This is a genomic window from Filomicrobium sp. (genome assembly GCF_025698805.1).
Lineage (GTDB): Bacteria > Pseudomonadota > Alphaproteobacteria > Rhizobiales > Hyphomicrobiaceae > Filomicrobium > Filomicrobium insigne.
The window spans coordinates 286943-402047 of sequence record NZ_JAILWT010000001.1 but is presented as its reverse complement, the minus strand read 5'-3'; the positions used below and the strand labels follow the sequence as shown (position 1 = coordinate 402047).

Below are 115105 nucleotides of genomic sequence, written 5' to 3'. Positions count from 1 at the left end.
GAAGATCGAGGGCAGGTGGCGCGCGGTGAAGGCCGGCAACATGTACCAGAAGCGCGGAACGTCGCGGCCGTTGGTTGGCCGGCGGACATTGGTGCGCACCGCCGAAAGGTCGGGAATGAACCGCGCCGGCTCTTTGGGATCCGGCGCATACCGGGCTACCAGCCGCACGAACGATGCCAGTTCGGGCGGCATGACGCGCGGCACGGACATGCCCCGCCTGCGGTAAGCCTCCGTCGCTTCGGTGACGGCTGGCTGGTCTTCCGGCAAGACCCAGTCCGACAGATCGAGCGCGCGTGTTGCCGGAAGGTGGCCGCTCGCAAATGCCTGCATATCGGCCTGGCGATGGAGAACCGGCCGCAGCGCGTCCGCCGGAACACGGAAACGCATGTTCTGAAAGCTGTCCGACGCTTCGACGGTGACGGTTTCGCCCTCATCGTCACCGGCAAGCGTTACATAGAAGAACCGGTTGCAGCCAGAGCGCAGGCCCTGGCTGACCCGGATACCCGCCTGTTCGAGCGTCTGGAGGTGCGCCGGCACCGCGCCGGGCGGCAGCATGTCCCGCAATCCTTCCGGTATCGCCGCCCGCCTTGCGTCCCCGGCGGAAAATAGCGGCAGGGCATCGCGCCTGTTTTCGGCCTTTTGGAACCAGCCCTTGCGTGCAAGGCGTTGCTCCAGTGTGCGCCATTCCTCATCCAGCACAAAGGGGCGGCGCTCAATGCCCGGCACGTCCCCGTTCGCCGCGCCCGCCCATGCCGCAAAATCCCGCTCCGGTTCCGAACCGGGAAAGGCGCCGCCCACAAGCGACTCTCTGCCCGCAGCCGCCGGTGCAACTTGCAGCCAGGTTGCCGGCAAAAGCGACCGGCCTGACACGGGCGCTTGCGCCTCGTCCCAAGAAAGCCGCCGCGCGATCACAAGATGCGTGCGCACCAGCGCATCGGAAAACCAGCCGGGCTGTGTATCCGCGACAATGTACTCAAGGCGAAACGAGCGCAGCAGCAGGTAGCGCACAACATCGGCATAGTCGCGCGAACGCCAGGTGGCGGGAACGACAAGGGCCAGGCGACCGCCCGGCCGTGTCAACAGGGCGGACAGGAGCCAGGCCGGTATGGAAAGATCGGCAAGGCCCGAATAGCCGTCAACCAGTGTCTGCCAGAGCGTGCGCTCGCCGCCGATCATGCGCGCATCAACAATCGCGGACAGGCCCCGGCGCACGTCACCGACACCGGCACCGTTCCCGTTTTGCGATTGGTATCTCACATAGGGGGGATTGGTGATGACGAGATCGTAGCCGGGGGTATCTAGCGCCGCGATGGCGGCGGGGTCAAAAGCACTTCCCGTGAGAACATGGCTGCTCTCCGCAGCTTCGTCCGCCTGCAAAGCCGCCATCCTGCGACCGCAGAAGGCGGCTGTTTCGGAATCAAGCTCTATTCCGTGCAGTCGGCTGATCCGAGCTCCCCGCGCCTGCGCCGTCAATGCTGCCGCATCAAGGAGGTCGCCGTGCCCGGCCATCGGATCGATCACCGTGCGCGCGACGGGGTCGAGCGCTAGGTGCGCGAGAAGCGCCCCCAACGGCAACCCAGTAAAGAACTGCCCCAGCCGTTTGCGCTGAGCCGGCGGCAGGCTTTCCTCAAAGGACCGTGCCGAGGACCTGATCGCGCCGACTGCGTCAGTCGCCGGCACTGCATAGAACTCCGGGCAGCGGCTGTTCGGCGTACCAGCGATAGAAGACGTCCGCGTCGAGCGGGACTTGCTGATGATGGCTGAGGAAATGCGTCACGAGGCGGGAGTAAAGCCTCTGCGCCGTCGCTTCGGCCGGATCATGCGCGGCGGTCGCCGCGCGGTGAAGGGCCGTTGCGACCGTCCATACACATTCGTCCGCACCGGTCTTGCTTTCGATCCGGGCCTCGGCCTTACGACGGGGCCCCAACAGGAGCACGGGATCGCCGCGCACGGCTCCTTCCGTTGTGACCTGTTTGAAGCTGCCCTGCTTCTTGTCGAGAACCCCCGCATACTCCACGTCAAAGCCCGCATCCTGGTAGGCGCGCTGCAAGGCGTTCCAGACTTCGGCGGATGCGGAATGAAACACCATCGTGGCTTTGCCGGACGGCTTCAATATCCGGCGTGCCTCGCTGAACGACTGGGTCAGCAGGTCCCGGTACTCGTCAATGGCCTTGCCTTGGTCTGGGCTAACGATGGCTTCATCTGTGCGGTCGGTGAAGGTCTTGAGCCAAGCCTCGTTTATATAACTGAGTTCGGCATAGGGTATGTTGGCTCCGAAGGGCGGGTCCGTGAATACATAGTCGATACTACCGGACGGCAGCGCGACAGCGCAGCTAGATCCGTGGACGACTTCGACCTTGCCGCTGCCGCCGTGGATTGTCTCAAACGCCTGCGCAATTGTTGTCAGCTTGCGCCGCAATCCTGCAAAAAAGTTCTTTTCGACCGGAAGGCCGCTGACATAGAGCACGCCGGGTTGGGCACTGGTGACGACTAGGTCTTTCTGGCCGGACTTCGCCACGACGCGCGTCATGATCGTGCCGTGCGCCGCGTTATAGCTGAGCAGCCAGAAGCGCAGCCCTTCGCGGAGCGCGCCGCGATACGATTCCACACGCTCCCACATGCGGGCGAAGACGATGAGATTGCGCCGCGTGTAGAAGTGATGAACGTGCGTAATGCCCTGGTGGTAGCCTTTTCGGTAAAGATCGCCCCAGGGGATCAACGCCTGCGGGACGCAGGACGGGATCGGCTCCGCCTCAATCTTCTTGATAAGCGTCAGGTCGGCGGCTGTGGCCCGGCGCGACCAGCGTTTTTTTCCGGTCGAACCATAGACGCGGGCCATTGCGCGTCCGCGCAATGCGCGCTGCTCGCCCAGCACATCATCCTGTTCCTGCACCGTCACCCGTTGCACATCATCCATCGGCGCTTCATGGCGGCATTTCGGGCAGGAGAAGGTGGAAGAAATCTCCGCCGGATCGAGCGAAACGCACGCATCCCACAACGTGACAGAGCTGCGGCAACCGGGGCAGCGCAGCTTATCGCTCCAGATCAGGTGACGAAGGGAGCCTTTCGCGCCGGAGGGATCGCGCGCTTCATACATCCAGCCGTCTTCGCTCTCCCCGGCCGCCAGGACATCTTCGGCGGCCTTCCTGAACGCGGCAGGATCGGGCGGATTGGTCAGGGTCCGGCCGACAAACGAGCCGAGCGCGCCCAGCTCATAGAGAACGGCATTGCGGGCACCCCACTGCACGTCAAGACCAAGGCGGATCGCTTCGGCGCGCAATTCCTCGGTTGGCCGTTCACAAAGCAGCGCCGCGAGGCCGGTCGTCCCGCTGCCCCCGAACCCGTCAAACACGGTGTCGCCGGGTTTGGTATGGGCGGCGATATAGAGGGCAATCGCCTCCGGGGAAATCTTTGTCGGGTAGGGAAAGGCCCCGTACAGGGCACCGGTGCGCTTTGCCGCCAGTGGCTGGCGGTAGAGGGCATCCAGAGATTTGGCGGGCATCGCCGGCGCTGCCTTGCGTGGCCTGTTTGCTGTGTGAAGCATCTGTTCGTTTTCCCCCGGCATTTTCATTTGTTTCATGTCCGCTCTGGTGCCGCTGCCCGCTTGTCCAGAGCCGGCCGCCGCACAGCCCGTGCGGGCTGCTGGTGTCGCCGCAAATATTCATGGATGGCACGCCGCACGACCCAGGACACGGATACGTCGTCCTTTTCGGCGAGCGTGTTCAGCGTGTCGTAGTCTCCGGGCGTGACGCTGACGGTGACACGGGGGCCGAGCTTTTTTGATCGATCACTCATCGCAGACCTGCTAATGTTCCCCTATTGTTCACCTATTGTTCACCTTAGCGAGGTGTGATTCTAATTGCAACACAGTGCATCACTTTGACTCACAAGCATAGGCTATTCTTCCGCGTTTTCATAAGCTTCGGCCTGTCACCCCTCAAGGCCCAAGAGTCTCATACCCCTCGGCGCTCGCTCTGCCGCTTATAACCGTCATCGACGCGGTTTGACTTGTTCTGGTCCGGCGTCTCGCGCAGGACGGCTTTCGAGAACGGCACCTCCGCCTGTCCGGATCGCTGTCGGCCGATAGCGCAGGCGGTAAGGCCGGCACATACTTGTCGGCATGCTTGCGCTTGGTCCATTCGTCTTATGCGACGTAGCCGGACGACCTTCGCGTCAGCGCAAGCTGCAAAGGCGGCATAGCTATGTCATCTTCGTCGAAACCCGCCGATTGCCAAACGAAAGATAAAACTTCTTCGTCGTTTCAAGAGGTTGGAAACCGTTTTCAGGATTCAATTGGGAGGGCTATAGAGTAGATGTCGTGCCCATCGGGTTCCCGCATGGCCCGCCAGAACCTAGTTCACGGACGTTCATCAGGGTTCATTTCAGAGGCGATAACGCCTGAAAATACCGGCATTATCCGTTCACAGGAATTCACGAGCGGTCGCTGGCATTCAGAAGGTGGTATCTTTGTTGGTAGGTGCTTCGGAAGTACCAACACCAAGGGGGCAGATGCCGCTTACCGATACTGCTATTCGCGCGGCCAAGCCACGCGAATAGGCCTATAAGCTCTCGGACGGCGGCGGGCTTCATTTGTTGGTGCAAACCAACGGCTCTCGGCTGTGGCGCTTAGCCTATCGCTTCGCCGGCAAGCAAAAGACCTTTGCACTTGGCAGTTATCCGACAGTTTCCCTACAGAAAGCCCGAGAGGGCCGCGACGCGGCCAAACGACTCCTGGCTGAGGGGGGGCTTGTACCCAAGCGTTCAGAGGAGGCGTCAAAGGCTTGCTGAGAAGGTTTCCGCAGATTCTACCTTCAAGACCATTGCCCTTGAGTATCTCGGAAACCGGCGCCACGCTCGCTCGAATGTCAGCTTTGCGGCGCATCATCGTCGTTACTTGCGAAAGTTTCTCCCTCACCCAAAGCAGAGATATCATTCGTGCATCGCAGAGGGTGTCACTATCTGGGCCGGAGCAGCGCCCATCGTGACAGCCGAGCCGCTAGTGTCGTTCAGAATCCTGTCCACATGGCGTATTGGCCGATGGCGCCTCGTGTGTTGATGGCGAGTGCCCGGGCTGGGGCAAACTCGGTCAACTGTACCTGGATGATCTTAACCCCGTAGCCATCGAGTGCCTCGCAGCAGCGTTCGGTAAGTTTATCCTTGAAGGCTTGCCGATCCGCCTGGATCTCTTCCAAAGTGTGCTTGCTGATGACCTCGTAGATGGCGCCCTGTGATCGCTCCATGACGTCGGAGGCGAGGTCGGCGATCTGGGCCAGCGCGGCGATCACGTCGTCGATGTAATACGTCACCAGCGCGCCTGCGATGACCGTCTGCATATCCTTTGTCATGACGACTTTGGACTGGATCAGCTGCGTCTGGCGCACGACGGCGATCGTCTTGTACTGAGTTGCAACCGGCCAGTACCAGTGCAGCCCCGGCTTCCATCTCCGAATATGCCTGCCCCAAACGAAAGCGACTCCCTCATGTGTCGCCGGCACAATCACGAGCCAAGGAAACAACTTCATGAGGGTTTGGAAAATCTCGCCAATCCAACCGAATGCCCGCTCCACGCGTCTACTCCGTAGGTTTCCAATTCGCCCTGCCCGGCATGGAACCGGTCAGCAGCCTGTCAATAACTGCAGTCTCATTCATTCGATCAGTCGATGATCGTACGGCTTGCATCCTCACTCAGAATGGCGAGACCATAGCCCTCAATCGTGATCGTGTCCGCTGCTTGCACGCGGGTCACTCGTCCGCCTGTCGCAGCATCCAATCGTAATCCATCGTGGCAACGTTCAGCGCCCCCGCCTATTCGGGGCAACTCAATCCGCCGGGTCGTGGGATGTGTATTGACGAGGACCACGCTCGTCCGGCCATTTTCGCCTTGGGCGACAACGGCATCGATACCGCAAAGCTCCGGGTCCTGACTCGGAAAGTGGATCAGGTCGCCCCGTCTGACATGCTGGGCGATGATCTGCTTGGCAAGAGCTGGTGGAGTCGGCACGCCATCGTTGGTCAGGAGCCCGTAGGCGTCGTCACGTCCGAACCAATGCTTTGACGTCGCCGTCCAACGCATCTCGAGATCGGCGCTGCCGCGCATCAGGTTCAAAATCGCGGAAGCGTAATAGGCCGCTCCAAAAATATTGCGGTTGAGCCCACCGGTAAACTCATGCTCGTGATGCGCGATCGTGTTGAGTTCGCCGCAGAAATTGAGGATGTCACGCTCACCAATCAACCGCGCGACGGATCGGGCGCGGGCCTCATACTGGGGCGTACGCGCCATGACCAGGGATTCGAAGACAGGCCCGTTGGGTGAGGCTGGATCATCAACAAGCTTGACCTTGACGGTTTCGACTGGCGCGGCAGGACGCCAGTCGCTGTACATGTGCCAATTCACAAACGCGAGGTGGTCATCGTCGATGTCGTCGAGCAATTGTGCGATCCAGTCGAGCCAATACGCACGCTGCGTACCGTCGATAGAGGGGCCGCCGATGTTTACCCGTGCGGTCTTGGTGTGGGGTGCCAAAAGCTCAACGACCGGCTCGGAAATGGCGCGGTAGATCGTCAGATAATCGCGGTAGGAGAGATTGCCTCCGACGTCGGGGTTGTTGGGTTCATTCCAGACGCACCAATACCAGTCTTTGACCTCTTCTCCGCCCCACTGCTCAAGACAGTTCCAGACAATTTCGGTGGCGCGCTTGACGAACCGTTCGATGCGCACCGGATCGTGGTGGGGAGGTTCGAATTTTGCGAACGTGATCATCGGTTTTGCACCGCAGGCGAGAACGGCATCGACGACAGCTGCAAAAAAGTCCCATCGCTTGAAGGGATCGGGCACCGGCTTGTCAAACACGAACAGGCGGATGATCTCGGTATTCATCAACGAGAGACGGCGCTGAATTTCGGATCGATTGTCGCTGAATGCGAACCCGGGCCAACCGTCGATCTCATTGAACCCATAACGCAGACGGTTAACCTGCCAGCCCGGTGGAACCGCACGCGCATCGGCCTCCACCGCCGCGTTGCTCCGGGATGCTGTGGCCTTCCCTGCCATCGACGCGCTAATCCTCGATGTAACCAATGAGTTCACGAAGACGGGCCTCCGGACTGTGGCGCTCGCGAAATTCCTTGCGAATGTCCATGACGATTTCTGCGTAGTGCTGTGGTCGCTCCAGAACGTCGAGGATCTTCTCACTGTCCTCTTCACCCCGGATCATCAGCTCCGTTGCACGTTCGCCGAAGACCTCGACCACGTACTCGTGGTTCAACAGAAACAACGGGATCGTGCCCGAAGCCGGCGTTTCAAACGTGCGGCACGTTACGAAGCCGAGTTGCTCGAATAACGGCCGGTAAACAACGGGATTGAATACGCCCTTCTCAATGGTCGTGGCGACCTCGTTGAACGGCACAGCGGGCAGTCCCTCGAAGCGATGAGTCTTCATGTACTCGCGATCGACGTAGTGCTTGAGCTTGGCTTCGCCGTGCTCCATCCAATCAATGATGTCACCCCAGCCTTCGCCGACAAGCCCGACGCGACCGACTTTGTCCCGCACCTTCGCGATCGCCTTGAATACCTGCAACATGCCGCGCCAGCGATGCTTTGTGTGGCCGACGTAGATCATATCGAACGGCTTCTTATCCGTTCGAATTGGCGACTCCCAGGCGGGGTCATAAATGTGAAACAGGAACGAGCGTACGTTCTTGCGGCGCGGGCGGTAGGTCGGCTGGAAGATTTTGTCGGTCAAGCTGTCGCAAAACTCGATCCATTCCGCGCTTGCCTCCATCGAGCGATGGTTGTAGTCGCCCATAAACCATATCGGCTCGTTGTAGTGGCCGTCGCAATCGATGATGATGCGCCGCTCCCGCGGTACCGCGGTGAGGAGTCTGACCCAGTCGACATTGTCGCCAAATTGCAGGTCCGTCGTCCATTCGACGACAAAGACAACGGCATCAGCGTTGGAGAGGTCCTTCGAATAGTCGAGGGCAAACGCCCATTCCGGTGGACCGTAGACAATCACTTCGTGCCCGGCTACCTTTGCCGCCCTCGCATATCCTCGAAGGTCGAGCATCGACCCGGCATTTTCATAGCCCCAGTAGACGAAGACGATTTTCATGGGCGGTGGTCCAGGTTCGCGCGCGTCAGCTGCAGCAGGTGAATCATGCGGGGAGAGACTCGAGAGTTTCAAATAGCTCGCGCGCACGCGCCTCGTAGGCGTGGTGGATTTTTAGATGGGTGCGCACGTCCGCGACGATGTCCCGATATTTGTCTTCATTCTCGAGCACATCGACAATTTTTTCCGCGGCCCGCCCCGGCAATGTCAACTCGCGTGCAGCCGGTCCATAGACCTCCTCGGCATGGTCTTCGTCGAGCATCAAAAGTGGAATCGTATCGGCACAGAAGATTTCGAAGTACTTGAGCGTGAGATGCTTGAGATGACGCAACAGGGGACGTTGCGTCATGATGTTGATACGCGCGGAACTCATCGTCTTGATGACGTCGTTATAATTGACCGCCGGTGGGCTCTCGATCCTCAGTCGCTTGAAAGCATAAGGATCGGCAAGGAACGCATCGGAGGGGCCGGCATCAGGTCCCTCATCCGGGGGCTCGTCCCACCACAGCCCCAGAAAACCGATCCGCCCTACGCGATCGCGGATCTTGTGGAACGCCGGCAATAGCTCGCGCTCCACCTCACGCCAGCGCCACCAATTGTGGCCGACATGAAGAATATCCCATACTTTGCCCGGAGTGGATGCAGCGTCGACCTCAAGTGCCGGATCGTAGCCGAAGAACGGTAGCGCCTTCGCCTTTGGAAATCGCGACTCGTCCATCAGTGTGTGCACGACTGTGTCGCCGAGTGAGTCCATGTAGGCGATCCATGCCTTCCGGTCGGCCTCATTCGCATGGTTGAAGTCGTAGCCATCGAGCTGGATGAGCTCGTGATACATACCATCGGTGTCAATGATCAGCCGTCGATCGCGCGAGAAGGTATTCAGCATGATCGCCTGATGCACCGGCAGGATACGGTAAAGATCCGTCTCGAACAGGTAAACGACCCGGTCGAAGTCTTCGATGTCCATCGAGAACTTTAGCTCCGGGATGTACCAAATCGGCGTTCCGAAGATCGCAACTTCGTGCCCGAAATGCGGAGCAAGCCGCATGTAGTTTGAAACAGCGTGCGTGCTGCCGGCCTTGCCGCGATGCTTCATCACGAAAAGTATTTTCATGAGGCCGCCTTAGCCGGTACGTCAGCCGACGCGAGTTCCTCCAACTGCCTTAGGCGTCCGTCGATTGAATGATGCTGCGCGAGATACGCACGCGCTTCGAGCACCGCCTCCCAGGCCCCTTCTGGATCGTCAAGAAGACTTTCGAGATGTGCCCCCACGTCCTCGCCCGGCACCAGACGCAACGCCGCCGGTCCGTAGATTACCTCGACGAAGTGTCGATCCAACATCAGTACCGGCACGCAATCGGCCTCGAACGTTTCAAACGTTCGGTTCGTGACAAGGGCTAGCTCTTTAAACAAAGGCCGGTGGATCACCGGGGCAAACAGCCCTTGACCCAAGAGGGGCACGACGCGGTCGAAACGAATGCCCATTCGCACTTCGACCCTAAGATCGGCGATAAGATCTGGATCGGTGTCAACGCCAGCAATGCCCATATCGCGTGCCCAGCCGGGGCGTTCTGCCCAATCCCAACCCGCAAGACACATCTGTCCGACGCGTTCAGCCGATCGCCTGTATCCCTCAAGGAAAGGTTTCACCTGGCTCCAGCGTTGCCAATTGCTGCCGACATAGACGACACCGTAAGGTCTCGCGCCACGGTCTCCTGCCAGCCACGCTTCCGCTGCTTCTTTGGCACTATCGAAAGGCTTGTCGACCGCCTTGGGATCGAAACCATGGAATAGGAATGACCCCACGTCGGCGCGCCGGGGTTTGAGAGTCGGCTGGAGGATGGTGCCGCCCAACGCCGTCATCGCCTGCTTCCACTCCCAATCGGGATGACCGTCGAACTTCTCAAGGTGATTGAAATCGTGATCAATACGGACTGTCTCGTTGAAGCGCCCCCACAGGTCGAGCACAATCCGCTTCTCACGTGGAATCCGGTCCATCATCCGGGCGATCCCGGGCATTCCCGGAATGTCATGGGGCACCTGAACAAGGAACACGACGAGATCGGCGTCAGAGGTATCGAGCGTTGCCGGAAGTTGCGGCAACTCTGGGTTTGGTCGTCCGTAGACCGCAATCTGGTGGCCGAGTTTTCGGCCCCAGGCAACATAACGGTGAACCGTCGCGGTGCTGCGCGTCCAGGCGTCGTGCGCTCCGACGAGTACAATTTTCATGTTCGCTCCCCGATCGTGGTTTCCGCCTGAGCTGTTAGACCATTCGCGTCCTCGCCCGGACCTGTCCCGCCGGCCCACTGCATTGTTTCAAGCAGCCCCTCCTCGAAACTCGTTTTCGGCTGCCAGCCGAACAACTCGCGTGCGAGGCTGATATCAGCTTGGACGCGGCGCTGCTCTCCGGGGCGCGTCGGTGCATAGCGCACATCGTATTCGCCCTCGGGAATGCCGTGCGCGGCCAGGACCTTCGCGGCGAGTTCGTTGATCGAATGCGGCCGGCCGCTCCCCAGATTGATGATCCGTCCCGCCGTCGAGTCCGTATTCTCAAGCGCACCCAACCAGCCGTCGATGACGTCGTCGATGAACACGAAGTCACGGGTCTGCTCTCCGTCGCCGAAGATGGTGATCGGCTCGCCACGCTGAATCCGTCCAAGGAAGATACCCAACACCCCCTGATAGGGATTGTCCCAGGCCTGTCCGGGGCCAAACACCGAAAACATCCTCAGCGAGGTGACAGCAAGCGGGCACTCAAGGTCAGGCCGTTCGGCGGTTGCGTGCACGTAGCGCTCCGCAGCGAACTTCGTAATCCCATAATAGGAGTCGGGGCGGCAGGGCTCGCTCTCCGGCGTCGGGACCACATCGGTGTCGCCGTAAGCTGTCATTGAACTGGCGTAAATCAGCCGCGGTACCCTATGTGCGAGACAGACGCGAACCACGTTGATCGTACCCTCTGTATTGGTACGCAGATCGCCAATCGGATTGTCGAATGCGCGTATGATCGACACCTGTCCTGCAAGATGACAGACGGCATCGGCGCCTTGCGAGAAGACCGGCTCCAGCTCTTCAGGTTTGGTGACGTCTCCGAAGACGAACCGTGCCCCGGCAGGAACGCTGGCGCGGCTCGAATTGGACTCGTTGTCAATAATGATAACGTCGTGGCCATGACCGACGAGCCGACGCGTGAGGTGGGTGCCGATGAAGCCAGCCCCTCCGGTGACGATGATCTTCAAATCAGAACCTTCCGAACGCGATGATCTTCGACTCCTGCCGCCGTCGACGGGCCTGGCAAGCTCCCCCGCCTGCGGACTATCCCGCGTGTTAGGAGAGAGCCGCAAGGCAAAATTTTGATCCGACGGCAACTTTTTTTACTTGGCGATGCCGAAAATTTGTTGTCCGTTATAGAGATAAGGGGATCTAGCTGGTTCTCCTGCCGGCACGAAAACGTGCCCGATCGACCGTTCAGTCGGCTGTGACCGTTGCGACAGGAACTGGGTATGGGCACAAAGAGTGTGTTGATCACGGGGGGAGCCGGTTTCGTCGGCTGCAATGCCGCCCGTTATTTCAGTGGCCGTAACTGGAGTGTCACGGTCCTCGATAACCTGTCACGCACAGGCACCGAACAAAACCTTGAATGGCTACGCGACGGCACGTCGTTTGATTTCGAACACGCCGATGTTTGCGACCGCGCTGCAATCGACCGTGTTGTCTCCGAGAAGCGCTACGATGCCGTCATTCACCTCGCTGCTCAGGTGGCGGTCACAACGTCCGTTGTCGATCCGAGAGCCGACTTCATGGCGAATGCGCTTGGCACCTTCAATGTGCTTGACGCCATTCGCCGGTTTAACCCTGAAGCGGTCGTCATCTTCGCCTCGACCAACAAGGTCTATGGCAAGATCACATCAGCGGTAACCGAACTGAAAGGTGAACGCTACGGCTACACCGACAGACCGCACGGCATTTCCGAAAGCGAACCTCTCGACTTTCTCTCACCCTACGGTTGCTCGAAAGGAGCAGCTGATCAGTACACTCTCGATTTCGCGCGCATTTATAACATTCCCGCAACTTCATTCAGACAGTCCTGCATCTACGGAACACGGCAGTTCGGCGTCGAGGATCAGGGCTGGATTGCATGGTTCACCATCGCGGCGCGGCTGGGGCGCAACATCACCATTTACGGCGATGGCCGCCAGGTTCGCGACGTACTTCATGTCGAAGACCTATTACGCGCCTACGAGGCCGCCATACAGGCGCCGGACCGCATCGCGGGACAGGCCTTCAACGTTGGCGGCGGGCCGGATCACGTCCTCTCTTTGCTCGATCTGATCGCAATGCTGGAGCGGCGGCTCGGCAAGACGATCCCGCTAAAGTGGCAGGACTGGCGGCCAGGCGATCAGCGCGCGTATGTGAGCGATATCCGAAAGCTGGAGGCGGAGTTGGGCTGGAAACCGGAAATCGGCGTCGAGAAAGGTGTTACAGGGCTGATCGACTGGGTCGACGAGGTGCGAGATCTGTTTGTTGAGGCGGTCTGAGGGCACTCGATATTGTCCGTACATCTGCAATTCAGGAAAGCTCCGGCAATATTGACCGACGTTGGAGCTGCTGGAAGAAAGGCTAGGTGACAGTATGGGTGGTCGCAAGCGTGTGGTCGTGACGGGCGGTGCAGGTTTTCTCGGATCCCACCTGTGCGACCGGTTGCTTGCAGCGGGTCACGTCGCGATCTGCGTTGACAACTTTCATACTGGCCGGCGCGCCAATGTAGATCATTTGAACGATCACTCCAGCTTCGAGCTTGTTGAGCACGACATCGCTGCTCCACTCAACCTCGATGCCGATGAGATCTTCAACCTCGCCTGTCCCGCTTCCCCTCAGCACTATCAAGATGATCCCGTCCGAACGACGAAAACAAGCGTGTTCGGCGCATTCAACGTTCTGGAGTTAGCAAACCGCACACGCAGTCGCGTTCTCCAAGCCTCGACATCCGAAGTCTACGGCGATCCGCTTGAGCACCCACAGCACGAGACCTACCACGGGAATGTCAATCCGATCGGACCACGCGCCTGCTACGACGAGGGCAAGCGCTGTGCCGAGACACTGTTCTTTGACTTCCAGCGCCAGTACGGGACTGAAATCAAGGTTGCGCGCATCTTCAATACATACGGTCCCAGGATGCAGCCGAACGACGGCCGCGTTGTATCGAACTTCATCGTGCAGGCGTTACGCGGCGCGCCAATCACGGTCTACGGTGAAGGCGCTCAAACGCGCTCATTCTGCTATGTGGACGACTTGGTGACGGGGCTGGTTGCCCTCATGGGAAGCCCGCCCGATTTAATGGGACCCGTCAATCTCGGGAACCCGGGCGAATTCACCGTCCGCGAACTCGCCAAACTCGTGATCGACTTGACAGGGTCGTCATCCAAGATGGTTTTCCGCCCTCTGCCGGCAGACGATCCGCGCCAACGTCGGCCGGACATTTCGCTGGCATCTTCGGCCCTCGGCTGGCGACCGGAAGTCGGTTTGCGCGACGGCCTCGTACGCACGATCTCCTATTTTGAGTCCCTGCTCAAGTACGGCGCACCCCTTGAACCAGCACGCACGGCCGCCACACTGGTCAATCGTGATTGCTATGCAGGTGGCATCATCGAGGATACGGGCACCGTGGAGGAAACCGCGCCATTAGGGGAGTAGCGAGCCTATCGTCGACGCTGCCGGATCTTTTCTGTCCTTCACACAACACGATACCGCCCGCGCGACCATCAACAGGCTGTACTGCGCCTCTCCTTTACCCAGTAGCCACCGTAGTCATCGATCCCCACGATCGGATCAACGATTTCTCGCTCGGCCCGAAAAATATCGACCGCACGCCGGTTGTCTTCGAACAGGTAGTAATCATCGAGGATGACGCTCCCTCCGGGGGAAAGCTTATCGTAGAGAGCTGCCAGCGTATCGCGGGCGCTTGAGAAGGTGTCACCATCAAGCCGCAGGATCGCAAGCCTCTCGACCGGCGCGTTCGCAAGCGTCTCGGCGAACGGCCCTTCCAGAAAAACCACTTGCCGGTCGAGAAGCCCATAGCGCTCGAAGGTGGCCCTCACCTCGTAAAGCGGCACGGCGAAGACGGGTTCTTCACGTAGGAAAGCGGCGGAATCCTCAGGGTCCGTATCGAGAGGCTGACCGTCAAACGTGTCGGCTGCAATAACGCGCCGGTCGGTGACGCCGTAGGCCTTTAGCGCCGCTCTCATCATCATGGCCGCGCCGCCGCGCCATACGCCTGCCTCGAGGAAATCTCCCGCGACGCCACCGGAGATGACGCGTTCGCACTCGGCCCTCAGATGGCGCATGCGCCGCGCACCGATCATTGAGGGGGCTACCGATGGCCAATCCCATCCGTTGAGGCGGTGGTTCTCATCGTAGCCTCCGATGTGCGGCTGTATCGCGGGATCGCGATTGAGGCGCCCGACGAGGCTGTCGCACATTAGGTCGAGGTAGGCCGCGCGAAGCCTGGAAATCTCGCTGGCTAAATATTCACCATCAATGTTCTCTAGCTGATCCGACCTATCCATCTCACACGCACCTGTCCGCAGATCACCCTTCATTACTACTATGGCGCTAGATCAGGACCTATAGAAATCGATAGACGCCGTTTGCACGTGCAGTCTTGCAACTCTGCTCCCTTCTATGAACTCGGTGTTCGGCAGAGGTTCGCTTGCGTCTTATCGGTGACGTGCAACGCTCAAGATATTTAGTTTGACGTCAGCAGAGAGTCGATAAGGTGATGCATTCTTTCGGCGACCCATTGAGAAGCTTGTTCCTGGTTGCAATGTCCGCTTTCTCGGCACAGCAGAAGTTACCAGTCGGGTGGTCGCGCGGATCATGATGTCGGCTGTGGGTCATTCGCGTCGCGTGGGATTCACTCGATGTCGGCTGTTGCCGGATGGCATCCAATGGTGAGAGGCCTGAATTATCGACCGCAATTCAAACTAAAAGCCACCAAGGATTGCCCCGGCAAGGATCCAGATAGGCTAAGATAGACTATATGTGTTCGTCGACACGATTGGTCAGGACGTGCACCGATGGCGTTAGCAAAGCGACCTAAATTTAAGACCGAAGACAGTTTGAAGCACTACATAGCGGAGCTAGAAGTGCTCCCGGCTTCTCCAGAATTCCACGCGGCATTGCTCACCTCAAAGCTAGATTTGCAGCTTCTCGTCGACCTTCAAGAAGACAACTCGCTGTTGGGCGATCGTATGCGGGGTGATGAACCGGACAGCTTCATGTTTCGACGACCAAAAGCAAATCCGAGGTGATCGCTAATGTCGTCACTTAATCCGCCGCGAAAATTTAGCTTCATCGATCCACCATCGCACTTTGCACCGATCAGCGAATGGCGCGAGTTCCTCGAGAGCCTTGAGGCCGAGCCCGATAAGACACATCAACTCAAGGAAGAGATCCTCAAGGCCAAGGAACACATTGCCGAAGCGTCGGGCGACCGAACCTGACCCTAAAGCTTGTGAGAGCAGCGTAAGGCGCCTGTGGGCCAAGCTGGGAAGTCAAGGTGACAGGTTGATATGTCCGGTTCGGTTCAGGCAGCTGCCGTGCAACTTGCGAGCTGCATCAAAGGATGGAGATTGTCAGCCGGCGCTTCAGCCGCGTTCAACCAAGTTCGCGATTGCCCGCGAAAGATCATTAGCCCCCCGACAATATGGCGCCTTCATCCAGGTGCCCCCAACGTATGGCTGACGGCGTACACACCCTCGTCTTTCCAGTCGATGAATACATCGACGGCCATAAACTGCTGCTTTGACATCTTGATCTCCATCTGACAGGCGAAGCCTCTGACGAAATGCGTGCACTCGGTACCAATCTGGTTCAGACTAGTCCCTATAGGAATAGTCCGAGGAAGGAAGGTGTGTCACGTCGCACGGTCCGAAGGGGTTTCGCAGTACTCCTCATTGCGGGATTGACGCTGCTGCCCCAGCCCGCAGCCGCCCGTTGGGAGGCAAATATTGAACGCGACGACTTCGGCACCAACCATGTGGGGCTGGCCGCTACCATGTCAGGCGGACGCGGGCTGGTCCTACGCTGTGGGAATGATGCGTTCGCGTCGTGGCCGGCGGTGATCATGTGTTTCCTGTGCTCGAAGCTATTGCCAAGGCGAGGTCCCGCATAGCGGTTGCCGTCATGATCGCGGGCAAGCGTTTCGAAAACAGCAGGCCCGGCGCGCGGGGGAGTCAAGCGGCCTTTAAGCACATTTGGCAATTCTGCGGCTCGAAGCTCGGCGACTACACGAAACCCGACCTTTGAGGTTGTCAGCGGTCGCGCGCTCGCGGCCGCCAATGCCGGGCATCTTATCTGGACGGTCTCTAATAAAAGGTCTGTCCGGAACGGGCGAGACGTACACGACGGTCCAAATCATCTGGCGTTTGAGGAAGCTGGCATCCGCGAAACGGACGATTTTCCTCCCTGACAGGAACACCCTCGTCGACCAAACGCGGGCAATGATCTCAAGCGCCTTGAGCGCGGTGGTGACGAATACCCGCCGACCTTAAATCGATCGTCCAAAGGTTTGTAAATGCCTTGCCAGCCGGGTATCCGAGAGCGTATTCGGCGCGGTACCGCCAACGCGCGAGTAATACGACTGCCTCTATCCAGCAGGACAAGTGAATCCGACATGACCGACACCATCCATTGCGTGAAATGCCAATCACCGTACGCATACGAAGACCGAGGACTGTTCATTTGTCCCGAGTGCGCGCACGAGTGGTCGGGCGCGGAAGCGCATGAAGAGGAGGCGACGGAAGAAGCGGTTGTCCGTGACGCTAATGGCGCCGTGCTAACGGATGGCGATACCGTGATGGTCGTCAAGGATCTGAAGATCAGGGGCTCGTCGAATGTGGTCAAGGTTGGCACCAAAGTGAAAAACATTCGCCTTGTTGGCGGTGACCACGACATCGACTGCAAAATACCAGGGATCGGCCAGATGGGGTTGAAATCCGCGTTCGTGAAAAAGGTCGCGGACTAGCGAGCCCGTCCGGCGTCAGAACCTAACAGATAGTTTGAGCCGATTGCTGACGAAGCTGCGTTCGCCGCGTTCGATGATGTTGATGTCGACATCCTCCGCCACATCGCCTGCTTCCCGCATCCGCTCGCGCATGATACGGAACTGAGGCCCGCTCGGGATAAGTTGCCTCTATAGAATTCGCCTGTGCGTTTTCAGGCCGAGTTAATGGACAAAGGTCTGTGTCTCCTTGCCCTAGGCGGCCCTCACCTTATACTTCCCGCATGGATGATTTGACGCGGCGACAGCAATTCTATCAGTTTTCGAAAGGGCGACCGCGCGCGCATGTCTTCCAGACAGTCTCCTCGATCGATGCGCCTGAGCGCGAGCGCTACGATTACTGGCTCAAATCTGTCATCTATAATCTCGAAGTTCCCCGGCCGAACGCTGCGCAACAGCGCGATTTCGTGGCCTCGGTCACTTCGCTCGCAACGCTGTCGGGCGAAATGCACCATGTCGAGGCCGATGGCTACGAGGGGATCAGAACGCGCGGCCAGATCAGGGCGGATGGCGGCGAAGAACTCGCCCTGCTCTATGTCCTGGATGGCCGTATCGAAGGCTCACACGAGCATGGAGCAGATGCCGTAGCAGGCCCGGGCGAGTTTTATCTGTTCGATGCCGCCCGTCCAGGAAAAGTCCAGTTCTGTGGTCGACACAGCATGATACAGATCGATCTTTCCCGGCCATTGCTTGCGTCGATCTTCACCGGATCGATCCCCGATCCGGCCTTGATCGGCAAGGCGCTCAATAGCTCACGGCTCTCCGGTCTACTTGGCGCGCATTTGGCACAGTTTCCCAAAAAGGCCACCGCGCTCAATCCGATGGAACAACTCGGGCTGCTCGATGTCTCGGAAGCTTTCGCCATCACCACCATCGAAACCGCCTTCACCTCGGCCTATGGCGATCGAGGCAGCCGCAATGAGGGTTTGTTCGCAGCCGCGCAACGCTATATCCGGCTCAACCTGGGGAAGAAGACACTGGGCGCGGAGGAAATCGCCCGTGCCATCGGCTGTTCGCGGGCCAGTCTTTATCGCCTGTTTGCCACCTACCATCTGACCGTCAATGGTCAGATACGTGAACTGCGGCTTCAGAAACTCAAAGCCTTACTCGAAAGCCCCGACCAGTTGGTGCCGATCTCGGTACTGGCAGAGCGCTGCGGGTTGTTCGACACGCCGAATGTCAATCGTGCCTTCCGGCATCGATTCGGCCTCTCCCCGAGTGAGCTGCGTGAGAGCCAGAGTAGCTCCGCCGACGGTGATACCGGTCAGAAATCGAGAGAATAGACTGCTCGATTATGCATTTGAGACACGCTGATTACCGCTTATTTTTCAATGAATTTATAGTGCAAACTCCGAAACTTTGCCCGGTCCCTGTCCCGGGCTGAAGGGTGTCGGCTGTTCAACGGCCGCGCCGCGAGGAGCTTGGACATTGAAGACCAGAATACGATCGAAGTGTTCTGCGATTGCACGCGGGAGATTGCCTTGGGCATTTCTGGCCGGCGGTTCGGCGCTGGCACTAAGCGCCGCTAGCCCGGTTCAGGCGCAGATCGTCATTATCAACGGGCATGAAATTATCGATGGCGACGACCCCACCGGAACGACGAGCGGCACTCGGCCCAGTCCTTGGGACACCGGCCATCTCCTCTATGTCGGCGACCTTGGCGCCGGCGAGCTCACCATCAAGAATGGCGGCCAAGTGTCCAGCGCATTTAGCGCGGTCGGTTACCGCTCTAGCTCGAACGGCATCGTCACCGTGTCGGGAACGGGCGCCGATGGAAACGCCTCCACATGGGCAGGGGCCGGATTTTTCCGCGTCGGCAATGAGGGCGCGGGCACGCTCACCATCGAGAAGGGCGGTGTCGTAAACGTTGGAGAGTGGGCCGCGATCGCAAACGGTGGAGGAGCAGGCAGCGTAACGGTCGAAGACAACGGTTCGCAATGGAATATTGCCGGCGATCTTTTTGTGGGGCGGCGCGCTCAGGGCGCGCTGACAATTTGGGATGGTGGGGCGGTGACCGCTGGGGCAACCTATCTTGGTTCCGATGCACCCGGCGCATCGGGTATGATTGCGCTCGATAGCAATGGTGTTCTGGCTACCCGCGTTGTCGAGAAGGGACTGGGCTCCGGGGTGCTTTCGTTCGATGGCGGCATATTGCGCGCGACGTCCGATGAGGCCGATTTTCTGCGCAATTTCGGCACCGGTGACGTGACGTTTGGAGCGGGGGGAGCGATCTTCGATACAGATGGGTTCGACATTGGTATCGGCACGGATTTACAGGGAGCTGGTGGCCTTACCAAGCTGGGCGGCGGCACACTGACGCTAGCCGGGGAGAGTACCTATACTGGCGAAACCACTGTTTCCGAAGGTACCTTGATCGTTGTTGGATCAATTGCCACTTCCTCCCTTCTCACGATAGATTCCGGAGCAATGCTTGGCGGATCAGGCATTGTCGGCAGTACGATCGTGGCAGATGGCGGCACGCTAGCGCCGGGTAGTTCCATCGGTACACTGACTGTGGATGGCGATCTCACCTTTATGGCAGGCTCTCGCTTTGCCGTGGAAGTGAACCCCCAAGGCACGGAAAGCGATCTTGTCAAAGTGACCGGCAAGGCGACGCTCAACGGCGGCAGCGTTGCCCATATCGGTGCTAACGGCAATTACGATCTGGACTCGACCTACACGATCCTGTCAGCCGTAGAGCTGGTCGGCGTGTTTGAGAGCGTCACCTCAGACTTCGCCTTTCTCAATCCCGATCTGATCTATGATTATATCGCCGACACGGTCGATCTTGTGCTTGTCCGCAATAGTCAAGATTTTGCTGCGTTCGCGCTCACCCACAACCAGATCGCCACGGCCAAAGGAATTGAGAGCATCGGTTTCGGCGCCGGTCATCGCGTCTATGACGCGATTGCCCAACTGGCCAACGACACAGATCTCATTCGCGCCAGCTTCGACGCGCTGTCGGGCGAGATCTTCGCCTCAGCGCAAACGGCCCTGATGGAGGATAGCCGGTTCCTGCGTAAAGCTGCCAACGATCGAATCCGTGCGGCGTTCGCAACGGCAGGAGCGTCCTACGCCACGGTGCTGGCCTATGGCTCGGGGCATGCGCCAGTTCTCGTCGCCGCCGACTATGCCGGGCCGGTGTTCTGGTCGCACGGCTTCGGGGCCTGGGGCTCAACCGACATCGACGGCAATGCCGCGAGCCTCGACCGCTCGTTGGGCGGCCTGCTGATCGGCGCCGACGGTCTTGTTGGCGATTGGCGTATCGGCGTTCTGGCCGGCTACAGCCAGTCGAGCTTTGACGTGCAGGACCGCACTTCGTCGGGATCGAGCCCCAACTACCATGTCGGCCTTTATGGCGGCACCGAATGGAGCAATGTGGCTTTCAGGGCAGGCGGGGCCTACACTTGGCACGATATCGAGACCAATCGCACTGTCTCCATTGCGGGCCTCACCGATAGCCTTTCGGCCGATTACAATGCCGGCACCTTTCAGGCGTTCGGAGAACTCGGCTATGGCATGAACCTGGTAATCGGAATGCGCCTGGAGCCCTTCGTCAATCTCGCTCATGTGAGCCTGCGTACCGAGGACTTCACCGAAGATGGCGGCGCGGCGGGGCTGTCCGTCGAGAGCGGCACGACTGACGTGACGTTCATGACGCTCGGCTTGCGGGGAGAAAACAATTTCGCGCTCGGCACGGTCGACGCCACCGTGCGCGGCATGATCGGATGGCAGCATGCATTCGGTGATACGGCCCCCGAGAGCACGCATGCCTTCTCGGCAGGGGACGCCTTCACCATCACTGGCGTTCCGATCGCCAGAAACAGTGCCGTTGTTGAGGCAGGGCTTGACCTCAACCTGACATCCGAGGCGACCTTCGGCGTATCCTATACTGGCCAGATTGCTTCGGACGCCCAGGACCATGGCATCAAGGCAAGCCTCGCGGTGAAATTCTGAGAATGGCAAAGCCGCGCGCCTGACAATCTGCTCGGGCGTTCCGTCTCACCAAGCGCTATGCGGATTTAAGTTCGGACTTGTTCCTCCACTCTTCACCATCTGATGTGACCGCTTGGCACACGCGTGAACAAGGTTGCCAATGACAGCGCCGATTTTCTTGATTTTCTTGGACCGGAGCTGGCTGTGCTGAAACGCCTTAAGTGGACTAAGGCGCTGACGAGTTTGCCCCCCGGCAACTATTGAGCCTTCTTTGGCAGGTTCATTGCTGTGAGAGCTTTCGAGGTGGTGCGGTGGTTGAGGCTGACGAAGTCTTGGTTTGAGACGGGTGCACAAGGCGGGCAATATGTTCGGATTGGACGTTCGCTTTACGTGAAGCCCAGACCGCAATGGCGAAGCCGCCAGCGGCTACGGCAAGCGTAAAGAGGAAGGACAGCACGGACCCAACAGTGAACCAATCCATCATCTGGCAGACTCTTCAGAACAGAGTTGTGTCGTGGGATCCAGCGCCTGCGTGTCGACAGTCCTTGGGGTCAGCGTTCCAAAACCCAGAACCGGTTCGATCCAGTACGTCACATGACGCACTGGGATGCGCTGTCTGATTTCTTCGAGCAAGTCCTTCGCGCGAGGTAACGTCATCACAGCGGCGAGCAGTTGACGCCTGACGCGACCGCGTACGCGTTCCCTCATTTCAGAAGAGTCGAAATCGTGTCCGTGCCCATCTGCGGCCCACGTGGTAAACCCGGTAATGGGCGGGTCGGAGGCTTGCAGAAGTTCGACGACGCGGTCCCCAATATTCTCGGGAAAAACCAGCATTAGCTTGCAAGCGGGTTGGTCCATACGAACTCCTCTTCCGCAGCCTGGACATCGCCTTTGCCGGCGACGCCGAAGCGACGGAATAAAATGGGAAGCAGGAAAAGGGTGAGCGCTGTCGATGTGACGAGCCCGCCGATAACGACGATCGCCAAGGGCTTCTGAATCTCGGAACCTGGACCGCTGGCGAACAGCAAGGGGACAAGGCCGAATGCCGCAATGCTGGCGGTCATCAATACCGGTCGAAGTCGCCGGACCGCCCCCTCGAACACAACACGATCAAGCGGTAGACCTTCAGCGATGAGTTGGTTGAAATGACTGACCAGGACCAGCCCATTCAGAACAGCGATGCCAAGCAGCGCGATGAAGCCGACAGAGGCCGGTACCGACAGGTAGCCGCCAAATGCCCACAAGGCGAGCATGCCGCCGACGAGAGCGAAAGGAATGTTGGCAAGGATCAGCAGTGCTTGACGTAAGGAACGCAATGTCGCGAAAAGCACGCCAAAGATGAGAAGCAGCGCAAGTGGAACGACGATAGCGAGCCGCGTCGCAGCGCGCTGCTGGTTCTCGAATTGCCCGCCCCATACCAGACGGTAGCCCGATGGTAGAGTAACTTTTTGGGCGACTGCTTGCTGAGCATCTTCGACAAATCCGACGAGATCGCGCCCCGTGACATAGGCCTGCACGAGTGCAAAGCGCGAAGCATTTTCCCGGTCGATTTTGACAGGCCCGGCAGTTCTCTCTATGCGGGCAACGTCACCGACTCGGACAAGGCCGCCATCGCCTGCCGCGAGCTGGCTATTTGCAAAAAGCTGTGGCGTTTCGCGAACAGCGGGCCCGCCCCGGATCAAGATATCCGTACGCCGACCCGGCTCAGCGACGATCCCAGCCTTGGCACCTTCGAGCAGGGCGCGAAGTTCGTCCTGGATCTCGGTAACCGACAAACCAGTGCGCCCGGAGTTCAATCGGTCGACGTTGATCTGCAGATAGTCGACGGTGTCGTTAGCGACCGTTGAGACTTCTGCAGCGCCGCTGACCGTCTCGATCGCGGCCTGGATCTTGCCCGCCAGTTCCGAGAGCACTTTCAGGTCGGGACCAAAAATTTTGACGGCCAAATCTCCCCGCGCCCCAGTCAGCATTTCCGCCGTGCGCATCTCGATCGGCTGGGTGAATGCGAACTCGACGCCTGGAATATCAACCATCGCCTGGCGCATCTGATTGAGCAGCCAGTCCTTGTCTGGAACGCGCCACTCCGTCTTTGGCCTCAGAACGAGGAACGTATCGGTTTCATTCGGCCCCATCGGGTCGAGGCCAAGTTCGTCTGAGCCAACACGGGCAATCACCTGTTCAACTTCCGGAATGGCGGCCATCAATCGGCGCTGAATGATGAGATCGGTTTCGATGCTGCTCTGGAGATTGACCGATGGCAGCTTTGTGAGCTGCATGATGATCGAACCTTCATCCATGGTTGGCATGAAGGTTTTGCCAATCGCGCTATAGGCAATAACCAAGGCTGCCATGCCGCCAGCTGCGAACAAATAAAGCGGCAATGGAAATCGCAGGCCGCCTCTCAGGAGAACCCGATAACCTCTGGTCAGCAATCGCATCAGCAACGGCTCGCTATGCTGGCCCGGTTTTAAAAAGAACGAGGACAGGACGGGAATGAGGGTCAGCGACAAGACGAGAGAAGCGCTCAATGCAAAGATGATTGTTAGTGCAACCGGAGCAAATAGCTTGCCTTCCAGTCCCTGCAACGACAACAGCGGCAGAAATACCAAGCAGATGATCACGATGCCGGAAGCCACCGGCACAGCAACTTCACTCGCTGCGCGGTAGACTTGATGCAGGTGCGGAATTCGTACCTGGTCGCCTTCATGATGCAGCCTCTCGACGGTGTTCTCGACGACCACAACGGCAGCATCGACAATAAGCCCGATTGCGATCGCAAGTCCGCCAAGGCTCATTAGGTTTGCCGACATCCCCAAGCCGTACATGATGACGAAGGTGGAAAGCGCTGCGAAGGGAAGCGTGATGGCCACGACCAGTGCCGCCCGAAGATTGCCGAGGAAGGCAAGGAGCAAAACCACCACCAGAACGGTTGCTTCGAGCAGTGCTCTGCTGACAGTTCCGACAGCCCGCTGGATCAGGTCGGAACGGTCGTAAAACACCGCAACCTTGACACCCTTCGGGAGCCCCGGTTCGAGTTCTGCCAGCCGTTTGCGCACAGCTTCAACGATCGAGCTTGCGTCGGCACCACGCAGCGACAAGACGAGGCCCTCAACAGCTTCGCCCTTACCGTCCTTGGTTACAGCGCCATAGCGGGTAAGGCTGCCGATGCGAACGGACGCAACGTCGCGCAGCCGCAGGACGCGACCGTCGTAGTTTTTAATAACGATCTGCTCGAGATCTTCAGGCTTCTTGATCGCGCCTTCAGCACGGACGACAAGCGCCTTTTCGCCCTCGCTTAATCGCCCGGATCCGTCGTTACGGTTGGCTTCCGCAATTGCGGTAATGAGGTCCGAGACGCCTAGACCCGAAGCCGCGAGAGCCGCACTGTCGGGTACCACTTCGAAGGTGCGCACCATTCCACCGAGCGCGTTGACGTCAGCGACACCCGGAATGGTTCGAAGTGCGGGACGAATTGTCCAGTCAAGAAGGCTGCGCCGTTCTTCGAGCGATAAACCTCCACCTTCGATCGTGAACATGAACACGTCAGACAGCGGCGTCGAGACAGGTGCCAGCCCGCCGGTAACACTGGCCGGAAGATCGCCGCGTATGCCGGCAAGCCGCTCTGCAACCTGCTGGCGCGCCCAGTAGATGTCGGTGCCGTCTTCGAAGTCGAGGGTGATGTCGGCAACCGCGTATTTCGCCAGGGAGCGCAGAATGGTCTGACGAGGAATGCCAAGCAGGTCCATTTCAATGGGCGCGATTACCCGCGTCTCGACTTCTTCCGGCGTCATCCCCGGCGCCTTCATGATCATCTTGACCTGAACCGGGGCGATGTTCGGGAACGCATCGATTGAGATGTTTAGGAAGGCGTAGGTTCCCGCCCCCGCAAGCAGCAGGGCGGCAAGCAGCATGAAGACGCGTTGCGTCAGGGAGAATTCGATTAATCTCCGCAGCATGGTCAGTTGCCCTCAAGAATGAATTGAAGCTGCGGAAGACCGCTTGCGGCAACCATCTCACCTGCAGTCAAATCACCGGTCACAGTTGCGGAGGATTGTGAGCGGCCGTTTACAGAGACGGGTGCCAGCCTGAACCCACTGTTTTGACGTACGAAGACGGCATGGTGGTCATTGATCCAACTGACCGCCGAAGCTGGGACCTCGAGGCTACCCATCGTGGCCTCCCGCATGACACTGATCGTCACCATCTCACCCCGTAGAAGGCGGGCGTCCGTCGGCAGTCGCGCCAATAACTTTGCAGACCGCGTGAGCTTATCGAGACTACCGCCAATGGAGACGACGACGCCGATGGGGCCGTCGACCACCTGAACTTTGTCGCCAGGGCGGATCTTGGTCACGAGATCCGCTGAGACCTGAGCTTCGATCCAAATTTCGTCGCCGAGAACAAGTGTGGCAACCGGTGCGTTCGCTTCGACCGCGGCGCCGGGCAGTGCGGAAACCTCGTCGACGCGGCCATCGTTCGCCGCCACGATCGTATATTGACCTGGGGCGCCAAGCTTGATGCCACCCATCGAGACAGCTTTACGGTTTTGCTCAAGAACGGCGGCGATTTTGGCGACATGGGCTTCAGCTTCCGCCGCCATCGTCGGACTATAAATTTGTTTGTCTGCTAGCGTGCGTTTGCGCTCGGCTATGGCTCTGGCCATCTGCAGCTCAGCTTCGGATTGAGCAATTTGGCTTAACGTCTCAAGGAGCTCTCGGCTCGCCAGCGTGGCGAGTGCATCCCCTTTCTTGACGTACTGTCCTGGAAGAACGTGGTTTTGAACGACAGTTCCTGAGAACGGCGCTGTTGCTGCAATGTGCTGGTTCATGGCCGACACGACGGTGGCCGGCAGCAGCGCAAGTGCCTCGCTTGTCGCCGGCTTAGTTTCGGCAAGCTTAATTTCGAGGTTCTCGACCTGCTTCGGGCTAACGGCGATACTCTGCTCTCCAGCAGCAAACGCCGGGCCTAAAGCCAGTATTGAAGTGACCGTGGAACAAAGCAGCGCGCGCAGCATTTGCGGAGCCTCCTGAGGCGAACGAAAGCCAATCTCGGGGAAGCGCATGCCATGCGAACCTGAAAGCCACCTGAATTGCGCATTTCCTGCGACGTCGGTGTTCAGCTCATTTTCAGCTTGGCGACCTATAAGCACCGGCAAACCAAGGAACTGGCATGCGGATTTTCCTGATTGAGGACGACCAAGAGATCTCCGAGCGACTGGTCTCAGGCCTCGAAGCGCTTGGATATGTCGTCGACCACGCTGACAACGGTCCCGACGCCTATGTGATCGGCAAGGACGAAAACTTTGACGCAGTAATCCTCGATCTTGGTCTTCCCGGATTGGAGGGTCTTGAGGTCTTGCGTCGCTGGCGCGCGGATGGGGTCCAGCTGCCCGTCCTTGTGTTGACGGCCAGGGGGATGTGGTCAGAGAAGGTTGAAGGCCTGAACGCCGGGGCCGACGATTACATCACCAAGCCTTTCCATATCCCAGAAGTCGATGCGCGATTGAAGGCGCTCATCAGGCGGAATTCCGGGCTTGCTACACCTGTCTTTACGAACGGAAACGTTTCTCTCGATACCGCCAACGGACGCGTCACCCTTGATGGCAAGCCAGTGGATATGACGGCGCGAGAATTGCGAATGCTCAACTATTTCATGCACCGGCTCGGGCGCATCATACCGCAGGCCGAACTGACCGAACATCTCTACACGCTGGATGAAAGCCGGGAGTCAAACACGATCGAGGTTTATGTCAGCCGGCTGCGGCGTAAGCTCGGAGCAGACATCATCAAAACCGTTCGTGGCATGGGTTACAGAATGGACGAGCGTAAATGATGTCGCTGAAAAACAGGCTGATCGGCGCTGCTGTCTTATGGATTGTCGTAGGTATGCTTTCCGCCGGTTTCGCACTCTCGGCAATTTTCCGCGAGCATGTCACCCAGCAATTCTACGATGAGCTTTATGTTCATCTCGACGAACTGCAGCGGCTTGTTAATGTCGGTAAGGGCGGACAGGCGAAAGTCGAGCGTCAGCTGAGCGACCCGCGCTATGACGTGGACAGCTCGGGGTTTTACTGGGAAGTGCAGCGTAACGATCACGTGCTTGCTCGCTCGGAATCGCTGAAGGGTGGAATTTTAAAAACACCAGTCGACGACGCTGCTGGTGCCGGGGTCCACACCCACGAAATTGATGGCCCGACAGGCAGCTTGATTGTCGCAGAGCGTTCCAAATGGACCGCTCCCGATGGTCCACCCGTCCGGTACATCATCGGCACGGATCGGCGCCACCTAGAAACGGTGCTGGCGAGTTTCAACAACATGCTCATATTAGCGTTGGGCCTCCTAGGTCTGACAATGGCGCTGGCCGCCGCGGTGCTGATTACTTTTGCCATGCGGCCCTTTGCCGGAATGCGCGAAGCTTTGATGCGCGTTCGATCCGGTCAGGAAAAACGCCTTTCTGGGCAGTTCCCGCCTGAAGTTCAGCCCCTGGCTGATGATCTCAACACATTGCTGGCGTCAAGCTCGGACTTGATCCAGCGTGCGCGCACCCAGGCCGGGAACCTAGCGCACGGATTGAAAACGCCGCTCGCAATATTGACCGATGAAGCGCACAAAATTGCGGAGCAGGGCCTGGAACAATCCTCCAAGACGATTTTTGAGCAATGCAGCAGGATGCAGACGCAGATCAACTTCCAGATCACCCGCGCCCGCGCTGTCGCCATGCGCGCGGTCCCAGGCACAGTCGCTTCGGTTGCCAAGGCCGCGAGCGAGGTAACAAGTGCACTTTCACGCCTTTACCGGGATCGCATGCTCAATATCGACAATGATATTGCGGACCCTGCGAAGGTCGCGTGCGACCCTCAGGATCTGAACGAAATGCTCGCCAACCTCGTCGATAATGCGTGTAAGCACGCTAAGGAAAAGGTCAGAATCTCTGTGGCTCCGGGCTCACCTTCGGACCTGTTGCAGATCATCGTCGAGGATGATGGTCCAGGGCTTCCCCCGGAGGCCTATGACATTGTTTTCGACATCGGACAAAGATGGGATAGCCAGAAACCCGGCGGCGGACTGGGGCTTGCGATCGTGCGCGATCTTGCTCGGCTCTACGGCGGCGATATCAGCTTGCACCCCTCGAAGTTGGGTGGCCTTGCTGCGATCCTTGAACTCCCGCGGCTGCAGGATGCGTGCTAGGGCACAACCTATATCAGTTTAGACATCCGTGAGACCATCGTAGCAGATCGCGGGCCTACGGCTAACGCCGGTTCATTTCTACGGCCCGCGAGGCGATCGTATGTCTGTCATGCGGATTTTGAGGGATTGTCTAGCTGCCTTTCGCGGCGGCTTCCAGTGTAGCGATGTCGATCTTTTTCATCTTGAGCATCGCCTCCATCGCACGCTTGTTAGCCTCGGTATCATCGCTGCTTAGAAGCTCAATGAGCCGTCGGGGCACCACCTGCCAGGATAAGCCGAACCGGTCTTTGCACCACCCGCACATGCTTTCGCTGCCGCCATCGGCGGTAAGCGCACCCCAGTAGCGGTCAACTTCTGCTTGGTCTTCGCAGTCGATCGAGAACGATACGGCTTCCGTAAATTTGAATGCGGGGCCACCGTTGATACCGACGAAGCGTTGCCCGTTTAACGTGAAGTCGACGGTGATCACGTCAGCCTTCTTCACGGAGGGATTGTCGGCTGGTGAGTGAAGGACCTTCTCGATCCTGCTATTGGGAAAAAGGCGGGTGTAGAATTCGGCGGCCTCTTCGGCATTATTGTCGAACCAGAGGTTGGGCGTGATCGATTTCATGATGAATACGTTCCGCTTGTGAGTTTGTAGGATGGGCTCAGCCCGAGCCCGGCGATGCCAGAAGAGTTACTCGTCGAATTTGAGATCTTCCGCACGGAGGATTTCATCCAACTTGGGAAGGGCGGTTGGTCCGATGCCATGGAGTTTGGCGATGTCCGCGCGGCTCCACCTTGCAAGATCGTGGGGCTTAAAAATACCGTTGTTGATCAACGCCCGCTGCGCCGGCTTCGAGAGAGCGAGAAAAGATCGGCTTAGCCGGGAGTAATCAAAGTGAGCGCTCTTCTCCTTGTCACAGGGCTCCATGATCACCACTCCTTCGCATCCGTTGAACGCTCTCACGGTTTTGCCCTCGCCGAGCCGAAGTCAGTGCGCCAGTCAAAGCTGCTCACGTCGAATAATTGTCAGATGAGATACCGGCGCTACTGAGTGATTTCGGGTTCGACAAGGTTTGCCAGCTTTTGGAGACATTCCTGCCAGCCGAGATAACAACCCTCGACCGGGATCGTGTCTGGGAGCCCCTCCTGTACGACAGTCATTTCCGTGCCGACCGATACGGCGCTGAGCGTGACAGTGACTTTCATCTCGCCGGGCAAATTGGGATCGTCGAATTTGTCCGTGTAGACCAGCCGCTCATTTGGGATGAGTTCGAGATAATCGCCGCCGAAGGAATGGCTCTCACCAGTCGTGAAGTTCCGGAACGACATTCTGTGGCTGCCACCCACCTTGGCGTCCAATGCATGGACGGTACAGGTGAACCCAAAGGGTGGGAGCCAACTGGCGATCGCATCCGGTTCAAGAAACGCCCGATAGACCTTTTCTGGCTTGGCAGCGATGACGCGATGCAAGCGGACGGTGTTAGGCATGACAACTCTCCTGCCGTTTCGAGTTCAAGATGTACGTTTGGATGTGTCTGATCTGAACAGGAGTTCCAGATACCGGCGAAGATGGCCGATGCTGTCGGCGGCGACTGCTGCTCCGCCCTTTGCTTTGGCGAGGACGAACGACCCCTGGATCACCGCCTGCATGTGCAGAGCGAGGCTTTCAGTGGTCCAATCGCCGCGGACGCCGTATTTCTTCATCGCTTCACCGATGTCGGCTTCGAGCGTCTTGGCATGGCCGCTGATATTGCGCGCGCAAGCCTCTACGATGTCCGGACGCGTCTGATAGGCTTCCTGAGTGATCATGCCGGCGAAGCAGGTGAAATCTGGCAGATCTCCAGCGAGAAGTTCCTTGCGGAAATCGACATAGGCGAGCAGGCGGTCGAGCGGATCGGCGTGGTCGTGATATTTCGCCTGCGCGAAAAGTCCGCCGGTCATTGCGTCCCAATGGGCAACCGCGGCGAGCGCCAGGTCATCTTTGCTTTTGAAGTGATGGAAGAAGCTGCCCTTGGTGACACCGGCTTCGGCGCAGATGTCTTCGATCCTGGTCGCCGTATAGCCCTTCGAGCGCACGATCTTCAGCGTCGCATTGAGAAGCTTGGTTCTTGAATCTTGTTGGGCCATTTCCGTTACCATACCAACTGATCGGTTTGTGTATACCTACTAGTTGGTATGGAGTCAAGGAAGGGTTAGCGCTGAGTTAGAATACTGAGATGGTCTGACGGATTTATCGTAGATGTCCCGCCCGACCCAAACGCGACGGTATTTAACATGGTGGTCTTGTGGTGCGAGGTATCCAATGAGTTTGTCAGCGCGGCGAAGTGCCGGTAACCCGCCCCGCTATAAAGCGGACAATTCTAGGCGCCGCGTAATGCGGATACCTTCCAGAAATGCTTCATCGTGACTGACAACCAGAAGCGCGCCGTCGTAGGCGCGCAAGCCTGCTTCGACAGATTCGATGGAGTCGATATCGAGATGGTTTGTCGGCTCATCGAGAATGAGAAGTGACGGCGGCTGGGGGGCGCCAAGAACGCAGGCGAGACCAGCGCGGAGTATTTGTCCGCCACTGAGGTTCGCGACAGCCTGAAGTGCTGCATCCGCGCGAAATCGAAAACGAGCAAGTACGGCGCGGCAGATGTTCTCATCGGTGCCGGGATTGAGGCGCAGAAAGTTGTCCCGGATCGACATCGAAGGGTCGAGGAGACTCACGCGCTGGTCGAGCATTGCGAAATCGGTCGTGACGTTCACGGCGCCGCGCCACGGTTGCAACTGCCCCGTCACCATTGCGAGGAACGTCGATTTGCCCGAACCGTTCGGTCCAGTGATGGCGATGCGTTCCGGTCCAACGACTGCGTATGTCATATCCTGAAGGACAGGCCGGTCAGTATCGTAGCGGGCATCAGCAGATACGATCTCCAACACCGTCTTATTGGCAGGCAGATGCGTCGGAGCAATGTCAACCGAAAGAGGTTGGAGGATTTCGATCTGCTTGCGGGCAGATGCTGCAGCGTCCATGGCCTCAGCGCGCTTGTCCTCAGCCAGCCGGGCATTGCGGCCGCTCGTACTCTCGCTTCTGTCCTGCAATCGGCCCAGAATGATCCGGGGCATTCCGCCCTTGGCCGCGGTCTTTCGCCCAACACCGTCCTTGCGTGCTTTTCGCTCCGCTATCGTTTGAGTCCTGCGTGCAATGTCCGACAGACGGTTTTCAGCGTCGTCAAGTTCACGGTGCGCCGCCGCAAGCTCTCGGGCTTTACGCGCGCGGTACTGACTCCAGTTGCCCCCGTAGCGTTTTGCGCCCAGCGAGGTGAGCTCGACAATCGCGTCCATCGTTTCAAGCAGTTCACGATCATGGCTGATGACAATGGCACCCACACGCCAAGTTGAAAGAAAGGCCAAGACCGCCTCGCGGCCATCACGATCAAGGTTGTTGGTCGGTTCATCCAAGAGCAGAAAGTCCGGTTCGGCGAAAAGAAGTGCGGCAAGGCCCACGCGGGTGCGTTGTCCGCCAGAGAGAGTTGATAACGGCGTATCGAGAGAAGCAACGAGGTCGACGCGGTCGAGAGCGGACGCAACGCGCGCCTCTAACGTCCAATCAGCATCTTCGAGCTCTTCGATGGTCGCCCCACCGGCCTCAGCACGTCGAAGAAGCGCAAGCGCATCCCGAATGCCGAAGAGGTCAGCAACTGTTTCGGTTGCGCACACCTGTACCGTCTGACGCAAAATGCCAAACGTGCCATTGATCACGAGGTTGCCTGACTGAGGCGAGAGCAGACCGGCGATGATCCGGAATAGGGTCGTCTTTCCGATGCCGTTCCGGCCAACAAGCCCGGTACGCTCGGGACCGAAGCTCAATGTGAGGTCGGAAAAAAGCGGAGAGTTATCCGGCGTGGACCAGGAAAGATTGGAAAGAGTGATTGATGCAGGCATGGTTATGAATTTCCCCGACGACAGAGCGAATTGGCATTGCTGTCGGGTTGAAATCCATTGCTGCACACTTCCTGTTTGACGTTGGTTAGGAGCCCCGTGAAAGTAAGCGAGCCGCTGCAGCTATTCAAGAGCGGGGGGATCATCGATAGGAGAACTGCACGACTACTCCTGATCCTTTGAGTTTGCGGCAGATGCACACCTCGCCTCGCTCGCGCCATACGATTCCTCCTTGAGGATACGGCCAAGCCTTGGCAAGACATCCCTGGATTAGATGGAGATTCGAATGTCCGACGGTTGGCGAGAGTCAGCACCGGCGTGGATTACGAGTATGGGCGATCGCGGCGACTTCAGCCGTGAGTTTGTACTTGATGGACCAATGATTGAAAGGGTTCGGGAAAAGAACTTCCAAAGTGCGTTGGATGTCGGATGTGGAGAGGGACGCTTTTCTAGAATGTTGCGGGCCCACGGAATAAAAGTCGTGGGTATCGACCCCACAGAAGCCTTGGTGGAGGCGGCTTGGCAACGTGATCCGCAGGGCGATTATCGCATCGGCCGTGCCGAGGCACTCGCATTTCCGAACAATACATTCGATCTCGTTATTAGCTATCTGACGTTGATTGACATTCCCGACGTGGCTAAAGCGATAACCGAGATGGGGCGCGTGCTTAGGCCGGGCGGAACGCTTTTGATAGCCAACCTCACCAGTTTCAGCACCGCGGGTAAGAATGGTGGGTGGTCGCGAGATTCCAACGGCGAGCTCCAATTCTGCATCGATCATTATTTGGAAGAACGCGCTGAATGGGTTGAGTTGCGTGACATCCGCATCCGGAATTGGCATCGGCCTATGAGCAGCTATATGCGGCTTCTGCTCGCCGAGGGCTTGATCCTACGCGCATTCGAAGAGCCAGCCCCCGTGGGGGGCGATCCGGAAATAGCCGATCGCTGTCGACGTGTTCCCTGGTTCGTTGTTATGGAATGGGAGAAACCCAAAGCCTAACGCCGCGCCGGTGCAAGTGATATGTCTCGCACCTTTCGCCAGCTGTCAGCGTGGCTCCCCGTTGCTAGCAGCTCTGTGGCCGCGTCGACCTTGGTAGGATTGACTTCGCAGGATGTCATCTCGATAGTCTGGCCTACTGTTTTGCGGAAGAGATCGGGTTTATCCCGGCGCCGAAGGAGCAACCGCCCCGGAAACTCTCAGGCACCAAGGACCGCAAGGCTTCTAAAACTCTGGAAAGCGATCGGGTACAATCCGGTCCACCGACGAGGAAAAGCACCCTAGGGTTACGGTGCTAAATCTTTCAGGTCTTATGACAGAGGGGGCTCGCATCAGCGCACTGCCGTGCGCGTCAACGAGCCTATGGAGCCTCTGCCTTGAGCGCTACAACCCCAACTACATCAAGCGCCCCCCTGAAGAGAACGCCGCTGTACGAGCTTCATTTGGAGCACGGTGCACGCATGGTGCCGTTCGCTGGCTACGAGATGCCTGTCCAGTTCGCGTTGGGTGTCCTCAAGGAACACCTTCACACGCGCGCGGCAGCAGGATTGTTCGATGTCTCGCACATGGGACAAATCGTTTTGCGACCGAAGTCCGGTGACGTTGCCGATGCGGCACGGGCACTGGAGAGGCTGGTGCCTGTCGATATCTTGGGGCTGGCGCCAGGTCGGCAGCGTTACGCGTTCTTCACCAACGCGAACGGCGGCATCATTGATGATATGATGGTCGCCAATCGTGGTGATCATCTGTTGTTGGTGGTGAATGCGGCCAGCAAGGAAGCCGATGAGGCGCTTTTAAGGGCGGAGCTCTCCGACGATTGCGACATCGAGCGCCTTGATCGCGCGCTGATGGCGCTGCAAGGGCCAAGGGCTGAAGCCATACTGACACGGCTTGCACCCGATTGCGCCGGGATGCGCTTCATGGACGTACGTGAGGTCCAGATCAACGGCGCGGCCTGCATTGTTACGCGCTCGGGTTACACCGGAGAAGATGGCTTCGAAATTTCGACACCGATCGAGGCAGCACGGCCGATTGCGGAAGCGTTGCTTGGGGAACCTGACGTAGAACCGATCGGATTAGGCGCGCGCGACTCGTTGCGGCTTGAGGCGGGCATGTGCCTTTGCGGCTCCGATATCGATACGGAGACTACGCCGGTTGAGGCCGATCTTGTCTGGGCGATCCAAAAATCCCGCCGAATTGGCGGTGTGCGCGCGGGAGGGTATCCCGGCGCCGATACGATCTTGGAGCAACTTGAAAAGGGTACAGAGCGCCGTCGTGTTGGACTACGTCCGGAAGGCCGCGCACCCGTGCGTACCGGTGCTCCGCTGTTCGAGAGTCTAGAGGCGTCTGAGTCAATTGGCCTTGTCACATCCGGCGGATTTGGCCCGAGCGTTGATGCCCCCATTGCCATGGGATATCTGCCAGGCTCGTTCGGCACGCCCGGCACAAAAGTGTTCGCGGAAGTCCGGGGGAAGCGGCTCCCGGTAAACGTAACCGAACTTCCATTCATAGTACCTCGTTACAAACGTAGCTGATCCGTTTCTGTGCCAGGAGGATGCCCTAATGAAATTCACAGAAGACCACGAGTGGCTGAAGCTCGAAGGTGATGTCGCGACCGTCGGAATTACGGAGCACGCTACAACCCAGCTGGGAGATTTGGTCTTTGTTCAGCTGCCGGAAATCGGAACAAAGCTTGCCAAGGGCGACGACGTTGCCGTCGTCGAATCCGTCAAGGCTGCGTCAGATGTCTACGCGCCTCTCGACGGTGAAATCGTCGAGGTCAACGAAGCCGTCGCAAACGATCCGTCGATCGTGAGCTCAGATCCGCAAAACGCAGGTTGGCTTTTCAAGTTGAAACTCGCCGACATGAACGCACTAGAAAGCCTCATGGACGAGGCAGCCTATAAGGCACTCGTCGGCTAACGGGATATTCCATGACCGCTTCCAAAAGTTACGAGCCCTACGATTTTGCCAATCGCCGGCACATCGGCCCCTCCCCCGAAGAGATGGAGGAGATGCTGAAAGTTGTCGGGGTGAAAAGCCTTGATCAGCTGATCGAAGAGACCGTTCCGAAAGGCATTCGTCAAGCCGAACCCCTCGATTTCGGTAAGCCTCTCTCTGAGCGAGGTGCGTTGGATCGTATGCGCGAAACGGCCGACAAAAATCAGGTGCTGACCTCGCTCATAGGCCAGGGATACCACGGCACGATCATGCCGCCCGCGATACAGCGCAACATCCTGGAAAATCCCGCTTGGTACACCGCCTACACGCCCTATCAGCCGGAGATAAGCCAGGGGCGCCTCGAGGCGCTGCTGAACTTCCAAACGATGGTCTCCGATCTCACGGGGCTAGACGTTGCCAACGCGTCTCTTCTTGACGAGGCCACCGCTGCAGCGGAGGCGATGGCACTCGCGCATCGCATCACGAAGTCGAAGGCGTCGAGCTTTTTCGTCGACGAGGAATGCTTGCCTCAGACCATCGCCGTGTTGAAGACAAGGGCCGAGCCATTGGGCTGGCAGATCATAGTTGGCAATCCGTTCGAGGATCTCGAGCCAACCGAAGTCTTCGGCGCATTGTTTCAGTACCCCGGTGTCTGCGGAGCTTTTCACGACTTCTCCGCCGTCATCGAACGATTGCATGAAGCTAAAGCCCTGGCAGCCGTAGCGGCTGATCCACTGGCGCTCACACTTCTAAAACCTCCGGGCGAGATGGGCGCAGACATTGTTGTCGGCTCCATGCAGCGCTTCGGCATGCCGATGGGATATGGCGGACCGCACGCGGCTTACATTGCAGTCAAGGACGCCTACAAACGTTCTTTACCCGGGCGTCTCGTTGGGGTTTCAGTCGATGCGCGCGGAAATCGCGCTTATCGCTTGTCTCTACAGACGCGCGAACAGCACATCCGCCGTGAAAGCGCGACGTCGAACATCTGCACGGCACAGGTTCTGCCAGCCGTGATTGCGTCGATGTACGCGGTGTTTCATGGTCCGAAGGGATTGAAGGGAATTGCCGAGCGTGTGCATCGTAAAGCAGCCCGATTGGCTGACGGCTTGGAGTCGTTGGGCTTCAAGATCGCGCCTGAAGCCTACTTCGACACGATAACCGTCGAGGTCGGACCCTATCAGGGTCTTATCATGAAGAACGCCGTTGATAACGGCGTGAACGTGAGAAAGGTCGGGCAGGATCGCATTGGCATCACCATCGATGAGCGGACGCGCCCGGAAACGCTCGAAGCGGTTTGGCGTGCATTCGGTGGCTACGATCTGGCCTACACTGATGCGTATCCCGAGTACCGCCTGCCGAAGGATCTCATTCGTCAGTCTGATTATCTCACGCACCCCGTCTTCCACATGAACCGGGCAGAAAGCGAAATGACGCGCTACATGCGTCGCCTCGCCGATCGTGACCTTGCGTTGGATCGGGCGATGATTCCATTGGGCTCATGCACCATGAAGCTCAATGCGACCGCAGAGATGCTGCCGATAACATGGCCCGAGTTTGCGGAGGTCCATCCCTTCGCGCCCTCGGATCAGGCACTTGGATATGCGGAATTGCTCGAGGACCTGTCCGATAAGCTGTGTCAGATTACGGGCTACGATGCCTTCTCGCTTCAACCCAATTCGGGTGCTCAAGGCGAGTATGCCGGTCTACTGACGATCCGTGCCTATCATAAGAGCCGCGGCGAGGGGCATAGGAACATCTGCCTTATCCCGGCATCAGCGCACGGCACCAATCCGGCATCGGCTTCGATGTGTGGCTTTAAAGTTGTCGTCGTTGCAACGGATGCCAAAGGAAACATCGATCTTGCCGACTTCCGCGCCAAGGCAGAGGCGAACTCAAAAAACCTCGCTGTCGCGATGATCACCTATCCGTCGACGCACGGGGTGTTCGAGGAAACGGTTAAGGATATCTGCGCCATCACGCACGAGCACGGCGGACAAGTCTATTTGGATGGCGCCAACCTGAATGCGCTTGTCGGACTTGCACGGCCGGGGGATATTGGATCGGACGTTAGTCACCTCAATCTGCACAAAACGTTCTGTATTCCCCACGGAGGAGGGGGGCCAGGCATGGGGCCGATTGGCGTCAAAGCGCACCTGGCACCATTTTTGCCGGGCCATCCCGAAACCGGTGGCAACGCCATGACCGTATCGGCGGCGCCCTACGGATCCACGTCAATCCTGCCGATTTCGTGGAGCTATTGTCTGATGATGGGCGGCGCGGGCCTCACGCAGGCGACACGCGTGGCGATTCTCAGCGCGAACTATATCGCGAAACGTCTCGAAGGTGCTTTCCGTATTCTTTATACGGGCGGGCAGGGACGCGTCGCCCACGAGTGCATTATTGATACGCGCCCGCTTGCCGAAAGCGCTGGAGTGACAGTCGACGACATCGCCAAGCGGCTCATCGATTGCGGCTTCCATCCCCCGACCATGAGTTGGCCCGTCGCCGGAACACTTATGGTCGAGCCGACCGAGTCAGAAACGAAAGCAGAGCTCGACAGGTTCTGCGATGCGATGCTCGCCATTCGTGAAGAGGTGCGTGCGATCGAAGATGGCAAGGCAGACAAGCAGAACAACGCTTTGAAAAATGCGCCACACACCGTCGAGGACCTTATCGGTACGTGGGATAGGCCGTATTCGCGTGAAGCAGCCTGCTTCCCAACAGGAGCGTTCCGCGTCGACAAATACTGGCCATCGGTGAACCGGGTCGACAACGTCTACGGAGATCGTCATCTCATGTGCGCGTGTCCGCCAATCGAAACCTATGTAAAGGCTGAGGCCGGCGAGTAAAATCGAGAGCTAAAGCACCGTCAGCGTTGTGGGACGTTGGCGGTGCTCTTTCTGCGCGGTCATGCGTTCACACGATCTGATCGAGAATTTTCTTCATCTCATCGAAAGAGAAGGCGCGAAGCGTTTCTGAGCGAACATTGCCGCGCGATGTCACGCTGAGCGAAAGAGCGGTCACCGACTCGTCGTCGGGGGCTTCGCAAATGGCGACGACGTCATGAGACCCTAAGGTCCAGTACATATCTAAAACGGACGCGCCGACCTTTGAGGCCATCTTCTTGAAGGCTTCAGCGCGTTGCACCGTTTCTTTAACGTCCTTGATGCCTTTGTCTGTAAAGTTCGCAAGCACAACATATTTGGCCATCGGAAACTCCATCACTTGGTCCCCGGCCCGTCTTGCCTCTTTTGCTTCCGCGCGCTTAGGCGGAACATCTCTGCACAATATCATATGGCTTGGCGCGCAGCGTATATTTTCGAGCTGATTTCAAATGAGCCCTCTACTCATCAGTTCCGTGCCAAGGACCACGAGGCCAAGAAGGAACCATCGGCGAAACGCCGCTGCGCTGATCCTTTGGCGGATCAATTGCCCGGTCCACATGCCAACGAGCGCTGGAGCAATGGTGAGCGTCGACATACCCAGATCCGACACTTGCAAAGCACCTTGCAAACCTAACCCGATTGCGAGCGCGATGGTTGATACGGTGAAGGAGAGGCCCAGCGCTTGCACCAGGTCATCCCGTTTCAGGTCGAGACCCTGAAGGTAAGGCACGGCAGGAATGACGAAGACACCCGTACCGCCTGTGACGACACCCGTCGTCAGGCCAATAAGCGGAGAAAGCCATTTTTCTGAAGCATCTGGCACACGGAGCTGGCGAGCGATCAAGCTATAGAGCGCGTAAATCACCAGCGCCGTACCGAGTGCGGCGGTGGTGACCGCCATATCGCCGCTGGCAATAAAGGACGCCCCTGACACGGTCCCGACGACGATTCCAGCCATCATAAACTTGAGTCGATTGAGGAGGGCCCAGAAGCTAGGTCCCATCAAAAGTTGCCAAACGTTGGTGACAGCCGACGGCACGATCAGGAGCGAAGCTGCGGCGACCGGCGGCATGAAAGCGCCGAGGATGCCCATCGCGACGGTTGGAAGCCCCATGCCGGTGACACCCTTGACGAGACCGGCAAGGAAGAACGTAAGGGCGATGGGGCTGAAGAGCGAGGTCGAGAATTCTGCCATGCCTCATCTGGACGGTCCCGATGACGTCAGGCAATGCGGATGATCCAGAGACAGACTTAGGCTGTGCCGAAGGCTACAGGTCTTGTAATATGCGCCGTATGCGCTTCGACCTTACAGACCTCCGCTTGTTTCTTACGGTTATCGAAGCCGGCAGCATCACCCACGGTGCTGCCGGGGCGAACTTGTCGTTGCCCTCCGCGAGCGAGCGTCTACGCGGCATGGAAGAGGCAAGCGGTGTAATGCTCCTTGAACGGGGACGACGAGGCGTGACGCCGACGGAAGCCGGAGAGGCGCTTGCTCACCATGCCCGTTTGATCCTGCGCCAAGTCGATCATATGCAAGGCGAGCTTGGAGAATTTTCCAAGGGTGCAAAAGCGACGATCCGGCTCCTGGCCAATACCGCGGCGATTGCTGAATTCTTGCCGGAGAGGCTTGGGCCTTGGCTAGCAGCGCATCCTCGGATTGATGTGGATCTGAGGGAGCGACAGAGTTCGGACATCGTTCAGGCTGTGACCGGGGGGCTGGCGGAGCTAGGCATCGTTTCCGATGCTGTCGATCCCGGCGTTTTACAACTTGAGCCTTTTGCGATTGATCGTCTGGTGATTGTCGCACCGCGAGGTCATCCATTGACTGCGTTCAAGCGCGTCGCATTTTCCAGTGTGCTCAAATACAAGTTTGTAGGCCTGTCAGCCGATAGCGCTCTGCAAGCTCATATCGAGCTTCAAGTCGCGCGCATGGCACAGAAACTGAAGTTTCGTGTCCGTGTCCGAACGTTCGAAGGCATGTGCCGAATGGTGTCGGACGATGTCGGATTAGCGATCATGCCGGAAGCAGCCGCCCGGCGATGCCGCCGAGCACTGGGCATCGTGGCGATCCGTCTGGAGGACGCCTGGGCGACTCGACAGTTGTCGTTATGTTTTCGCTCGGAAATGGAGCTGACACCTGTGGCGCGAGCTCTTATGAGACATCTTGGAACTGGGAACCGGGCGTGAGCAGGAGCGGAGCAAAGCTACAAATGCGCGCCCGTCGCACCGTTTGAGCCGTTTACGTCATTGGCCATGGCAAGTCTCTGTGCCGTACTCTCAATGCAGGTGGGATAAACACCAGCGAGTACGAGGTCAAAATGGCGCTTGAGAGCATCATTGCAGCCGCATGATAAGGATGCCAAACGTTCAGCGTCCCGAATGCAAACGCTGCCGCGTCGCGTTTCAAGAAGTCCACTAGCCCTGAGCGACTGCATGACGCGGCTCACGTAGCTCCGCCCAACTCCGAGCATGCCTGCGAGCTGCTCCTGGGTAAGAGGAACCTGGTGGTCTCCAGTGCGGTCAATAGCAGCGAGCAGCCACTTCACCGTTCGTTGCTCAATGGAATGAGCGGCATTGCACGCGACTGATTGGAAGACCTGGGCCAAGAGACAATCAGCATATCTCGCAAACAAGTAGCGAAGCGTCAGTGACCTTGCCTTTGCGTATTCCAGATCACCGATGGATATACGCAGGAACGGTCCTGGAAATTGTACGATTGCGCGAGCATAAGCGGGCAGCCGGCCCTGACTTACTATTCCGCCAACGGCGCCCTCTCGCCCGATCAAGGCTGTTTCGACAGCGCGGCCATCATCCATGACGATGACAAAAGAGGCCAACGCCGGACCACAAGGGAAATAGGCATACTGCACGGGGTCGCCAGGCTCGGCTAGTATCGCGCCGGTTTCTCCATGCATTTCCTGAAGAAAAGGCTCTAAAAGCATAAGGTCATCACGCTTCAAAGAGCGCAAAAGATTATTTCGAATGGCGTAGGGTTCAGAAGCCCCCGTCGTTACAGAATGATCCACACGGATACCCCGCTTAGCAATTAACAACGCGGGCTAAACGCCGATCCCCCCCAAAGTGTTCACAAGTGGACAGACAAACTACTGAAGCTCTGTTTACAGTGCCGCGATTACGCGCCGCTAGACGAGGAATTTAGGGGTCGATAACGAGCCAGTGTCGCAACGCGCAAGCTTGTGCACGGACCGCTGAAATAAAGCGGGCAACACGATCACAAGGGATCGACGGGCATTCGCGCTATCTCGTTCGCGAGAGCCCCTCGGCCGTGCCCCACAAACGGAGCGAACGCGGCGATGTTCGATGGGCGCTCCAATTCAAGCGAAAGACTGCTTTCGCCAGATAAGGTTATTGAATGACAGCACCCTTGCGTACTGATGCAGCGCCAATCCCAACTGGTGTTCCAGGTCTCGATGAAATTTTAGTGGGCGGTTATGCCACGAACAGGGCACATCTCATTGAGGGACGGCCGGGTTCCGGCAAAACGACGTTAGGCCTTCAGTTTCTATTGGAGGGACGGGAGCTCGGTGAGACCTGCCTCTACATCACACTTTCAGAAAGCCGTCGGGAACTCCTATCTGTAGCGTCTCGTCATGGCTGGTCGCTCGATGGCATCGAGATATTCGAACTCGTTCCTCCGGAGTTGAGCTTCGATCCGAAACAGCAGCAAAGTCTCGTCTATTCCTCCGACCTTGAGCTAGGTGAAACAGTCCGCATGGCGATGGCGGAAATCGAACGAGTAAAACCCACGCGCGTTGTTTTCGATTCACTTTCCGAAATACGACTACTGTCTCAAGGCTCATTGCGGTATCGGCGGCAGGTGCTCGCCCTGAAGAGCTACTTCCTGCTGAACGATGCCACTGTCCTTATGCTTGACGACCTCACGTCGGATCATGATGACCTCAACCTGCATTCTATAAGTCACGCAGTAATACGTCTTGATCAGGTCGTACCGGCTTACGGTTCTGAGCGGCGCAGGGTTACCGTTACGAAGATGCGCGGAACGGCCTTCCGCGGTGGCTACCACGACCTGATCATTGAACGTGGCGGTCTACGGATATTCCCGCGTCTCAAGGCTGCTCATCATCATCGAAACTTCGAACTTGATGTGATCCCAAGCGGCGTTGCTGGTTTGGACAAAATACTTGGGGGCGGCCTGACTCGCGGTACGAGCACGCTGATTGTGGGCCCCTCCGGTGCGGGAAAATCCACCTTAGCCCTAAGCCACCTGTGGGAATCATTGCAGCGTGGCGAGCCCGCTTTGATCATCAGTTTCGATGAGACCACAGGAATTCTACTGCAAAGGGCTAAGGGCGTTGGATACGACCTTAGCCCCCACATTGACACTGGCCGATTGAAGATTGAGCAGATTGATCCAGCCGATGTCTCGCCGGGAGAGTTTTCCGGCCGCGTAAGAGCGGCGGTTGAGGAACGCGGTACACGCCTCGTCGTGATTGACAGCTTGACGGGCTACTTGAACGCGATGCCGGAGCAGCCGTTCGTTGTTCTGCAGATGCACGAGCTGCTGACATACCTGAATCAGCAGGGTGTTGTTACAATCCTAATTCTCTCGCAGCACGGCATGGTCGGACAAATGGTGTCACCGGTGGACCTCACGTACTTGAGCGACTCTGTAGTGATGCTGCGGTTCTTTGAAGCGAATGGTCGCATTCGGCGGGCCTTGTCGGTGTTGAAAAGGCGGACCGGATCTCACGAAGATACGATCAGGGAATTTAGGATCGATCATCGGGGCTTGCGCGTTGGTCTGCCTCTGGAAAAATTCCGGGGTGTGCTGACGGGCGTGCCGACGTTCGATGGCGAATCCGCCACGCTCCTTGATGATCGTGAGGTGGAATACAATGGAGAGCTATGACGCGCCTGTGCTGCTACTTGCCCCGACCGGGCGAGACGGTTCAGTCGCGTCAGCTATCCTACGTGAAGTTGCCATTGAATCCGAAGTGTGCTCCGAACTTAGTGATCTTGTCGCAAAGCTGGACGGGGCCTCTTGCGCGGTCGTCACGGAGGAGGCGCTTTTAAACGCTGATCGCGCAGCACTTGCGGATTGGATAGTGCGTCAGTCGGCATGGTCGGACCTCCCTTTCGTTCTACTTACCTTTCGTGGGGATACACCGGTCGAGCATCTCATTGAGTTGCTGGGAAACGTGACGGTGCTGGAGCGTCCGTTCCACCCGACTGTTTTAGTCAACGCCGTCAAATCGGCGGTGCGAGCACGTCACCGGCAACGCGAAGTCGAAGCGCATTTGCAAGAACGCGAACAGACACACGAACGCCAGGAACTGCTAATTCGCGAATTGCATCATCGGGTCAAGAATACTCTCGCCACGGTGCAGGGATTGCTCGGAGCAACGGCCCGCACTGCGCGATCCATTGATGATTTTCATCATTCCTTCGTTGAGCGGATCGTCTCGCTTGGCCGCACGCACAATCTGCTGACCGAAGACTATTGGCAGACGGCGTCGCTAATCGAACTTCTGAGGAACGAATTAGGCCACTATGATAATGCTGCAAAGCAACGGATCGTACTTGACGGTCCCCAGGTGGAACTATCAGCTGACCTCGCCGTGCCGATCGGTATGGCTGTGCATGAGCTAACGACAAATGCTGCAAAGTACGGCGCTTTATCTGCGCCTGATGGAAGCATAGAGGTTCTGTGGAGGGTCGCAAACGTCAACCCGGGGCGCAAACTCTCGATTAGTTGGACCGAACGCGGGGGGCCACCGGTCAAGCAACCACGTCGCAAAGGCTTCGGGTCAACGCTGCTACATCGGGTGCTTGCTGCACAGTGCGGTGCGGAGATTGAGATCGCCTACGAGCGAGAAGGACTTCATTGCCGGATGAATATTCCTCTGACCGAGAAATCCAGATCCGCGGAACCAACGCTGCACCCCGCGGCATGAAGTGCTTCCGCTTCGGCAATCGCCTCTAACTTTCCCAGATTTCGTGCTTGGAATTCCTTAAACTTGCGCATAGTATGTTCCCATGTTTGGGAGCTTGGCTATGGCATGACGATAGTGGGTGCATCAGTTTTGACGGACTACGCGGATAAGAATCCGCGAGCGAGGCCGGCATTGCGCGCGCTCAATGTTCTGCTGCAGCAAGCAGTGTGGACGAACCCTGATGGTCTTGCCCGTGAATGCGGTGCTCTCGTCGGCGCCGATGAAGGCACTCAGACAGTTCTGGAGTTGCGTGATGCAGGCTGTCGCGTCGTGCTCAACATCAACTATCAGCTCGGCGTGGTTCGCATCACGTCTGTTTCGGCGATGAAGGAGACTCGAAAGAGATGACGAAGTCCGCGATTCAAACCATCAGGCCGATTAAATCTGAAGCAGACCATCGCGCCGCTCTCGCTGAAATTGACCGGCTCTTTGACGCTCCGGCCGGCTCGGAGGACGGAGACCGTCTTGAAGTGCTCTGTGTTCTTGTCGCCGATTACGAGCGTAAATCGTATCCCGTAGAGCCGCCCGATCCGATTGAGTTTTTGACATTCGCGATGCAGGCTCAGGGGCGCACGCAGGCGGACTTGGCGCAAGTCCTGGGCTCCCGCTCTCGGGCCTCCGAAATCCTGAACCGGCGTCGACACCTTTCTGCGGAGATGATCGCGAAACTCTCCAAGGCGTGGAACATGCCGACCAAACCGCTTTCAGCACCCTATGCGATCGCGGGAGGCATGAAGCGAACGGTTGTCCGCGGTGTGGCGGCCCTTGGGCTTGTCCTCATGCTCGGTGCCTTCACCGTTGGCGGTGTTTTCTGGAGTTACGGTCGACAGCTGCCAAGCACAGCGGATATTGCCAATTACACGCCGCCGAATATCGTGCGTTACGATGATAGCGGTCGGTTGGCTGAGTACCGTCGCTTCATCCCGCTGACATCGATCCCGAAACACGTCGTAAAGGCGTTCCTCGCCGCTGAAGATCAGGACTATTATGGCCACTCCGGCTTCAGTGTGTCCGCGATTGTTCGCGCCACCTTCCAGAACGTCGGAGATTTGGGAAGTGGCCGCAAGCCCTCCGGTGCCGCCACGATCACACAGCAGCTCGCCAAAAATATTCTGCTTACGGGGCAGCCCCCATCGATCTCGCGCAAAGTGAAGGAAATCATCCTTGCTAGCCGTATCGAGGATGCGTTGGATAAAGACCGGATACTGGAACTCTACCTCAACCAGATCTACTTCGGCGGTCATGCTTATGGGATCGCTGCGGCTGCCGAGCAGTATTTTGGCAAGGACCCCGCTGGTCTTACTGTCGCGGAAGCGGCCTATCTCGCCGCCCTTCCAAAGGCACCGAACAACTACCGGCTCGATGTCCCAACCAATCATGAGCGCGCGAAGGAACGCCGCGATTGGGTCCTCGATCGTATGGCCGAAGACGGACTGATAACGGTATCGGCGGCGCACTTTGCACGAGCGGAACCGTTGATCGGAAACTAACGCGAGAGCACAGACGCGGAATTGCAATGGGAAGCGCTAGCCGCTTCCCATGTGAACAATCCAAAGGCTATTTCAAAGTAAGCGGTAAGCCGGCTGCCATAAGGATAACGTTGTCAGCAATCTCTGCGACGCGTTGATTGAGCAGCCCCTGCGCATCTCGAAACTCTCGAGCGAGCTTATTGTCCGGCACGATACCGAGCCCGACTTCGTTGGAAACGATGACCAGCGTTCCACGAGCTTCTTTAATCGCAGCCAACAGGGCGTCGCTCTCCCATTCCACCGAGCGACCTGCCAACATGACGTTGCTGAGCCAGAGCGTAAGGCAATCAACAAGCAGTGCGCCATCATCCTCGCAGTTGTCGCGAACAGCTTGCGCTAAGTCGAGCGGCTCTTCCACGGTCGCCCAACGATCATCCCGACGCTCTTTATGAGCCTCGAGACGCTCCCGCATCTCGCCGTCGAAGGCTTGGGCCGTTGCAACATAGATCCACGGCGGGGGAAGAGCCATCACGAGGCTTTCCGCTTTTTTGCTTTTGCCGGATCGCGCGCCGCCAAGCACAAGCGTGATGTGGTTGTTAGGTTCTGAAGGCATCTTTTCGAATTCGTCGGTGAAGTTCAGTGCGCCCAATATCAGGACCGGAGTGTGCGCGGCAACCGCTTAAGCACGAGCGGTGCGGTGCGCGAAAGAAGTTTCCCGATCGCGCTGCCATGTTTCAACGCCGTCCCGCGTCGCCTGGTACACGGCTGCGCCAACCGCTTCACCGAGGGCAGTGTGCAGGCCCGCGAATTGTGCGACCGTACCGTTTATTGGTGCTGCGACGACAATGCAGTCGGTCCCCGTTCCCGTTAAGGTGACGCCATCGCGCTGAACATCGGCCTCAAGTATCGCAGTCGTGCGCGCCTGCGTCACAACGGACATTGTTTCGAGGAAAGCCCCCTCTGAAAGCGGCCGCGACACATGCAGAAGCGTATTGATCGTGCCAGCCAACGGCACAGGGGTGGAAATACGTCGGCCGACGCGTTCGCCGTTTGAAAGTCCCGCTGTTGTGAGACAGGTGGCGGCATCGTCCTCGATGATCGATTGTGAGACGTGATGACGGCGAATATCGCGAGAGGTCACTAGCGTGACTGCGTCTGACAGATTGGCCTCTACCATGCGTCGGGAAATGTACGAGGCGGCGTCGGTATCTTGCGGCAGATCCGTGTTACACACCTCTATCCAGGCAACGCACTGCGCCACCCGTGCGCCCGGGTGCGTGAGAGACCAGCTCAGCATGCGTTGAGGTTCGAAGAACTTCGCCACCAGAAACGGGCGAAGGCAACTCACCGAAAAAGGAAGTGTCACAGGAATGGGCCTCAGGGCAGTGAAATTAATGTGTTGCTTTCGAGCACGCGGCTGCGCTTGACAAGCGGTCAAGGACATTCAACCTGCACCGCCAATTTCCAAGATCAAAGGGTAAAGAGTGAAAAGCGACGATTGGACAACCCTCTCCTGTCCCCTCCCTTCTCAAGAACATGCCGCAGCAGCCGAGAACCGCCAGAATTCATTGACGAAACCTCCCGGCTCGCTTGGCATTCTTGAGCGGCTTGCAGTGCGGCTTGCCGCGCTTCAGGAGACTGAGCGCCCGAAGGTCGACGACGCGCGCATCATTCTGTTTGCGGGCGATCATGGCATAACTCTGCACGGCGTCTCAGCCTATCCTTCGGCCGTAACGGTTCAGATGCTTCACAACTTCGCAACAGGCGGCGCGGCGATATCCGTTCTTGCGCGTGAACTCAGAGCGCCTCTTGAGGTCGTCGATGTCGGAACGCTGGCAACAACGGAGATCCCCGGTGTTGTGAGAGACAAGCAATGCGCTGGAACGCGGGACTTCTCGACCGAGCCCGCAATGACGATCGAGGAAGCCCAGTTCGCAATGGCAGCGGGGCGGAGAGCCGTGCAGCGTGCAGCCGTTGGCGCCGATCTACTCATCCTGGGCGAGATGGGCATAGGCAATACGACGTCGGCAGCCGCTGTCGCTTCTGCGCTTCTTTCAAAGTCCCCGGATGATCTCGTGGGGCGTGGCACCGGCCTCGACAATAAGGGCGTCGAGCACAAGGCACGCATGATCAACGCCGCGTTGAAGCTGCATGGACTAGGAGGGACGGAAAAATCTCCGCTCGAAACTCTGGCGTGTGTCGGTGGTTTGGAAATTGCGGCTCTGACGGGTGCGATTATCAGCTCCGCTCAATCGCGTGTCCCGGTTCTGATCGATGGCTTTATCGTTTCCGTCGCAGCGCTTCTGGCTGTGCGGATCAATCCATCGTGCAAGGAGTGGCTCGTTTATTCGCATCGCTCCTATGAACAGGGTCATCAGCAGGTTCTCGAAGCGTTAGATGCCGAACCGCTACTCGATCTGAAGCTGCGGCTCGGGGAGGGCTCTGGCGCTGCTTTGGCGCTCCCTATCGTGAAACTTGTCTGTGCCCTGCACGCCGGCATGGCAACGTTTGACGAAGCGAACGTGTCGGGGCGTGGCTGATGCGCCAGATCGATCTGCTCCGTCACGGCGAAACAGAAAGAAAAGGGGTGCTGCTGGGCCGCACCGACGCAGTCTTGTCGGAACTGGGTTGGCAGCAGTTCGAGAAGCAGACCAGAAATCGTGAGTACTGTATAATCCTGACATCGCCACTGAAACGTGCCCGCGAACCGGCCGAACAGCTTGCGAACGCGCGCAACGTGCAGACACGCCGCGATAAAGACTGGGCGGAACTCGATTTTGGCGCATGGGATGGGAAGCCGGTCGCGGAGCTCCGGAAGGATGCTGAGATCGCACAGGCGTTAGATGCCTTTTATCGTGATCCAAACGCCTCGGGGCCGCCTGGTGGAGAAAACTGGACGACGCTGAGCGATCGCATCGCTCTTGCACTTGGCAGACTTCTGGAGGCGCCAGACGAGGGTAACGCGCTCATCGTCACCCATGCCGGGCCAATGCGCGCGGCTCTCTCCCTCGCTTGCGATATTCCCCTAGATCGTGTTTGGGCACTTAAGATTGACTACGGGACCCGCATCACCTTGCGCTTCGGCCGTGTAGACGGGAAATTTTGGGGCGAGATTATCGAGATCGTGCAGCCATGAATTTGCAGACATTCGGCTACGCCCTTCAATTTCTGACGAGACTTCCAGCGCCGCAAACCGCGGAATTCAATCCGGCGGATCTATCCCGTTCGGCAGGGTGGTTTGCCGTGGTTGGGGCAATTATCGGGGCCATTGTCGCCGCAGGCTTTTGGGCGGGATATTTCATTTCACCCTGGCTTGGGGCGCTCGTAGCGCTCGTGCTGTGGGTATGGGTGACAGGCGGTCTGCATATTGACGGGCTCGGCGATGTGGCCGATGCGCTGGGCGCGGCGCATCGTTCTCCTGAGCGTTTTCTGGAAGTGCTGCGCGATCCCCATGTCGGATCCTTTGGCGTCATAGCAATCGTTTTGCTGCTCATCGCTAAGTTGGTGCTTTTGGCTCAACTTTCCGAAGGATGGCACACGCTGGCGGCGCTCGTCCTTGTTCCTGCGTGGGCGCGATGGGGCACACAAGTGTGGAGCCTCTACGTGCCGCCTCTGGCAAGCGGATCAGGAGAGCGCTTCTCTTGGCAGATCAACCGACCCGTTGTCGTTGTCCAAGGGGGCATCTTGGCGCTTTTGAGCGTCTGGCTGGCTCCCGCATTGTTGGCGGCCCTGCTCATCATCCCGTTGATCGCCGTCTATTGGCGCGTCCGTCTAAGGGGCATCACGGGCGATTGTCTCGGTGCGAGCGTCGAAGTGACGGAGACGCTCTTGCTGTTGGCAGTTGTCGTGGCTGCCGTCATCCTCGCAGGCTAGATGTTGGTGCCAATCGCGCGAAGCGCCTGCTCCAGCCGCCGCCAAGATTCTTCCGGTCCCGGCAAGCCAAAGCGCAGCCACGTTGGCGCGTAGGAGAACTGGCGCACAAGGATGCCGTGCTGCGCCAATGTGTCGGCCACTTGCGCCGCACGCGAATGCGTGGCGAGGCGAAAGAGAGGCGTTCCGCCGATAACCGAGCAGCCACCGCAGGTTTCCAGAAGTGCATCGAGCCTGCGCTGAGCGTTCTGCAGCCGCGTCACGGCTTTCTCGCGCCACGCGATATCGGCAAGGGCTGCTGCGCCGATCGACAAAGCCGGACCGGATACCGCCCACGGTCCAAAATAATCGCGCAGCTGTGAAGCAAGGTCTTCGTGCGTAATCGCAAATCCGAGGCGCAATCCGGCAAGCCCATACATCTTGCCGAAGGAGCGAAGTACGATCGTTGCGGGCGGAAGATCAGGAATAAGACTTACGTCTGGCGCCATGACATCGGCGAACGCCTCGTCGACCACAAGCAGCCCATCTCGGGACTGCAGCTCGGCGGCCACCCCCCGCAATCGTTCTGTAGGTATGACTTGGCCGGTAGGATTGTTGGGATTGACGACGATGGCCACGCGGGCACTCGCGATGGTCGTCAGGTCGGGAACTTCAACAACGTAATGGCCCTCGTGCCGCCAAGCCTTGGCGTGCTCACTGTAAGTCGGACTGAGAATAGCGATCTGCGAGCGAGCAATAAGCCGTGGCAGAATCTGTATGAGGGCTTGCGTGCCTGAGGCGGGGATGACCATGTCCTGGTTCTGCGCGCCATAGCTCCGGGCAGCAGCTTCGCGCAACGCCAACTCATGAGAGCGCTGCGGCAATCGCGACCATATCTCCGGGGTCAACGGTGGAATCGAATAAGGAAAAGGATTAATACCCGTCGACAGGTCAATCCACGGCTCTGGCGCGGAAGGAAAACGTTGACGCGCCGCGTCGAGGTTTCCGCCGTGCAATAGATGTTCCGGCTGCGTCGCCATCGTGGTAGCACCTGTCGGCTGTGCCAAGCTATTGAACTGCAAACCCGTGTACGCTCCTCTCACGCTGATCGCATTGTTATTCGAAGCAGCCTGCGGCTACCCGCAAAGGCTGTATCGCGCGTTGGGGCACCCTGTCAGTTGGATCGGCCGACTGATAACATGGTGCGAGAGCGCCTGGAATGGGACGCAATATTCATTCGAACAAAGGCGCTTCAACGGGCTAATGGCACTCGTTGTGTGCCTATCAGCAACATTGATTGCGAGCCTCGCATGTGTGCTCATTGCTGACCGGCTTTTACCGCATCCCCTGAATGTCGTCATTGTCGGTATCGTCGCCAGTGCCTTTATCGCGCAACGCAGCCTGTATCAGCACGTCGAAGCTGTTGCCGATGCGCTCGAAAGTGAGGGCATAGAATCCGGCCGCAGAGCTGTTGCGATGATTGTTGGACGCGATCCGACGTCGCTTGATGAGCATGCCGTCAGTCGAGCCGCCATTGAGAGCCTGTCTGAGAATTTTTCCGATGGCATTGTTGCCCCGACCTTCTGGCTCCTTATCTCCGGGCTGCCTGGGGTAGCTGCATACAAGACCATCAATACCGCTGACAGCATGATCGGACATAAGAGCGATCGCTACTTGGCGTTCGGTTGGGCCGCAGCCCGTCTGGACGACATTGTCAACTTACCAGCATCGCGTTTGTCCGGCTTGCTGATCGCCGCTGCTGCGTTTCTTCTTCCGCAGATGAACGGACGCGATGCGTTACAGGCAATCGCCCGCGATGCGGGCCAGCACCGATCGCCGAACGCGGGCTGGCCTGAAGCGGCAATGGCCGGTGCGCTCGGCCTCAAACTTGCGGGACCGAGGATATATGATGGCCTGACAGTCCCTGATCATTGGATGGGACAGGGACGTGCTGAGGCCAACGCGGTCGATATCCGGCGCGCATTGCAAGTCTATCGCATCGCGTGCGTGATACAGGCCGTTGCTATTGCCGTTCTCGCGATTGCTATGAACGTCTGGATTTAGCTAGAACGGGTTGATGTAGTTCATGATCGCCGTCATCCGAAGCATCACGCGTCGTATCACATGCGTGGGCTTGAGACGCTCAGTGAAGATTGCCGCATCGCCAGCGGTGCCTGCCGGCAAGCGTTGTGCTGACTTCGCATCATCAAGTTTAATCAGCACGACGAAGGGATCAGAAAATACCTTCGGGGGGGCAATGGCTTGCCCCGATATTTGGGTCTGACCAGAAGCGATCGCCTGGAGTACAGATTCCACGCGACCTTTAAAGATCTTCCCTGGAAAGAACTTGAAGGTCGCTTCGACGCGCTGCCCAGGTTCAACGAACCGCGCACTGATTTGTTTGATCTCTACGCCGATGAGCGTCTCAGATGTATCGATAAACGCCATCGCGGGAGAGAGCGGTAGGGATGCGACGCGCGCCCCTTTACGAAGCGCGATATTCGTCACGTAGCCATTGGCGGGCGCGCGGACGACCGTCTTATCGAGGTTCCATTTCGCCGCTTCGAGTTGTGCCCGGAGCTGTTTGACTTCAGCCTCACGCTGCTGGACATCGAACAGCCTTCCGGTATCCCGGCTATGCAGCTCGGCCATTTGTTCGTAACGGAGCTGAGCAAACTTGAGTTGTGCATCGAGTGAGTCGACCTGCGTCTGAAACGGGACAGGATCGATGCGAAAAAGGACGTCGTTGGCCTTTAGCGGAACATTGGCCTCGACGGGAACTTCGATAACTTCTCCGGCTACGTCTGGTACAATTGGAACCGAATGCCGTCTGACGAGAAGCGGGCCCGAGGGTGCGGCCCAGCCCATAGGAATGAAGAGGAGAATATTGAGCAGGACAAATACGAGGATCGGAGAAAGTTTCCAGAACAGATTGAACGGAATGATCTTGATCTTGACCAGTATGAAAAGAATGAGAAGGTAGACGAGAACGAGAAATATGATCATCGAGCAGCCTCCCGCTTATAGGGTGCGGGGGCGTCGACAAAGGCCCAGACGAGGGCGAGTGGCCAGAAAACAAAACCACAGATCAGAGTAACCCAACCCGCCACTGCGACACCTTCTGCCCACGGATGATTACGCTTCTTCGCGATATACCCCGGCGCCATTCCCAAAGCGACAAAGATAGCGATCAATGTGCTGAGTAAGATGATTAGAATGAAAATGGCGAATATATCAATGAAATGCATATATTCCCTCCGGAATTTCGAAGTAGGACGCTTCTTCTCTGACGAATATTGTCGGCGTCATATTCAAGACGCGTGGTGGTACGAGCTGCGCGAGATACTTGCGCAGCCCGTAAAGGGACGTCACCTTGCGCCCATATTCTCTTTCAGTTGAGCTTCGATTTTTGTGAGATTGAAGGATCCCGGTGTCTGGCTTGGGGGATAGTCCTTCATGGTCTGTAGGAATTTGGCGGCGAGACCTTGCAGCGGCACGAGAACGAATGCCCGGTCGAGGAACCAGTCATTGTATATGTTCGCGTTGTGCTGCGCGCGTTCGAATGGATCTCGGCGCAGATTGAACAGCAGCGGAACGCGAAGCTCCGTGAACGGCTCACGCCACACACCGAAGGCCTGCCCGCGGTTCTCCAAGAAAACGGTTTTCCACGCATCATACCGTATCGCGACTACTTGACCGTCGTCGTTGACGTACATGAACTCTTTGCGCGGAGACTCCTCGACCTCTCCGGAGAGGTATCCCAGCATGTCGTAGCCGTCGATGTAGTTCCTGTAGGAACGACCATTGAGTTCGACACCTTGTAAGAGCTTTTCTTTTATAACTGGATCCCCTGCCGCCGCAGCGAAGGTTGGGAGCCAGTCTTCATGCGAGACGATTCCGTTCAGAGTGACGCCGCTTGGAAATTTTCCGGGCCAACGTACGAACGCCGGCACCCGGTAAGCGCCTTCCCAGTTCGAATTCTTCTCACTTCGAAATATCGTAATCGCCGCATCAGGCCATGTATTGAAATGCGGTCCGTTGTCGGTCGAGTAGAACACGATCGTGTTGTCGGCCACGCCAAGTTCGTCGATCAGCTGCAATAGCTCACCAACGTGCCCATCGTGCTCGACCATGCCGTCATGGTATTCGTCGCCGTCGGGACCTGAAATTCCCCGATGCTCCTGCCTTACGTGTGTACGGAAGTGCATACGGGTTCCGTTCCACCATGTGCACCAAGGTTTGCCGTCGTTGTGCTGGCGTTGGATGAAGTCCTTAGCAGCGGCGACGGTCTCATCGTCGACGGTTTCCATGCGCTTTTTGTCGAGGGGCCCCGTGTCTTCTACCTTCTGCGTTCCATCCGGGTTTGCCCATGAATGGATCACTCCGCGTGGGCCGAACTTCTTCCGGAATTCAGGGTCTTTCGGATAGTCCTCGTTCTCTGGCTCCTCCTCGGCGTTGAGGTGATAGAGGTTGCCGAAGAATTCGTCGAAGCCGTGCATAGTTGGCAGGTGTTCGTCGCGGTCACCTTGATGGTTCTTGCCGAACTGGCCGGTGGAGTACCCGAGGCTCTTCAAAACGGTGGCGAAGGTGACATCCGTTTTCTGCCAACCTTCCTTTGCGCCAGGTAAGCCAACTTTCGTCATTCCAGTACGCACCGGCACGTTGCCGCCGATGAAGGCGGCGCGACCAGCTGTACAACTCTGCTGCCCGTAATAGTCGGTGAAGCTAACGCCTTCCTTGGCGATCCGGTCGATGTTGGGAGTCGTGTAGCCCATCATGCCGCGATTGTTGTGGCTGATGTTCCACATGCCGATGTCGTCACCCCAAATAATGAGAATATTCGGCTTGCTATCGTCTGCGGTAGGAGCGGATTCCGGCGCGGCTTGCGCTTTTGCGTCTTGTTGCGACCCGTTCACTGCTGCCAACGCAATGAGCGAAGCTCCCGTCAGCAAGACATTCCTGCGGTTAGGGGTGAATGAATCAGTCGCCGCTTGATTATCGTGGTTCTCAACGTCTTGCATTGTGAAATCCTCGCTATGTCATTGGCTCTCATTCCCTCGTTCCCCGTTCCAGTTTGCTCCTGTTATCTCTAGAGGCGCCTTCGCGCTAAAAGACCGCTGCTTCGCGATCAAAGTTCGGGCCTGAAAAGTTTAGTCATTTGCCTGAAAGGTCGAAGCCTTTCAGATCTTCTATTGTCGCTTCATCGCAGCCATCGCTGCCGCTTTGTGCTGCTCCTCTGCGCTTTGGGTCGACTTTCCTGAGACATCGACGGTGACTTTGAAAATCTTGCCGGTGAATGCGAAGGGCGGCGTATAGAGCTCGGAAACGGGAGATCCCGGATTGCGGCCCACCGAGAGGCCGCCGCCAAGGCCAATAAGGAGCGGAATGGTGACAGGTAACTCGCCTTGGCCGATGAGTGTCTCGTTGGCGAAAAGGCGGCCTTTTCCCGGGGTACCTTTGCCGTGTGCAAGGTCTGGTTTGCCTGTCGGCTCGAATTCGTAACGGAGCGTGAGTTTACCGGTCGGAATGCTTTCGGTTGACGCAATGTCGAATTCTTCCGCACTGACATAATTGTGGACGTAGTGAAGTTTTCCGTCCTTCACGAACAGCGTGTATCCACCGGTATTGCCGCCATGGCAGATGAGCACACCTTCAGCGCCTTCGGAGGGAACGTCCACGTCGGCACTAATAGTGTGCGCACGGTTTAGGACCTTGACGGCGACGTTTTCGGGCACGCTTTGCGTGCCAGGGTAATAGACGTAGGTATCGCGTTCTTTTGTGAGTTGCGGTCGCGGATCTGCAAAACGTGCAGTGCCTCGGCTGTCGAGCGGAAGCACATCATACCGGCCCGCCTCGACGTACCAAAGGGCAATCATCTCGATGAGTTTGGCGCGATGTGTTTCAGCAAGATTGTTCGTCTCTGCCGGATCTTCGGTGAGATTATAAAGTTCCCAGCCCTTGGCATCCAATTCCCGTAGCTTGTCTTCGGTAAGCGTCAGTTCGCCAAAAGACGCCTTGGCCTCCGCAAATGAGTCTCCGGGGAACGGACAGACCGCGCGCCAGCCGTCATGGTAGATAGCGCGGTGAGCGAACATCTCGAAATATTGCGTGTCGTGCTTCGATGCTGCTGCAGCGTCGTTAAACGTATACGCGAAGCTCACCCCTTCGATTGGGGATTGTGTGACGCCGCGGATGTCTTTTGGAGGCGAGATCTCCAAGGCTTCCAAAACCGTAGGCACCATGTCGATCGCATGTGCAAACTGCGTGCGCACTTCCCCTTTGGGTTCGATGCCTTTTGGCCAGTGCACGAGGAATGCATCTGAGACGCCGCCGCGAAAAGTCTCACGCTTCCATCGCTTGAACGGCGTGTCGCCGGCAAAGGTCCAACCCCAAGCGTAGTGATTGAAATATTTGGGACCGCCGAGTTCGTCGAGCGCCTGCAAATTCTGCTGCAGATCGTCGGGCACGTTATTAAAAAACTTGTTCTCGTTGACTGAGCCGTGGGGCCCGCCTTCGGCGCTCGCACCGTTGTCAGAGATAAGCATGATCAGCGTGTTGTCGAGTTCGCCCATCTGCTCTAGAAAGTCTACGAGACGGCCGATATGGTGATCCGTGTGTTCAAGGAAACCCGCGAACACCTCCATCATGCGTGCGTATAGTTTGCGCTCGTCTGCGGGAAGCTGCCCCCAGTCCTGAACATCGGGATCGTGACGGGACAACACCGTGTTTTGCGGAATGACGCCAAGTTCCTTTTGCTTGGCGAAAACCTTCTCTCGATAGGCATCCCAGCCGTCGTCAAACTTTCCTTTGTACTTGTCGGCCCACTCCTTCGGCACCTGATGTGGCGCGTGCTGAGCACCGGTCGCGAAGTAAAGGAAGAATGGTTTCTCGGGGGCGAGTTGCTTGGTATCCGCGATAAATCCTATGGCCTTGTCCACGAGGTCGGGCGTGAGGTGGTAGCCCTCTTCGGGTGTCTTAGGTGGTTCGACTTGCCGGTTGTCGTAGACGAGATCTGGATAGTACTGGCTCGTATCACCACTCAGAAAGCCATAGTAGCGTTCGAAGCCACGACCCAGTGGCCATCGATTGTAAGGCCCGGCGGCACTGATCTGCTCAGCAGGCGTCAGGTGCCATTTGCCGACTGCAAATGTGCTGTAGCCTTGCCCGACGAGCATCTCAGAAAGAAAGCCGTTCTCGAAGGGAATGAGCCCATTGGACCCTGGGTATCCCGTCGAACCCTCAGTAATGCACGCCATGGCATTGGAGTGATGGTTGCGACCTGTCAGGATGCACGACCGAGTGGGAGAGCACAGCGCTGTCGTGTGCATGTTTGTGTAAAGCAGGCCACCCTCTGCGAGCCTGTTGATGTTCGGCGTATTGATCGGCGACCCGTAACAACCGAGTTGGCCAAAGCCGGTATCATCTAGGACGATAAAAAGAACGTTGGGAGAGCCGGGCTTGGCAACGATGGGCGCCGGCCACGCGGGCTGTGACTCATCGATCGTGCGCCCTATACGGCCCGGGAAGGTGGTTCCTGGAGGGTATTCCTTCAACTCGGCATAACCCGCGTTGGGGAATGCAGTCGTCGCGACGGCAGACGCTGCGATAAGGGAACCGCCCAATAGGAGACCGCGCCTGTTTATGCCGGTAGTTTGTAAAGGGTCTCGGTTTTCGGAACTTGCGGGGTGAGAGCGCTTTTGGGTAACCATCTTAAATAACCTCCGAGTTTCTATTCCTCACCCTTTTCCCCAACGTCCTTAGTCCCCTTGATCGCGGATCACGCAGCGAAATCCGACGTGACTCGTCGACGTGTCGACGGGCTCCGGATGGCGTGCCGCAGGCCGGTAGCGGCGACAATAATTTGGCGCACAAAGATGCGAGCCTCCTTTGAGAACTTTCCGAGGAATTTTGATGTGTGGCTGGCACGGATCGAAGCTTTGATCGCGTGAAGGGCCGCGCGGATTTTCAGGAATACAGCAAGCCTTTGGCGCGTCTTCTGGATGTTTTGGGGCAAACCAATCAGTGGTCCACTCCCAAACGTTTCCAATCATGTCGTACAGGCCATATCCATTTGGTGGGTACGATTTGACGGGAGACGTGCGCTCATAGCCATCAAGTTTAAGGTTCTCGTGCGGAAATTCCCCTTGCCAGGTATTGGCCATTTGCCGCCCAGAGGGATTGAGCTCATCGCCCCAGGCAAACTCAGCGCCATCCAGGCCGCCGCGTGCCGCGACTCCCATTCCGCTTCCGTGGGGAGCATTTTTCCCACCCATGCGGCGTAAGCTTCCGCATCCTGATAGGCCACGTGCACGACGGGATGGTCATCCCGGCCCTTGATCCAACTTCCTCGTCCGTAGGGATGGCGCCAATCGGCTCCGAACCTGAATTCCCACCATTGCCCCCAGTCTCGCAGATCGACGCGTTCGCGCGGGGGGCGGAATACGAGGGAACCAGGCTTGAGCATGTGAGGAAGGGCACCTGGATAGTCTTCGGCCTTCGGGGCCTTTTCAGCAAACGTGACGTAGTTTGTGGCTTCGACGAACTCTCGGAATTGGCGATTCGTAACCGGGGTTTCATCTATCCAGAATGCATCAACGGTAACGCGGTGGACCGGTGCCTCTTCGGGATAGTGGTCGTTTGATCCCATAGCGAAGGTGCCGCCGGGGACGAGCTTCATGCCTGCGGTGCGCGATCTTTTCAGAGTTGGATTTTGAACCGAAATTCCGCTGCCACGAGTTGCCACTGTCATGATGGTAACTCCGCGCAATCGGAGAAATGCTCGCGTGGCTCAAATCGCCTGCGCGTAATGAAATAGAGTTTTCGAAGTTGACCGAAATTAAATGTATCGGCCAGACGGCATGACCACCAAAACACACGCATTTCCCGTTCTCCAGACTCAACTGGATAGGGTAGCTGCCAGGTCCCGTCTGCTTTATCGCAATGCATGAATTATCAGGCGTAAGGTAGTGGAAGTCAATGAACTTTCTGTCGTCCGAATAAGGCTCAGACTGGAAATGATTGGAGATTAATTCGGTTAAATATGCGGTGGATATTGCCAAGGAGGCACAATAAAAAGATTAAATTTGGGGTATTATGTTTCTCACTGTTCGGTGGCTGATGGCCGCTTTTGTATGCGTGCAGATTATTTGAGTAAACATCTTAAGGACTCAGTTTTTCCTTCCTTGGCCAATACGTGGCCTGCGGGAAGTGAACGTCTGTAAGCTTGCAAGTTTTAACGCGATCAATCGAACTGCGCGCATTGGGCCACAACGCCGAATAAGATCGGGGAGCAAAAGTTAATGCGAAGGGGAGCGCTATCTCTGGCCGTACTGGGGCTGGGAATAACGGCCGCATGCCAGGATGTTTTGGCCGCAGAGAATGCTACGGGCTTTTACCTCCTCGGCAGCAAGACGGCGATGGCGGGGTTCGTTCCTCCGCCCGGTACGTATATGATCGACATGAACTATCTTTACTCTGGCGACGCCAGCGGGGCGGCAGCCCGTGGTATCGCCCTTAGAGAGACAGGCGCGCTTCTCGCCGCTCAAGCAGACGTGACGGTTGACGCCAACGCCTATATTAACTTGCCCGTCGCTCTTTGGATTGCACCTGAAAAGGTATTTGGCGGCAACGTCGGCTTCGGCATTATGGCCCCCGTCGGCCACAAATCTGTGGACGTTGGAATCGACGCTTTTGCTCAAGTGACACTTCCGAACGGCACCGTCATTAATGCCAATCGCAGTTTGGAGATTGACGACAGCACGACGAAATTTGGAGACCCGGTTCTCAACGCGCTGATCGGCTGGCATGAAGGCAACTGGCATTGGACCGTGGGAGCGCTCCTTAACGTCCCGATTGGGCCGTGGGAGAGTGACAGCATATCCAACATATCATTCAATCGCTGGGGGCTAGATACGACCGGTGCTATAACGTGGCTCGATCCCAAGCTGGGCCACGAAGTGTCTGTTGCCGCCGGCTTCACGTTTAATGGCGAAAACCCAGATACCGACTATAAAACGGGTACGGAATTTCATGTTGAGTGGGCTTTAATCCAACACTTTTCAAAGACATTTACTTTTGGGCTTGCTGGATATCATTACCAGCAATTAACCGGCGATAGTGGTTCGGGGGCCAGGTTTGGTCCGTTTGAAGGCAGGGTCACAGCACTTGGCCCCATCCTCACGTATAGCTTCACCGTCGGAAAAATTCCTGTCAGCACGCAAGTCGAGTGGTTGCACGAATTTGACGCAAAAAACCGATTGGAAGGAAACATGGGCATGATCAATATATCCATGCCGCTATCGGTTCCCCGCGGGCAATAGTTGCGCCGCGCGCGAGACGGCGGGCGATCTCCCATCCCCCCCAAGGGCCCGCCGTCCCGTGATGCTACCATATTGGACGAATTAGATGTCGAACGCGTCTCCGTCGTCCCAGTCATATTCCGAATCATAATCGGCATCCTGGATCGCGTCGTCGGCGGCCATCTTGTTATCGTGTTCGTTATTGCTCCCAGTCGTTGGCGTGCTGGCTTCTGCAGGCTTGCCGAACAGGCCTCCACTGTCACTGCTGCCGCCAAAAAGGCCTCGGATGCTATCAGCCAGAAGCATGCCGCCGGCCACGCCACCCGCGGTCGAGAGGGCGTTGCTCAAAAAGCTTCCCGATGACCAGCCGGAGCTTTGACGTCGCGCATCATCTGAGCCCGCGCGAACGCGATCAGCGTCAATAGATTGGCGTCTCCCCGCGGTGGGTACTGAGCCACCGTCAAGGGGTGGGGCGGTTCCGAGAAAGCTGCGCGAACTGGCTTCGGCCGTTGCTTGAACGCGCGCGTTTTCGAGTTGCTTAATGCGCTCATCGGCACGTTTCAGCGCTTCCTCCTGGACGAGGACGCTCTGGACCAGAACATAAGCGGCGTTGGGGTTGCGAGCTATTTCGTCGCGTATCAACTGCTCCGCTTCACGGTCGTTTTCCTGGGGCGACGTCGCGGCGATACGATCGAAAAGACCCAAGATGAGATCACGCTCTTCGGCTTTCATTGGTAAACCTCCCAAAATTCACAGATCACATGTGGGGAGCCTAGGGTTCAAGGCAAGTGCCGCCGTGGAAGTGCTCGTTCGTCTGCACCGCGCTGCGCGATGACTTCACGAAAAAGTATAGGCAACTTTTGCCCGTGGTCCACGTTTGCTCGTTGCCGCGGCCATGAGCCGTGGCATGTAGCATCTTCGATATTTCGAGGTTTCCCATGAAAACGTTGTTCGCGTCTGCAGCGCTCGCTCTGCTGGTCGCCGTTGGCACGCCTATCGCATTGTCAGGTCATGCCCACGCCGCGAGCGGTACAGACTCTAAGTCATCGTCTGCAACGAGCCCGACCAAGAACGGTTCAAAGACTGCAATGGTCAAAAAGGAGCGCAGTGAGGCTTCCATTACTTGCTCAAAGAAAGCAGACGCTAAAGGCCTGCATGGCAAAGCGCGTCAGGATTTCCGCAGAGACTGCATGAAGCAGCATCCAACATCGACCCAGTGAGCTGCCGCGTGACGGTTCGTGGCAAGCTGCGAGCCGTTACGCTTTGTTTGTTGCCGTGAGCCGATAGCCGAGACCTCGAAGTGTCTCGATCGTAAAGGCGGGATGGTCAACCTTCCGCCTGAGGCGGTGAACATATGTTTCGATGGATTGTGGGTCGGCATCTTCATTCAGCGAAAATACACGCGCTGCAATTTGATCCTTGCTGACGACATTTCCTCGAGCTCTCATGAGGACGTGAAGAACGCTGCGTTCGCGTGGCGTAAGATTGAGCGATACTCCGTCCACGGATACGTCACCCTGCGTGATATCAATGCGAAGCGGACCAAATTCAGAAGACTCTCTTCCATTGGATAGATCTGGCGCGCGCGCAGATGCCTGTTGAATTCGAATGCGCAATTCATCGGGACGCACAGGGCGTAGAATAAAGTCATCAGCACCCTTCTCTATGGCAGCCACAACGATCTGGATCGTTTCATTGCTTCCGCAGATGAGAACCTGGGTTTTAGGAGAGCGTGCGCGTAAGTCCGGAAGTTTGTCTATGGCTTCTGGAGAGACGGCATCGACATCCCAGATTGTGAGATCGTACTTGTTGGCTTCCAGAGCATCCGCGGCACAGGCGATAGAGCCAACGGAATCGACAGAGACAACCATCGTCTTCAGTAACGCAGCTGTTTGGAAAGCCAGCGGACCGAAATCCTGAATATGAAGAATACGCATCGCTGAGAGTGATTGTCCGCATCATGACTATGTTAGGGAAGCGCGAAGGGCAGCAGAAGGCCGCGCCGTTTAGGACGTCGCTACAAGCACTTATGAAACACTTTTGTGTATCTTTCTTGAAACTCCGTTGTGTTTTGTTTGCCACGTAACTGACAGCGAATTGCGAGCTTCGAAAACTATGGTCCCCCTCGAGGTCGCGCCGACGTGTCTTTAGCGGCGCTTCGTCGGACGCGGCGGTTTCCGTCGGGAATGAAGTCTTCACTCTGGGGGATATGATGAGTTTTCGTGTATTTGGCGCGGCGCTGTTGCTGAGCACCGCTGCTGTAACGTCGAATGCGTTCGCTGCCGATTTGGGCGGTGACTGCTGCGCAGATCTTGAAGAGCGTGTTTCTGAGCTTGAAGCTACGACCGCACGCAAGGGCAACCGCAAGGTCAGCCTCGAGATCTACGGCCAAGTCAATACGGCCGTGATGTTCTGGGACAACGGTAAGGAAAGCAACGCCTACGTTGTCGACAACGACATTTCTTCGACGCGCTTTGGCTTCAAGGGTAAAGCGAAGATCTCGCCGGATTGGTCTGCTGGCTTCAAGATTGAAATCGAGACGCAGCTTGCAGCTTCTAACGAAGTTGATGAAAACAACGACGACGGCCCACAGCAGATCAACCTGCGTAAAGCCGAATGGTATCTGAAATCGAAGACATACGGTCAGGTAACCGTCGGTCAGGGCAGCTTCGCTTCTGACGGCGCTTCGCACGTAGACCTCTCCGGCACGAACGTCATCGCTCAGTTCGACGACCTCAAGTTCGGCGAAAAGATCGACCCGCGCTCGATCATGTCGGCCGGCGGTCAGGGCGATTACGACGACTACACACGTGGCGGCAGCTACGAATACAACCGCGGCAATCGCGTACGCTATGATACGCCGACCATTGGTGGCTTTGTTGCGTCGGCAGCCTGGGGCGAAGATGATGCTTGGGACGTCGCCCTGCGCTACGCTACGGAAGCAGGAGCGTTCAAGTTTGCTGCTGCTGTTGCGTATGGCCAGTTCACGGACGGCACGGGTAGCCTCAGCAACGACAACGTTTGCGAATCTCCTGCGCAAGGCGGCGAGTGTCAGGAAGCAGAGATCGTAACCGGTTCGGCATCTCTTATTCACACGCCAACCGGCTTGTTCGTCACTGCCGGCGCTGCGCGTCGTGAGTTCGACAACATCGAAACTTTGGGTGCTGCCAACGAAGAGAACACCTGGTGGGGTGTCCGCGCTGGTATCTCGCAGAAGTTCTTCTCGCTCGGTAAGACAGCGCTCTATGGCGAATACCAGCTGCACGAGAACGACAACTTCCGCGGCACGCTCGGCCTGACGTCGGAAGCTGAAATCATCGGCGCAGGTATCGTGCAGAAGATCGATGCGGCGGCAATGGAACTCTACCTCGGCTACCGTCACGTCGAAGTTGACGACAATGATCCCGCCAACTCGTTCGATGATCTTGACGTCGTGACGGCTGGTGCACGCATCAAGTTCTAAGATCAGGTTCTAGGCAACTACTTGGTTCCCCCGAGCCATACTGAAGCCTAGTGGGAAAAGCTGGTCCGGTAATACGGACTAGCTTTTCCTTCGTTTCTGCAGGAGAAAAACTCTCCGCTGGCCGCAGACAGAAAGTGAGTCTTGTGACGGCAAGAGAGAGGCTTCTTGTTCTCCGTCAATCGACGAGTGCGACAAATTCTTGTCGGAGACGTGAATTGTCTCGGAAACAGCCGAGCATCCGGCTGGTGATCAAGTCTGAGTCCGGCTTGTGTACTCCCCGCGTTGTCATGCAATGATGCGTCGCCTTGATAATGACGCCGACGCCTCGGGGTTGAAGGACCTCGCTGATCGTATTGGCGATCTGCACCGTCATTCTTTCCTGAATCTGCAGACGCCGCGCGTAGGCGTCTACGACTCTCGCGAGCTTGCTGATGCCAACGACGCGGCCTTCGGGCACATAGGCTACCCAAGCTTTGCCGACGATCGGAGCCAAATGGTGTTCGCAGTGGCTCTCAAACCGTATGCCACGCAACACAATCATTTCATCGTATCCATCTATTTCTTTGAACGTTTTTTGCAGGATCTGTCCCGGATCCTGAGAGTAGCCTGCAAAGTATTGCTCGAACGCACGCGCCAGACGTGCAGGGGTTTCGATCAGGCCGGGCCGATCAGGATCATCACCAGCCCAGCGAATAATGGCTCGAAACGCCGTTTCGGCCGCAGCTCTCTCGGTTTCGCGTGAGGTTGGCAATCGAGAACAGTCGGCAAAAGGGTGCACCAGTGCATCCACGATTATGCTCCTGATTTTAAGGGGTTTCTGACTAGTTGGCCGAGACGTGAATCGAGCCAGTCATGTTGGGGTGATAGGCGCAGAAATAGTCGAATGTGCCTGGTTGATCGAATTGAACCCGCCCGACGTGCCCAACACCTAGGATGACATCCCAACCGCCATTGTTTGCAGTGGCGGTATGCTCAATGAAGTCGTCATTGGCCCACTCGACTGTGTCGCCAACCTGAACGCTGATTTCGGCAGGTTGAAAGGCAAGGTTGCTGATTTTGACTTGGACGAGCTGGCCTGCGAGCGCCATTCCGGCGCCCGCGATTTGCAGCAGAATGACTACTGCCCAACCATGTATGATGACCCGCATCCTAGACCTGCTAATTGAGCTTATCGGCGAGCTGCTCAGCATGATGTTTATGGCCCAAGAAAACCTTGAGCCCCGTCCGTAGCAGGCTCTTGAGTTCAGCATTGCTGGCGGAGGGAATGAGTGTCGTTTCGAGCGCGCCGTTGACCGTTCCGTGGAACGTGACCTCGTTATCGACGTAAGCTCTGTCGAAGGCTGCGCCTGAGAGTTTTGAGAGTTCGGCCCGCTTCTGTTCAGCTTGCTTGACGAGGCTTTTGCTCGTCTCGTTGTCTTCAGGTGTAACGTTGTGCTTCTTGACCAGCGCCAAGGCTTTTTCGTTCACAGCCGTATGATCGCGCACCATGTTGTCGGCGAAAGCGCGCACGGATTCATTCTTGGATTTTTTTAAAGCCAGCTTTGCAGCCTTCACATCGATATCGCCTGCGACGTAGGCGATATGGGCGATCTGGGCATCAGACGGCTTGTCTGCAGCAGAAGCGGATACCGTTGCCGTTGCCATCAGGATGGCGGCGGCCACGCCGCCCGATAGAGACTCATGCATCTTATAATGACCTCCGTGTTGTCGGGCCGCGAACGGCCACTCCTTCTTCACACTGAATTGGATGTCAGCGCGCAGCGGAGGTTCCCAACAATCAGGAGGTAAGATTTAGTTTCGCGACGACCCTCTCCATGACACGCTCACAGCGCTTGCCGGCGAAGGGAAAGATGTCACTGAAAAGCGGACCGATATGATCGGCGAGAGCCGCTTTGAGCATTCTCCTGGCGCGATGCAAACGGGTTTTCACCGTTTCAGGCCGGAGTCCCAAAAACTCGGCAGTTTCTTCTATGCTCATATCCTCAATAACACGAGCAACGAGAACGGAACGAAAATCGACCGGCAGCGTATCGACAGCGCGCTCCAGCAATACGCAAAGCTCCCTTTGGGCTGTGATACGTTCGGGGTCAGCGGGATTCGTTCCAGAGTGCGGGAACGGAAGGACTTGCGCGATCGGGCCGCGTGATTGGGTGACGTCGGCGACAGTAGGCGCGGTCCGACGTCGTAGCCGCTGCAAAGCTTCATTGAGAACGATCCGTGTGAGCCAAGTGGCAAGGCTCGAATCTCCTCGGAAATTGGCGAGCCGGGAGAATGCGCGTAGATAGCTTTCCTGCAGGACATCCTCAGCCTCGCCATCATCGCCCACGATGCTTCTTGCAACTCGGTAAAGACGACGGTTGTTAGCTTGAATTATTGCGCGAACGGCAGCCTCATCCTTCTGCACGGCGCGTTGGATGAGTTCAGATTCCGTAGATCCGTCGTACGTCTCAACTTGCGTCAGAGCCACCCTGAAACCTCCGGTATATTCGAATGGATATAAATGATTGGATGCAAACGGTTTGGATAGGTTCCCGCTTGGACAGCAAATTCGCAATCGTATGATCATCGGCCGCGTGTTCAAGCTGGATGCAAAGCATGTGCGAGTTGACGACAATGAAATGTCGCGCACTCGCTTTTTGCGCTTTTTACCGCTGCTCGCGACGGCACACTTTAAAAACTAGAGTTTTTGCGCGGCAAGAGACGCGCTGAATTGAATTGTTTTGCGGAGACCTTTTTCAGTCCGCGTGTTCTGAGCGCAGATTCCGTGTTAGAACAGCTGTATTGTGAACAGCGAGCCCAGATTGCCCATATTTTTCTATGGAAAATGGGAGCAGGATTGCAATCCGCGCCGCGCAGGAAGAAAACACCTCCGCAAGAGACAATTAATTAGGTGAATAGGCAGCCCAATCTCATTGCCAGTGAAAGACGGAAGGATCGTCATGCATCGCTTAGTGGTGGGTTTTGTCGTTTGTTCAATGGTCTCACTCGTATCCGCATCGGCTGAAGAGCCAGGAGATGCCAAAGCCGGACTACAGTATGTGAGAGCGAATTGCGCCGAGTGCCACGAGGTCGAGCGGCATAGCAAGATTGTTCCTGATTTTGAGGCGCCGGGCTTCCCGGAAATTGCGAATATGTCAGGTATGACAGGTCGCGCTTTGGTTGTGGCATTGCAGACGTCGCATAAAAAGATGCCCAACTTTGTATTGCCCGAGAAGGACCGTAATGACGTGGTCGCTTATATCATGAGCCTTCGGTCTTCACGGCCCTGAGCGCTATCAGCAAAGAGAATATCAGCAACCCACGCGGGTATCAGAACATCTTATGAGAGCCAAAAGGCTTACTCGTTTGATATAAACACGAAAATAGGCAATCCTGAACGTGAGGCCGGGCAGGTGAGCCCTGTCGGGAGGCTGGCGCCGGGGGAGATCTTATAGGGGGTCGGCCTCCCCTTCATCACAGTCTGCGAAAGAGAGCTTCCGGATGAATCCGGAAGCTTTTTTTATTCTGCAGCGACGGGATTCTCTTCCGCTGTTTTTTTGCGTTGCGCAGCTTTGCCCAGCCACCGGCAGACGACATAGAAGACTGGTGTGAAAATCAGGCCAAACACGGTTACGCCGATCATTCCGGAGAAGACGGCCGTACCGAGCGCCTGCCGGAGCTCCGCACCGGCACCGGTGGCCCACACCAACGGAACCACACCGAGGATGAACGCGAGCGAGGTCATGACGATCGGACGCATGCGCAGTCGTGCCGCTTCCTTCGCGGCCGTAAAGCGATCTTCGCCTCGTTGTTCCAGCTGAGCGGCGAATTCGACGATGAGAATCGCGTTCTTGGCCGCCAGACCGATCAACACGATAAAACCGACCTGAGTGAGAATGTTGTTGTCCTGCCCACGCATGACGACACCTACGATCGAGGCGATAAGACTCATGGGCACGATAAGGATGACGGCGAGCGGAAGTGTCAGGCTCTCGAACTGAGCGGCCAACACAAGGAAGACAAACACAACGCCAAGCGCGAACGCGAATACGGCAGTGTCACCGGCCTTGATCTGCTGGTAGGCGAGATCCGTCCATTCATAGCTGAAGCCCGGAGGTAGCGTTTCGGCCGCTAGTTTCGCCATGATGTCGAGCGCTTGCCCTTGCGAATACCCCGGAGCCGCCGATCCATCGAGCTCCGCCGCTGGGAACAGATTATATCGCGGCACACGTGACGGCCCCGAGATGTCGGAAACGGTGGTGAAAGACCCCAGCGGAACGGTGTCGCCCCTGTCGTTACGCACACGGATCTTCAAAACGTCCTCGGGGCTGAGGCGGTACGAGCTGTCGGCTTGTGCCGTCACGCGGAAGGTGCGACCGAGAAGGTTGAAGTCATTGACGTACGCCGAGCCCAGATAGGCCTGAAGCGAGCTGAAAACGTCAGAGACGTTGACGCCGAGTAGTTGCGCCTTGGTCCGGTCGATATTGAGATAAAGTTGCGGTGTCGATGTCTCGAACAAAGAGAACACTTGCTGCAGACCGGGTGTCTGTGCAGCTTTGACCATCATGTTCCCGACGACTCCTTGGAGCGCAGCAGGCCCGTTCCCACCACGATCCTGGATCATCATGCGGAAGCCACCCGCATTACCGATACCGCGCACAGGCGGCGGCTGCACCACAAGAACCATGGCTTCTTGTATGACCGAGAACTTCTGAAATAGTGCCGCTTGGATTGCTGCTGCCGATTTGTTTGGATCCTTAGCGCGTTCTTCAAACGGTTCTAAGGTAACGAATACGGCCCCAGCGTTGGAGGCGTTCGTGCGCGTCGCGCCGGAGAAGCCAACGATGTTCACCGCATGCGCCACGCCAGGCACCTCGAGGGCAAGTTCGGCAGCCCTCCGGTTGACGGCGTCCGTACGTGCCAGCGAGGCTGCAGGCGGCAACTGGGTGACGGTGATCAGATAGCCAGCATCGACCTGTGGAATGAAGCCCACAGGCGCCTGTCGGAATTCGTTGAGGCCGAACGCGATCACACCCGCGTAAACGATCAGCATGAGAGCCGACATCCGTACAAACCGGCCGACCATCCACGCATAACCCGACGACAGCTTGTCGAAGCTCCAGTTGAACAGGCGGAAGAATGCATGCACCGGCCACATAAAGAATGGCGGCCGCGCATTATGCGCGTGCGGCTTCAAAAGCATCGCGCAAAGGGCAGGCGATAGCGTTAGAGAGACGACCAGGGAGATGATCGTCGCGCCCGCAATGGTCAGCGCGAACTGTCGGTAGAATTGCCCAGAGATACCTGTGATGAAGGCGGATGGCACAAACACGGCCGAGAGCACGAGCGCAATAGCAACAAGCGCTGTGCCGACTTCATCCATGGTTTTATGGGAGGCTTCGCGCGGGCTCATGCCTGCGGCCATATTGCGTTCAACGTTCTCGACCACGACGATGGCGTCATCGACGACGATGCCGATGGCCAGAACTAGACCGAACAGCGATAGGTTATTCAGCGAGAAGCCGAACAGATCCATGAAAAAGAACGTGCCGATCAGCGAGATTGGGATAGCCACAATCGGGATGATGGCAGCCCGCCAAGTCTGCAGGAACAGCACCACGACGAGCACAACGAGGATCACCGCTTCGATGATCGTCATGACGACGGCGTCGACGGACTGCTGAATGAATTCGGTCGGGTTATAGATGATGGTGTGTTTCAGGCCGGGCGGAAAACTTTTCGCCAACTCGTCCATCGTCGCGATGAGCGTTTCAGATGTCTCGAGCGCGTTTGAGCCAGGCCGCTGGAAAATACCGAGACCGACTGCCGGATCAGAATCGAGATACGAGTTCACGCCGTAGTCGAGCGCCGCCAGTTCAACGCGGGCGATATCCTTCACGCGCACAACCGCGTCTTCACTCTGCTTGACGACAATATTTCCGAATGCTTCGGGGTCCGCGAGACGGCCGAGCGTCTGCACCGAGATCTGGAAGGCTTGTTGCTCTTTGATCGGCGGCTGGTTCAGGACACCCGCCGCGACCTGCACGTTCTGCCGTTGCAATGCCGAAATCACGTCGCCGGCCGTCAGCGCCAAAGTCTGAAGACGGTCAGGGTCAAGCCAGACGCGCATCGAGTAGTCGCGGCCGCCGAAGACCACAACGGACCCGACGCCTTGAATGCGGCTCAGCACATCGGTAATGCTGATGCTCGCATAATTAGAGATGAAGAGACCATCACGCGACTGATCAGGTGAGTAGAGGTGGATCACCATCATCAAGTCGGGCGACGCCTTGTTGACGGTCACGCCAATGTTTCGCACGTCGGAAGGAAGACGTGGAGTCGCCGTGGCTACACGGTTTTGCACTTGAACCTGAGCCGTATCTAGATCCGTGCCTAGATCGAACGTCACAGAGATCGTGAACTTGCCGTCGGCCGTCGAGTTTGACGACACGTACAGCATGTGTTCGACGCCATTGATCTGCTGCTCAAGAGGCGCGACGACCGTCGAGGCCACCACTTCTGCACTGGCACCGGGATACTGACCAGTCACGGTAATGACCGGCGGCGCGATTTCTGGATATTGTGCGATGGGCAGACGCCCGACCGAAACAGCACCAAGAATGATGAAAACAATCGAAACGACCGATGCAAAGATCGGTCGTTCGATGAAGAAGTGTGAAAGCCGCATGCGAAGCGCCTGTTAGTTTACGGTTGCGTCCTGTGCGGAGGCAGAAGCTTGCGATGCCTCTTGCGGTGTAACCTTGGAGCCTGGGCGTACACGCATCAGCCCTTTGACGATGATCCGATCTTCGGGGGACAGGCCCTCTGTAATCACTCTCATGTCGTCGATCAGCGCGCCAAGCTTCACGTACTTGGGATGTGCGACATTCTCCTTGTCGACCGCCATGACGTATTTGCGGACTTGCTCCGTACCGATAGAGGTATCCGGCACCAGCAAAGCTTCCGCAGGTTCACGCGCTGCCAATTCAATGCGGCCGAACATGCCTGGCGTCAGTTTGCCATCGGGATTGGGAAAGTCTGCGCGGGCCCGGATAGTGCCAGACGAGCGTTCAATGACATTGTCCACGAAGTTCATCGTGCCTTCGTGTGTATAGTTGTCTTCGTCGATCAGCTTAAGCCGCACGCTGAAGTTTAATTCGCGGCTCTTCGGATCAGAGCCCTTTTCCGCGTGCCGCAGATAGCGAAGATACGACGCCTCATCGAGCGTGAATTCGAAGCGGATCGGATCAACTGACGCGATCGTGGCCAGCAGCGTCGTATTGCCGGACGTACCGCCACTGACGAGATTGCCAACGGACACCCGCCGGTCACCGATACGACCGGAAACCGGGGATTTCAGGTTGGTGAATTCGAGGTCCAGTTCCGCTTGACGAATAGCGGCTTTCTGCGCCACCACGGTTGCTTCCGCGGCACGCTCGCCTTGGATCCGCTCGTCCAGCGTCTGCTGCGTAATCGTCGTTCCTTCCACGAGTCTCTTGGCGCGCTTCAGGTTGGACTTTGCGAATTCCAGATTGGCCTCCGCCTGCACTAACGACGCGCGTTGCTGATCAAGAACCGCTTGGAAGGTTCGCGGATCGATGGTGAACAGTGGATCGCCCTTCCGGACAATCTGCCCGTCCTCGAAATGGATAGCGTCCAGATAGCCGGAGACCCGCGCACGGATTTCGACAAAATCGACAGCCACAAACCGCCCGACATACTCGTCGTGATCGGCGACGAGCTTCTTGAGAGGCTTAGAGACGGTCACCTGAGGCGGCGGTGGCGGAGACGACTTCCCTTGCGCTTTCAGCCCACTGTCACCGCATGCTGCGAGAAGGGAACCGAGAGCTGAGAACGCGACGAGGACGCGCCCCAAGTTTCCAACCGACATGGGATTCTCCAGAAACAAAAAAATTCGATCACTAAATTTAGCGCGTTCCCCGGCAGCTCCAGCGACAGCTATTTGTTGCAGTGCGAGAAAACGGGGTGTCTAAGACGAAGGACTCATGTTAAGCGGTACTGACTAGTAACACCTGCTGCGGCAGGTTACTTAACCGTAACATTTTCAAGATGCAATAGGTCTAGAGCTGAACATTTCGAGATCGAGTGCCGAAGCCACACGTCCACCTCCGCGGGAACGGATCATCTTGGCTGTCCGTGACCTATTTTACCGACTAGGCATTAATGCCGTCAGCGTCGATGCGATCGTGGAAGCGGCTGAAACGAATAAAATGACGTTTTACAGGCACTTCAAGTCGAAGGACCACGTCATCGCAGAGTATCTGAGAAGCCTTTCAAGCGAAGGCGACGCCGTGTGGGACGCCTTGGCGACGGAATATGCTGATGATGCGAATAAGCAGCTGGAAGGTTGGCTGGCGTACGTTGAACAAATCGTGAGCAGCATGGATGAACGCGGCTGCGCGCTGGCCAATGCCGCCGTTGAGTTGCCGCCAGTTCACGAGGGGCGTTCCATTATCGAGGCTTATAAAGCCCGCAAACGCGATCACCTCGTTAATCTGTTCAGACAGGCCGGGTATTCAGCGCCAGAGGTTTTGGCCGACGAGGTGTTTTTGGTGTTTGAGGGGGCCCGGATCAACATTCAGTGTGGCGGTCGCGGTGGTCCGGCAACGCGCGTCGTGGCGACGCTGCGAGCTTTGCTCGCAAGCGCGCCGCGCACCACCATCACGACTTCCGGCGTGGCACCACCATCATCGAAGTGAAGATCTGAAGCACATCTCCGTGTTGATTGCGCGTTTCCGTGCGGATTGAGATCCAACCGCGATCCGGGCGCGATTTCGAGGGGCGCACATCAACAACTTCGCCATGGGCTGTAAGAACGTCGCCGGCGCGCGTCGGTCTTGGCCATTTGACGTTCGCTTCCGATCCGATCATGCCCCCTGCGAGAGGAATTCCGCTTTCGACAAGAAGACGCATTGTGATCGCCGCCGTATGCCACCCGCTTGCCGCCAGCCCTTTGAACAACGAATCTTGCGCGGCGTCTGGATCGACGTGAAACGGCTGCGGATCAAATTGCTTGGCGAACGAGATGATCTGAGCTTCATCTAATGAGTGAGAACCCGTTGAGAATTTCTGGCCGACAGAAATGTCCTCGAAATAAAGGCGGTGGTCTTGATCCAAGATTGCGAACTCCCGTGTCACACGTCGTCAGAAGAACGGCGTGCCTGATATGCGGGGCAATATCTAGGACCTGAGAGATGGCGCCAAAACCCCGACATTTGCCGCATGCCCGCACACCGTAATAGCAAGGTGTGTACGAAGTAACGCATGGCAATGCATAGCTCACATGCGTAAGGGGATAGCAAAGGATATTGCCGGTTCGCCAAGCAACGGGCCGAGCGCTTAATAAGACCTGTGTGTGCGAGGAGAGGAACTGATCATGCGCATTTTGATCGTTGGAGCGGGCGCTGTCGGCGGCTACTTCGGAGGCAAATTGCTCGAAGCGGGGCGCGACGTCACGTTTCTGGTGCGCCCCGGACGTGCTGCCGCTTTGAAGGAAACAGGTCTGAACATTAAGAGCCCGCTAGGCGATGCTGCGTTGGGTGTGCCGCCGATGGTGCAGTCGCAAGAGCTGAACGAGCCGTTCGATCTCATCATTTTGAGCTGCAAGGCTTATGACCTCGAATCCGCCATTTCTGGGTTCTCAGCCGGTGTCGGCCCGCAAACAGCGATCCTCCCGTTGCTCAATGGAATGCGGCACATTTCGGTTTTGCAGGAACGTTTCGGTCAGGGTGCCGTCCTCGGTGGTCAGTGCGTGATTTCGACGACGCTCGATGAAGTCGGAACCATCCATCATCTCAATACCAAGAACCATCTCACCTTCGGCGAAGTCGACGGCAATACGACGAAACGCGTTGAAGAGATCACTGCCACGCTCCGCGATGCGGGCTTCGCTGTTCGTGCCAGCAGCAAGATCATGCTGGAGATGTGGGAGAAGTGGGTGATCCTGGCTTCACTTGCCGGCAGCACATGCCTAATGCGCGCCTCGGTGGGTGAAATCAACGCGGCGCCGGGCGGTGCAGAGTTTGCACTAAGCCTTGTTGAGGAATGCCGTAGTGTCGCGAAGGCGGCGGGCTACGAACCACGCCCAGCGGCGTTAGAGGCTACGCGCGCGCTCGTTACAGAGAAGGGCTCGCCGATGACAGCATCCATGTTCCGCGACATCGAGCATGGATCGCGCATCGAAGCCGATCAGATCATAGGCGACTTGTTGGCGCGCGCTGATGCCGCGGGTCTCGATAGCCCGGTTCTGCGCGTCATCTATTGCCATCTCAAAGCCTACGAGGCACGACACGGATACTAGATAGCCGCGTGGATCGGCATGGCATCTAGCAATCAGATCGCCAAGGCACGTTGTGTGCGGCAGAAGGCCGATCCGGACGACATCATTCGGATCATGATGAAACGAGCAAAGGGAACGCAATAATGATCAACTCAACGATGACGCTGGGCTCGTCCGCTCTCCGTCGCGGGGCTTTCGCCGTCGCGCTAGTCGCTGGTCTGGCGTTCTCAGGATCAACGTTTGCAGACGATCTGTCTTCTATGATCAAAGCCGGAAACTCGAAGTGGGACGCGGCCTTTAATAGCGGAGACGCCGCGGCCGTCGCAAAGCTTTACGCCGAAGACGCTCAGGTGCTTCCCCCCGGACAATCCCCAGTCAACGGCGCGGAAGGAATTGAAAAGTTCTTCGCGGGCGTCATTGGTGCGGGCTATACCGATCACAAAATTGAAACGCTTAAAGTGACTGAGTCGGGAAACTTGCGTGTTCAAACTGGCCGTTGGCAGGCGATGGGCCCGGCCGACAAAGGCGGCAAGCGCAAAGCCGCTGAGGGCTCTATCGTAACGGTTCACGAAAAACAGAATGACGGAACATGGAAGATGCAGGTCCATATTTTCAACTAACAGGGCCCGCAATAACCGATCATAAGAGACGTCGCATAAGCGTCTCTCCATCGAACAAGATACGCGCTCGCAAGTCGGGCGCGTATTTTCTTTTCCGTCAATCTAAAATGGAAACAGCGTTGTCGGCACCTCAAATGTGCGGAACCCGTGCGAAACCTTTGCCGACAATTGGCCCGGTGGGTTTGCCGGTTGGAGATCCACCTTCAGGCTCAATGGTGATCTCATAGAGCTGATCTGCTTTTGGTTCGGGAAGCGCTGGCCCCTTCAGAACAACGTCTCCCAGACGGTTCAGCAGTCCCATTGAAACGGGGCCAGTGTCCTTATCTGGAAGCGTCCAGACCTCAAGCGTTTTGCCGGACGGGATGTCTATCGGCCCGAGGGGCAGGATGCGGATACGCTGATTATCTAACGCTTCGACAATGGAAACTGGTTGCGCTTTTGAGTCGAGCAATACGACAATCAGCTTCGGCTGCATGGGTGCCATGAATTGCCATGCGGCGACCGCGATCAAACACGCAGCGACACCTGCGGCCGCGAAACCTTTCCAGAATGATGACCGCGATTGACGCGACAGAGCGGAGACCTCAGCTGGCTTCCGTCGCGCCCGGGCCTCTTTGAGCCCCACGACGTTGTCCTCTCCGCTATCGATCGTCTGAACAATTCGGTCCCAGAGCGACGGGGACACGGGTGCTTCGGGAGCCGCGAGATCAAGTTCGAGAAAACGCATTCGTGCGGCCGCGACTGCAGCGCGAACGGTAGGGTCGGTCGCTATGCGCGCCTCGAATTCACGCCGCTCGCCGTCGTCCATCACACCGAGGACGAATTCGCCCGCGAGAACATCGATATCGTATGATCCATTGGCTGAATTGGTCATGACATGCAGTCCTTCAGCGCCGTCAGCCCGCGCCTTACCCACGACTTTGCTGTGCCGAGAGGCACACCAAGGACGCCGGCTATTTCGCCGTGAGAACATCCCGCGACGTAAGATAAAAGCACGCTATCGCGCTTTTCTTGCTCCATTCCCTCAAGGCAGCGCCGCAATCGGCTGCTTGAGTCCAGCTGCACGAAAGCGTCGTCAATGACGGCGCTCCGGTCCGTGAAGGCAGCAAGCGTAGCGGGGTCCATCAGGTCAAGCCGGCCGCCGTCGCGGACAGCATTGAGCGCCCGATTGCGAACAATCGTATAGATCCAACCACGTGCCGATCCGAGTTCGGGATCGAAGCTTCCCGCTTTCGTCCAAATCTGTACGAAAGCGTCGTGCACGATATCCTCGGCCAGCTCTCGGCGGCGCACGATGCGTTGCGCCACGCTCACGAGACGAGCCGCCTCCACGTCATAGAGCCGTTTCAACGCCTCTCGGTCACCCCTGGAACAGGCGTCGAGAGCTTCGACGTAATCGAACATTCCTTACGCCTTCTCGCGCTTCAATTCCTAAGAGCTGATCTCGGTATGACTACACCGAGACATGCAGTTTGGATGCAATCTCTCACCGAAGCAAAATTATTTTACAGCCCCTGCATCCAAGCGGACTCCCTGGCGTGTTCCACATATGCCGGCGGCGAATTCGCATATCCCCCTTGCGAAAAGTGACACCGTCCATCGCCTGCCGGCACCGTGCAATTTTTGGAATCACCAGGGAGTTACAACATGAAGTTTGCGAAAGCTTTGTTTGCCGCAAGTCTAAGCGTTGCCGTGACAGCGACGGCGGCACACGCCCAGATGGCTGTCGGTCTCGTCGGGGATAATACCCTTGTTATGATTGACGGGAGCAAGCCGGCGGCCACCAAAACCATGAAAGTGGAAGGTGTCGGGAAGCTTCTGGGTATCGATGTGCGGCCATCGAACAAAATGCTTTACGCCATCAATTCGGATGGCGATGTGCTCACGATCGATACGGAGACCGGCAAGGCGACCAAAGGTGCAAAGCTTTCAGCCATGATCCCGGAGGGCACAGAAGCGATCGTCGACTTCAACCCCAAGGCCGACAAATTGCGTTTCATGGGCACGGATGGAACGAACCTCCGGGCGGATGTCGAAACCGGCAAGACCGTAAAAGACGGCAACTTGGCATTCGAGTCCGATGATATGCATGCCGGCGAGAAGCCTGCCATCGTCGCCGCCGCCTACACGAACTCCCACGGTAAGCCGGAAACGACCAAGATGTACGACATCGATGCGACGATTGTGGCCCTTATTCAGCAGACTAAGCCAAACGATGGCACGCTGAAAGCTATCGGCAAGCTCGGCATCGACGCCGCGAAAACATACGCGTTCGACGTCCATACCACGGCGGACGGCACAAACACCGCTTGGCTGGTTGCCGACAACACGCTTTATACGGTTGCGCTCGATAGCGGTAAGGCCACCAAGGTCGGTGAAATCTCAGGTGTAGACGGCGCAATTCGCGACGTCACCGTTCTCCCAGCATCATAAGAGGTGCAGCGGGGCTGCCGTCGGCGAGTGGACAAACCTCCGGCCTCCCACCGCCGGCGGCAGGCAACCCGACCAAAACGTCATGCGTCAAGCTTCGCAACCATGCGCGCCAGGATGGCGATCTGCTCCTCTTGCGTTTTCAGGAGCTCTTTGAGTTGAGCCGTCCGGATATCATCGAGTTTCTCGTGTAGCCCCATGATTTCAAGTTCGGCTTTGAGGTTGACCTCGTAGTCGTTGGCTGCGGCCAGCCGATCTTTCGCCGCTTGCCTGTTCTGAGACATCATGATGATCGGCGCCTGCAAAGCTGCGAGCATCGAGAGAAGCAGATTCAGAAAAATGTAGGGGTAAGGATCGAAGGCGTGTGACCCGAGGGCCAGCGTGTTTCCAAACGTCCAGAACGCTAAGAAGACTAGGCTGATAATGATAAAAAGCCACGAGCCCCCGAATTCCGCTACTTGATCCGCGAGACGCTGTCCAAATGTGCGCGTATCGCCAAACTCCCTATTGATGTTCTTGGTGATGTGGACGCGCTCGGCAATTCTGCGAATGACGCGGCGATCGCGTTCATCAAGGTCATCAAACCCAGTCTTCATGAGCCTCTGGGCTAACTCTCGTACATGAGCGTCCACGCCACATCCTCCAGTCTTCTGAACTTATACGTTCAGCAAGAATTGCGATGGTCCATGGAAGCAGATCCCTCGGCATCAGGTAAGATCCCCCGACGCAAACCTTGGGACTCACGTTCCAAGGAACAGCACCCCTAGCTGCGCCGCGGTCGCGGGATGTCGACGGGAAGAAACTCCACGCCTGATTGCTGAACCGGCTGCGGGTAGTATTTCATCAGCTCCATGATCTCGATCGGCATGCCGACTTTCACAGGCAAACCAAGGGCGCTGGCTTCGCGCGCCGTCAGCGCGTAGTCGTGCGTCCAATGACCGCCAGCCAGCTTATCGGCGAGCGCTTCCGCTGACGCGTGATCAAGACGTGGCGTAAGCAATTCGACAGCACCCTGTTTGACCTGGGCGATCGCCTTCTCACTGACCTCGGCAAGGACCAGCGTGAGGTCCATGACACGCGCGACGGGCTTCATATCGCGCGCCTTCACGATACCTGCAGCCGGCAATCCGAAGATTTGCGGATCGATCGGGCCGAGCATCGAGAACTCGCCCATCACGATTTCATCGGCGGCCAACGCGATCAGCGTTCCGCCGGACATAGCGTAAACAGGGACATAGACGGTAACCTTTGCCGGGTGCGCTTCAACAGCTCGCGCAATTTGCATGGCCGCGAGGACAAGACCACCGGGGGTATGCAGCACCAGATCAATCGGAACGTCATCGGGCGTTTCCATGATGGCGGCGATGATGGTCTGCGCGTCTTCCAAATCGATGTGTCGGGAAACGGAAACGCCGAAGAAGCTTCGCTTCTCTTGGCGGTGGATCATCGTGATGACCCGCGTGCCGCGCTCTTTCTCGATAGCACGTATGGCCTGCGCTCGCTTCTGGGTCAGCCATGCTGCCATGAGCAGAGGCTGCAGAACCATGACTGCTAGAAAGACCCAGAACAGAGAGGACAGGTCAAAGTTCATGGTAGACCTCGGAAGATGCGGAAGCGTACCCGCGCGTAGCAATGAGAGCGAAGTATATTCTACCAGATCAGAGCGTCAGCGCCTCGGCAACGAAGAGATGTCGGATATCGGCATTTCTCAGCGACATAGTAAAATTCCCGTTGAGTGGAGGAGCGGCCTGCAATCCTGCGATCGTTTGAAGGTCCTAAAACGACAAAGAGGAGGCTGGGCGCTCGACGGATATCCCTAAGGATCTGAGGTCGATGGCCCAGCCTCCTCCAAGAAGAGAAAGGCTAAGAGATGCCTTTAGTGAACCTGGCGAGGTGTGCCGTGAGACGCCAAGCCAGAGAACCGTGAGGCGAGCCACTTACCTGACTGTTTGAAGAGCCGGCGTACCTCGACGGAACGCTCCCGGCGAGCCCAACGAACGAGTGCGTCGATCTGCTGAGCGGTGGGAGGATCATCCAATTTGATTTCAGAATATTTGCTCATGGTTTTCACCCCTTAGTTCGTGTTGGCCGTAACATAGGGAGTGTCCTTCGCAAGTGCGAACAAAAAGATCGCCTATGCGAACGCGGTGAAACACGGCTATTCCGATATTCTATTTGATTTCAAAGCATTGGGAATGCTGCAATGCAAAATCACCCGGGGTGCTATGCGGTCATCGCATAACCGAACGACGTTTAATGACAATCACAGTTCCCCAAAAAGAAAACGGCCGGCGAAATCACCGGCCGCAAACATGGGAATGTCGTCTGAGTAACCTCGCTCGCCCACTCCTCAATACTGGCGTGGAACGGTGGGAATGATAAGCCCTACCCAGACAGGAGCTATTTTAGAAGCGTTCCCGTCGCGCAGTTTCTTTGCGCGATGGACGAAGATCGATAAGGGTGAGGCAAACCGCAGCAAGCGCGCCGGTCAGCAACGCGCCGATGATGGCGATAAATGTGCTCGTGATCATTTCCTAAAGTCCCTGCGTAACCTGAGACTTTAAATGTGTGAGCAACCAGAAAGTTCCACCCCGTATAACGGATCTGTGAAACGAGCTAACGGCCGCACGCCAAATGATCGAGGTCGCTAAGCCTGCTTGAAACGGCCTCTGCACTCCGCGCCATACTCCCACCGACGAGAATAAGGCATGGTTGCGAAGTGTCGAACTCAGCAAGACGTTCCGGAAGTTCGTGGATCGCGCAGTGCACGGAGCGTTGCCGTGGCGTCGTTGCCGCCGTGATTGCAACCGCGGCGGTTTGCGGGCTGAGGCCTGCGCCAATCAAGTGCGGTAGAATTTCACCGAACTTGCGAGCTCCCATGTAGAAGACGTTTGTGACGGATGGATCCGCAAACGTTGCCCAATCATGATCGGGAACTGAGCCCGCCTGAGAATGTCCGGTGGCGAATTGCACGCGTCCCGTGTGGGCGCGATCGGTGAGAGGCATCTGAAGTGCCGCGGCGGCACCGAGCGCAGCGGTGATACCCGGCACCACCTCGACCGAAACACCAGCCCTGCGGCACGCGTCGAGTTCTTCCGCAGCCCGCCCGAAGACCATCGGATCTCCGCCCTTGAGGCGCACGACCTGCTTGCCGCTCTGGGCCAGACGAACCATCAGCGCATTGATATCCTGCTGGCTGCAATGATCTCCACCGCCAGCTTTGCCGACCAGCATGCGCCGTGCTTCACGACGAGCGAGTTCCAGAATTTCTGGGCTGACGAGCCGGTCGTAAAGGATGATGTCCGCCGACTGAAGGGCTCGCATGCCCTTAAGGGTCAGAAGCTCCGGATCTCCCGGGCCCGCACCAACAAGAGTAACGAGTCCGCGGCGAGTCGGCGGGCTCTTTGCCAGGAGTTCTTCAACCTCGCCAGTGCCCGGCGCGGCGCGCGCTGTTAAGGCAGTGACTGCGAAACGCTGCCACAACGCGCGCCGTGCCGCCCCCATCGGCAAGCGCGACTTTATGTGCTCGCGCAAGCCGCGGCCTGCTTCGGCCCACGCCCCGAGACAAGGATGAAGCAATGCCTCGATCTTAGTCCGGATAGCCTGAGCTAGAACTGGCGCTGTGCCGTCCGTGCCGATGGCAATCGTCACGGGGGCACGATTGACGATGGTCCCGAAGCTGAAATCGGAAAGGTGCGGGGCGTCGATGATGTTGACTGGGACACCCTGTGCGCGGGCAGCTGCCACGAAGGCCTTCGCCTCTGCGCCTTCCAGGCTGCCGATAGCGATCTTTGATCGCACAAGGTCGGCCGGACACCATTCGCGGCGAACGACGACGACGCTTCCCGCAGGGGGCTTTGCAGCCATTGCATTGAGTTCCTCGCACGGCGCAGGGGCATACACCTCTACATCAGCACCGGCAGCCGCCAACATTTCCGCCTTCCATACTGCGGCCTCACCCTCACCGGCGACGATGGCGCGCGCGCCGCTTAAAGACATGAAAACAGGCAGGGCAGCCAGTGGCGTCAGCCGCGAGGGGCGAGTCGATTTCGGAGGGACGTGGGACATCGGTTTACTCCGCAGCGTCTAAAGACACGGAGGTCGCGTCGGAGAGAAGGCGGCGCAGCTCGGGGACGCAGGAGCCACAGTTGGTACCCGCACGCAAAGCGCATCCAATATCTTCGACCGAATTGCAGCCCGAGCGAATTGCTTCGCGGATACGGTGCGCGCCAACTTGGAAGCAGACACAAATGATATCTCCCTCGTCAGCCAAACCCTCGATGGGACGGCCCGCGAGTACGGAGCGTCGGTCGTTAGCCGTCAAGTCTGTACGTTCGAAGATGGACGCCAACCAGGCCAGCGACGGCAATTCCGGCTTGGAGGCAAAGTAGGCGACGGCTTCGAGGCGGCCGCTGTTCAAGGTGGCAACACGGAAAAGATTCGAGGAAGGATCTTCGAAGCTGACCTGCTCGCCGTCTGGCATAAATGTCTTCGACCAGGCGCCCCAATCTGTCGGACCTTCGCGAAGAGCGATATGGGTGGTCCAGCCAAAAGATGTCGCGCTGCGAGCCCAGTAAGCCAAATCATCAATTTGCGGAACGACACGCGACAGGACGACGCCGTAGTACGCCACCCCGAGTGGTGAAATCCGAGCCGGCGTTGCCTTGGCTTCCGGTTGCCCTGAGACGGGGTCAGTAAATGGATGCACCAAGGCTCCGATCCGTCCGGCCGAACTGTTCTGCCCGGACCAGTGAATGGGTGCGAAGATCGACCCAGGCGCTTGCCCCCCGTTGATAAGGGTGCGTAACACGGCCTTGCCCGAAGCAGTTTCGACTTCGGCAAGCTGACCTTGGACGAGCCCCATGGTTTCCGCGTCGCTCGGATGAACTTCTACGAACGGTTCGCTGATATGGCTCCAGAGACGCGGTGATAGCCCGGTCCGTGTCATCGTATGCCACTGATCGCGGACACGACCCGTGTTGAGTACGAAGGGCCACGCTTCGTTCACCTCTGCGGCAAGCTTGGGCATGCGGACTGTAACGAACCGCGCACGGCCGTTGGGGGTTGCAAACCCACCTTCGCCGAACAGCCGCTCCGTTCGCGATGCTCCCGGTTGAGAAATGGGCCATTGGACGGGCGCAAGCTGGTCGTAAGAGGCTGGAGAAAGGTCGGTCAGGACACCGAGGTCAAACGGGCGCGTGCCACCGTTTTCAAAATGCGATAGCGAGGCGTGCTCGCGGAAGATGTCGGAGACGGACTCGAACGCGAAGTAGCGTTCGTAGCCTAATCTTTTCGCGACTTCGGAAAGGATCCACCAATCCGGTCGGGCCTCTCCAGCCAAAGGAAGAAATTTGCGCTGCCGCGAAATGCGCCGTTCAGAGTTGGTAACGGTGCCATCTTTTTCACCCCAGGCGGCGGCGGGGAGCCGCACACCCGCTTCAGCAGCGGTGTCATTGCTGACAACATTTTCGGACACGACAAAGAGCTCGAGCTTGCACAAAGCCGCGCGGACGTAATCGGCTTGCGGAAGGCTGACCGCAGGGTTTGTCCCCATCACCCACAGTGCCTTGATGCGCCCGTCCGCGATCGCATCAAACATCTGCACGGCCTTGAGGCCTTCGTCGGTGATCAGATTAGGCGCCTGCCAAAAGCGTGAGACGCGTGAGCGATCAGCGGGGCTGAACCCCATGTGAGCAGCAAGCATGTTCGCAAGGCCGCCGACCTCGCGTCCGCCCATCGCATTAGGCTGCCCCGTTAATGACAACGGCCCGGAACCGATCTTACCAATACGACCTGTCGCGAGATGGCAATTGATGATCGCGTTGACCTTGTCGGTGCCCCGCGCAGATTGGTTGACGCCTTGGCTGTAGCAGCTCACGACCTTCGGGGCTTCGCTCCACCACGAGAAAAACGTCTCGATATCGATACCGTTGAGCCCCGTTTCGATCGCGATGGAGGCGATGCTGCCGGCCTGCCCTCGCGCTTCTGCGAGCGCTTCTGGAAATCCTTCAGTGTGGTCGCCGATGAATCGCCAGTCGACGAGACCTTTATCAGCCAAGTGCACGAGCAGACCATTCCACAGAACAGAGTCCTTGCCGGGCTCGATGGGAAGATGCAGGTCTGCGCCTTCGCAAGTCGCCGTACGTCGTGGATCTATGACGACAACACGGACACCACGCTCGGCACGCGCCACCTGAATGCGTTGATAGAGAATTGGGTGGCACCAAGCCGCGTTTGAGCCCACGAGGACAATGAGGTCGGCAAGTTCCAGGTCGTCGTAGCACTGCGGAACGATGTCGGCGCCAAAAGCACGTTTGTGCCCGGCCACGGATGATGACATGCACAAGCGGGAATTCGTGTCGACGTGCGGCGTGCCGATAAAACCCTTCGCCAGCTTGTTGGCGACGTAATAGTCCTCTGTCAGCAATTGACCGGATAGATAGAATGCGATCGAGCCCGGCCCATGTTCTTCCTTGATGTCAGAAATCCTGGACGAGACATGGTCGAGCGCTGCATCCCATGTAACCCTTTGCCCGTCGATCTCGGGATGAAGCAGACGGGTCTCCAGCGCCAGCGTTTCACCCAACGCAGAGCCTTTGGAGCACAATCGGCCGAAGTTTGCCGGATGCTCGGTGTCTCCCGCGATGGTCGCCCCGCCATTGCCGTCCGGTGTCGCAATAACCCCACATCCGACCCCGCAGTAGGGACAGGTCGTGCGCACCGCTTTGCCAGTCTCGGTGTTCTCCATCAGTAGACATCCGCCTGATAGCGGCCAGTGGCCTTCAAATTGACGACGAATTCCTTGGCTTCTTCTGCTGACTTTCCGCCCTGGCTGCCAGCGATGTCGATGAGGGCGGTCTCGACGTCTTTAGCCATGCGCTTAGCGTCGCCGCACACATAGAAGTGGGCGCCCTCTCCCAGCCACGCCCACACCTCCGCCGCGTTCTCCCGCATGCGGTCTTGAACGTAGACCTTCTCGGTCCCGTCGCGAGACCAAGCCGTTGACAGTTTTGAGAGGACTCCGGTCGCGAGGAATGCATCGAGTTCATCACGATAGAAAAACTCGGAAGCTTCGTGCTGATGTCCGAAAAAGAGCCAGGAACGGCCGGGTGCTTTACTCGCGTGGCGGTGCCAGAGAAACGAACGGAACGGCGCAATGCCCGTGCCGGGACCGACCATGATAACGGGAACGTTCGGATCCTCTGGAAGCCCGAAGCCATGCGTCTTCTGCACATAGACTTTGAGCGGTGTACCGGGTGCGATCCGGTCGGCCAGAAAAGTTGAAGCAACGCCGACGCGCTGTCGTCCGTCGATCTCATAACGAACCGTATCGACTATCAGGTGAAGTTCGCCGGGCGTAGCCAGTGGAGAAGACGAGATGGAATAAAGGCGCGGATGTAATGGCTCCAAGCATTCCAGAAACGCTTCCGGATCTGGATGCATAGGGCCTAGGGATTCAACGGCTTTGAGGACGTCAAACGTGGCGGCATCGCCGTCAGGATCATCCCCTTTCGCGAGCGCTTTCGCCTTGCGGCGCCGGTCGCCTCCGACCATGTAGCTCGCCAACTCAAAGAGCATGTCTGGCGCGGTGCCGAGATCATAGTCTTCAATGAGGCTCTGCCGCAGTGTCTTATCGCCGATGGGAAAATCAGCGGGGGCATTCATTGCCGCTAGAACCGCATCGGCAAGCGCCGGATCATTCGTCGCGTAGACGCCAAAGCTGTCACCTGGCTCGTACGCGATGCCAGAATCCGTAAGATCGAAGACAACGTGGCGGGTATCTTTCGTCGAGGTCGCGCCCGTAATGCAACGAGTGCCCCTGAAGATTGCGGTGACGGGAGCTTCGCGGGAATATCCGGGCACGAGATCGACAGCCGGTGCCGTGGTCACCGCAACATCGAATTTAGGTTCCGAAATTGGGGCTGCTGGCGCCTCTTCCATGAGGCGCTTCAACATGCGGCTGGTTTCTTTGCCGCCGGGTACGCAGAGATTGAGACGCGCCTCTTCGCCGACCGCAACCTTTTCAGCGTAGCTCTCGCAAAGATAGCCGCACTGGCCACAGTCCTGCTGTGCCATTGCTGCGTAAAGTTTACGTCGTAGCGGCCGTCCATCGGCAAGTGTCATCCGCTCGTCGATCGCCATGGAAGGGTCGTGCCACGGATCGGCGCCATCATCGCCGTCGCCAGCAGCCGGCGTCGGGCCTCCAGGTAGTCCGCCCTCGAATTGAACGGCCGCAGCCCCCGCTGCATCAAGTGAAAGCAGGCCGGCAAAGAAGCCATTGAGCCACGCGCGCTGATCTGGATTGAATGGAGCCGTTTCCGGTATCACCGGAACTTGGCCGGGCTGGTACGCGTCGGTGCGCTCCTGAATGCTCATGATAGGCCTCCGGCGGCTTCCGCCATCGTCTTCAGGGTGTCGATCTCGTGACGGCGGGAGAACTCAGCGAAGCTTTCTTGCGTGCCCGCGCGGTTGGCCATGTAAGCCGCGAGAATGCGCCCGACGGTCTCTGGACAGTCAGCGATGCGAACCTCATTGAAAAGCTCACGCGCGATGGCCGCGTCGGCACCAAATCCGCCGCCGACCAGTATGTGGAATCCCTCTTCTGTGTCGTCACTATCGGGAATTGGAACGCGGCACGCGATAAGCCCGATGTCGCCGATGTAATGCTGGGCGCAGGAGTGGTGGCAGCCCGTCAAATGAATGTTGATGGGTTGATCGAGAGAGAGCCTCGGCTCCACCCAATCGGCAATCGCTAACGCAGTGTCCTTGGTATTGGACGCGGCGAACTTGCAACCTGTGTTCCCCGTGCAGGCGACCAAGCCCGCGCGGATGCTCGACGCCTTTGATGTCAGCCCGATAGACTGCAGCCGAGCTTCGACCTCCTCTGCCCGATCTGCCGAAACACTAGAGATCAGGAGGTTCTGCCAAACGGTGAGACGAATATCGCCATCCCCGAACTCGCGGGAAATATCAGCCAGAGTCCGCATTTGATCACAAGAGAGACGGCCGACCGGCAGCGCCACGCCGATCCACACGAGACCGGGTTGGCTTTGCGGGTGAACACCAATGTGTGCCTGCCGATCCTGGCCGTTGGGCTGGCTGACTTCATCGTCCGTAAAGCGTTGCAAAGGGCTGCCAAGCTGTTCTTCGACAGCGGTGAGGAATTTGTCGAACCCCCATTCGTCGAGCACGTATTTCATTCGCGCTTTTTGCCGGTTGGTACGATCGCCATTGGCGATGAAGACACGTACGATGGCATCGGCAACTGCGACCGCATCAGACGGCTTGACGAAGACTCCGGTAGGCCGGGCGAAATCGCGATGCCCGGTTATGCCGCCAAGCCCCAGGCGAAACCACACGCCGCCTTCCGTCTCGGTGTTACCTTTGACCCTAATAGCGGTGAACGAAATGTCGTTTGTATCTTCAAGCACCGGAACGGCGCCACCACCGTCAAACGCAACGTTGAACTTTCTCGGCAACCCGTAGAGCGAGCGATCGTTGAGAATGTGGTGGTGCCACGCTTTCGCGTAAGGCCGTGAATCGATCAGTTCCTGCGGATCGATTCCGGCGGTCGGTGAGCCAGTCACGTTACGAATGTTGTCGGCACCCGAGCCCTTCGGCGTCAGCCCGATTTCGGCCAGTCCCTCGATGAGCGGCGGGCCGTTCTCCGCGGCGATCTCCCTAATCTGCAAATTGGCGCGTGTCGTAACGTGCGTATAGCCGCCGCCGAAACGCTCAGCGAGATCGGCCACCGCAGAGAATTGCCAGTGGTTGAGAATGCCATTGGGAATGCGCATCCGGCACATGAACGAGTCCTGTGCAGGCGCCACATAGTAGAGGCCGTGAAAGCGCCAACGGAAATTGTCGACACCCTTTGGAAATGCGCCGCCAAGGGCCTCCCGCTTCAAGCGTTTGTAGGCATCGAAGGGATGCTCGTCGCGCTTCGCCTTCTCTTCATTGACGAGCTTTTTGCCATCGCGTTCGAAGCGCGCCATGGCTTCGAGGTGCCCGGCGTCCGGCCCACTCGCAGCGCCTCCCCCGCCAACTCCTGCCAGGGGCTTCAAGCCCGCTGCGGCACGCGAGGTTTGAATCCCTGAGACAAAGCCTTCCAGATACCGTTTCTGTTCGTCGCTGAAATCTTGAGCGCTCATCACGCAGCCTCCGCATAGGCACGGCCAAACGCGAGCGAATCCCGGAACGCCGTTATGTCCGCGCCGGATCGAATGAGGTCGAGATACCAAAGTGCATCCGTCGTATCGCCGACGAGCACGGCACCAACTAACTGGCCTTCGCGAACGCAAAGCTTGCGATACGTCTCAAGCCCTGCATCGCGCGTGACCAAAACCTCGGCGTCATCGCCAGAGAAATTGCCCACGGAAAAAACGGGAACACCGGAAACCTTCAGGTTCGCTGCCGGAACGGAGCCGCCATAGGCAGAGGTGCGCCCCGCGAAACAATCGGCAAGAACCTTTGCCTGTTCGTAGGCCGGTTCGACCAACCCGTGACAGATGCCGCGATACTCAGCGCATTCGCCGATCGCAAAGATGTTCGGTGCGGTTGTCTGAAGGCCCTCATCGACGATGATGCCACGGCCAATGACAAGTCCAGCGCTCACAGCCAATTTCGTATTGGCCTGAACGCCCACTGCCATGACCACGAGACCGCAGTCGATCTTCTGCCCGTCGCTCAGGATGACGCTTTCGACGCGTGTCTCGCCGAGTATTTCTTTTGTCTGAGCACCGAGAATGACGCGAATGCCCTTCGCTTCCAGCGCACCTTTCAAATAGAGAGCACCTTCCGGATCAAGCTGACGTTCCATCAACCGGTCCATGATGTGGACCAGGGTCACTGGAATACCTGCGCGCGCCAGACCATAGGCGGCTTCGATGCCGAGTAACCCGCCTCCGATGACAACCGCAGGCTGACCGATTTGGGCAAACTGGCTCATCGCGTCGACATCAGCCGTCGTGCGGAACGTGAGCACGCCGTCGAGCGTGTCTCCCGGCAGTGTCAGTCGGATTGGGTTGGATCCCGTCGCAAGTACGCAGGCATCGAAATAAATCTCCATGCCGCCATCGGCATTCTCGACGATGATTGACCGATTATACGTATCAAGCACCGTGACTGGCGCGCCGGTGAGCAGCGTCACGCCATGGGCCGCGTACCAATCGGCAGGCTTCAGCGATACGTCCTCTAAGCCGATCTCGCCCGCGAGCAGCGGAGAAAGTAAGACCCGATTGTAGGCAGGCTGAGGTTCTGCGCCGATCACTGTGATATCGAACTGGCCTGGTGCAGCTGCGACCAGCTCTTCGACAAACCTCAAGCCGGCCATTCCGTTTCCGACGACAGCAATTCGCTTTCTCACGCGGCATCCTCCAAAGACTTGTCGGGTTTGGATTTGCCCTGAGCGTCGGGTGCCGGTGTCGCACCGTGTTCGAATTCTTCAAGAAAGTTGAGGATGGATTCGCGGTACTCGTAGTAGCGCGGATGCCGGAGCAACTCCTGGCGCGTGCGCGGGCGTGGGATATCGATCTCGACCATCCGGCCGATGGTGGCGTGCGGCCCATTCGTCATCATGACGACGCGGTCGGCCAGCAAAATGGCCTCATCGACATCATGCGTCACGCAGATTGCCGTCACTTGCGTGCGCTTCCACACGTCCATCAGGACTTCCTGAAGCTCCCAGCGAGTCAGGCTGTCCAGCATGCCGAAGGGCTCATCAAGCAACAGGAGCTTGGGCGACAGAGAAAAGGCCCGCGCAATACCGACGCGTTGCCGCATACCGTTCGACATGTCCGCGGCACGCTTGTCCATGGCATCGCCGAGGCCGACACGGGTCAGGTAGTAGTCGACGATATCGGCGCGTTCGTTCTTTCTGGCATGCGGATAAACACGATCGACGCCGAGAGCGACATTCTCGCGTGCCGTTAGCCAGGGCATCAGTGAGGGCGCCTGAAACACAACGGCACGGTCCGGCCCGGCTCCCGTCACCTCCTGGCCATCGAGAACAATGCCGCCCGACGTTATGCTGTTGAGCCCCGCAGTCATCGACAGAACAGTTGATTTCCCGCAACCCGAGTGGCCGATGAGCGAAATAAATTCGCCCTTGCGCATAATCAGGTTGAAATCTTCAACCACGGTCAGAGGCCCCTTGGGCGTGGGATAAACTTTGCGCAGTTCGAAGAATTCGAGGTAGCGGTCGGGCGCCCGCGGCTTGGCGGCGTCGCGATAAGCTTTTGGCAGCGTCTTCATCCAGGAGATGGGCGCAATAGCCGGCAACTTGTCCTGCCCGACGCCGCGACCTTGAGAACCGCGATTGATCCCGGACGCAATCAGCGTCTTGGTGATATCGGCACGCAATTTTTTGTAGGTCGTGTCATGGTTGAGCGCGGTCCGGTTGCGCGGTCTTTCGAGATCGACCTCGAACGATGGCCCGAGCGTAGCGCCCGGACCAGGCGTGAGCGGAATAACTCGATCGGCGAGAAGCAGCGCTTCATCGACGTCATTTGTAATCAGCACGACGGTTTTCTTCTCGTGCCGCCAGATCTGCTCAATCTCATTCTGAAGCTTGGCGCGGGTGAGCGCATCAAGGGCCGAAAGCGGCTCGTCGAGAAGCAGGATTTCCGGGCTCATGGCGAGAGCCCGCGCGACCGAAACACGCTGACGCATGCCGCCTGAAAGCTCTTCCGGACGCCGGTCGCGGGCATGCGATAGGCCAACCATCGCGATCGCTTTCGTGACGCGTTCCGCGCGCTCTTCCTTGCCTTCGCTGGAGAACACAGCGTTGACAGCGAGTTCGATGTTTCCTTCGACCGTTAGCCACGGCATCAACGAGTAGCTTTGGAACACGACCCCGCGCTCGGGACCGGGGCCCGTGATCGCTTTGCCCTTCAGGGTGACCGTTCCTGTGTCAGGCGTGACCAACCCAGCAATAGCTGAAAGCAGCGTGGTTTTACCCGAGCCTGAGAACCCCAGGATCGCAATAAACTCGCCTTCTGCCACCTCGAGATTGATGTCGGTTAGGACGTTGCTTCGTGCCGCGCCCGTACCGTAGCTCTTCGATACGCCCTTGAGTTCGAGAAATGCCATGTTCAAAGTCTCCGGCGGATCAGCGCGTTGCCTGATAGGTGGTGAGCGACTGCAGCGCCAGCATGATGCGGTCGAGCAGGAAGCCGATGAGCCCGATCGTGAATACGGCCACCATGATCTTCGCCAGCGACGAGGAAGACCCGTTCTGGAATTCGTCCCAGACGAACTTCCCAAGCCCCGGGTTTTGCGCCAGCATTTCAGCTGCGATCAGCACCATCCAGCCCACGCCAAGCGACAGCCGGAGGCCCGTGAAGATAAGCGGCAGAGCTGACGGAAGGACGAGCTTGCGCACGGTCGTGAACCAGCTGAGGTTCAAGACGCGTCCTACGTTCATGAGGTCCTTGTCGATGGATGAGACGCCGACAGCCGTATTGATCAGCGTCGGCCACAGCGAACACAGCGTCACCGTAATCGCGGAGATCAAGAAGGATTTTGCAAACCAGGGGTCGTCGCTGACGTAGACGGCGGACACGATCATGGTGACGATAGGCAGCCAAGCCAGCGGAGAGACGGGCTTGAAGATCTGAATGAGCGGATTGAAAGCCGCATTCATCGTCGGCGAAAGGCCGCAGACAATGCCGAGGGGAACTGCAACGACCGTCGCGATCAGAAATCCAAGGAACACTGTCTGCAGTGACGTCGAGATCTGGTCAACGTAGGTCGGCGCGCCGGTATAGGTGCGGTACTTCACGCTGTCCGGCTGGCCCTGTGCGATCCACTTGGCGTTCCGCTCATCCTGTCGTTGATAGAACGCAGCTTCTTTCTCTCGTGCACGATAGTGATCGGCAAGAAGGTTGCCGGCTTGCTCCCAGACCTGCGCCGGGCCGGGAACGGCACCAAGGGACGTTTTGACCTGGGGTGCTAGGTAAGCCCATGCGGAGAGGAATATGATGATCGCCGTTAAAGGAACGCCTAGCATTCGCCACAGCGCTGCGAGTTCCGTTTTCGGATTTTCACCAGCCATCATCTTCAGGATGGGTGTGATCCACCCAAGAGCGAGAAGGTTTAGGATTCTATCGGTACGGGCGATACGCTGAGCGATCCGTGCTTTGCGCTCAGCCCTGGCGGCGTCGGTTTGTTCAGAACCGGAAAAATCGGCCGCAATGCTCATAATGATACCTCTCTGTGTCAGCCCTCATCGCGGCCGTTCCCGGCCGTGGCGTCACTGGGTTGCGACCTTGTTGCCGGTTACGGTTTCCTTGCTTTTCAAACCGATCGGCAGGCTGTCGATGTATGCGTTGGGTTTCTTGCCATCGAAGGGGATGCCGTCGATGAACTTGGTCTGGGGAGGCCGATAGCCGTCGGTGTCGAAGGGGAAGTCCGCTTTCTTCGCCAATCCGTCAGCAACGAGCATCTCCGCGGCTTTGAGGTAGATATCTGGCCGGTAGACGCTCTTGGCCGTGGTGTCGTACCACTCGTCTGACTTGGCATCGGCGATCTGGCCCCATCGCCGCATCTGCGTGAGATACCAAACGGCGTCCGAGTAGTAGGGATAGGTCGCGAAATAACGGAAGAAGACGTTGAAGTCGGGGACATCGCGCTTGTCACCCTTCTCGTACTCAAAGGTGCCGGTCATGGAGTTGGCGATGACTTCGGCGTCCGCTCCGACGTATTCGGAACGTGCCAGGATTTCGACGGCCTCCTGTCGGTTGGCGTTGTTGTTCTCATCGAGCCACTGTCCGGCGCGGATCAGCGCTTTGGTGATGGCCAGCGTCGTATTGGGGTATTTGTCGGCGAATTCCTTGGTGATGCCGAACACCTTTTCGGGATTATCTTTCCAGATCTCGTAGTCCGTGATCACAGGGACGCCGATACCCTTGAACACGGCTTGCTGGTTCCAGGGCTCACCCACGCAGTAGCCGTTGATCGTTCCAGCTTCGAGCGTGGCTGGCATCTGCGGCGGAGGTGTCACCGACAGCAGAACATCAGCCATGATCTGACCGGAAACGTTGTCCTTCGAGTAGTAGCCGGGATTCAGTCCGCCCGAGGCGAGCCAATAGCGAAGCTCGTAGTTATGCGTCGAGACGGGAAACACCATGCCCATCTTGAAGGGCTTTCCTTCTGCCTTGAATTTGTCGACGACCTTCTTCAGTGCCGAGGCCTGGATTGGGTGCTCAGGTTTGCCGTCGGCGCCTGTCGGAATATGGGGCTTCATCATCTCCCAGACTTCGTTGGAGACGGTGATGCCGTTACCGTTCAGATCCATTGAAAACGGTGTAATGACGTGGGCCTTGGTGCCGAAGCCGATGGTTGCGGCTAGCGGTTGACCGGCAAGCATGTGCGCGCCATCGAGTTCACCCGTGATGACGCGATCGAGCAGAACTTTCCAGTTGGCCTGCGGTTCAAGCGTTACGAACAGACCCTCGTCTTCGAAGAAGCCTTTTTCCTTGGCAATCGCCAGCGGGGCCATGTCTGTGAGCTTGATGAAGCCGAACTTCAGTTCGTCCTTCTCGACATCGAGCATCTCCGCCTTCGAACTCGTTGCGGAAATGATGCTCCAGGTCAGCGCGGCCATAAGCAGTAAGCCCGACCCGATAAGCAACAGGGGAAAGTGAGAGACGCGTGTCGCTCTGGCGCAGCCCGCGATTTTGGTCATTCCATCGTCCCTTCAGTTCCTGCGGATCAGCGAGCCGTTGAAGACATTCGGCCGACGACCGCAGACAAAAAAAGCGCCGCATCAAAGTGAGGATCCGGATGATCCGGAACCTTCCTCTGGTGGCGGCGCTGCCTCCTGCGAACCTTCATTGGACCGCAATGTCTACGTGAGGAGACGCTCCTTCACGCTTTCGCGAAAGGACATTACAAAAGTTGTGCCAATGAGAGATGTTGAAGGAATTTAAATAAAAACAATGTGTTGAGTGAAAGTGGCTGACCGGCAAAAAGCGGTATCGATGCTGCCTTTTTGTGCATTGCAATGAGCGAATGACAAAATGATCGGCAACGGGTCGATGATCAGTGTGAAGCGTTGAGACCCTTGAAGCGGGTCAGGTCGATCGACGGCGATCGTATCTTTTGCTGCTCGAGATAGTTCAGCACATGAAGCGGATCGAAGTGGTCAGACCCGAAAAAGCTTTGACCGCGTTTGGCAGCTGAAGATGCTGTTTCGGTGACGGCGTAATCACCTTCACGCTTCATATTCTCATGAGGTACTGAGATGCCGAGGGCTGCTGCGGCTTTGCGATAATATTCGGGGCGATAGACTTCTTCGACCACGGCGTTGAGATCGAACGGTTCACGCACCTGCCCCCAGCGGATCATCTGCGACAGGATCCAAAGAGCGTGCGAGCGCCATGGGAAATTTGCGGCATGGCTGTGAAACAGAACAAGTTCCGGGTCTTTATTCACGGCCAGGCGTCCGCCGCGTTCGAGAGTTCCAGACAAGACGTTTCGAATAATGTCGCGCGTTGTTCCGACCCATTGCGGCTTTGACAAAATGTCCGCAGCTTGGTCACAGTTGCGGGGATCTTCCAGCCATTGACCGGCTTTGATTATGGCCTTGATGAGGGCGTCCAGGAGCTGTGGATTCTGCTCGGCCCATGCGGCGCGAACGCCGAGCACCTTTTCCGGACTGCGAGACCAGAGTTGGCTCTTCGTCGCGACAATGCGCCCGGCACCTTGCGAGACCGCGACACTGTTCCAAGGCTCGCCCGCGCAGAAACCATCGATACGGCCGCTGCGGAGGTTCTCAGCCGTCAGAGGCGGCGGGATGACAATCAGATTGACATCGTTATCGGGATCTATGCCGCCGGCGGCCAACCAGTATCGCATGTCGTAACTATGCGATGAAAACGGAAACACCATTCCAAGTGTCAAAGGAGCCATTCCGGACTTGGCGTGTGCGTCGACAACGCGCTTCAAGGCTTGAACGGCGTTCATCCCGCCGGCACGGGTTGCCTCTGGATCGGCGGCCAGCATTTCCTCGAATATTGCTGCTGAAACCGTAATGGCGTTGCCATTCAGATTGAGAGCCATCGGAACGATGATTGGCGCGGTGGTTCGTCCAAGCCCGAGAGCGGTAGCGATTGGCATCGGAGCCAGCATGTGTGCGCAGTCGTAGGCGCCGACGTCGATTTTGTCGCGGATGTTGGCCCAGGAAACCTCGCGATAAAGGCGTAGCTGAAATCCAAATTGCGCGTCGAACCCTTGTTCGGCAGCGATGACCAACGGTGCGCAATCGATCAGCGGAATAAAGCCTGCATGGATTTCGTTGCGTACGTGTTCGGGCATCGGCGCCTCTATTTGTCGTTCAGGAGGTTATAGGTGCTAATCAGGGCGGCCGCGACGTCGGCAATCCGGTTGCCTGTCGACATGGCTTGCCTCCGCAAAGCTGCGTAGGCGGCCTCTTCTTCGAGACCTCGCGTCTTCATCAAGATGCCTTTCGCTTTCTCGATGATCTTACGCTCCTTCAATGCGCTCCTCGTTTCCTCCAGCTCGGAGCGCAACCTGTCAAATGCGCGAAAGCGAGAAATTGTCGTCTCGAGAATTGGCCGGACGCGTTCTTTGCGTAAACCATCGACGATATAAGCGGACACGCCGGCATCGATCGCAGCGTCAATGGTTGGTCCATCGCTTTTGTCGACGAACATCGCTATTGGTCGCCGGACTAGCCGAGAGACCTGGAACATTTGCTCGAGAACGTCCCGGCTCGGATTTTCGAGGTCGATCAGCAGCACATCAGGGTCGAAAGAGTAGATCTTCTCCACGAGCCCATTCATGTCGGAGACGAGTTTGATCTCGTGCTGGCCTGCCTCACGCAGGCCTTCCTCGATGATTGCTCTGCGCAAAGGGTTCTCGTCGATGACGAGAATTTTCAGCTCGGTATCGTCACGAGATTGAGGCAAGTTGAATGCTCAAAGCGGTTCTGCTGCACGCGCGCGGCAATGTCGCTCGTGAAGCGCCGTGGCGCAAGACACTCGATGACAGATTTCGAGCGTTTGATAGGGCACTTCGAGAGCTGCCGTGTGCGTGAGGCCTCACAAAATAAAAGAACCGCCCGGACGACCAGGCGGTTCTCATCAAGATTCTGGTTTCTCAACCAGTGATCTCAAAACGCTTCGATATTGCTGACTGCAATTTTGCCAGTGCGGCTGTCAGGCTGGGTATCAAAGGCGACCTTCTGGCCTTCAACGAGAATACGGATGCCAGCGCGCTCCAAAGCTGTTGCATGGACGAATACGTCCTTGCTGCCATCATCGGGCTGAATGAATCCATAGCCCTTTTGATCATTATAAAATTTAACAGTACCGTTAGTCATGGTAGTTCCTTTGAAAGGCAAGTAAGAGAGCTGCTGCCACATGACTGCAAGCTCATTGCGTCGATTTTTTGGAAGGAGTTCGATCGCGCGCCGGGCTTCGCCACAGCGGAACGGCCCAATGGTCCGGCCAAAGTCTCGATATATACAGATAGACCGGATCGATTGAGAGCACAAGAGGGCCCATCGATAATAGTCACGGCCCTGCCACGGGACCGTCGCGGGGCAGCGGGAAAGCCGCATCCTCGTAGAGTGATTTGATCTCAGCGTAGCAGAGGCGAAGATCGCCAGCCTCCAGAAATGTACCGGTCGCAAAATCCGGCGACAGTTCTTCTACAGCATACTGGATGGCGGCCGCGGCCGAATCGAAGCGCCGGTAGATGACAGATGCATGCCGTGCGGCACCAATCCGGCTGGCGAATACTTCCGCAGGCTCTGTGTAATCAAAGGGGGTCATTGAAGATATATGGATATTCGAGGATGGAATTTCACCCCCATCTACCCGAATATCTTGTTTCAAAAGCTCGATAACTTGATCTACTTAGCTTCCTTACAGAAGCGCAAATTGACGCCGAACGAAATGATAAGGACAAGATGTTCGCGCTTAGGAGAGGTTATTTTCCTGTGCGACCCGCTCGAAGGGTTCCCCCGTACTTTTTATGCGGTACTGGGGCTGACCACCTACAGCGGGCAGCAACCTAATGATTTTATATTCTCGCGACGTGATCGCCATATTTGATCGTCCAGGTCTGAAGTTTACTGTCTGGCCGACCTTAAATTTGTGTTGTTGTCTCATTTTCGCGCTCCCAGTTCCTAGGAACATTCGCGCGAAAAAAACGCACAAACGTTCTTCTGATGTCCTGGTGATCACGGAGAAGGATCAGTCGTACGGATTTTCAACTTTTGTGAAAAACTGACCAATCTGGCGAGTAGCGAGGCGGCAATAGCGGAGCACCACGATATTGACTACGCAACTAGTACGCTCTTCGGCTCTATAGGTCCACACAATTAAATCTAACGTTGCGATGTCATAGGCGATTACGCGTATTCGACATCACTGCGAATTGCATAGACTCAGTGTCGGCGGCAGATCATGGTCAGGCCATCGCCGGTCAGTTGCAGTGCAGGCTCCGAGCGACTGAGAGTGGCTGAGTGCTCCCGCCTGTTATCCAAGGACGAGAGCAATGTGCCCATTTATCGAACGGCCCCCCGGATTTAGTTCTGAAACACTGGAAATGTTGGATCGCACGCTGAGTGCTATCTGGCACGAAAAGAAACAGCCTGACAAAAACACCAAATATCGCGTTGAACCTGGAATGCTGACAATTATGGACGAAATAAAAGTGATAAAACGTTGAACAGTAACACTTTAAAGCGGTTATTCGAAAACCGCCGTAGTGACGGCTGCAAAATGACAAGCAGTTCCAGCGAGGACAAATAAGTGCCAGATCGCGTTCTGGTAGGGTAGGCTATCCCAAAGATGAAAGACGACGCCGGCGGTATAAAGGATGCCACCGGCTCCCAGTAATATAAGCGTGGTTAGCGAAACGGAGTTAATCAACGGGTGTAAGATAAAGATGCCCGCCCATCCGAGAGCGACATACAAAACAACCGAGACGTTGTCCCAGTTAGATGTCATCACCAACTTCGCCGTCGCACCCGCAAGAGCCGCAATCCAGACGACCCCAAAAACACTGTAACCCCAGGCGCCCCCGATTTTGATAAGCGCGAAGGGCGTGTACGTCCCAGCAATCTTTACGAAAATTGCCGCCTGATCCAGACGCCTTAAGATCGACTTCCAACTCGGAATAGGGATCATGTGATAGGCGGCTGAGCATCCGAACATGCCCATCATCGCGAGGCCGTAAACGGCGACCGACACGGTGGTCGACGTATCCAGTGTCGGAATGGCGATGACCAGCATTACCGTGACCGCGATAAGTCCGGCTAGTACACCAACGACGTGGATGCAAGCATCGGCGAAGCGCTCGCCGGGTGTGTAATTCGGATACATAGCGCAAATATATACATGGCACGCGGCGATCTCCCAAGCGGTGTCGCACGCAATGGTTTCTTATCCGCCGCGGCATAAACCAAAGTGGCACCGCTTCGGTTTATGGCTATACGCAGAGGCTTAGTAGGGTCACTTTCCCCTAGTTATATCTCTAGATCCGACCTACTGACGGGCAACTCGGAGAGGCCCCAAAACGTCTCCACCGGCTGTTAACCGCGATTGATGCTTGTCTCGCTGAAGTGCCACGACATCAGCGGCATAGTAAGGTAATTGAAAAGTTGCACTGTGTAGGGGGAGAGGCGACGGAACTGCTCCTGTGCACGCGTCGCCATCCGTCCAAACGAAAGACACGGTATGCAACATCCCGGCTTTTTCGAGCGCGCCGGCCCATTTTCATTGCGTTCCATCGCGGATTGTGTGGAGGCTGACCTGGCTAATCCAGGGGACGCAACGCGCATGATAAGTGATGTGCGTTCGCTGCAGGATGCCGGTCCCGACGATCTCACGTTTCTAGACAATCGCAAGTATGCATCGCAGTTGGCCTCGACAAAGGCCGCGGCATGCTTGGTCGTGTCGAGTGCTGCTGACCAAGTCCCAATTGGAACCGTGGCGTTCATAACCCGGGCGCCATATCGGTCCTTCGCAAAAGCGCTGGCGATGTTTTATCCGGGGTCTCTGCGGCCCAAGCGTGTGGCTCCGCCAGCGGAAGGTGTAGCAGGCTATGTGCATCCCACGGCCGCCCTTTGTAACGATGTCGAGATCGAACAGGGAGCCGTCGTTGGCGCCGGCGCATCGATCGGTGCCGGCACTACGATCGCCAGTGGGGCTGTCATTGGGGAACGCGTTAGAATCGGAAGCGATTGCCAGATCGGCGCGTGCGCCTCGATCGGCCATGCCATCATAGGCGATCGCGTTATCGTCCATCCGGGTGTTCGAATTGGTCAGGATGGATTTGGTTTTGCGATGAGCGCCCAGGGGCACATCAAGGTTCCGCAGATTGGCTGTGTCGTTATTGGTGATGATGTCGAGATCGGCGCCAATACAACGATCGACCGAGGCTCACTAATGAATACGGTAATTGGTGAGGGGACGAAGATCGATAATCTCGTGCAGATCGGTCATAACGTCGTCATAGGCCGTCATTGCGTTATCGTGGCGCAATCCGGCATAGCCGGTTCGGCACAGTTGGGTGACTTCGTCGTAATGGGCGGACATTCTGGTGTGGTCGGGCACGTCAAGATTGGCGACGGCGCGCAGATCGCTGGCATGGCACATGTTAAGGACAACGTCCCCCCCGGCGCACGCATGGGCGGTACACCGGCGCGGCCTTTCAAGGAATGGGCACGCGAAATCGCCGCCATCAGGCGCCTGTCGCAGAAGGGTTTCAAACCGGAGGAAAAGTAACCTTCCCCACGGGTCCGCGAAAACCAAAGGTTATTCAACGCGACTACGGATGCCATATTTCGAAGTTCAAATATCTTTATTGTGACATAAAGTTTCGGTGCCGCTCTGGTGCCAACATCTGGGTAGGGGAGGGGGCTTGCACGGTTGCCCTACAAATTGAATGTCGAAGGACGAGATTGCTCCCAATAGGCCAGCATTGTTGTCGTTGGTCCTTGCTCTCAGTCTGACCATATGGTGCGGTCTGGTCCCATTCGCCGTCGCTGCACCGGAGCCCACCAGTCCAGTACCGCCCCAACCTGTGCCCGCAACGGAAGTCCGGCAACTTCCAGACGGTGAAATCACTTACCCAACCCCTGAAACATTCTCTGAAGCAGTCGAAGCCCTGCTCAGAAAGGAAGAGGGCGTACCCTTACCTGTACGCCAGCGCAAAGATGCGCTGCTAGCCTATTATGTGACTGAAGCTGCAGCTCCAATTTGGTGGCGCAATCCTGCGATGCGGGACGACCTGATTAATGCGATGCGTCACGCTGAGGACGAGGGGTTGGGTGTTTCCGACTACCCCATAGAACCGCTCCAGCAATTACCGCAGAGGGATCGCTTTACGTTCGCTGTCGCAGCTGATCTCACCCATGCAGCGAGCATTGAGCTCTACTATTCCGCGTTCTTCTTGAAGTTTGCGTCCGACATCAAAGTTGGCCGCTTCTTGCCGACGAAAGTAGATTCAAAACTCTATTGGCAGGGCAAATCTATTGACCGGGTTGCCGCCCTGCGCCGGATAGCCGAACTCGGCAGCATGCAGAAGTTCATCGAAGTCTGGCAGCCCCAGGTACCCGGATATGCCGGATTGAAGCGCGCGCTGAAACACTATCGCGAGATTGAGAAGGCTGGGGGATGGCCGTTCGTGCAGCATGGAGAGGTGCTGAAACCCGGCATGACCGCTCCTCAAGTCACGGTACTGCGCGCGCGTCTCGGCGCCGTAGATCCGGCGGTGACAGCCGCCCCGCCCGGCGCAGAAACCCTTTACGACGACGCTTTACTGGCAGCGGTAAAGCGGTTCCAGGCGACGCACGGCCTCGACCCTGACGGGATTGTGGGCAAGCAGACGTTGTTTCAGCTCAACGTCCCTGTTGAACAGCGCATCCGTCAGATAAAGCTGTCGATGGAGCGGTGGCGTTGGATGCCCGAAAATCTCGGCGACCACTATGTGATGGTCAACATTGCCGGATACGAATTAGTCCACATACGCAACGGTCAAAAGCAGGATCGGATGCGGGTCGTCGTTGGCAAACCTTATCATCAGACGCCGGTCTTCAGTGAGCGAATGACCTACGTCGAAATCAATCCATACTGGAATGTACCGCACTCAATCGCGGTGAATGAGGAACTCCCCAAATTACAAAGTCAGCCCGCCGCCGTTGCCGGCAAAGGCTTCGAAGTCATGGTCGGGGACACACCTACAAGCGTCATGTCCATTGATTGGAAGAAGTATAGCGCCAGCAATTTTCCGTTTCGCTTGAGGCAAAAGCCGGGCAACGGAAATGCGTTGGGGCGCGTCAAATTCATGTTTCCCAACCAGTTCAACGTCTACATGCATGACACCCCGGCGCGGGGGCTCTTTTCCTCGGCCGACCGTGCGCGCAGCCATGGATGCATACGGCTCGCGCGTCCTTTGGATATGGCAGAGCAAGTCCTCGCTCAGGCGCCAGGGTGGAGCCGCCAAAAAATCGACGAAGTCGTTGCCAAACAGGACCGCACCGTCGTCAGTCTAAAGCAGCCACTGGATGTCCACATCACGTACTCGACGGCATGGCGCGATGAGGATGGGGCAGTTCATTTCAGGCCGGACATCTACCAGCGCGACGCTAAGCTCCACCTCGCCCTGTTTGGAAAACCATCGCCGTATTGAGGCATGCCATCAGGCTTCGGCGAAAACCGCAAAGGCGCTGGCGTCGTTGAAACCCGCGTCGACGACGCGCACGACACCTCGCCCACCGCCACGTTTCTCGACGCGGATTTGCACAGCGATACGGTCAACCATCGCGGCGACGTGCGTGATCACACCGACCTTCCGGCCATGACCTTGCAACGTTTCCAAAGCATCGATGGCCATGTCGAGCGTTTCTGCATCGAGCGCTCCAAAGCCTTCATCGATGAAAAGCGTATCGACGAACGATTGCCGCCCTTCAAGCCCTGACAGAGCGAGCGCGAGGCCAAGCGAAACAAGAAAGCGCTCACCGCCTGACAGCGAACGCAGCGAGCGAACTTCATCACCCATATCGCGATCAATCACATGGAGCGCGAGATCCGATGTGGTGGCGCGCGCCAGCTGATACCGCGGGTTGAGCTCACTGATCTGTACATTGGCCAGCTGCACGAGCTGATCGAGCGTCACCCCCTGCGCGAAGCGACGGAATTTGTTGCCGTCGGCGGATCCGATTGCATCATCGACGCGCCGCCAGATCTCCAATTCCTCGCGTGCAGCTTCCAGCTGGCGACCAATATCTGCTGCACTGGCGCGCGCTTGGTTATCTTGCTTAAGCTCAGCCTGTATGGCTGCGACGCGGTTGCGGATGTCTTCGATTTCAGCGTTGAGCGTTGTCACAGCTTCTGTGAGTGCAACAAGGTCCGTCTCTTCTTCCCGTTCGCCTTGGAGGCGCTCCACTTCCTGGCGGCGATGGGTAAGCGCAATCGTTGCTTCGGTGAGTTTGGTTTGGAGGGCATTGATCTGGCTGCGCAAAAGCTCGCGTTCCTCCTGTGGGATGGCGAGTAAGGCATAGATTTCGTCCCGATTCATAGCGGCGACGGAAATGGCGTTGGCGAAGACCTCCTGTGCCGTCGCGAAGTCTTGCACGGATGCATCAATAGCCCTGAGCGCTCCGTCCAGAAGAGCCTTACTGAGCTCAAGCTTCTTGTCTGCTTCTGAATGTGCTGCCTGAGCCGCCGAGAGAGCCACTTGCGCTTCTTTCGCAGCTTGGGTGAAACGTGCCCGATGCGTGTCGGTGGCTTCTCCGCCAAGCATCGACGCGCGCGCTGTCTTGGCTTCTTGGAGCCGCTGTTCACGTTGTGATTGCGCAAGCAGCGAGGAGCCGAGAGACGCCTTGGCCTTCTCCCATCCTAGGTGGATTTCCCTTTGCGACATCTCAAGCTTCTGCTGCTCAGCGTCAAGAGATGCGCGCGCATCCCGGAGCTTGGCGTATGAGGTCGCAAGGTCTGCGACGTGCTGCTGTGCAGCTAAGGAATCGCGGTCGAGATCGTCTAGCGCCAAGCCGGCAGTGCTAAGATAGGGAGTGAGTTCCCGAGCGATTGACGCGAGTTGTTCGGCCAGACTTGCAAGTTGCGTTTCCAGCTGTCCGCACTTTGCCCGAACGCTGGCCTTAGCATCTCTGTCTTTCTGGATTTGAGCGGCAACTCTTTCTGAATCTTCTGAGATCTCATCAAGCGTTTTCTGCAAAGCATCAGCCTCACCGCGCAAAGAAACCGCCTGCGCGAGGGGCTCTCGTAGACCGCGTTGGATGGCTTCAGCATCAGCTTTCAAACCGTCGAGCGCCGATGCCGCCTTTGCATCGATTCCGGGACCGATGGGAAGCGGCAGGTTCTCGGCCACGCAAAACTGGCTCAGTTGAGGAGCCAGCACTTCGAACTTGTTCTGCGCGTCTAAGCATCTGGCCGTTGCGTCTTCACCACGTCGCGCTGCGACCTCACACTGAGCGCGCGCGCGCTCCTCCGCGCCTTGCCAGGTGGTTATATCTTTGGCTGTCGCGGCGATGGCTTGATCGAGCTCAGCACGCCGCGCACGCATCTGAGCCACCATCTCACCTTCGGGATGACCGGGTTCGGAATAGGGGTGGTCCAGGCCGCCACAAACGGGACAGGGCTGCCCGGTAATGAGGGCGCTCCGCAAGGCCACGGCGTGCTGCGATTGGGTTTTCTCGGCCAACTCGAACAGGCCGCTGACTTCGCTGCGCCGGGCCAGCCAGTCGGCATGTTGTGCCTGCGCCTCCCGGATCATGTCAGAGGCTTCTGCGAGCGCCTTTTCTTGCGCCAACCGCAGCACGTCCGCCTCAGAAACCGTCGCCGCCGCATCGCTGTGTTGGCGCGCGATTTCTCTGGCTTGCCGGAGAAGTTCGAGTCCATCGCGCAGCCGCGCATCGTGTTCGGAGAGAGACGTCTCATCGATCTGGGACAGAGCCTCGCGCAGCTCATTCAATTGAGCGGAAATCTGGCTGCGTCGGCTGGCGTATGCCGCGACTTCCTCCTCCGCCGCCGCAATCAAGGGCTGCAGGCGCGCATCTTCCTCTGTAGCCGAAAACAGCTCTTTTTTTGCAACGGCTTCCCGCCGCCGGAGTTCGGCGCGGTCATCAATTCGTGACGTGATATCTTCCAGCCGGTCCGCCAGCAACGCATGGGTCGAACGCGTCTCCAGCTCATTCAGCGTCTGCGCAAGTTGCTCGTTGAGCCCTGAACGCTGAACCTCGATCTTCTCGTGATCCCAAGCGCAGGCATCGGCCCGCCGTTGGGCCTGCGCGACCGCCGCCTGCGCAGCTTCAAGCTCGCTTGCAGCGTTAGCGATTTGGCTATCAGCTTGCTCGGCTTCACGCCAAAGAGGTGTGAATTTTTCGACGTCTGCATCAGCCTTTGTGGAGGCTTCGGACGCCTCTTTGAGTGCGCGCGCAGCAGATGCTGCATTTTGCTCAGATTGCCGTACCGCCACTTCGCAAAGTTCGGCGTGACGCCGAGCCTCGGCCAACTTGCGTTCGGACAACCGCTCCGCTTCGGCCTTAGCTCGCAATGGTTCGGCCGCATCGAGGCGTTCGAGCCGCGCAATATCGTCCCGGGCTTCGTCCAAACGCTGTTTCGCCGCGGCAAGTCCGGTTTCGGCGTTGTGCGCTTGTGCGCGCGCATCCTTCAGCCGCTCAGCATGCTTTAGACGCTCGGTGAGGTCCTTCAGTTGGACACTTTGGCTCTCGCTTAAAGCGCTACGTTCCGCGAGTTCGCTTTCCAGCTTTGTGCGTACGTCCTCTTCCATCAAGCCGATGTCGGCGCGTCTTTGTTCGAGAGCCTTCGTTTCGTTGGCCCTTTCTTTCGTGCCGGAGTTCACCTGTTCCGAGATTCGCCCGTAAATCTCGGTCCCGGTAATTTTCTCGAGAAGCTCCGCGCGCTCGTTTTCGGCAGCGAGCAGGAATGCGTCGAACTCACCCTGCGCAAGCAGAACCGTGCGCCGGAACTGCGCAAACGTGAGTTCGGTACGCGCCTCGACGGCTTGGGAAACGTCCTTCTGCCCCGTCGCAATCGAGCTGCCGTCTTCGAGGGAATCAAGCCTGCGTTCGGCGTTCTGCAGATTGCCATCCGCTTTTCCACGTGCGCGTCGGACTTCCCATCGCGCGCGGTATTGCTTGCCATCCTGTCCAAGAAAATCGACCTCGGCATAACCTTGGGCGGCGCCGCGACGGAGGATCGCGCGTGCATCTTTCGCGGTTATGTCTCTGCCGCTGGGATCTCTGACGGACTCGAGTTTGTCGATCGAGACACGCGGAAACTGCCCATAGAGCGCCAGACACAGCGCATCGAGGATCGTCGATTTGCCGGCCCCGGTATCACCGGTGATCGCAAAGAGACCTGCGCTCGCGAGTGGCTCTGCCCTAAGGTCAATCTCGAATTCGTCTGCAAGGCTGGCGAGGTTCGCGCCGCGGATGGCCAGAATACGCATGGTTCAAACCTCCGCATTCGCATTGGCGAGCGCACGATGGAAGACATCGCGATGGGACGCGTCGGGCTCTCCTCCGTGGGTCCGCTGAAACGCAGTGACAAACAAATCTTCAGGAGCCCGTTCTGAAAGGCGCACGATGGGGCCGCTCGCAACAGTGTCCGTCGGGGCGTCAGGACGCGGGCTGACCTTGAGATCGACGAGCCGCACAGGAAAGCTCTCGGCAACCCGATCTGCTTCAGCGCGGAAACCAGCGCTCAAACCTTCGTGGTTCAGCCGCACATGCACGAACGGACGTTGATTGATGGGAAGGTCCGGGTCCAGATCAAGGGCCTTAAAATGATCGCCGAGGTCGTCGAGCCGGATGTCTCCCTTTTCCGGCAAGCGCAAAAACGGAACGGGGCGCGTCAGTTCAATATGCTCGATTGACGTCACACCGCGATCACCGAGCGTCAAAAGCGTAACGCCGTGGCGATAGGGTTGCTCGGTGGCAGAAAGCGGAATGAGCGAGCCACTGTAGCGCACGCGATCGCCTTTGAAGGTTTGCAGCTTATGCAAATGCCCGAGCGCGACATAACAGGCATCCGCCGGAAATATATCTGGGGCTACGGCATGCTGTCCGCCGACCAGAATGCGTCGTTCCGCGCCTTCGGATTCGGTGCCACCCGCCACATGAAGATGCCCGGTCATAACCAGGGGCAATCCGCGCGTTATCGGCCGCGCCGCATCCATCAAGTCTTCATAGAGAGCGTGGGTCGCACGTGCGATGGACGAACCGTCTTCCTCTTTTTGGCGAGGTAACGTCGGAAGACATGCCGGCGTCGGATAGGAGACGGCGAGCACATGCGCCGCGATCTCGCCGGTCGTCGAAGGTAGCGGTACCACATGCCGCGCGATGTCAATCTGCCCGTTGATGCGTCGAACGTTGCCGACAACGTGCACGCCAATCCCGCCAAGGAGGACGCGCGGTGCTTCCAATCGGCCTGCCGCGTCGTGATTTCCTGCGGTCACGACGATGCGTAGGCTCGGCCGTGCTTGATGCAACTTAACGAGGGTCTCATAAAACAGCCGCTGTGCTTCGCCGGAAGGGTTCTGACTATCGAACACGTCGCCGGCGATGATCAGCGCATCGACCTCACGTTCGGTGACGATCCCGACAAGCTCGTCGAGCACGGCGCGATGCTCATGATCGCGTGCATACCCTCGCAGCGTCTGCCCGATGTGCCAGTCAGCTGTGTGAATGATCCGCATAAGCCCTCTTGAAGCTACGTCCGACGAAAGCCGCCGTCTCTGCAGCAAGCGATTCAAGGAGAGAACAAAACAGAAACATGACGAAAAATTGGCGTAAAATCAAGCCCCTCGCTCCTGTTCTTCCCAACTGTCATTGCCTGAGCCGATGATTTCAGGGTTCACACGAGCGCACGCCTCCTAAGGCGCAGATACACCAAGCTGATGCAACTATTCAGGAAGCCTACGCACAGGTTTTAATCCCAGTTCGGCCTAATCACGCGTATATGAGGCTGTGGAGTCGCAGCAACCTCAAGCGGCCGTGGCAATGAACATCCTGATCTTTACATTCGGATCTCGTGGAGATGTGCAGCCGTACGTGGCGTTGGGCACGGCTCTGCGTCGTGGCGGACACCAAGTTTGTTTGTCGACCGGCCAGGGTTTCGACGACATGATTGCCGCGCATGGCCTCACCGCAGCGCCATTGAGCATCAATTATCGCGAACTCATCGATACGCCTGAAGCGCAGGCGGCCTTTCGCTCGATGTCCGGAAAATTCCGCGCCATGCGGGCTTTCAAGGATGTCGTTTGCGAGCAATTCCGGGAAATGTGGGAACTCTCGCGCGAAGTCCGTCCGGATGTCATCATCTACCATCCCAAGGGTTTCATCGCACAGGACATAGCAGCAGCGCTGGGCGCGGTCGCCATCCCCACAACCTTACAGCCCAGTTATGTGGCGACGAGCGAGTTTCCCAATCCGTTCCTGCCATTCACGAACCTTGGTGCGTTCGGTAACAAGCTCTCGCACCATTTTATCGAGCGGCTAACGTTTTGGGCGCAGCGCAATATGGAAGGCCGTTGGAGAAAGGAAATGCCGGCACGCGCCAACAGCACGACCCGCGGCACATTCTTCGGCGGCCACGATCCGGAGGGCCGAACGGTCCCGCGGCTGCACGGGTATAGTTCTATAATCGTCAATCGCCCCAGGGATTGGACAGCACGAGAACACATCACAGGCTATTGGTTTTTCGAACCCAATACGGACTGGGAGCCCGCGAAAGATCTGCACCGTTTTCTGGCGACCGGTCCACCGCCTGTCTATGTCGGCTTCGGCAGCATGCCGGCAGCGGATGCTCAATCCCAAACCGGTATGGTCATTGAAGCGCTCAGGCAGGCGGGCCAACGCGCTATACTCGCAACGGGGTGGGGTGGACTAAAGCCCTTGGCCGGCTCAGCCAACGACGTGCTTTTCCTCGACGTTGCCCCGCATGATTGGCTGTTCCAGCGCTGCGCGGCGGTCGTTCATCACGGCGGCGCCGGTACGACCCATGAGGGTTTGCGCTGGGGGCGCCCGACCGTCATCTGTCCGCTTGGTGTAGACCAGCCCTACTGGGGCCGCCGCGTGAATGCCTTGGGCGCAGGGCCGCCGCCTCTGCCGCAAAAGAGCTTGAATGTAGCCGATCTCTCCCGAGCCATCGGCGAGGCTCTGAAGCCCGACACGGTCGCGCGCGCCGCAAAATTGGGTGAAGCCATCCGCGCCGAAGGAGGCGCGGATGCAGCAGCAGCCGTTGTGAACGGATTTGTTGTTGGGGCCGGTCGTCCCCATGCGAGTTAAGAGGGAGTTCAGATGGGGTGGATGGAAATCGCAAGCTTTGCGGTGGTTGCCGCCTTGCTCGTTATGTCTCCGGGACCCAACGGTCTCTTGATCGCTAAGACTGTCCCCTCTTCCGGACGCAGCGCCGGATTCGCTAACGTGGCGGGGTTCGTGGCGGCCTTCTATGTGCATGGGGCCCTGTCAATTCTCGGCATCTCCATAATTCTCGTACGCTCCGCCGAGGCCTTCTGGACCTTGAAGATGCTCGGAGCGGCCTATCTGATCTGGCTGGGCTTGAGAGCGCTGCGAGATGCCTGGCGCGGCCTGCCGCCGGTGCCTGTCACAGACGCCAGCAGAAGGCGCGCGATGTGGACTGCCTTTGCTGAAGGTTTTCTGACGAACGCGCTTAATCCTAAAGTTGCGATGTTCTATCTTGCGGCATTCCCGCAGTTCATTTCGGCGGCGAATGGGCTGACGCCGAGTTCGGTCGTGGACGTGACGCTTCTTCTGGTCACCATCCATGCCGCGTTAAATGTTGTCTGATTCTCTTCGATGATTGTGCTCTTTGCGCGTATGGCTGGGTTGGCACGTCGCGGCTCAATCCGCCGCTGGCTGAAGGCGGTCACTGGAGTGGTGTTCGTAGGCTTTGGAGTAAAGCTGGCGCTGTTGAGGACCTGACCCCACAAGCCTGCGAGAGCCGATAGCTTCGCTAGGCCTCACAATCGCGTATTCATGCGCCGTACACGGCTCGCCATTTGCCGCATCACGTAGAGCGAGAAGTGAGGATTGTTGCTCACCAGCTTTACGAATGCGTTCGTATCGATGACCGCAACTTCGGTAGCAGCCTTCGCGATGGCATCGGCGCTGCGGAGGGCGTGTTCAATTAAGGCCATCTCGCCGAATATGCCGTGCAGCCCAACGGTCTCCAGTACTGTTTGTCCAAGCGTGATGTCGACCTTCCCTTCGAGCACGACATACATTGCCTGTCCGGCCTCGCCTTCTTGAAAGATTTTCTCGCCCGCACGAAAGCGCTTGAGCGGGATAAGGAACTTCTCAAAAAATCCGAAATCGAATGGTACGTCGGTCATGCTACCCTCGTATGCCATTACCGAGTTGAGAATAGCGTCGGAACTGGTGAGTGTCTTCCGACTCCGTTACGAGTGCAGTCCCTACACTTAATCGGAAGCAGACGAGACGATTATGAGAGCTATCAAATACGTCGTTGCAGTAGTTGTGATGTTGACGGCTTCGCAAGCTTGGGCTGCTGAAGATGAGGACGTCACGAAAGGCAGGCAGCTGGCTGAGCGCCTGTGTTCCCGATGCCATGCTGTCGGACCTCAAGGAGATAGCCCCTTCGAACCGGCACCACCCTTCCGCGCGCTTGTAGAGAAATGGCCGGATACTGAAGTTCTGGCCGAGGCCCTGGCGGAAGGTATCAATGTCGGCCATCCTGCTATGCCGGAATTCGTGCTCCAGCCGCATGAGATTGGCGACCTTCTCAGCTATCTGGAAACGCTGAAGAAGTGATCTTCAGACTCATGCAGTCGGCGGAAAGATCAAAAAGAAGATGGCGAGCGTCAGAACGGACAAAAGCGTGCTGATGAGAATGACGGACGATGTCCGCGCCACGTAAATCCCGTAAGCTTGGGCCATCACGAAACTGCCAGACCCCGTCGGCAAAGCCGCCATCAGAACGGCGACGTTTGTCCAGAGCTGATCCATCGGGAAGAAGAAAAAGATCAGGGCTGCGGTGAGAACGGGCTGAAGCAGCAGCTTCATAGCCGTCATTGAAGACACTTCGCCGAGGCCCTCGCTCATCGGACGGCCCACAAGAAACAATCCGATAGAGAACAACGCACAAGGACCGGCTGCCGCGCCGAGGATGCGTGTGAAAGCTTCGACAGGCTCCGCCATGGCGACGCCGGTCGTGGCCCAGAGGCCGCCGAGAACCGGAGCCACGAACAGCGGATTTTTAAACAGTGCCACGAAGACGTCCCGGACGATCGCGCCTCTGTCGTCCTTCTGGCCGATTTCGATAAGGGTTGCCGCGATCCCAATGACGACCGCGGTATTGATAACGGTGGCGAGAATGGCGGGAAGGGCCGCGGCCTCGCCATAAGCCGTGATGGCGAGCGGTATCCCCATGTAGCCGGTGTTGCCGTAAACGCAGTTCATTCCATGCATGCCGCCTTCAGCCAGACCGCGGCCGAAGAAAACGCGCGCAACGACAAGCGCGAGGGCCCAAATCAAGAGCAGCCCAATGATGTATGCGGCCAGGAAAGCGCCGTTGAACAGAACGGCGAGATCCACTTTCGCCATGGCGTGGAACAGGAACACCGGCAGCGCGACCCAGTAAACGAAGCGATTGAGCGCTTCGCTGCTATCGGGGCCAAGCAGCTTGAAATATCCGCTGAAATATCCGGCCGCGACAATGGCGAACACCGGAAATAGAACGTTGAATATGGGTTCCATGAGGCGGGCGTAACCTCTGCGTTTGCGTCAATGGCAGGAAGGCTACCAGCCCGCCCCGATTGGCCGTACCCGTACTTTAGAGGATAAATTTTGAAAGGTCGGAATCTTTCGCGAGTTCCCCCACGTGCTTTTCAACGTAGCTCGCGTCAACCGTAATGGTTTCACCCGGTCGATCCGAAGCCTCGAAGGAAATGTTGTCCAGCACGCGCTCCATCACGGTTTGCAAACGCCGGGCCCCGATATTTTCCACGGACGAATTGACGGCCACCGCAGTGTCTGCCAGCGCGTCTATGGCGTCGTCGGTAAAGACGAGCGTCAAGTCCTCCGTCGCCATGAGCGCCACGTATTGCTTGATGAGGCTCGCCTCCGGCTCCGTGAGGATGCGCCGCATGTCGTCGCGGGTGAGGGCCGTCAACTCTACGCGGATAGGAAGACGTCCCTGCAACTCGGGCAACAGGTCAGAGGGCTTGGCGACGTGAAAAGCGCCTGACGCGATAAACAGGATATGGTCTGTCTTCACCGGACCATGCTTGGTTGCGACCGTCGTGCCTTCAATCAGTGGTAAGAGGTCGCGCTGTACGCCTTCGCGGCTGACATCCGCGCTTCCACGGCCGCCATCGCTGCGCGAGCAGATTTTATCGATCTCATCGAGAAACACGATCCCATTGTCCTCGACCGCTCGGATCGCTTCCTGCGTGATCTCCTCTGTATCGAGAAGACGATCGCTTTCCTCGGCGACAAGAATGTCATAGCTGTCCGCCACCATCACGCGCCGTTTCTTGGTGCGCCCTCCGAAGGCCTTGCCCAGCATGTCGCCGATATTTATGGCCCCGATCGAACTTCCAGGCTGACCCGGGATCTCGAACATCGGAAGGCCGCCTGAGGTGTCGGTCACTTCGATTTCGATTTCTTTGTCATTGAGTTCGTTGTTGCGCAGCCGCCGCCGAAAAGCTTCGCGAGTGGAGGATTGCGCACCTGGACCGACGAGGGCATCCAGCACGCGCTCTTCTGCCAACTTGTCAGCTTTTGCCCGCACTTCCTTGCGTTTGACTTCGCGCACCAAAGCGATGCCGACTTCGACCAGATCCCGGACTATGCTCTCTACGTCGCGGCCGACGTAGCCGACTTCTGTGAACTTGGTCGCTTCAACCTTCAGGAAGGGAGCGCCCGCGAGACGTGCCAAACGCCGAGAAATTTCGGTTTTACCCACGCCGGTTGGACCGATCATCAAGATATTCTTTGGCAGCACTTCGTCCTTTAACTCGCCGATGAGCTGCTGACGCCGCCAGCGGTTCCGGAGTGCAATAGCGACAGCGCGTTTTGCATCGTTTTGCCCGACAATATAGCGATCGAGTTCAGAGACGATTTCGCGGGGAGAGAAGTTTGTCATCGCGTGGGATGTTACTCCTGAAAGGTGTGAGCCAGGCCGTCAGTGAGTTGAGGCCAGCTTTAATCCGATGATCGAAAAAACGAGCACGCCAAGCAGCGCCAGCCTTACCGTACCGGTTGGCTCGTCGTAAAAGGCTGCGCCGATCAATGCCGTTCCCGCTGCCCCGATGCCGGTCCACACCGCATACGCGGTGCCAAGCGGAATGGACTCGGTGCCCGAGATCGACCGTTGCAAAAGATAGAGACTTACGAGGCCGATGCCGATGAAGCCAAGTGTCGGCCACAACCGGGTCATTCCGTCAGTGTAGCGAAACAGAGTCGTTGCTACGATTTCACAGGCGCCCGCCGCCATTAGAAACAGCCAAGCCATGGCTTGTTTACTCCTCGTGTGAAGACGAATGCCTCTAAACGCTGGATTCGAGGCTCTCGACCACAACGTTGTCGTTTGTATAGACGCAGACCTCAGACGCGATCGCCATGCTTCGGCGGCATATGGTTTCTGCATCGAGCGGCTGATCCAGAAGCGCGCGCGCTGCGCACAACGCATAATTGCCGCCTGAGCCGATGCCCATCACATGCTTTTCCGGTTCAAGCACATCACCGGTTCCCGTGAGCACCAGAGTCGTTTCCTTATCGGCAACGATCATCATCGCCTCTAACCGCCGGAGATAGCGGTCGGTACGCCAATCCTTCGCGAGCTCCACGCACGCCCGCATAAGCTGGCCCGGATATTGCTCGAGTTTGGCTTCGAGACGTTCGAACAAGGTAAACGCGTCGGCGGTTGCACCGGCGAAACCGCCGATGACATCGCCTTTGCCAAGCCGCCGCACTTTGCGCGCGTTGGCCTTGATAATGGTCTGTCCAAGGCTGACCTGACCGTCGCCGGCGACGACGACTCGGCCATCCTTACGAACAGTAAGGATAGTTGTTGCATGCCACGACATGGTGCTGGGAGGATCTTTCGGCTGATCGTTCATGAGAAGTTTAACGCGATTAGGGGAAACTGACGGGGAGTTTCAAGTGGCAGGCTAAGTAAGGCTGCCCCAGCTGTGGCCTAGAAGAGGTGGCCACAAGCTGATAAACGCTTCACAAACCCGATGCAATGAGCCGCTGAAGAGGGGCCTTTTCCGTGACTGCAAAGACCAGGCGCCAGGCGACAATCTCGCGCAATACCAAAGAAACCGAGATCACCGCGACCATTAACCTCGATGGTTCGGGGGCCTATGACATTGTGACAGGTGTTGGTTTTCTCGATCACATGATCGAGCAACTCGCGCGGCATTCGCTGATCGATATCACCCTGCGCGCCAAGGGCGATCTTCACATCGACTACCACCACACCGCCGAAGACAGCGGTATCGTTCTAGGCCAGGCCTTTGCCGAAGCTCTGGGCGATAAGAAGGGCATCACCCGCTACGCCGACGTCCACCTGCCGATGGACGAGGCGTTGACCCGCGTTGCCGTCGACGTGTCTGGCCGTCCCTTTTTGGTTTGGAAGGTGAATTTCACCCGCGACAAGCTCGGCGAGATGGACACCGAGCTCTTCCGCGAGTGGTTCCAGGCGTTTGCGCAGAACGCAGGCATCACATGCCACGTTGAGAACCTTTACGGCGATAATAACCATCATATCGCCGAGACCTGTTACAAAGGGCTGGCGCGGGCTTTGCGGCAGGCAATCACTCTTGATCCGCGCCAGGAAGGCCGCGTCCCCTCAACGAAGGGAACGCTGACCGCATGATTCTATCGTTGTGGCGTTTGGGAGAGTCTTCGCGCGTGTTGGCTTTCACCGTACACGAACCGCCCAATCCCCCCGCCGCCTCCATCGAGCGGGCGGAACGGCTGGTGTTCACCAAAGACGGTTTCAGTTTTGCTGCGCTACTCCTCGGCCCGATCTGGCTCCTTTTGAACCGTATGTGGATCGTTTTGGCGATTTATGTCGTCATCGCTTTCGGGATCGGTGCGGTGCTGGAATTGCTCAAGGTCCCTCACATCTGGGCAACTTTGACCGGCTTGGCTTTGAACTTCCTCATTGCGTTGGAAGGGGATTCGCTGCGGCGTTGGACGTTGGAGCGGCGTGGCTGGCAGTTCGTCGGTACCGTCGTCGGCCGCACAACCGCCGAATGCGAGCGTCGCTTCTTTGAGAACTGGCTACCCGCACAATCGGCGCAGCGTGTACAGCCGGCCACGGTCGGGAGCGTTCCTGCGATGGCGCCTCTTTCGCCTGCGGCACACGATCTGGGCGCAGCCGCTGTCGAACCACCGCCGCTCCCCATGATGGTGCCCCCGCAGCAAGACGATAGCCAGGACCGCCGTTGGCGGCTGTTCGGCCGTAGAAACTGATTCACCGAATGCAAAACGCTGTCATTATCGACTATGGGTCCGGCAACCTGCACTCTGCCGGGAAGGCCCTGGAACGTGCCGCGCGCGAAAGCGGATCGGAGTTCCGTGTGCAAGTCACGGCCAAACCCGACGACGTCGCCGCTGCAGACCGTATCGTCCTGCCCGGTGTGGGGGCCTTCGCTGATTGCATGAAGGGCCTCATCGCCGTTCCGGGTATGCGCGAAGCGCTCGAAAAGGCCGTTATTTCAGAGGGTAAGCCCTTCCTCGGCATCTGCGTTGGTATGCAGTTGCTCGCAACGCGCGGTCAGGAGTTCGGCGTGACGGAAGGCTTCGGCTGGATTCCGGGAGAGGTCCGCGCGTTGGAGCCGTCAGACCCCGCGCTCAAGATTCCGCATATGGGCTGGAATACGCTGAACGTGCTGCGCCCGCACCCGCTGCTGAAAGATATCGAAACGGGCCCGAACGGTTTGCACGCCTATTTCGTGCACTCCTATCATCTGGTCCCGGAGCGGCCTGATGATGTGGTTGCCGAGACCGACTACGGGGGGCCGGTCACGGCTATTGTTGGCAGGGACAATATCGTCGGCACGCAATTCCATCCGGAAAAGAGCCAGACGCTGGGCCTGAAATTGCTGGCCAACTTCCTCAGCTGGCGGCCCTGAAATCAGCGAGCGTTTCCTCGGCACCGCCAAAACCTTCGACGATCGCGTCAGCCTCTGCATCACGCTGCGAGAAGGCGACCACATTGGCGCCGGTCCCTTCGGCTGTCACTGCAGCAGCGGCGCCACGGCGGCGAAACCAGCGGATCGAGGTGTTGGTCAGCACGGCGGGATCTTCAACCGCTTGGATCAGAAGGCCGTCTTCGTCGCCGAGCAGCCAGCTCAACCGAGCTTCGATGTCTTCCTGCGAATCGTCCGTCGTCAAATACCAGATCTGTTCCAGTGGACGCGCCCACCGCACACCGAGACCCATGATGATTTCAGCGAGAGCGTGCTTCTTGGCGTTCGGATTGGCGAGGTCGTAGGAGATCAGATAAGTGCGCATCGCGGGCTTCCTTCGGGGGCGGGGGTTGGGCATTTACGCGATACTGAGAGATGTTCCGTGTTCGAAGAACATAAAAAGAACATCTCATGAATCGCGGACCTCGTCCAGAGAAAGTTCAGGATTTGTTCTCAACGTTCTCAAGCACGCTGAGAGGCACGCAGTCACTCAAACAAACCCAGCTGCGCGGGATGGTTGTTCGAACGCGGAATGGACCGGTGATTGCCGAAGTCGACGCGGTCGATGAGTTCGGGATAGCGCTCTGCGAAGACCTTGCGCGCCCGCTCGCGGCTGGCCGGAAAGCGCCTCCCCTCCCAGATCTCGTAAAGCCGTCGCGGGTCGCAGTCATAGCGGCGCAGAATATCCACGCGCCGAACTCTCAGCCAGCGCGCAATCCAGATGTCGACAGCATCGGCTTCGCTAAGCGGCCCCTTAGGGGCTAGCGGGAACGAACTGACGCGAGACTCAAGCAGGGTGGACATGACTCGAACTTGCGGATGAACGAAAGACTGGTAAGAAGCGCTCAGAGTTGCTGACTTCGATCATGAATAAAGAAGAACAAAATAGCAATTCAATGACGGACGCTGCATATCGTGGCGCCAACTCAAGACACTCCAATCTCCCGAATAGCGAAGGCGAATCCCGGTGATCCTGTTTCCTGCCATCGACCTGAAAGACGGCCAATGCGTGCGGCTCAAGCTTGGCGAAATGGACGACGCGACCGTCTTCAATGACGATCCCGCGGCGCAAGCCCGCAGCTTCCAGGATCAGGGGTTTGAGTGGCTGCATATCGTCGATCTGAACGGCGCCTTCGCGGGCAAGCCGGTCAACGCGCCCGCAGTGGACGCCATCCTGGCCGCTTTGACCATCCCGGCCCAGCTCGGTGGCGGCATCCGCGATATGGCCACCATCGAGGCCTGGCTGGAAAAGGGGATCAAGCGCGTGATCCTCGGAACGATTGCGGTGCGCAATCCGGATCTGGTCCGCGAAGCGTGTCGCGCGTTCCCGGGCCGCATCGCCGTAGGGATCGACGCCAAGGGCGGCAGGGTCGCCGTTGAAGGCTGGGCGGAAACGTCAGAATTGACCGCCATCGAATTGGCATCCCGCTTTGAAGATGCCGGTGTGGCGGCGATCATCTACACCGACATCGAACGCGACGGCGTGTTGAAG

The 115105-nt window shown here is 57.7% G+C and carries 107 protein-coding genes, 2 pseudogenes and 1 riboswitch (2 of these 110 cut by a window edge); of the genes and pseudogenes, 42 read left to right on the top strand and 67 right to left on the bottom strand.

The features are described from left to right. The 3 genes in view from K5845_RS01840 to K5845_RS01830 are tightly spaced (each overlapping or abutting the next) and all read right to left on the bottom strand, a layout consistent with a single transcriptional unit that may run on beyond the window. On the bottom strand, positions 1–1680 hold the 5' portion of the coding sequence (locus K5845_RS01840; RefSeq protein WP_287958188.1) for an N-6 DNA methylase. It extends 447 nt beyond the left edge of the window; 1680 of the gene's 2127 nt are visible here — the first part of the coding sequence; the start codon lies at positions 1678–1680; its stop codon lies off the left edge, out of view. After that, a complete protein-coding gene (locus K5845_RS01835; protein WP_287958186.1) occupies positions 1667–3580 on the bottom strand; it encodes a DNA methyltransferase in 1914 nt (637 codons plus the stop codon). The genes K5845_RS01840 and K5845_RS01835 overlap by 14 nt, the downstream gene beginning before the upstream one ends. Further along, positions 3577–3795, bottom strand: a complete 219-nt coding sequence (locus K5845_RS01830) for a ribbon-helix-helix protein, CopG family (RefSeq protein ID WP_112701192.1) — start codon at positions 3793–3795, stop codon at positions 3577–3579. The genes K5845_RS01835 and K5845_RS01830 overlap by 4 nt, the downstream gene beginning before the upstream one ends. Positions 3796–4596: 801 nt before the next feature. Between K5845_RS01830 and K5845_RS01825 the strand changes: the two genes are divergently transcribed. Then, positions 4597–4788: an Arm DNA-binding domain-containing protein gene (locus K5845_RS01825; protein WP_287958414.1), complete on the top strand. Its 192-nt coding sequence runs from the start codon at positions 4597–4599 to the stop codon at positions 4786–4788. Positions 4789–5006: 218 nt separating this feature from the next. On the opposite strand, the gene K5845_RS01820 is transcribed toward K5845_RS01825, so the two are convergent. The 6 genes from K5845_RS01820 to K5845_RS01795 all read right to left on the bottom strand — a co-directional run bounded on the left by K5845_RS01820 (position 5007) and on the right by K5845_RS01795 (position 11344). Continuing rightward, the gene (locus tag K5845_RS01820) at positions 5007–5567 is read right to left on the bottom strand and encodes an SPFH domain-containing protein (protein ID WP_046477435.1); all 561 of its coding nucleotides are present in this window, start codon (positions 5565–5567) and stop codon (positions 5007–5009) included. An 86-nt stretch (positions 5568–5653) separates the two neighbouring features. Beyond that, entirely contained in the window at positions 5654–7051 is a 1398-nt protein-coding gene (locus K5845_RS01815; RefSeq protein ID WP_287958183.1) for a GH39 family glycosyl hydrolase, read from the bottom strand. 7 nt (positions 7052–7058) lie between these two features. Then, positions 7059–8111, bottom strand: a complete 1053-nt coding sequence (locus tag K5845_RS01810; protein WP_287958182.1) for a glycosyltransferase family protein — start codon at positions 8109–8111, stop codon at positions 7059–7061. Positions 8112–8154: 43 nt separating this feature from the next. Next, the gene (locus tag K5845_RS01805) at positions 8155–9222 is read right to left on the bottom strand and encodes a glycosyltransferase family protein (protein WP_046477438.1); all 1068 of its coding nucleotides are present in this window, start codon (positions 9220–9222) and stop codon (positions 8155–8157) included. Next, positions 9219–10337 (bottom strand): hypothetical protein, encoded by a 1119-nt coding sequence (locus tag K5845_RS01800; RefSeq protein WP_287958179.1) that lies wholly within the window; start codon positions 10335–10337, stop codon positions 9219–9221. The genes K5845_RS01805 and K5845_RS01800 overlap by 4 nt, the downstream gene beginning before the upstream one ends. Beyond that, positions 10334–11344 (bottom strand): NAD-dependent epimerase/dehydratase family protein, encoded by a 1011-nt coding sequence (locus K5845_RS01795; protein WP_052743750.1) that lies wholly within the window; start codon positions 11342–11344, stop codon positions 10334–10336. Before K5845_RS01795 ends, K5845_RS01800 begins: the two co-directional genes overlap by 4 nt. A 264-nt stretch (positions 11345–11608) precedes the next feature. Here K5845_RS01795 and K5845_RS01790 point away from each other — a divergent pair, with 264 nt between their 5' ends. After that, positions 11609–12643 (top strand): GDP-mannose 4,6-dehydratase, encoded by a 1035-nt coding sequence (locus tag K5845_RS01790; protein WP_046477440.1) that lies wholly within the window; start codon positions 11609–11611, stop codon positions 12641–12643. 94 nt (positions 12644–12737) lie between these two features. Continuing rightward, a complete protein-coding gene (locus tag K5845_RS01785; protein WP_287958176.1) occupies positions 12738–13799 on the top strand; it encodes a UDP-glucuronic acid decarboxylase family protein in 1062 nt (353 codons plus the stop codon). Positions 13800–13867: 68 nt separating this feature from the next. On the opposite strand, the gene K5845_RS01780 is transcribed toward K5845_RS01785, so the two are convergent. Further along, a complete protein-coding gene (locus K5845_RS01780) occupies positions 13868–14671 on the bottom strand; it encodes a TylF/MycF/NovP-related O-methyltransferase (protein WP_046477441.1) in 804 nt (267 codons plus the stop codon). A 510-nt stretch (positions 14672–15181) separates the two neighbouring features. Between K5845_RS01780 and K5845_RS01775 the strand changes: the two genes are divergently transcribed. From K5845_RS01775 to K5845_RS01750, 6 genes are all read left to right on the top strand, one after another. Beyond that, positions 15182–15415: a hypothetical protein gene (locus K5845_RS01775; RefSeq protein WP_287958174.1), complete on the top strand. Its 234-nt coding sequence runs from the start codon at positions 15182–15184 to the stop codon at positions 15413–15415. 6 nt (positions 15416–15421) lie between these two features. Continuing rightward, on the top strand, positions 15422–15607 hold the full coding sequence (locus tag K5845_RS01770; protein ID WP_287958172.1) for a hypothetical protein: 186 nt from the start codon (positions 15422–15424) through the stop codon (positions 15605–15607). Positions 15608–16444: 837 nt separating this feature from the next. Next, entirely contained in the window at positions 16445–16657 is a 213-nt protein-coding gene (locus K5845_RS01765; protein ID WP_287958171.1) for a DEAD/DEAH box helicase family protein, read from the top strand. Between the two features lie 122 nt (positions 16658–16779). Next, positions 16780–17130 carry a zinc ribbon domain-containing protein YjdM gene (locus K5845_RS01760; protein WP_287958169.1) on the top strand — a complete coding sequence of 117 codons (351 nt, stop codon included), beginning with the start codon at positions 16780–16782 and terminating at the stop codon, positions 17128–17130. A gap of 260 nt (positions 17131–17390) precedes the next feature. After that, complete coding sequence (locus K5845_RS01755; protein WP_287958167.1) at positions 17391–18449, top strand: helix-turn-helix domain-containing protein; 1059 nt, start codon at positions 17391–17393, stop codon at positions 18447–18449. A gap of 145 nt (positions 18450–18594) precedes the next feature. After that, positions 18595–21123 carry an autotransporter family protein gene (locus K5845_RS01750; protein WP_287958166.1) on the top strand — a complete coding sequence of 843 codons (2529 nt, stop codon included), beginning with the start codon at positions 18595–18597 and terminating at the stop codon, positions 21121–21123. A gap of 259 nt (positions 21124–21382) precedes the next feature. Here K5845_RS01750 and K5845_RS01745 read toward each other — a convergent pair whose 3' ends face one another. From K5845_RS01745 to K5845_RS01730, 4 genes are read right to left on the bottom strand one after another with little or no spacing between them, the layout of a single operon-like run. Beyond that, positions 21383–21586, bottom strand: a complete 204-nt coding sequence (locus K5845_RS01745; protein WP_046477457.1) for a hypothetical protein — start codon at positions 21584–21586, stop codon at positions 21383–21385. After that, the gene (locus tag K5845_RS01740) at positions 21583–21960 is read right to left on the bottom strand and encodes a DUF3240 family protein (protein ID WP_287958165.1); all 378 of its coding nucleotides are present in this window, start codon (positions 21958–21960) and stop codon (positions 21583–21585) included. The genes K5845_RS01745 and K5845_RS01740 overlap by 4 nt, the downstream gene beginning before the upstream one ends. Further along, positions 21936–25058 carry an efflux RND transporter permease subunit gene (locus K5845_RS01735; protein ID WP_287958164.1) on the bottom strand — a complete coding sequence of 1041 codons (3123 nt, stop codon included), beginning with the start codon at positions 25056–25058 and terminating at the stop codon, positions 21936–21938. Before K5845_RS01735 ends, K5845_RS01740 begins: the two co-directional genes overlap by 25 nt. Positions 25059–25060: 2 nt before the next feature. Next, positions 25061–26116: an efflux RND transporter periplasmic adaptor subunit gene (locus tag K5845_RS01730; RefSeq protein WP_046480070.1), complete on the bottom strand. Its 1056-nt coding sequence runs from the start codon at positions 26114–26116 to the stop codon at positions 25061–25063. Between the two features lie 155 nt (positions 26117–26271). Here K5845_RS01730 and K5845_RS01725 point away from each other — a divergent pair, with 155 nt between their 5' ends. Together K5845_RS01725 and K5845_RS01720 are read left to right on the top strand one after the other, a co-directional pair. Beyond that, on the top strand, positions 26272–26934 hold the full coding sequence (locus tag K5845_RS01725; RefSeq protein ID WP_287958161.1) for a response regulator transcription factor: 663 nt from the start codon (positions 26272–26274) through the stop codon (positions 26932–26934). Beyond that, positions 26931–28289, top strand: a complete 1359-nt coding sequence (locus K5845_RS01720; RefSeq protein WP_287958160.1) for an ATP-binding protein — start codon at positions 26931–26933, stop codon at positions 28287–28289. The genes K5845_RS01725 and K5845_RS01720 overlap by 4 nt, the downstream gene beginning before the upstream one ends. 130 nt (positions 28290–28419) lie before the next feature. On the opposite strand, the gene K5845_RS01715 is transcribed toward K5845_RS01720, so the two are convergent. From K5845_RS01715 to K5845_RS01695, 5 genes are all read right to left on the bottom strand, one after another. Continuing rightward, positions 28420–28899, bottom strand: coding sequence for a VOC family protein (locus K5845_RS01715; protein WP_046477468.1), 480 nt, complete (start codon positions 28897–28899; stop codon positions 28420–28422). Between the two features lie 66 nt (positions 28900–28965). Further along, the gene (locus K5845_RS01710) at positions 28966–29202 is read right to left on the bottom strand and encodes a helix-hairpin-helix domain-containing protein (protein ID WP_046477469.1); all 237 of its coding nucleotides are present in this window, start codon (positions 29200–29202) and stop codon (positions 28966–28968) included. Positions 29203–29318: 116 nt separating this feature from the next. After that, on the bottom strand, positions 29319–29762 hold the full coding sequence (locus K5845_RS01705) for an SRPBCC family protein (protein ID WP_090226694.1): 444 nt from the start codon (positions 29760–29762) through the stop codon (positions 29319–29321). A 24-nt stretch (positions 29763–29786) separates the two neighbouring features. Beyond that, positions 29787–30401, bottom strand: coding sequence for a TetR/AcrR family transcriptional regulator (locus K5845_RS01700; RefSeq protein ID WP_046480071.1), 615 nt, complete (start codon positions 30399–30401; stop codon positions 29787–29789). Between the two features lie 216 nt (positions 30402–30617). Continuing rightward, positions 30618–32204, bottom strand: a complete 1587-nt coding sequence (locus tag K5845_RS01695; RefSeq protein WP_046477472.1) for an ABC-F family ATP-binding cassette domain-containing protein — start codon at positions 32202–32204, stop codon at positions 30618–30620. A gap of 283 nt (positions 32205–32487) precedes the next feature. On the opposite strand from K5845_RS01695, the gene K5845_RS01690 reads away from it, so the two are divergent. The 4 genes from K5845_RS01690 to gcvP all read left to right on the top strand — a co-directional run bounded on the left by K5845_RS01690 (position 32488) and on the right by gcvP (position 37991). Continuing rightward, on the top strand, positions 32488–33201 hold the full coding sequence (locus tag K5845_RS01690) for a class I SAM-dependent methyltransferase (protein ID WP_353736528.1): 714 nt from the start codon (positions 32488–32490) through the stop codon (positions 33199–33201). 134 nt (positions 33202–33335) lie between these two features. Beyond that, a riboswitch (glycine riboswitch) is annotated at positions 33336–33425 on the top strand. A gap of 150 nt (positions 33426–33575) precedes the next feature. After that, complete coding sequence (gcvT, locus tag K5845_RS01685) at positions 33576–34733, top strand: glycine cleavage system aminomethyltransferase GcvT (protein WP_046477476.1); 1158 nt, start codon at positions 33576–33578, stop codon at positions 34731–34733. Positions 34734–34761: 28 nt separating this feature from the next. Continuing rightward, positions 34762–35121, top strand: a complete 360-nt coding sequence (gene gcvH / locus K5845_RS01680; protein WP_046477477.1) for a glycine cleavage system protein GcvH — start codon at positions 34762–34764, stop codon at positions 35119–35121. Positions 35122–35132: 11 nt separating this feature from the next. Beyond that, a complete protein-coding gene (gene gcvP, locus K5845_RS01675; protein ID WP_287958153.1) occupies positions 35133–37991 on the top strand; it encodes an aminomethyl-transferring glycine dehydrogenase in 2859 nt (952 codons plus the stop codon). A gap of 67 nt (positions 37992–38058) precedes the next feature. On the opposite strand, the gene K5845_RS01670 is transcribed toward gcvP, so the two are convergent. Both K5845_RS01670 and K5845_RS01665 read right to left on the bottom strand, forming a co-directional pair. Then, entirely contained in the window at positions 38059–38352 is a 294-nt protein-coding gene (locus K5845_RS01670) for a GYD domain-containing protein (protein WP_046480072.1), read from the bottom strand. A gap of 120 nt (positions 38353–38472) precedes the next feature. After that, a complete protein-coding gene (locus K5845_RS01665; protein WP_287958151.1) occupies positions 38473–39222 on the bottom strand; it encodes a sulfite exporter TauE/SafE family protein in 750 nt (249 codons plus the stop codon). A gap of 98 nt (positions 39223–39320) precedes the next feature. Here K5845_RS01665 and K5845_RS01660 point away from each other — a divergent pair, with 98 nt between their 5' ends. After that, the gene (locus K5845_RS01660; RefSeq protein WP_090227386.1) at positions 39321–40214 is read left to right on the top strand and encodes a LysR family transcriptional regulator; all 894 of its coding nucleotides are present in this window, start codon (positions 39321–39323) and stop codon (positions 40212–40214) included. Between the two features lie 17 nt (positions 40215–40231). Here K5845_RS01660 and K5845_RS01655 read toward each other — a convergent pair whose 3' ends face one another. Then, a complete protein-coding gene (locus tag K5845_RS01655; RefSeq protein ID WP_082101242.1) occupies positions 40232–40969 on the bottom strand; it encodes a Crp/Fnr family transcriptional regulator in 738 nt (245 codons plus the stop codon). Positions 40970–41400: 431 nt separating this feature from the next. On the opposite strand from K5845_RS01655, the gene K5845_RS01650 reads away from it, so the two are divergent. The 4 genes from K5845_RS01650 to K5845_RS01635 all read left to right on the top strand — a co-directional run bounded on the left by K5845_RS01650 (position 41401) and on the right by K5845_RS01635 (position 45492). After that, complete coding sequence (locus K5845_RS01650; protein WP_046477483.1) at positions 41401–42918, top strand: ATPase domain-containing protein; 1518 nt, start codon at positions 41401–41403, stop codon at positions 42916–42918. Further along, on the top strand, positions 42905–43963 hold the full coding sequence (locus K5845_RS01645; RefSeq protein ID WP_046477485.1) for a sensor histidine kinase: 1059 nt from the start codon (positions 42905–42907) through the stop codon (positions 43961–43963). The genes K5845_RS01650 and K5845_RS01645 overlap by 14 nt, the downstream gene beginning before the upstream one ends. A 105-nt stretch (positions 43964–44068) precedes the next feature. Next, positions 44069–44350, top strand: a complete 282-nt coding sequence (locus K5845_RS01640; protein ID WP_046477486.1) for a hypothetical protein — start codon at positions 44069–44071, stop codon at positions 44348–44350. Further along, on the top strand, positions 44347–45492 hold the full coding sequence (locus K5845_RS01635) for a transglycosylase domain-containing protein (RefSeq protein WP_090226685.1): 1146 nt from the start codon (positions 44347–44349) through the stop codon (positions 45490–45492). Before K5845_RS01640 ends, K5845_RS01635 begins: the two co-directional genes overlap by 4 nt. 67 nt (positions 45493–45559) lie before the next feature. Here K5845_RS01635 and cobU read toward each other — a convergent pair whose 3' ends face one another. Together cobU and K5845_RS01625 are read right to left on the bottom strand one after the other, a co-directional pair. Next, the gene (cobU, locus tag K5845_RS01630) at positions 45560–46084 is read right to left on the bottom strand and encodes a bifunctional adenosylcobinamide kinase/adenosylcobinamide-phosphate guanylyltransferase (protein WP_287958149.1); all 525 of its coding nucleotides are present in this window, start codon (positions 46082–46084) and stop codon (positions 45560–45562) included. Between the two features lie 66 nt (positions 46085–46150). Then, on the bottom strand, positions 46151–46837 hold the full coding sequence (locus K5845_RS01625; protein WP_287958147.1) for an adenosylcobinamide amidohydrolase: 687 nt from the start codon (positions 46835–46837) through the stop codon (positions 46151–46153). A 118-nt stretch (positions 46838–46955) separates the two neighbouring features. Between K5845_RS01625 and cobT the strand changes: the two genes are divergently transcribed. From cobT to cobS, 3 genes are read left to right on the top strand one after another with little or no spacing between them, the layout of a single operon-like run. Beyond that, a complete protein-coding gene (cobT, locus tag K5845_RS01620; protein WP_046477490.1) occupies positions 46956–48011 on the top strand; it encodes a nicotinate-nucleotide--dimethylbenzimidazole phosphoribosyltransferase in 1056 nt (351 codons plus the stop codon). Beyond that, the gene (locus K5845_RS01615; RefSeq protein ID WP_090226682.1) at positions 48011–48607 is read left to right on the top strand and encodes a histidine phosphatase family protein; all 597 of its coding nucleotides are present in this window, start codon (positions 48011–48013) and stop codon (positions 48605–48607) included. Before cobT ends, K5845_RS01615 begins: the two co-directional genes overlap by 1 nt. Beyond that, the gene (gene cobS / locus K5845_RS01610) at positions 48604–49344 is read left to right on the top strand and encodes an adenosylcobinamide-GDP ribazoletransferase (protein WP_046477495.1); all 741 of its coding nucleotides are present in this window, start codon (positions 48604–48606) and stop codon (positions 49342–49344) included. Before K5845_RS01615 ends, cobS begins: the two co-directional genes overlap by 4 nt. Here cobS and cobD read toward each other — a convergent pair. Then, the gene (gene cobD / locus K5845_RS01605) at positions 49341–50402 is read right to left on the bottom strand and encodes a threonine-phosphate decarboxylase CobD (RefSeq protein ID WP_287958145.1); all 1062 of its coding nucleotides are present in this window, start codon (positions 50400–50402) and stop codon (positions 49341–49343) included. The genes cobS and cobD overlap by 4 nt on opposite strands. A gap of 4 nt (positions 50403–50406) precedes the next feature. On the opposite strand from cobD, the gene cbiB reads away from it, so the two are divergent. Then, entirely contained in the window at positions 50407–51384 is a 978-nt protein-coding gene (cbiB, locus tag K5845_RS01600) for an adenosylcobinamide-phosphate synthase CbiB (RefSeq protein ID WP_287958144.1), read from the top strand. Here cbiB and K5845_RS01595 read toward each other — a convergent pair whose 3' ends face one another. The 5 genes and pseudogenes from K5845_RS01595 to K5845_RS01575 all read right to left on the bottom strand — a co-directional run bounded on the left by K5845_RS01595 (position 51385) and on the right by K5845_RS01575 (position 57997). Continuing rightward, positions 51385–52326, bottom strand: a complete 942-nt coding sequence (locus tag K5845_RS01595; RefSeq protein WP_046477499.1) for an HlyD family secretion protein — start codon at positions 52324–52326, stop codon at positions 51385–51387. Next, complete coding sequence (locus K5845_RS01590; RefSeq protein ID WP_046477501.1) at positions 52323–52568, bottom strand: DUF3302 domain-containing protein; 246 nt, start codon at positions 52566–52568, stop codon at positions 52323–52325. Before K5845_RS01590 ends, K5845_RS01595 begins: the two co-directional genes overlap by 4 nt. Before the next feature lie 120 nt (positions 52569–52688). After that, a complete protein-coding gene (locus K5845_RS01585; RefSeq protein WP_287958142.1) occupies positions 52689–54341 on the bottom strand; it encodes an arylsulfatase in 1653 nt (550 codons plus the stop codon). Between the two features lie 168 nt (positions 54342–54509). Beyond that, positions 54510–56942, bottom strand: coding sequence for an arylsulfatase (locus tag K5845_RS01580; RefSeq protein WP_287958140.1), 2433 nt, complete (start codon positions 56940–56942; stop codon positions 54510–54512). 135 nt (positions 56943–57077) lie between these two features. Then, a pseudogene (locus tag K5845_RS01575) lies at positions 57078–57997 on the bottom strand (formylglycine-generating enzyme family protein). 772 nt (positions 57998–58769) lie between these two features. On the opposite strand from K5845_RS01575, the gene K5845_RS01570 reads away from it, so the two are divergent. Then, a complete protein-coding gene (locus K5845_RS01570) occupies positions 58770–59639 on the top strand; it encodes a SphA family protein (RefSeq protein WP_287958139.1) in 870 nt (289 codons plus the stop codon). Between the two features lie 81 nt (positions 59640–59720). Here K5845_RS01570 and K5845_RS01565 read toward each other — a convergent pair whose 3' ends face one another. Then, positions 59721–60350, bottom strand: a complete 630-nt coding sequence (locus K5845_RS01565) for a DUF2076 domain-containing protein (RefSeq protein ID WP_046477507.1) — start codon at positions 60348–60350, stop codon at positions 59721–59723. Positions 60351–60556: 206 nt separating this feature from the next. Here K5845_RS01565 and K5845_RS01560 point away from each other — a divergent pair, with 206 nt between their 5' ends. Beyond that, entirely contained in the window at positions 60557–60838 is a 282-nt protein-coding gene (locus K5845_RS01560; RefSeq protein WP_046477509.1) for a PsiF family protein, read from the top strand. A 36-nt stretch (positions 60839–60874) separates the two neighbouring features. Here K5845_RS01560 and K5845_RS01555 read toward each other — a convergent pair whose 3' ends face one another. Next, positions 60875–61555 (bottom strand): response regulator transcription factor, encoded by a 681-nt coding sequence (locus K5845_RS01555; protein WP_287958137.1) that lies wholly within the window; start codon positions 61553–61555, stop codon positions 60875–60877. 275 nt (positions 61556–61830) lie between these two features. On the opposite strand from K5845_RS01555, the gene K5845_RS01550 reads away from it, so the two are divergent. Continuing rightward, positions 61831–63081: a porin gene (locus K5845_RS01550; protein WP_287958136.1), complete on the top strand. Its 1251-nt coding sequence runs from the start codon at positions 61831–61833 to the stop codon at positions 63079–63081. 175 nt (positions 63082–63256) lie between these two features. Here K5845_RS01550 and folE read toward each other — a convergent pair whose 3' ends face one another. From folE to K5845_RS01530, 4 genes are all read right to left on the bottom strand, one after another. Further along, positions 63257–63862 carry a GTP cyclohydrolase I FolE gene (folE, locus tag K5845_RS01545; RefSeq protein ID WP_046480077.1) on the bottom strand — a complete coding sequence of 202 codons (606 nt, stop codon included), beginning with the start codon at positions 63860–63862 and terminating at the stop codon, positions 63257–63259. 40 nt (positions 63863–63902) lie between these two features. Beyond that, positions 63903–64229 carry a cupredoxin domain-containing protein gene (locus K5845_RS01540; RefSeq protein WP_046477513.1) on the bottom strand — a complete coding sequence of 109 codons (327 nt, stop codon included), beginning with the start codon at positions 64227–64229 and terminating at the stop codon, positions 63903–63905. Between the two features lie 10 nt (positions 64230–64239). Beyond that, complete coding sequence (locus tag K5845_RS01535; RefSeq protein ID WP_502814119.1) at positions 64240–64725, bottom strand: DUF4142 domain-containing protein; 486 nt, start codon at positions 64723–64725, stop codon at positions 64240–64242. 133 nt (positions 64726–64858) lie between these two features. Then, complete coding sequence (locus K5845_RS01530; RefSeq protein WP_287958132.1) at positions 64859–65548, bottom strand: RNA polymerase sigma factor; 690 nt, start codon at positions 65546–65548, stop codon at positions 64859–64861. A 37-nt stretch (positions 65549–65585) separates the two neighbouring features. Between K5845_RS01530 and K5845_RS01525 the strand changes: the two genes are divergently transcribed. Further along, the gene (locus K5845_RS01525) at positions 65586–65762 is read left to right on the top strand and encodes a hypothetical protein (RefSeq protein ID WP_162488587.1); all 177 of its coding nucleotides are present in this window, start codon (positions 65586–65588) and stop codon (positions 65760–65762) included. Between the two features lie 258 nt (positions 65763–66020). After that, positions 66021–66350 (top strand): c-type cytochrome, encoded by a 330-nt coding sequence (locus tag K5845_RS01520; RefSeq protein ID WP_046477515.1) that lies wholly within the window; start codon positions 66021–66023, stop codon positions 66348–66350. A gap of 230 nt (positions 66351–66580) precedes the next feature. Here K5845_RS01520 and K5845_RS01515 read toward each other — a convergent pair whose 3' ends face one another. Both K5845_RS01515 and K5845_RS01510 read right to left on the bottom strand, forming a co-directional pair. Further along, on the bottom strand, positions 66581–69748 hold the full coding sequence (locus tag K5845_RS01515) for an efflux RND transporter permease subunit (RefSeq protein ID WP_287958129.1): 3168 nt from the start codon (positions 69746–69748) through the stop codon (positions 66581–66583). A gap of 12 nt (positions 69749–69760) precedes the next feature. Beyond that, entirely contained in the window at positions 69761–70951 is a 1191-nt protein-coding gene (locus K5845_RS01510) for an efflux RND transporter periplasmic adaptor subunit (RefSeq protein ID WP_090226655.1), read from the bottom strand. Between the two features lie 256 nt (positions 70952–71207). On the opposite strand from K5845_RS01510, the gene K5845_RS01505 reads away from it, so the two are divergent. After that, positions 71208–71780, top strand: a complete 573-nt coding sequence (locus K5845_RS01505) for a TetR/AcrR family transcriptional regulator (RefSeq protein ID WP_244465030.1) — start codon at positions 71208–71210, stop codon at positions 71778–71780. Here the strand turns inward: K5845_RS01505 and K5845_RS01500 are convergent. Next, on the bottom strand, positions 71743–72198 hold the full coding sequence (locus K5845_RS01500) for a MaoC family dehydratase (protein WP_244465031.1): 456 nt from the start codon (positions 72196–72198) through the stop codon (positions 71743–71745). The two genes, K5845_RS01505 and K5845_RS01500, sit on opposite strands and share 38 nt — an antisense overlap. 259 nt (positions 72199–72457) lie before the next feature. Between K5845_RS01500 and panE the strand changes: the two genes are divergently transcribed. After that, on the top strand, positions 72458–73381 hold the full coding sequence (gene panE / locus K5845_RS01495; RefSeq protein WP_287958126.1) for a 2-dehydropantoate 2-reductase: 924 nt from the start codon (positions 72458–72460) through the stop codon (positions 73379–73381). 122 nt (positions 73382–73503) lie between these two features. After that, positions 73504–73980 carry a YybH family protein gene (locus K5845_RS01490; RefSeq protein ID WP_287958124.1) on the top strand — a complete coding sequence of 159 codons (477 nt, stop codon included), beginning with the start codon at positions 73504–73506 and terminating at the stop codon, positions 73978–73980. Positions 73981–74110: 130 nt separating this feature from the next. Here K5845_RS01490 and K5845_RS01485 read toward each other — a convergent pair whose 3' ends face one another. Both K5845_RS01485 and K5845_RS01480 read right to left on the bottom strand, forming a co-directional pair. Beyond that, positions 74111–74854, bottom strand: coding sequence for an anti-sigma factor (locus tag K5845_RS01485; RefSeq protein WP_046477524.1), 744 nt, complete (start codon positions 74852–74854; stop codon positions 74111–74113). Further along, positions 74851–75384, bottom strand: coding sequence for a sigma-70 family RNA polymerase sigma factor (locus tag K5845_RS01480; protein WP_287958123.1), 534 nt, complete (start codon positions 75382–75384; stop codon positions 74851–74853). The genes K5845_RS01485 and K5845_RS01480 overlap by 4 nt, the downstream gene beginning before the upstream one ends. 243 nt (positions 75385–75627) lie before the next feature. Between K5845_RS01480 and K5845_RS01475 the strand changes: the two genes are divergently transcribed. Beyond that, entirely contained in the window at positions 75628–76413 is a 786-nt protein-coding gene (locus K5845_RS01475) for a DUF4394 domain-containing protein (protein WP_046480081.1), read from the top strand. Positions 76414–76493: 80 nt separating this feature from the next. Here K5845_RS01475 and K5845_RS01470 read toward each other — a convergent pair whose 3' ends face one another. The 17 genes from K5845_RS01470 to trhA form a co-directional block, all read right to left on the bottom strand. Continuing rightward, a complete protein-coding gene (locus tag K5845_RS01470; protein WP_046477530.1) occupies positions 76494–77042 on the bottom strand; it encodes a DUF1003 domain-containing protein in 549 nt (182 codons plus the stop codon). Between the two features lie 131 nt (positions 77043–77173). Further along, positions 77174–78001, bottom strand: a complete 828-nt coding sequence (locus K5845_RS01465; protein ID WP_046477532.1) for an SDH family Clp fold serine proteinase — start codon at positions 77999–78001, stop codon at positions 77174–77176. A gap of 285 nt (positions 78002–78286) precedes the next feature. Further along, positions 78287–78472 (bottom strand): RSP_7527 family protein, encoded by a 186-nt coding sequence (locus K5845_RS01460; RefSeq protein ID WP_046477534.1) that lies wholly within the window; start codon positions 78470–78472, stop codon positions 78287–78289. A 343-nt stretch (positions 78473–78815) separates the two neighbouring features. Next, the gene (locus K5845_RS01455) at positions 78816–78941 is read right to left on the bottom strand and encodes a hypothetical protein (RefSeq protein ID WP_280136727.1); all 126 of its coding nucleotides are present in this window, start codon (positions 78939–78941) and stop codon (positions 78816–78818) included. Positions 78942–79026: 85 nt separating this feature from the next. Then, on the bottom strand, positions 79027–80478 hold the full coding sequence (gene cysG / locus K5845_RS01450; RefSeq protein WP_287958119.1) for a siroheme synthase CysG: 1452 nt from the start codon (positions 80476–80478) through the stop codon (positions 79027–79029). 4 nt (positions 80479–80482) lie between these two features. After that, positions 80483–83158, bottom strand: coding sequence for a nitrate reductase (locus K5845_RS01445; RefSeq protein WP_287958118.1), 2676 nt, complete (start codon positions 83156–83158; stop codon positions 80483–80485). Continuing rightward, on the bottom strand, positions 83158–84786 hold the full coding sequence (locus K5845_RS01440; RefSeq protein WP_287958116.1) for a sulfite reductase subunit alpha: 1629 nt from the start codon (positions 84784–84786) through the stop codon (positions 83158–83160). The genes K5845_RS01445 and K5845_RS01440 overlap by 1 nt, the downstream gene beginning before the upstream one ends. Beyond that, positions 84783–86561 carry a NirA family protein gene (locus K5845_RS01435; RefSeq protein WP_287958114.1) on the bottom strand — a complete coding sequence of 593 codons (1779 nt, stop codon included), beginning with the start codon at positions 86559–86561 and terminating at the stop codon, positions 84783–84785. The genes K5845_RS01440 and K5845_RS01435 overlap by 4 nt, the downstream gene beginning before the upstream one ends. Further along, entirely contained in the window at positions 86561–87775 is a 1215-nt protein-coding gene (locus tag K5845_RS01430) for an NAD(P)/FAD-dependent oxidoreductase (RefSeq protein ID WP_052744692.1), read from the bottom strand. The genes K5845_RS01435 and K5845_RS01430 overlap by 1 nt, the downstream gene beginning before the upstream one ends. Further along, the gene (locus tag K5845_RS01425; RefSeq protein WP_287958112.1) at positions 87772–89499 is read right to left on the bottom strand and encodes an ABC transporter ATP-binding protein; all 1728 of its coding nucleotides are present in this window, start codon (positions 89497–89499) and stop codon (positions 87772–87774) included. Before K5845_RS01425 ends, K5845_RS01430 begins: the two co-directional genes overlap by 4 nt. A 19-nt stretch (positions 89500–89518) precedes the next feature. Next, on the bottom strand, positions 89519–90610 hold the full coding sequence (locus tag K5845_RS01420; RefSeq protein ID WP_046477546.1) for an ABC transporter permease: 1092 nt from the start codon (positions 90608–90610) through the stop codon (positions 89519–89521). Between the two features lie 51 nt (positions 90611–90661). After that, the gene (locus K5845_RS01415; RefSeq protein ID WP_287958413.1) at positions 90662–92014 is read right to left on the bottom strand and encodes a CmpA/NrtA family ABC transporter substrate-binding protein; all 1353 of its coding nucleotides are present in this window, start codon (positions 92012–92014) and stop codon (positions 90662–90664) included. A gap of 437 nt (positions 92015–92451) precedes the next feature. Beyond that, positions 92452–93726: a CmpA/NrtA family ABC transporter substrate-binding protein gene (locus tag K5845_RS01410; RefSeq protein ID WP_287958111.1), complete on the bottom strand. Its 1275-nt coding sequence runs from the start codon at positions 93724–93726 to the stop codon at positions 92452–92454. Between the two features lie 8 nt (positions 93727–93734). Then, positions 93735–94340, bottom strand: a complete 606-nt coding sequence (locus K5845_RS01405) for an ANTAR domain-containing response regulator (protein WP_046477552.1) — start codon at positions 94338–94340, stop codon at positions 93735–93737. Between the two features lie 203 nt (positions 94341–94543). Beyond that, complete coding sequence (locus K5845_RS01400) at positions 94544–94753, bottom strand: cold-shock protein (RefSeq protein WP_046480084.1); 210 nt, start codon at positions 94751–94753, stop codon at positions 94544–94546. Between the two features lie 193 nt (positions 94754–94946). Then, positions 94947–95207, bottom strand: a complete 261-nt coding sequence (locus K5845_RS01395; RefSeq protein ID WP_046477556.1) for a hypothetical protein — start codon at positions 95205–95207, stop codon at positions 94947–94949. A gap of 921 nt (positions 95208–96128) precedes the next feature. Then, entirely contained in the window at positions 96129–96764 is a 636-nt protein-coding gene (trhA, locus tag K5845_RS01390) for a PAQR family membrane homeostasis protein TrhA (protein WP_046477564.1), read from the bottom strand. 354 nt (positions 96765–97118) lie between these two features. Between trhA and lpxD the strand changes: the two genes are divergently transcribed. Further along, positions 97119–98168, top strand: coding sequence for a UDP-3-O-(3-hydroxymyristoyl)glucosamine N-acyltransferase (lpxD, locus tag K5845_RS01385; protein ID WP_046477567.1), 1050 nt, complete (start codon positions 97119–97121; stop codon positions 98166–98168). A gap of 160 nt (positions 98169–98328) precedes the next feature. Next, positions 98329–100074, top strand: coding sequence for a L,D-transpeptidase family protein (locus K5845_RS01380; RefSeq protein ID WP_287958107.1), 1746 nt, complete (start codon positions 98329–98331; stop codon positions 100072–100074). 9 nt (positions 100075–100083) lie between these two features. Here the strand turns inward: K5845_RS01380 and K5845_RS01375 are convergent, their stop codons facing one another. After that, positions 100084–103875: an AAA family ATPase gene (locus K5845_RS01375; RefSeq protein WP_287958105.1), complete on the bottom strand. Its 3792-nt coding sequence runs from the start codon at positions 103873–103875 to the stop codon at positions 100084–100086. A gap of 3 nt (positions 103876–103878) precedes the next feature. Further along, positions 103879–105123, bottom strand: a complete 1245-nt coding sequence (locus tag K5845_RS01370) for an exonuclease SbcCD subunit D (protein ID WP_287958103.1) — start codon at positions 105121–105123, stop codon at positions 103879–103881. A gap of 304 nt (positions 105124–105427) precedes the next feature. Here K5845_RS01370 and K5845_RS01365 point away from each other — a divergent pair, with 304 nt between their 5' ends. Beyond that, positions 105428–106714: a glycosyltransferase gene (locus K5845_RS01365; RefSeq protein WP_287958102.1), complete on the top strand. Its 1287-nt coding sequence runs from the start codon at positions 105428–105430 to the stop codon at positions 106712–106714. 12 nt (positions 106715–106726) lie between these two features. Continuing rightward, positions 106727–107371, top strand: a pseudogene (locus K5845_RS01360) (LysE family translocator). Positions 107372–107409: 38 nt separating this feature from the next. Here the strand turns inward: K5845_RS01360 and K5845_RS01355 are convergent. Continuing rightward, positions 107410–107781 (bottom strand): Crp/Fnr family transcriptional regulator, encoded by a 372-nt coding sequence (locus K5845_RS01355; protein ID WP_046477574.1) that lies wholly within the window; start codon positions 107779–107781, stop codon positions 107410–107412. Positions 107782–107893: 112 nt separating this feature from the next. Between K5845_RS01355 and K5845_RS01350 the strand changes: the two genes are divergently transcribed. Beyond that, complete coding sequence (locus K5845_RS01350; RefSeq protein ID WP_046477576.1) at positions 107894–108220, top strand: c-type cytochrome; 327 nt, start codon at positions 107894–107896, stop codon at positions 108218–108220. 9 nt (positions 108221–108229) lie between these two features. On the opposite strand, the gene K5845_RS01345 is transcribed toward K5845_RS01350, so the two are convergent. From K5845_RS01345 to hslV, 4 genes are all read right to left on the bottom strand, one after another. Continuing rightward, positions 108230–109165 (bottom strand): AEC family transporter, encoded by a 936-nt coding sequence (locus K5845_RS01345; protein ID WP_046477578.1) that lies wholly within the window; start codon positions 109163–109165, stop codon positions 108230–108232. A gap of 76 nt (positions 109166–109241) precedes the next feature. Then, on the bottom strand, positions 109242–110555 hold the full coding sequence (gene hslU / locus K5845_RS01340; protein WP_046477580.1) for an ATP-dependent protease ATPase subunit HslU: 1314 nt from the start codon (positions 110553–110555) through the stop codon (positions 109242–109244). Between the two features lie 39 nt (positions 110556–110594). Continuing rightward, entirely contained in the window at positions 110595–110924 is a 330-nt protein-coding gene (locus K5845_RS01335) for a DMT family transporter (protein ID WP_046477581.1), read from the bottom strand. Positions 110925–110958: 34 nt separating this feature from the next. Continuing rightward, on the bottom strand, positions 110959–111498 hold the full coding sequence (gene hslV / locus K5845_RS01330; protein ID WP_152025058.1) for an ATP-dependent protease subunit HslV: 540 nt from the start codon (positions 111496–111498) through the stop codon (positions 110959–110961). A 185-nt stretch (positions 111499–111683) separates the two neighbouring features. On the opposite strand from hslV, the gene hisB reads away from it, so the two are divergent. The 3 genes from hisB to hisH are packed head-to-tail and all read left to right on the top strand — an operon-like array spanning position 111684 to position 113556. Further along, positions 111684–112292 carry an imidazoleglycerol-phosphate dehydratase HisB gene (gene hisB, locus K5845_RS01325; RefSeq protein ID WP_046477585.1) on the top strand — a complete coding sequence of 203 codons (609 nt, stop codon included), beginning with the start codon at positions 111684–111686 and terminating at the stop codon, positions 112290–112292. Then, positions 112289–112894, top strand: coding sequence for a DUF2628 domain-containing protein (locus K5845_RS01320; protein WP_287958099.1), 606 nt, complete (start codon positions 112289–112291; stop codon positions 112892–112894). The genes hisB and K5845_RS01320 overlap by 4 nt, the downstream gene beginning before the upstream one ends. Before the next feature lie 8 nt (positions 112895–112902). Then, entirely contained in the window at positions 112903–113556 is a 654-nt protein-coding gene (hisH, locus tag K5845_RS01315) for an imidazole glycerol phosphate synthase subunit HisH (RefSeq protein ID WP_287958097.1), read from the top strand. Here the strand turns inward: hisH and K5845_RS01310 are convergent. Next, a complete protein-coding gene (locus K5845_RS01310; RefSeq protein ID WP_052743759.1) occupies positions 113540–113938 on the bottom strand; it encodes a hypothetical protein in 399 nt (132 codons plus the stop codon). The two genes, hisH and K5845_RS01310, sit on opposite strands and share 17 nt — an antisense overlap. A 161-nt stretch (positions 113939–114099) precedes the next feature. After that, a complete protein-coding gene (locus tag K5845_RS01305) occupies positions 114100–114417 on the bottom strand; it encodes a hypothetical protein (protein ID WP_046477590.1) in 318 nt (105 codons plus the stop codon). A 163-nt stretch (positions 114418–114580) separates the two neighbouring features. Here K5845_RS01305 and hisA point away from each other — a divergent pair, with 163 nt between their 5' ends. Continuing rightward, positions 114581–115105, top strand: partial view of a 1-(5-phosphoribosyl)-5-[(5-phosphoribosylamino)methylideneamino]imidazole-4-carboxamide isomerase gene (gene hisA, locus K5845_RS01300; protein ID WP_287958095.1) — the 5' portion only. The gene runs 204 nt beyond the window's last position; 525 of the gene's 729 nt are visible here — the first part of the coding sequence; the start codon lies at positions 114581–114583; its stop codon lies off the right edge, out of view.

Bases quoted from the DNA above. Each gene is read 5' to 3' on its own strand.
- K5845_RS01835 (WP_287958186.1), bottom strand. From the start codon at position 3,580: ATGAAACAAATGAAAATGCCGGGGGAAAACGAACAGATGCTTCACACA.
- K5845_RS01830 (WP_112701192.1), bottom strand. From the start codon at position 3,795: ATGAGTGATCGATCAAAAAAGCTCGGCCCCCGTGTCACCGTCAGCGTC.
- K5845_RS01815 (WP_287958183.1), bottom strand. From the start codon at position 7,051: ATGGCAGGGAAGGCCACAGCATCCCGGAGCAACGCGGCGGTGGAGGCC.
- K5845_RS01810 (WP_287958182.1), bottom strand. From the start codon at position 8,111: ATGAAAATCGTCTTCGTCTACTGGGGCTATGAAAATGCCGGGTCGATG.
- K5845_RS01805 (WP_046477438.1), bottom strand. From the start codon at position 9,222: ATGAAAATACTTTTCGTGATGAAGCATCGCGGCAAGGCCGGCAGCACG.
- K5845_RS01800 (WP_287958179.1), bottom strand. From the start codon at position 10,337: ATGAAAATTGTACTCGTCGGAGCGCACGACGCCTGGACGCGCAGCACC.
- K5845_RS01790 (WP_046477440.1), top strand. From the start codon at position 11,609: ATGGGCACAAAGAGTGTGTTGATCACGGGGGGAGCCGGTTTCGTCGGC.
- K5845_RS01785 (WP_287958176.1), top strand. From the start codon at position 12,738: ATGGGTGGTCGCAAGCGTGTGGTCGTGACGGGCGGTGCAGGTTTTCTC.
- K5845_RS01780 (WP_046477441.1), bottom strand. From the start codon at position 14,671: ATGGATAGGTCGGATCAGCTAGAGAACATTGATGGTGAATATTTAGCC.
- K5845_RS01775 (WP_287958174.1), top strand. From the start codon at position 15,182: ATGGCGTTAGCAAAGCGACCTAAATTTAAGACCGAAGACAGTTTGAAG.
- K5845_RS01770 (WP_287958172.1), top strand. From the start codon at position 15,422: ATGTCGTCACTTAATCCGCCGCGAAAATTTAGCTTCATCGATCCACCA.
- K5845_RS01765 (WP_287958171.1), top strand. From the start codon at position 16,445: ATGCCGGGCATCTTATCTGGACGGTCTCTAATAAAAGGTCTGTCCGGA.
- K5845_RS01760 (WP_287958169.1), top strand. From the start codon at position 16,780: ATGACCGACACCATCCATTGCGTGAAATGCCAATCACCGTACGCATAC.
- K5845_RS01755 (WP_287958167.1), top strand. From the start codon at position 17,391: ATGGATGATTTGACGCGGCGACAGCAATTCTATCAGTTTTCGAAAGGG.
- K5845_RS01745 (WP_046477457.1), bottom strand. From the start codon at position 21,586: ATGATGGATTGGTTCACTGTTGGGTCCGTGCTGTCCTTCCTCTTTACG.
- K5845_RS01740 (WP_287958165.1), bottom strand. From the start codon at position 21,960: ATGGACCAACCCGCTTGCAAGCTAATGCTGGTTTTTCCCGAGAATATT.
- K5845_RS01735 (WP_287958164.1), bottom strand. From the start codon at position 25,058: ATGCTGCGGAGATTAATCGAATTCTCCCTGACGCAACGCGTCTTCATG.
- K5845_RS01730 (WP_046480070.1), bottom strand. From the start codon at position 26,116: ATGCTGCGCGCGCTGCTTTGTTCCACGGTCACTTCAATACTGGCTTTA.
- K5845_RS01725 (WP_287958161.1), top strand. From the start codon at position 26,272: ATGCGGATTTTCCTGATTGAGGACGACCAAGAGATCTCCGAGCGACTG.
- K5845_RS01720 (WP_287958160.1), top strand. From the start codon at position 26,931: ATGATGTCGCTGAAAAACAGGCTGATCGGCGCTGCTGTCTTATGGATT.
- K5845_RS01715 (WP_046477468.1), bottom strand. From the start codon at position 28,899: ATGAAATCGATCACGCCCAACCTCTGGTTCGACAATAATGCCGAAGAG.
- K5845_RS01710 (WP_046477469.1), bottom strand. From the start codon at position 29,202: ATGGAGCCCTGTGACAAGGAGAAGAGCGCTCACTTTGATTACTCCCGG.
- K5845_RS01705 (WP_090226694.1), bottom strand. From the start codon at position 29,762: ATGCCTAACACCGTCCGCTTGCATCGCGTCATCGCTGCCAAGCCAGAA.
- K5845_RS01700 (WP_046480071.1), bottom strand. From the start codon at position 30,401: ATGGCCCAACAAGATTCAAGAACCAAGCTTCTCAATGCGACGCTGAAG.
- K5845_RS01695 (WP_046477472.1), bottom strand. From the start codon at position 32,204: ATGCCTGCATCAATCACTCTTTCCAATCTTTCCTGGTCCACGCCGGAT.
- K5845_RS01690 (WP_353736528.1), top strand. From the start codon at position 32,488: ATGTCCGACGGTTGGCGAGAGTCAGCACCGGCGTGGATTACGAGTATG.
- gcvH (WP_046477477.1), top strand. From the start codon at position 34,762: ATGAAATTCACAGAAGACCACGAGTGGCTGAAGCTCGAAGGTGATGTC.
- gcvP (WP_287958153.1), top strand. From the start codon at position 35,133: ATGACCGCTTCCAAAAGTTACGAGCCCTACGATTTTGCCAATCGCCGG.
- K5845_RS01670 (WP_046480072.1), bottom strand. From the start codon at position 38,352: ATGGCCAAATATGTTGTGCTTGCGAACTTTACAGACAAAGGCATCAAG.
- K5845_RS01665 (WP_287958151.1), bottom strand. From the start codon at position 39,222: ATGGCAGAATTCTCGACCTCGCTCTTCAGCCCCATCGCCCTTACGTTC.
- K5845_RS01660 (WP_090227386.1), top strand. From the start codon at position 39,321: ATGCGCTTCGACCTTACAGACCTCCGCTTGTTTCTTACGGTTATCGAA.
- K5845_RS01655 (WP_082101242.1), bottom strand. From the start codon at position 40,969: ATGCTTTTAGAGCCTTTTCTTCAGGAAATGCATGGAGAAACCGGCGCG.
- K5845_RS01650 (WP_046477483.1), top strand. From the start codon at position 41,401: ATGACAGCACCCTTGCGTACTGATGCAGCGCCAATCCCAACTGGTGTT.
- K5845_RS01645 (WP_046477485.1), top strand. From the start codon at position 42,905: ATGGAGAGCTATGACGCGCCTGTGCTGCTACTTGCCCCGACCGGGCGA.
- K5845_RS01640 (WP_046477486.1), top strand. From the start codon at position 44,069: ATGACGATAGTGGGTGCATCAGTTTTGACGGACTACGCGGATAAGAAT.
- K5845_RS01635 (WP_090226685.1), top strand. From the start codon at position 44,347: ATGACGAAGTCCGCGATTCAAACCATCAGGCCGATTAAATCTGAAGCA.
- cobU (WP_287958149.1), bottom strand. From the start codon at position 46,084: ATGCCTTCAGAACCTAACAACCACATCACGCTTGTGCTTGGCGGCGCG.
- K5845_RS01615 (WP_090226682.1), top strand. From the start codon at position 48,011: ATGCGCCAGATCGATCTGCTCCGTCACGGCGAAACAGAAAGAAAAGGG.
- cobS (WP_046477495.1), top strand. From the start codon at position 48,604: ATGAATTTGCAGACATTCGGCTACGCCCTTCAATTTCTGACGAGACTT.
- K5845_RS01595 (WP_046477499.1), bottom strand. From the start codon at position 52,326: ATGATCATATTTCTCGTTCTCGTCTACCTTCTCATTCTTTTCATACTG.
- K5845_RS01590 (WP_046477501.1), bottom strand. From the start codon at position 52,568: ATGCATTTCATTGATATATTCGCCATTTTCATTCTAATCATCTTACTC.
- K5845_RS01585 (WP_287958142.1), bottom strand. From the start codon at position 54,341: ATGCAAGACGTTGAGAACCACGATAATCAAGCGGCGACTGATTCATTC.
- K5845_RS01570 (WP_287958139.1), top strand. From the start codon at position 58,770: ATGATCGACATGAACTATCTTTACTCTGGCGACGCCAGCGGGGCGGCA.
- K5845_RS01565 (WP_046477507.1), bottom strand. From the start codon at position 60,350: ATGAAAGCCGAAGAGCGTGATCTCATCTTGGGTCTTTTCGATCGTATC.
- K5845_RS01560 (WP_046477509.1), top strand. From the start codon at position 60,557: ATGAAAACGTTGTTCGCGTCTGCAGCGCTCGCTCTGCTGGTCGCCGTT.
- K5845_RS01555 (WP_287958137.1), bottom strand. From the start codon at position 61,555: ATGCGTATTCTTCATATTCAGGATTTCGGTCCGCTGGCTTTCCAAACA.
- K5845_RS01550 (WP_287958136.1), top strand. From the start codon at position 61,831: ATGAGTTTTCGTGTATTTGGCGCGGCGCTGTTGCTGAGCACCGCTGCT.
- K5845_RS01540 (WP_046477513.1), bottom strand. From the start codon at position 64,229: ATGCGGGTCATCATACATGGTTGGGCAGTAGTCATTCTGCTGCAAATC.
- K5845_RS01535 (WP_502814119.1), bottom strand. From the start codon at position 64,725: ATGGCAACGGCAACGGTATCCGCTTCTGCTGCAGACAAGCCGTCTGAT.
- K5845_RS01520 (WP_046477515.1), top strand. From the start codon at position 66,021: ATGCATCGCTTAGTGGTGGGTTTTGTCGTTTGTTCAATGGTCTCACTC.
- K5845_RS01515 (WP_287958129.1), bottom strand. From the start codon at position 69,748: ATGCGGCTTTCACACTTCTTCATCGAACGACCGATCTTTGCATCGGTC.
- K5845_RS01510 (WP_090226655.1), bottom strand. From the start codon at position 70,951: ATGTCGGTTGGAAACTTGGGGCGCGTCCTCGTCGCGTTCTCAGCTCTC.
- panE (WP_287958126.1), top strand. From the start codon at position 72,458: ATGCGCATTTTGATCGTTGGAGCGGGCGCTGTCGGCGGCTACTTCGGA.
- K5845_RS01490 (WP_287958124.1), top strand. From the start codon at position 73,504: ATGATCAACTCAACGATGACGCTGGGCTCGTCCGCTCTCCGTCGCGGG.
- K5845_RS01485 (WP_046477524.1), bottom strand. From the start codon at position 74,854: ATGACCAATTCAGCCAATGGATCATACGATATCGATGTTCTCGCGGGC.
- K5845_RS01480 (WP_287958123.1), bottom strand. From the start codon at position 75,384: ATGTTCGATTACGTCGAAGCTCTCGACGCCTGTTCCAGGGGTGACCGA.
- K5845_RS01475 (WP_046480081.1), top strand. From the start codon at position 75,628: ATGAAGTTTGCGAAAGCTTTGTTTGCCGCAAGTCTAAGCGTTGCCGTG.
- K5845_RS01465 (WP_046477532.1), bottom strand. From the start codon at position 78,001: ATGAACTTTGACCTGTCCTCTCTGTTCTGGGTCTTTCTAGCAGTCATG.
- K5845_RS01460 (WP_046477534.1), bottom strand. From the start codon at position 78,472: ATGAGCAAATATTCTGAAATCAAATTGGATGATCCTCCCACCGCTCAG.
- K5845_RS01455 (WP_280136727.1), bottom strand. From the start codon at position 78,941: ATGATCACGAGCACATTTATCGCCATCATCGGCGCGTTGCTGACCGGC.
- cysG (WP_287958119.1), bottom strand. From the start codon at position 80,478: ATGTCCCACGTCCCTCCGAAATCGACTCGCCCCTCGCGGCTGACGCCA.
- K5845_RS01445 (WP_287958118.1), bottom strand. From the start codon at position 83,158: ATGGAGAACACCGAGACTGGCAAAGCGGTGCGCACGACCTGTCCCTAC.
- K5845_RS01440 (WP_287958116.1), bottom strand. From the start codon at position 84,786: ATGAGCATTCAGGAGCGCACCGACGCGTACCAGCCCGGCCAAGTTCCG.
- K5845_RS01435 (WP_287958114.1), bottom strand. From the start codon at position 86,561: ATGAGCGCTCAAGATTTCAGCGACGAACAGAAACGGTATCTGGAAGGC.
- K5845_RS01425 (WP_287958112.1), bottom strand. From the start codon at position 89,499: ATGGCATTTCTCGAACTCAAGGGCGTATCGAAGAGCTACGGTACGGGC.
- K5845_RS01420 (WP_046477546.1), bottom strand. From the start codon at position 90,610: ATGAGCATTGCGGCCGATTTTTCCGGTTCTGAACAAACCGACGCCGCC.
- K5845_RS01415 (WP_287958413.1), bottom strand. From the start codon at position 92,014: ATGGCCGCGCTGACCTGGAGCATCATTTCCGCAACGAGTTCGAAGGCG.
- K5845_RS01410 (WP_287958111.1), bottom strand. From the start codon at position 93,726: ATGCCCGAACACGTACGCAACGAAATCCATGCAGGCTTTATTCCGCTG.
- K5845_RS01400 (WP_046480084.1), bottom strand. From the start codon at position 94,753: ATGACTAACGGTACTGTTAAATTTTATAATGATCAAAAGGGCTATGGA.
- K5845_RS01395 (WP_046477556.1), bottom strand. From the start codon at position 95,207: ATGACCCCCTTTGATTACACAGAGCCTGCGGAAGTATTCGCCAGCCGG.
- trhA (WP_046477564.1), bottom strand. From the start codon at position 96,764: ATGTATCCGAATTACACACCCGGCGAGCGCTTCGCCGATGCTTGCATC.
- lpxD (WP_046477567.1), top strand. From the start codon at position 97,119: ATGCAACATCCCGGCTTTTTCGAGCGCGCCGGCCCATTTTCATTGCGT.
- K5845_RS01380 (WP_287958107.1), top strand. From the start codon at position 98,329: ATGTCGAAGGACGAGATTGCTCCCAATAGGCCAGCATTGTTGTCGTTG.
- K5845_RS01375 (WP_287958105.1), bottom strand. From the start codon at position 103,875: ATGCGTATTCTGGCCATCCGCGGCGCGAACCTCGCCAGCCTTGCAGAC.
- K5845_RS01370 (WP_287958103.1), bottom strand. From the start codon at position 105,123: ATGCGGATCATTCACACAGCTGACTGGCACATCGGGCAGACGCTGCGA.
- K5845_RS01365 (WP_287958102.1), top strand. From the start codon at position 105,428: ATGAACATCCTGATCTTTACATTCGGATCTCGTGGAGATGTGCAGCCG.
- K5845_RS01355 (WP_046477574.1), bottom strand. From the start codon at position 107,781: ATGACCGACGTACCATTCGATTTCGGATTTTTTGAGAAGTTCCTTATC.
- K5845_RS01350 (WP_046477576.1), top strand. From the start codon at position 107,894: ATGAGAGCTATCAAATACGTCGTTGCAGTAGTTGTGATGTTGACGGCT.
- K5845_RS01345 (WP_046477578.1), bottom strand. From the start codon at position 109,165: ATGGAACCCATATTCAACGTTCTATTTCCGGTGTTCGCCATTGTCGCG.
- hslU (WP_046477580.1), bottom strand. From the start codon at position 110,555: ATGACAAACTTCTCTCCCCGCGAAATCGTCTCTGAACTCGATCGCTAT.
- K5845_RS01335 (WP_046477581.1), bottom strand. From the start codon at position 110,924: ATGGCTTGGCTGTTTCTAATGGCGGCGGGCGCCTGTGAAATCGTAGCA.
- hslV (WP_152025058.1), bottom strand. From the start codon at position 111,498: ATGTCGTGGCATGCAACAACTATCCTTACTGTTCGTAAGGATGGCCGA.
- K5845_RS01320 (WP_287958099.1), top strand. From the start codon at position 112,289: ATGATTCTATCGTTGTGGCGTTTGGGAGAGTCTTCGCGCGTGTTGGCT.
- hisH (WP_287958097.1), top strand. From the start codon at position 112,903: ATGCAAAACGCTGTCATTATCGACTATGGGTCCGGCAACCTGCACTCT.
- K5845_RS01310 (WP_052743759.1), bottom strand. From the start codon at position 113,938: ATGCGCACTTATCTGATCTCCTACGACCTCGCCAATCCGAACGCCAAG.
- K5845_RS01305 (WP_046477590.1), bottom strand. From the start codon at position 114,417: ATGTCCACCCTGCTTGAGTCTCGCGTCAGTTCGTTCCCGCTAGCCCCT.